General features: G+C 53.3%; 97 protein-coding genes, 1 tRNA gene and 4 riboswitches (1 of these 102 only partly in view). Of the genes, 67 read left to right on the top strand and 31 right to left on the bottom strand.

Features of this window, described 5'->3' with window-relative positions; all coding sequences use genetic code 11:
- Positions 1-226 precede the first annotated feature (226 nt).
- From MKZ24_RS02435 to MKZ24_RS02410, 6 genes are all read right to left on the bottom strand, one after another.
- Entirely contained in the window at positions 227-1,072 is an 846-nt protein-coding gene (locus tag MKZ24_RS02435) for an ABC transporter ATP-binding protein (RefSeq protein ID WP_340781195.1), read from the bottom strand.
- Between the two features lie 90 nt (positions 1,073-1,162).
- Positions 1,163-1,924 carry an ABC transporter permease gene (locus MKZ24_RS02430; protein ID WP_042232045.1) on the bottom strand — a complete coding sequence of 254 codons (762 nt, stop codon included), beginning with the start codon at positions 1,922-1,924 and terminating at the stop codon, positions 1,163-1,165.
- Complete coding sequence (locus MKZ24_RS02425) at positions 1,921-2,214, bottom strand: thiamine-binding protein (RefSeq protein WP_340781193.1); 294 nt, start codon at positions 2,212-2,214, stop codon at positions 1,921-1,923. The genes MKZ24_RS02430 and MKZ24_RS02425 overlap by 4 nt, the downstream gene beginning before the upstream one ends.
- Positions 2,215-2,267: 53 nt before the next feature.
- Complete coding sequence (locus MKZ24_RS02420; RefSeq protein ID WP_340781192.1) at positions 2,268-3,350, bottom strand: ABC transporter substrate-binding protein; 1,083 nt, start codon at positions 3,348-3,350, stop codon at positions 2,268-2,270.
- Between the two features lie 131 nt (positions 3,351-3,481).
- Positions 3,482-3,592, bottom strand: a riboswitch (TPP riboswitch).
- Between the two features lie 70 nt (positions 3,593-3,662).
- Complete coding sequence (locus MKZ24_RS02415; protein WP_042232051.1) at positions 3,663-5,123, bottom strand: hypothetical protein; 1,461 nt, start codon at positions 5,121-5,123, stop codon at positions 3,663-3,665.
- 45 nt (positions 5,124-5,168) lie between these two features.
- A complete protein-coding gene (locus MKZ24_RS02410) occupies positions 5,169-6,377 on the bottom strand; it encodes an MFS transporter (RefSeq protein ID WP_340781191.1) in 1,209 nt (402 codons plus the stop codon).
- A gap of 160 nt (positions 6,378-6,537) precedes the next feature.
- Between MKZ24_RS02410 and MKZ24_RS02405 the strand changes: the two genes are divergently transcribed.
- From MKZ24_RS02405 to MKZ24_RS02370, 8 genes are all read left to right on the top strand, one after another.
- Positions 6,538-6,975, top strand: coding sequence for a pyridoxamine 5'-phosphate oxidase family protein (locus tag MKZ24_RS02405; protein WP_042232054.1), 438 nt, complete (start codon positions 6,538-6,540; stop codon positions 6,973-6,975).
- Between the two features lie 294 nt (positions 6,976-7,269).
- Positions 7,270-8,307 carry an EAL domain-containing protein gene (locus MKZ24_RS02400; RefSeq protein ID WP_042232056.1) on the top strand — a complete coding sequence of 346 codons (1,038 nt, stop codon included), beginning with the start codon at positions 7,270-7,272 and terminating at the stop codon, positions 8,305-8,307.
- 97 nt (positions 8,308-8,404) lie between these two features.
- A complete protein-coding gene (locus MKZ24_RS02395; RefSeq protein ID WP_042232058.1) occupies positions 8,405-9,079 on the top strand; it encodes a response regulator transcription factor in 675 nt (224 codons plus the stop codon).
- Positions 9,076-10,521: a sensor histidine kinase gene (locus tag MKZ24_RS02390; RefSeq protein WP_340781188.1), complete on the top strand. Its 1,446-nt coding sequence runs from the start codon at positions 9,076-9,078 to the stop codon at positions 10,519-10,521. The genes MKZ24_RS02395 and MKZ24_RS02390 overlap by 4 nt, the downstream gene beginning before the upstream one ends.
- 59 nt (positions 10,522-10,580) lie before the next feature.
- On the top strand, positions 10,581-11,492 hold the full coding sequence (locus MKZ24_RS02385; RefSeq protein ID WP_042232062.1) for an ABC transporter ATP-binding protein: 912 nt from the start codon (positions 10,581-10,583) through the stop codon (positions 11,490-11,492).
- Entirely contained in the window at positions 11,489-12,205 is a 717-nt protein-coding gene (locus MKZ24_RS02380) for an ABC transporter permease (protein ID WP_042232063.1), read from the top strand. Before MKZ24_RS02385 ends, MKZ24_RS02380 begins: the two co-directional genes overlap by 4 nt.
- A gap of 2 nt (positions 12,206-12,207) precedes the next feature.
- Positions 12,208-12,945: an ABC transporter permease gene (locus MKZ24_RS02375; protein WP_042232066.1), complete on the top strand. Its 738-nt coding sequence runs from the start codon at positions 12,208-12,210 to the stop codon at positions 12,943-12,945.
- A 291-nt stretch (positions 12,946-13,236) separates the two neighbouring features.
- A complete protein-coding gene (locus MKZ24_RS02370; protein WP_042232068.1) occupies positions 13,237-13,602 on the top strand; it encodes an ArsR/SmtB family transcription factor in 366 nt (121 codons plus the stop codon).
- A gap of 313 nt (positions 13,603-13,915) precedes the next feature.
- Here the strand turns inward: MKZ24_RS02370 and MKZ24_RS02365 are convergent, their stop codons facing one another.
- Positions 13,916-15,046 carry a cation diffusion facilitator family transporter gene (locus MKZ24_RS02365; RefSeq protein ID WP_340781186.1) on the bottom strand — a complete coding sequence of 377 codons (1,131 nt, stop codon included), beginning with the start codon at positions 15,044-15,046 and terminating at the stop codon, positions 13,916-13,918.
- A 332-nt stretch (positions 15,047-15,378) separates the two neighbouring features.
- Between MKZ24_RS02365 and MKZ24_RS02360 the strand changes: the two genes are divergently transcribed.
- Both MKZ24_RS02360 and MKZ24_RS02355 read left to right on the top strand, forming a co-directional pair.
- Positions 15,379-17,727 carry a heavy metal translocating P-type ATPase gene (locus MKZ24_RS02360; protein ID WP_042232071.1) on the top strand — a complete coding sequence of 783 codons (2,349 nt, stop codon included), beginning with the start codon at positions 15,379-15,381 and terminating at the stop codon, positions 17,725-17,727.
- Between the two features lie 187 nt (positions 17,728-17,914).
- Positions 17,915-19,942 (top strand): methyl-accepting chemotaxis protein, encoded by a 2,028-nt coding sequence (locus MKZ24_RS02355; RefSeq protein WP_340781185.1) that lies wholly within the window; start codon positions 17,915-17,917, stop codon positions 19,940-19,942.
- 106 nt (positions 19,943-20,048) lie between these two features.
- Here the strand turns inward: MKZ24_RS02355 and MKZ24_RS02350 are convergent, their stop codons facing one another.
- From MKZ24_RS02350 to MKZ24_RS02340, 3 genes are all read right to left on the bottom strand, one after another.
- Positions 20,049-21,011: an L-lactate dehydrogenase gene (locus MKZ24_RS02350; RefSeq protein WP_042232076.1), complete on the bottom strand. Its 963-nt coding sequence runs from the start codon at positions 21,009-21,011 to the stop codon at positions 20,049-20,051.
- A gap of 397 nt (positions 21,012-21,408) precedes the next feature.
- Positions 21,409-21,915, bottom strand: coding sequence for a CcdC family protein (locus tag MKZ24_RS02345; RefSeq protein WP_042232081.1), 507 nt, complete (start codon positions 21,913-21,915; stop codon positions 21,409-21,411).
- A gap of 198 nt (positions 21,916-22,113) precedes the next feature.
- On the bottom strand, positions 22,114-22,374 hold the full coding sequence (locus MKZ24_RS02340; protein WP_042232082.1) for a GlsB/YeaQ/YmgE family stress response membrane protein: 261 nt from the start codon (positions 22,372-22,374) through the stop codon (positions 22,114-22,116).
- A gap of 254 nt (positions 22,375-22,628) precedes the next feature.
- Between MKZ24_RS02340 and MKZ24_RS02335 the strand changes: the two genes are divergently transcribed.
- On the top strand, positions 22,629-23,678 hold the full coding sequence (locus MKZ24_RS02335) for a lactonase family protein (RefSeq protein ID WP_042232085.1): 1,050 nt from the start codon (positions 22,629-22,631) through the stop codon (positions 23,676-23,678).
- 336 nt (positions 23,679-24,014) lie between these two features.
- Here the strand turns inward: MKZ24_RS02335 and MKZ24_RS02330 are convergent, their stop codons facing one another.
- Positions 24,015-26,339 (bottom strand): alpha/beta hydrolase family protein, encoded by a 2,325-nt coding sequence (locus tag MKZ24_RS02330; protein WP_340781184.1) that lies wholly within the window; start codon positions 26,337-26,339, stop codon positions 24,015-24,017.
- Between the two features lie 459 nt (positions 26,340-26,798).
- Here MKZ24_RS02330 and MKZ24_RS02325 point away from each other — a divergent pair, with 459 nt between their 5' ends.
- From MKZ24_RS02325 to MKZ24_RS02310, 4 genes are all read left to right on the top strand, one after another.
- The gene (locus MKZ24_RS02325) at positions 26,799-27,920 is read left to right on the top strand and encodes a sulfate ABC transporter substrate-binding protein (RefSeq protein WP_340781181.1); all 1,122 of its coding nucleotides are present in this window, start codon (positions 26,799-26,801) and stop codon (positions 27,918-27,920) included.
- Between the two features lie 114 nt (positions 27,921-28,034).
- Positions 28,035-28,865, top strand: a complete 831-nt coding sequence (cysT, locus tag MKZ24_RS02320; protein WP_340781180.1) for a sulfate ABC transporter permease subunit CysT — start codon at positions 28,035-28,037, stop codon at positions 28,863-28,865.
- Positions 28,866-29,027: 162 nt separating this feature from the next.
- Positions 29,028-29,891, top strand: a complete 864-nt coding sequence (gene cysW, locus MKZ24_RS02315) for a sulfate ABC transporter permease subunit CysW (protein WP_042232100.1) — start codon at positions 29,028-29,030, stop codon at positions 29,889-29,891.
- A 110-nt stretch (positions 29,892-30,001) separates the two neighbouring features.
- Entirely contained in the window at positions 30,002-30,223 is a 222-nt protein-coding gene (locus MKZ24_RS02310; protein WP_039299580.1) for a YezD family protein, read from the top strand.
- Between the two features lie 126 nt (positions 30,224-30,349).
- Here MKZ24_RS02310 and MKZ24_RS02305 read toward each other — a convergent pair whose 3' ends face one another.
- The gene (locus tag MKZ24_RS02305) at positions 30,350-30,658 is read right to left on the bottom strand and encodes a hypothetical protein (RefSeq protein WP_042232103.1); all 309 of its coding nucleotides are present in this window, start codon (positions 30,656-30,658) and stop codon (positions 30,350-30,352) included.
- Positions 30,659-30,926: 268 nt separating this feature from the next.
- Between MKZ24_RS02305 and MKZ24_RS02300 the strand changes: the two genes are divergently transcribed.
- From MKZ24_RS02300 to MKZ24_RS02290, 3 genes are all read left to right on the top strand, one after another.
- The gene (locus tag MKZ24_RS02300) at positions 30,927-31,340 is read left to right on the top strand and encodes a GNAT family N-acetyltransferase (RefSeq protein ID WP_042232105.1); all 414 of its coding nucleotides are present in this window, start codon (positions 30,927-30,929) and stop codon (positions 31,338-31,340) included.
- A gap of 54 nt (positions 31,341-31,394) precedes the next feature.
- On the top strand, positions 31,395-32,027 hold the full coding sequence (locus MKZ24_RS02295) for an NAD(P)-dependent oxidoreductase (protein ID WP_042232106.1): 633 nt from the start codon (positions 31,395-31,397) through the stop codon (positions 32,025-32,027).
- 204 nt (positions 32,028-32,231) lie between these two features.
- Entirely contained in the window at positions 32,232-33,986 is a 1,755-nt protein-coding gene (locus MKZ24_RS02290) for an NAD(P)H-hydrate dehydratase (RefSeq protein ID WP_340781178.1), read from the top strand.
- 147 nt (positions 33,987-34,133) lie between these two features.
- Here MKZ24_RS02290 and MKZ24_RS02285 read toward each other — a convergent pair whose 3' ends face one another.
- Both MKZ24_RS02285 and MKZ24_RS02280 read right to left on the bottom strand, forming a co-directional pair.
- Complete coding sequence (locus MKZ24_RS02285) at positions 34,134-34,589, bottom strand: hypothetical protein (protein WP_042232109.1); 456 nt, start codon at positions 34,587-34,589, stop codon at positions 34,134-34,136.
- 67 nt (positions 34,590-34,656) lie between these two features.
- A complete protein-coding gene (locus MKZ24_RS02280; protein WP_340781177.1) occupies positions 34,657-35,553 on the bottom strand; it encodes an SDR family oxidoreductase in 897 nt (298 codons plus the stop codon).
- 146 nt (positions 35,554-35,699) lie between these two features.
- Between MKZ24_RS02280 and MKZ24_RS02275 the strand changes: the two genes are divergently transcribed.
- From MKZ24_RS02275 to sdaAA, 3 genes are all read left to right on the top strand, one after another.
- Positions 35,700-36,116: a GNAT family N-acetyltransferase gene (locus MKZ24_RS02275; protein WP_340781176.1), complete on the top strand. Its 417-nt coding sequence runs from the start codon at positions 35,700-35,702 to the stop codon at positions 36,114-36,116.
- Between the two features lie 123 nt (positions 36,117-36,239).
- Positions 36,240-36,950 carry an L-serine ammonia-lyase, iron-sulfur-dependent subunit beta gene (gene sdaAB / locus MKZ24_RS02270; RefSeq protein ID WP_042232115.1) on the top strand — a complete coding sequence of 237 codons (711 nt, stop codon included), beginning with the start codon at positions 36,240-36,242 and terminating at the stop codon, positions 36,948-36,950.
- Positions 36,947-37,825, top strand: coding sequence for an L-serine ammonia-lyase, iron-sulfur-dependent, subunit alpha (sdaAA, locus tag MKZ24_RS02265; protein WP_042133107.1), 879 nt, complete (start codon positions 36,947-36,949; stop codon positions 37,823-37,825). The genes sdaAB and sdaAA overlap by 4 nt, the downstream gene beginning before the upstream one ends.
- A gap of 36 nt (positions 37,826-37,861) precedes the next feature.
- Here the strand turns inward: sdaAA and MKZ24_RS02260 are convergent, their stop codons facing one another.
- Complete coding sequence (locus tag MKZ24_RS02260; RefSeq protein ID WP_039310552.1) at positions 37,862-38,164, bottom strand: hypothetical protein; 303 nt, start codon at positions 38,162-38,164, stop codon at positions 37,862-37,864.
- 79 nt (positions 38,165-38,243) lie between these two features.
- Between MKZ24_RS02260 and MKZ24_RS02255 the strand changes: the two genes are divergently transcribed.
- Complete coding sequence (locus tag MKZ24_RS02255; RefSeq protein WP_042133109.1) at positions 38,244-38,438, top strand: YwbE family protein; 195 nt, start codon at positions 38,244-38,246, stop codon at positions 38,436-38,438.
- A 111-nt stretch (positions 38,439-38,549) separates the two neighbouring features.
- Here MKZ24_RS02255 and MKZ24_RS02250 read toward each other — a convergent pair whose 3' ends face one another.
- Positions 38,550-39,386 (bottom strand): HNH endonuclease, encoded by an 837-nt coding sequence (locus MKZ24_RS02250; RefSeq protein WP_340781174.1) that lies wholly within the window; start codon positions 39,384-39,386, stop codon positions 38,550-38,552.
- A 258-nt stretch (positions 39,387-39,644) separates the two neighbouring features.
- Here MKZ24_RS02250 and MKZ24_RS02245 point away from each other — a divergent pair, with 258 nt between their 5' ends.
- The 11 genes from MKZ24_RS02245 (at position 39,645) to MKZ24_RS02195 (ending at position 55,782) form a co-directional block, all read left to right on the top strand.
- Positions 39,645-40,127, top strand: coding sequence for a hypothetical protein (locus MKZ24_RS02245; RefSeq protein ID WP_340781173.1), 483 nt, complete (start codon positions 39,645-39,647; stop codon positions 40,125-40,127).
- Between the two features lie 53 nt (positions 40,128-40,180).
- Complete coding sequence (locus MKZ24_RS02240; RefSeq protein ID WP_042241392.1) at positions 40,181-41,197, top strand: LacI family DNA-binding transcriptional regulator; 1,017 nt, start codon at positions 40,181-40,183, stop codon at positions 41,195-41,197.
- 102 nt (positions 41,198-41,299) lie between these two features.
- Positions 41,300-42,643 (top strand): glycoside hydrolase family 30 protein, encoded by a 1,344-nt coding sequence (locus MKZ24_RS02235; RefSeq protein ID WP_042232119.1) that lies wholly within the window; start codon positions 41,300-41,302, stop codon positions 42,641-42,643.
- A 103-nt stretch (positions 42,644-42,746) separates the two neighbouring features.
- Complete coding sequence (locus MKZ24_RS02230) at positions 42,747-45,974, top strand: cellobiose phosphorylase (RefSeq protein WP_340781171.1); 3,228 nt, start codon at positions 42,747-42,749, stop codon at positions 45,972-45,974.
- Positions 45,975-46,909: 935 nt separating this feature from the next.
- Positions 46,910-47,899: an ABC transporter permease gene (locus tag MKZ24_RS02225; RefSeq protein WP_340781169.1), complete on the top strand. Its 990-nt coding sequence runs from the start codon at positions 46,910-46,912 to the stop codon at positions 47,897-47,899.
- Positions 47,900-47,917: 18 nt separating this feature from the next.
- Positions 47,918-48,808, top strand: coding sequence for a carbohydrate ABC transporter permease (locus tag MKZ24_RS02220; RefSeq protein ID WP_039309712.1), 891 nt, complete (start codon positions 47,918-47,920; stop codon positions 48,806-48,808).
- A gap of 100 nt (positions 48,809-48,908) precedes the next feature.
- A complete protein-coding gene (locus MKZ24_RS02215) occupies positions 48,909-50,609 on the top strand; it encodes an extracellular solute-binding protein (RefSeq protein WP_042232126.1) in 1,701 nt (566 codons plus the stop codon).
- Positions 50,610-50,708: 99 nt separating this feature from the next.
- Positions 50,709-52,601, top strand: coding sequence for a cache domain-containing sensor histidine kinase (locus tag MKZ24_RS02210; protein ID WP_340781167.1), 1,893 nt, complete (start codon positions 50,709-50,711; stop codon positions 52,599-52,601).
- Positions 52,602-52,603: 2 nt separating this feature from the next.
- The gene (locus MKZ24_RS02205) at positions 52,604-54,187 is read left to right on the top strand and encodes a response regulator (protein WP_042232130.1); all 1,584 of its coding nucleotides are present in this window, start codon (positions 52,604-52,606) and stop codon (positions 54,185-54,187) included.
- A gap of 84 nt (positions 54,188-54,271) precedes the next feature.
- On the top strand, positions 54,272-55,075 hold the full coding sequence (locus MKZ24_RS02200; RefSeq protein ID WP_340781165.1) for an aminoglycoside N(3)-acetyltransferase: 804 nt from the start codon (positions 54,272-54,274) through the stop codon (positions 55,073-55,075).
- Positions 55,076-55,143: 68 nt separating this feature from the next.
- The gene (locus MKZ24_RS02195) at positions 55,144-55,782 is read left to right on the top strand and encodes a histidine phosphatase family protein (protein WP_042232134.1); all 639 of its coding nucleotides are present in this window, start codon (positions 55,144-55,146) and stop codon (positions 55,780-55,782) included.
- A gap of 443 nt (positions 55,783-56,225) precedes the next feature.
- Here MKZ24_RS02195 and MKZ24_RS02190 read toward each other — a convergent pair whose 3' ends face one another.
- Both MKZ24_RS02190 and MKZ24_RS02185 read right to left on the bottom strand, forming a co-directional pair.
- Positions 56,226-57,497, bottom strand: coding sequence for an MFS transporter (locus MKZ24_RS02190; protein ID WP_340781164.1), 1,272 nt, complete (start codon positions 57,495-57,497; stop codon positions 56,226-56,228).
- Positions 57,498-57,502: 5 nt separating this feature from the next.
- Positions 57,503-58,411 carry an ArsR/SmtB family transcription factor gene (locus MKZ24_RS02185; protein ID WP_042232138.1) on the bottom strand — a complete coding sequence of 303 codons (909 nt, stop codon included), beginning with the start codon at positions 58,409-58,411 and terminating at the stop codon, positions 57,503-57,505.
- A 227-nt stretch (positions 58,412-58,638) separates the two neighbouring features.
- On the opposite strand from MKZ24_RS02185, the gene MKZ24_RS02180 reads away from it, so the two are divergent.
- Positions 58,639-59,241 carry an RNA polymerase sigma factor gene (locus tag MKZ24_RS02180; RefSeq protein WP_442950498.1) on the top strand — a complete coding sequence of 201 codons (603 nt, stop codon included), beginning with the start codon at positions 58,639-58,641 and terminating at the stop codon, positions 59,239-59,241.
- On the top strand, positions 59,228-60,379 hold the full coding sequence (locus MKZ24_RS02175) for a DUF4179 domain-containing protein (RefSeq protein WP_340781162.1): 1,152 nt from the start codon (positions 59,228-59,230) through the stop codon (positions 60,377-60,379). The genes MKZ24_RS02180 and MKZ24_RS02175 overlap by 14 nt, the downstream gene beginning before the upstream one ends.
- An 84-nt stretch (positions 60,380-60,463) precedes the next feature.
- Here MKZ24_RS02175 and MKZ24_RS02170 read toward each other — a convergent pair whose 3' ends face one another.
- Together MKZ24_RS02170 and serS are read right to left on the bottom strand one after the other, a co-directional pair.
- Positions 60,464-65,557 (bottom strand): S-layer homology domain-containing protein, encoded by a 5,094-nt coding sequence (locus MKZ24_RS02170; RefSeq protein WP_340781161.1) that lies wholly within the window; start codon positions 65,555-65,557, stop codon positions 60,464-60,466.
- 309 nt (positions 65,558-65,866) lie between these two features.
- A complete protein-coding gene (gene serS, locus MKZ24_RS02165; RefSeq protein ID WP_340781160.1) occupies positions 65,867-67,144 on the bottom strand; it encodes a serine--tRNA ligase in 1,278 nt (425 codons plus the stop codon).
- A 406-nt stretch (positions 67,145-67,550) separates the two neighbouring features.
- On the opposite strand from serS, the gene ssuE reads away from it, so the two are divergent.
- Positions 67,551-68,105, top strand: a complete 555-nt coding sequence (gene ssuE, locus MKZ24_RS02160) for an NADPH-dependent FMN reductase (RefSeq protein WP_039307619.1) — start codon at positions 67,551-67,553, stop codon at positions 68,103-68,105.
- A gap of 130 nt (positions 68,106-68,235) precedes the next feature.
- On the opposite strand, the gene nrdG is transcribed toward ssuE, so the two are convergent.
- Positions 68,236-68,763, bottom strand: a complete 528-nt coding sequence (gene nrdG / locus MKZ24_RS02155; RefSeq protein ID WP_042232144.1) for an anaerobic ribonucleoside-triphosphate reductase activating protein — start codon at positions 68,761-68,763, stop codon at positions 68,236-68,238.
- On the bottom strand, positions 68,760-70,745 hold the full coding sequence (locus MKZ24_RS02150; RefSeq protein WP_340781159.1) for an anaerobic ribonucleoside triphosphate reductase: 1,986 nt from the start codon (positions 70,743-70,745) through the stop codon (positions 68,760-68,762). The genes nrdG and MKZ24_RS02150 overlap by 4 nt, the downstream gene beginning before the upstream one ends.
- A 346-nt stretch (positions 70,746-71,091) precedes the next feature.
- A riboswitch (cobalamin riboswitch) is annotated at positions 71,092-71,322 on the bottom strand.
- 340 nt (positions 71,323-71,662) lie between these two features.
- On the opposite strand from MKZ24_RS02150, the gene MKZ24_RS02145 reads away from it, so the two are divergent.
- From MKZ24_RS02145 to MKZ24_RS02130, 4 genes are all read left to right on the top strand, one after another.
- Positions 71,663-71,971 (top strand): MTH1187 family thiamine-binding protein, encoded by a 309-nt coding sequence (locus MKZ24_RS02145; RefSeq protein ID WP_042232147.1) that lies wholly within the window; start codon positions 71,663-71,665, stop codon positions 71,969-71,971.
- A 50-nt stretch (positions 71,972-72,021) separates the two neighbouring features.
- A complete protein-coding gene (locus MKZ24_RS02140) occupies positions 72,022-72,801 on the top strand; it encodes a sugar phosphate isomerase/epimerase family protein (RefSeq protein WP_042232149.1) in 780 nt (259 codons plus the stop codon).
- A gap of 82 nt (positions 72,802-72,883) precedes the next feature.
- A tRNA-Thr gene (locus tag MKZ24_RS02135) sits at positions 72,884-72,955 on the top strand.
- Between the two features lie 196 nt (positions 72,956-73,151).
- Positions 73,152-73,574 (top strand): ASCH domain-containing protein, encoded by a 423-nt coding sequence (locus MKZ24_RS02130; RefSeq protein WP_042232151.1) that lies wholly within the window; start codon positions 73,152-73,154, stop codon positions 73,572-73,574.
- A gap of 437 nt (positions 73,575-74,011) precedes the next feature.
- Here MKZ24_RS02130 and MKZ24_RS02125 read toward each other — a convergent pair whose 3' ends face one another.
- Complete coding sequence (locus MKZ24_RS02125; protein WP_156122905.1) at positions 74,012-74,389, bottom strand: hypothetical protein; 378 nt, start codon at positions 74,387-74,389, stop codon at positions 74,012-74,014.
- Between the two features lie 813 nt (positions 74,390-75,202).
- Positions 75,203-75,295: riboswitch (cyclic di-GMP riboswitch) on the top strand.
- Between the two features lie 81 nt (positions 75,296-75,376).
- Here MKZ24_RS02125 and MKZ24_RS02120 point away from each other — a divergent pair.
- Together MKZ24_RS02120 and MKZ24_RS02115 are read left to right on the top strand one after the other, a co-directional pair.
- A complete protein-coding gene (locus MKZ24_RS02120) occupies positions 75,377-77,035 on the top strand; it encodes a choice-of-anchor A family protein (protein ID WP_340781153.1) in 1,659 nt (552 codons plus the stop codon).
- 18 nt (positions 77,036-77,053) lie between these two features.
- Positions 77,054-77,728 carry a hypothetical protein gene (locus tag MKZ24_RS02115; RefSeq protein WP_340781152.1) on the top strand — a complete coding sequence of 225 codons (675 nt, stop codon included), beginning with the start codon at positions 77,054-77,056 and terminating at the stop codon, positions 77,726-77,728.
- 130 nt (positions 77,729-77,858) lie between these two features.
- On the opposite strand, the gene MKZ24_RS02110 is transcribed toward MKZ24_RS02115, so the two are convergent.
- Positions 77,859-78,065 carry a hypothetical protein gene (locus MKZ24_RS02110; RefSeq protein WP_340781151.1) on the bottom strand — a complete coding sequence of 69 codons (207 nt, stop codon included), beginning with the start codon at positions 78,063-78,065 and terminating at the stop codon, positions 77,859-77,861.
- 196 nt (positions 78,066-78,261) lie between these two features.
- Here MKZ24_RS02110 and MKZ24_RS33040 point away from each other — a divergent pair, with 196 nt between their 5' ends.
- The 12 genes from MKZ24_RS33040 to MKZ24_RS02055 all read left to right on the top strand — a co-directional run bounded on the left by MKZ24_RS33040 (position 78,262) and on the right by MKZ24_RS02055 (position 92,385).
- The gene (locus MKZ24_RS33040; protein ID WP_445324139.1) at positions 78,262-78,597 is read left to right on the top strand and encodes an LPXTG cell wall anchor domain-containing protein; all 336 of its coding nucleotides are present in this window, start codon (positions 78,262-78,264) and stop codon (positions 78,595-78,597) included.
- Positions 78,598-79,101: 504 nt separating this feature from the next.
- Positions 79,102-79,191, top strand: a riboswitch (cyclic di-GMP riboswitch).
- 81 nt (positions 79,192-79,272) lie between these two features.
- The gene (locus MKZ24_RS02105) at positions 79,273-81,147 is read left to right on the top strand and encodes a choice-of-anchor A family protein (protein ID WP_340781150.1); all 1,875 of its coding nucleotides are present in this window, start codon (positions 79,273-79,275) and stop codon (positions 81,145-81,147) included.
- Positions 81,148-81,390: 243 nt separating this feature from the next.
- A complete protein-coding gene (locus MKZ24_RS02100; protein WP_042232157.1) occupies positions 81,391-82,356 on the top strand; it encodes an alpha/beta hydrolase in 966 nt (321 codons plus the stop codon).
- 494 nt (positions 82,357-82,850) lie between these two features.
- Positions 82,851-84,386, top strand: coding sequence for an HD domain-containing phosphohydrolase (locus MKZ24_RS02095; protein WP_042241406.1), 1,536 nt, complete (start codon positions 82,851-82,853; stop codon positions 84,384-84,386).
- Positions 84,387-84,593: 207 nt separating this feature from the next.
- Entirely contained in the window at positions 84,594-84,983 is a 390-nt protein-coding gene (locus MKZ24_RS02090; RefSeq protein WP_039309813.1) for a NusG domain II-containing protein, read from the top strand.
- A complete protein-coding gene (locus MKZ24_RS02085) occupies positions 84,967-85,530 on the top strand; it encodes a Gx transporter family protein (protein ID WP_039309812.1) in 564 nt (187 codons plus the stop codon). Before MKZ24_RS02090 ends, MKZ24_RS02085 begins: the two co-directional genes overlap by 17 nt.
- Before the next feature lie 19 nt (positions 85,531-85,549).
- Entirely contained in the window at positions 85,550-86,416 is an 867-nt protein-coding gene (locus MKZ24_RS02080) for an ATP-binding cassette domain-containing protein (RefSeq protein ID WP_052415939.1), read from the top strand.
- The gene (locus tag MKZ24_RS02075; RefSeq protein WP_042232159.1) at positions 86,392-87,294 is read left to right on the top strand and encodes an energy-coupling factor transporter ATPase; all 903 of its coding nucleotides are present in this window, start codon (positions 86,392-86,394) and stop codon (positions 87,292-87,294) included. Before MKZ24_RS02080 ends, MKZ24_RS02075 begins: the two co-directional genes overlap by 25 nt.
- Positions 87,287-88,078, top strand: a complete 792-nt coding sequence (locus MKZ24_RS02070) for an energy-coupling factor transporter transmembrane component T family protein (protein WP_171720246.1) — start codon at positions 87,287-87,289, stop codon at positions 88,076-88,078. Before MKZ24_RS02075 ends, MKZ24_RS02070 begins: the two co-directional genes overlap by 8 nt.
- A gap of 21 nt (positions 88,079-88,099) precedes the next feature.
- Positions 88,100-90,025: a peptidase U32 family protein gene (locus MKZ24_RS02065; RefSeq protein ID WP_042232163.1), complete on the top strand. Its 1,926-nt coding sequence runs from the start codon at positions 88,100-88,102 to the stop codon at positions 90,023-90,025.
- A gap of 161 nt (positions 90,026-90,186) precedes the next feature.
- Entirely contained in the window at positions 90,187-91,482 is a 1,296-nt protein-coding gene (locus MKZ24_RS02060) for an aspartate aminotransferase family protein (RefSeq protein WP_042232165.1), read from the top strand.
- Positions 91,483-91,500: 18 nt separating this feature from the next.
- Positions 91,501-92,385 carry a UbiA-like polyprenyltransferase gene (locus tag MKZ24_RS02055; RefSeq protein WP_042232167.1) on the top strand — a complete coding sequence of 295 codons (885 nt, stop codon included), beginning with the start codon at positions 91,501-91,503 and terminating at the stop codon, positions 92,383-92,385.
- A 936-nt stretch (positions 92,386-93,321) separates the two neighbouring features.
- On the opposite strand, the gene MKZ24_RS02050 is transcribed toward MKZ24_RS02055, so the two are convergent.
- The 4 genes from MKZ24_RS02050 to MKZ24_RS02035 form a co-directional block, all read right to left on the bottom strand.
- Positions 93,322-94,302: a polyprenyl synthetase family protein gene (locus MKZ24_RS02050; protein ID WP_042232169.1), complete on the bottom strand. Its 981-nt coding sequence runs from the start codon at positions 94,300-94,302 to the stop codon at positions 93,322-93,324.
- 18 nt (positions 94,303-94,320) lie between these two features.
- Positions 94,321-94,770: a hypothetical protein gene (locus MKZ24_RS02045; protein ID WP_042232171.1), complete on the bottom strand. Its 450-nt coding sequence runs from the start codon at positions 94,768-94,770 to the stop codon at positions 94,321-94,323.
- A 233-nt stretch (positions 94,771-95,003) separates the two neighbouring features.
- Entirely contained in the window at positions 95,004-96,881 is a 1,878-nt protein-coding gene (locus MKZ24_RS02040) for an FAD-dependent oxidoreductase (RefSeq protein WP_042232174.1), read from the bottom strand.
- Between the two features lie 49 nt (positions 96,882-96,930).
- Entirely contained in the window at positions 96,931-97,845 is a 915-nt protein-coding gene (locus MKZ24_RS02035) for an FMN-binding protein (protein ID WP_340781148.1), read from the bottom strand.
- A gap of 480 nt (positions 97,846-98,325) precedes the next feature.
- Here MKZ24_RS02035 and MKZ24_RS02030 point away from each other — a divergent pair, with 480 nt between their 5' ends.
- The 6 genes from MKZ24_RS02030 (at position 98,326) to MKZ24_RS02005 (ending at position 102,949) form a co-directional block, all read left to right on the top strand.
- The gene (locus MKZ24_RS02030; protein WP_039309803.1) at positions 98,326-98,529 is read left to right on the top strand and encodes a CsbD family protein; all 204 of its coding nucleotides are present in this window, start codon (positions 98,326-98,328) and stop codon (positions 98,527-98,529) included.
- A 56-nt stretch (positions 98,530-98,585) separates the two neighbouring features.
- On the top strand, positions 98,586-98,852 hold the full coding sequence (locus MKZ24_RS02025) for a hypothetical protein (protein ID WP_042232178.1): 267 nt from the start codon (positions 98,586-98,588) through the stop codon (positions 98,850-98,852).
- A 126-nt stretch (positions 98,853-98,978) separates the two neighbouring features.
- Entirely contained in the window at positions 98,979-100,376 is a 1,398-nt protein-coding gene (locus MKZ24_RS02020) for an ATP-binding protein (RefSeq protein WP_042232180.1), read from the top strand.
- A gap of 117 nt (positions 100,377-100,493) precedes the next feature.
- Positions 100,494-101,768, top strand: a complete 1,275-nt coding sequence (locus MKZ24_RS02015) for an MFS transporter (protein WP_042232184.1) — start codon at positions 100,494-100,496, stop codon at positions 101,766-101,768.
- 29 nt (positions 101,769-101,797) lie between these two features.
- Positions 101,798-102,460, top strand: a complete 663-nt coding sequence (locus MKZ24_RS02010; RefSeq protein ID WP_042232186.1) for an oxidoreductase — start codon at positions 101,798-101,800, stop codon at positions 102,458-102,460.
- A gap of 108 nt (positions 102,461-102,568) precedes the next feature.
- Positions 102,569-102,949, top strand: coding sequence for a RidA family protein (locus tag MKZ24_RS02005; protein WP_340781147.1), 381 nt, complete (start codon positions 102,569-102,571; stop codon positions 102,947-102,949).
- Between the two features lie 181 nt (positions 102,950-103,130).
- Here MKZ24_RS02005 and MKZ24_RS02000 read toward each other — a convergent pair whose 3' ends face one another.
- On the bottom strand, positions 103,131-103,895 hold the full coding sequence (locus MKZ24_RS02000; protein ID WP_042232188.1) for a TspO/MBR family protein: 765 nt from the start codon (positions 103,893-103,895) through the stop codon (positions 103,131-103,133).
- 225 nt (positions 103,896-104,120) lie between these two features.
- Here MKZ24_RS02000 and MKZ24_RS01995 point away from each other — a divergent pair, with 225 nt between their 5' ends.
- The 3 genes from MKZ24_RS01995 to MKZ24_RS01985 all read left to right on the top strand — a co-directional run bounded on the left by MKZ24_RS01995 (position 104,121) and on the right by MKZ24_RS01985 (position 111,117).
- Positions 104,121-106,568: a glycoside hydrolase family 31 protein gene (locus MKZ24_RS01995; RefSeq protein WP_340781146.1), complete on the top strand. Its 2,448-nt coding sequence runs from the start codon at positions 104,121-104,123 to the stop codon at positions 106,566-106,568.
- Between the two features lie 636 nt (positions 106,569-107,204).
- The gene (locus tag MKZ24_RS01990) at positions 107,205-110,294 is read left to right on the top strand and encodes a DEAD/DEAH box helicase (protein WP_042232192.1); all 3,090 of its coding nucleotides are present in this window, start codon (positions 107,205-107,207) and stop codon (positions 110,292-110,294) included.
- A 34-nt stretch (positions 110,295-110,328) separates the two neighbouring features.
- Positions 110,329-111,117, top strand: coding sequence for a hypothetical protein (locus MKZ24_RS01985; RefSeq protein ID WP_052415940.1), 789 nt, complete (start codon positions 110,329-110,331; stop codon positions 111,115-111,117).
- Between the two features lie 75 nt (positions 111,118-111,192).
- Here the strand turns inward: MKZ24_RS01985 and MKZ24_RS01980 are convergent, their stop codons facing one another.
- Both MKZ24_RS01980 and MKZ24_RS01975 read right to left on the bottom strand, forming a co-directional pair.
- Positions 111,193-111,864, bottom strand: a complete 672-nt coding sequence (locus MKZ24_RS01980) for a GTP pyrophosphokinase (RefSeq protein ID WP_042241412.1) — start codon at positions 111,862-111,864, stop codon at positions 111,193-111,195.
- Positions 111,865-112,168: 304 nt separating this feature from the next.
- Entirely contained in the window at positions 112,169-112,543 is a 375-nt protein-coding gene (locus MKZ24_RS01975; RefSeq protein WP_042232193.1) for a hypothetical protein, read from the bottom strand.
- Positions 112,544-112,733: 190 nt separating this feature from the next.
- Here MKZ24_RS01975 and MKZ24_RS01970 point away from each other — a divergent pair, with 190 nt between their 5' ends.
- The 4 genes in view from MKZ24_RS01970 to MKZ24_RS01955 are tightly spaced (at most 42 nt apart) and all read left to right on the top strand, a layout consistent with a single transcriptional unit that may run on beyond the window.
- The gene (locus MKZ24_RS01970) at positions 112,734-113,534 is read left to right on the top strand and encodes a zinc ribbon domain-containing protein (protein ID WP_042232195.1); all 801 of its coding nucleotides are present in this window, start codon (positions 112,734-112,736) and stop codon (positions 113,532-113,534) included.
- Between the two features lie 36 nt (positions 113,535-113,570).
- Positions 113,571-114,389: a TrmB family transcriptional regulator gene (locus MKZ24_RS01965; protein ID WP_042232196.1), complete on the top strand. Its 819-nt coding sequence runs from the start codon at positions 113,571-113,573 to the stop codon at positions 114,387-114,389.
- 42 nt (positions 114,390-114,431) lie between these two features.
- Positions 114,432-114,737 (top strand): hypothetical protein, encoded by a 306-nt coding sequence (locus MKZ24_RS01960; protein ID WP_042133213.1) that lies wholly within the window; start codon positions 114,432-114,434, stop codon positions 114,735-114,737.
- Positions 114,738-114,779: 42 nt separating this feature from the next.
- Positions 114,780-115,343, top strand: the 5' portion of a protein-coding gene (locus tag MKZ24_RS01955; RefSeq protein ID WP_042232198.1) for a xanthine phosphoribosyltransferase. 12 nt of this gene lie beyond the right edge of the window; the window shows 564 of its 576 coding nt (coding positions 1-564); it begins with the start codon at positions 114,780-114,782; its stop codon lies off the right edge, out of view.

Raw genomic sequence — 115,343 nt, 5'->3', positions numbered from 1 at the left:
TGTACGGAATACAGCAATTCTCCCGCTATGCCGCTTGGAAGAAGGAGAAATGCTGCCTTTTGTACAACAATCTTGAATCAGGGGCCGGGATAAGGAGGGGAATGTTGTATTTAGTGCAGGATTTCTCCGGAATTCCGGAAAATGCGCCCCCCACCGCAAACGGCAGGTTCATTGGAAATGTGAATAGCTAGGTTCAGCATACATGGGCCGAATAGCGGCGACTCCGTCAAAGGCTCTTGGCCTGCTCCTCGCGCATCCACACCGAGAGCTGGCGCTTGAGCTGCAGGAACTCCGGTGCATCGGTGATTTCATCGCGGCGCGGACGCGGGAACGGCACATCGACGGTGTGCAGGACAGAGCCGGGACGTCCGGAGAAGACATAGATGCGGCTGGAGAGCAGCAGCGCTTCTTCGATGTTGTGGGTGATGAACAGCACGGAGCGGCGGTTCTCCTCCCACAGCTCCAGCAGCCAGCGCTGCATCTGCTCGCGCGTCAGCGCATCGAGTGCACTGAACGGCTCGTCCAGCAGCATCAGCTCCTGCGGAGCGAGCATGGCCCGCAGGAAGGCGGCCCGTTGCTGCATGCCGCCGGACAGCATATGCGGATAAGCGCGCTCGAATCCGCCCAGGCCGACCTTGGCCAGCCAGTGGCGCGCGGCTTCGCGGGCCTGCGGCTGAGGCGCGCCCTGCAGCTCGGCGCCGAGCAGGACGTTGTCCTCTATGCTCCGCCACGGGAACAGCGCGGGCTGCTGCGGCATATAGCTGATCTTGCCGCGCTGCCCGGTAACCGGGACGCCGTCCATGCTGACGGTTCCGGCATCCGGCAGCGTCAGGCCGCCGATAATATGGAACAGGGTGCTTTTGCCGCAGCCGGAAGGGCCGACAATGGAGACGAATTCCTGCGGCTCGACGGTCAGCGACACCTCATCCAGCACATGCGTCTCCCGGCGGCGGTGCGTGAACGACTTGGAGACGCTGCTGACTTCAAGCGCAGGCGGTGCGCTTTTGGCCTCGTCAAGGCTGCTGCCGGGGACGTCCTTCTTGAGCTGTACGGTATTCGTGAGTGGAGACACTTCGGTCAGCTCCTTCTGTATAGAAATCTTTGTACTTAAGCTTTGTCTCTAACGTTCTCAGTATAGCGGTGCGTTGTTACCCTATGCGCGTTAAGCTTCCTTGCGCGGCTTCCAGCGCACGAGCCACCGCTCCAGCAGGGCAATCAGCGCGAACAGCACCAGACTCAGCAGCACAATAATGACAATGGCCACGAACATCCGGTCCGTGCGGTAAGAGGCCTTTTGCAGCAGCATATAATAGCCGATCCCTTTGTCCGCGCCGATCCACTCGGCAACCACTGCGCCCATGACGGCATAGGTCGCGGAGATTTTGAGCCCTGAGAACAGGGAGGGCAGGGAGCCGGGAAGCTCCAGCTTGGTGAAGATCTGCCAGTTGCTTGCGCCGGCCATTTTCATATAGTTCAACATTACCCGGTCGCTTTGCGCCAGCCCGCCCATGGCCGCTACAGCAACCGGGAAGAAGCAGACGAGGGTGATCAGGACGATTTTGGGCAGCAGGCCGAAGCCGAACCAGATAATCAGCAGCGGTCCAAGGGCAATGGAGGGCACATTCTGGCTGAGGATCAGCAGCGGATAGAGTGCTCTTTTGAGCCAGGGCAGCAGATGGAGCAGCAGGGCGACAATGAGGCCGATGCCGGTGCCGACCGGGAAGCCGATCAGGGTCAGGCGCAGCGTTGCGGCCGTATGCGCCCAGATCCCGGAGGCGTTGCCGCGTGATTCACGCGCGATATCGGACGGGCTCGGCAGCTGCCAGGCCGGGATATGGAACACCGATACCGCAATTTGCCATGCGCCCAGAAAAAAGATGACCGCCACAAGGGGCGGCCAGATTTGTCTCCAGGTGCTTCTCACGGCCGGTATTTCTCCGTCAGCTTGTCCATGCTAATACCGCTGGGATTATGGGCGATCTTGATCTGGGAGATCACGCTCGGGCTGCCGGAGGCAATCAGTGCCTCATGCATCTGACGTACAACTTCCAGCAGCTCCTTGAGCTCGCCTTCCATGGTAGTATCAAGCGGATTCACCTGGTGCTTGACCCCCGACTTCTGAATTACCTCAATCGCAGTGTCCACGTAAGGGATCGAATCCTCATTGTTTGGAGTCTTGGGAATTACCTGAATGCTAAGCAGTGTATTAGCCATTTATTATTCATTCCTCTCATGTAAGTTAGGGTCAGTATTATTCCACCCGGTGTTTACTGGCCTTCCGGCAAAAATTCATTCGTAAATGTACTTGCGGCATCCAGCGGTTTGTCCAGCAGCTTCAGGCCGTACATCCACTCTGCGTAATTCTGCCAGATTTCAAGCTTCTGCTCCCCCCAGCGGGCGGCATCGTCCTTGTATTTCGGGCTGAGCCATTTCTGGCTGGCCAGCACCAGCTCGGGATCAAGATCAGGCACTGCATCGGACAGGACTGTGGCCGCCTCTTCCGGATGATCGATCGCGTATTGATATCCTTTCGACGTAGCTTTGAGGAAAGCCTTCACCACTTCCGGATGCTCGGCAATTTCCTTCTCACTGGTGGTCAGCACCGGTGTGTAGTAATCCAGCTGCGGCGCATAATCCTTCAGGTACAGCATATCCAGCGGCTCGCCGCGCAGTTCGGCTTCGATCCCGGTCCAGGCGTAGAAGATCCAGGCAAAGTCGATATCGCGTTTCACCGCAGTGAAGAAGTCGGCTTCACCAATGTTTACCAGCTTCACTTTTTTGACATCTCCGCCTTCCGGATCCATGATCGCTTTCATGGCCGCTTCTTCCGCAGGAGAGCCCCAGCCTCCGTAGGTTTTGCCTTCGAAGTCTTTCGGCGTCTTAATATTGCGGTCCTTCGGAGCGGCAAAGCCGGAGGTATTATGCTGAATGATAGCGGCGATGGATACGAGCGGCACATCCTGCAGGCGGGCCAGGGTGAGCGCCTCCTGTGCACTGATGCCAAACTGGGCTTCACCGGAAGTAACCATCGTGTCAGACCCGGCAGCGCCAGGCTGCACAATCTCTACATCCAGACCTTCCTCAGCGTAATACCCCAGCTCCTTGGCGGCATACAGGCCGGTGTGATTCGTGTTCGGCGTCCAGTCCAGCGCAATCTTAACCGGGGTAAGCTCTATAGGCGCGTCGGTGGTACTGGCGGCTGCGGTTGCTTCAGGTGTAGCGGTGCTGCTCCCGGCGGCAGGTGTGCTGCCTCCGGCATTTCCTGCGTTACTGTTTCCGCCCCCGCATCCGGCTATCGCAATAACCAGCATAGAGCTGAGCAGCAGCGGTAATACTTTTTTGACTCCCATTTCTCTTCTCTCTCCTTCCAGCAATCCCTGGTCTTCCAAAATTCAGAGTAACCCATACCAAAAAGCGCCCCGGAGACCGGGACGCCAGTTACTTGCGCAAGGTGAGCTCAACTTCAGGCCTATGAAGGGGCTCGGGGTTGAATGAAGATTCCTACGCTGGCATTATCCAGATCAGGTATAAGGGTCAGTATCTTGTGGGATACAATCTCAGCCGGCCAATTCCAGCACCCCTGGTTCTATGAAGTTCACGGGTATTGCTATGTTCTTACGGTGTATTATAGACGCCAGCTTCCTGGTTGTCCAGCCTCCCCCTCAATCCCTATCATAGAACCGCTTCTTACGGCGGCTGCGTATTCCGTTCCACACCTCTCTCAGCGTCAGGCCCAGACTGACTGCGATCCCGGAGAAGGTGAGGAACAGCGCCAGGTACTCAAACGCAGAGTACTCCAGCATTTTGCTCCAATCGATCGGTGCCTTCAAGTCCTCAATGACCTGATTCATCCCGTAAATCCCGCTTATTACCGTAAATACAGTCAGGACCATCAGCAGCGTATCCCGGCGTTTGGCCTGGAATTTATCCTGATACTGGAACAGGTCATTCAAGGTCATCTTCACTTCATCGAACAGGGCGTCGTTGCCGTAAACCTTGCGCAGCTGGAAGAAGATCTCCCGTCCCTGCGACTGCGAAATCAGCTCCAGAAAGTAGAACTTGGCCGAGAACTTATTAATCAGGAAGATCAGATTCTCGATCTCGTCATAATCGTGGTTGATGCGCAGCCGGGAATGCAGATTGGCCAGCTTCAGCAGCACGATTTTATGAAAAACACTCAGCAGAAGCCCATAATAATACTCCCCGTACATCTGGTTAATCAACGGGGTGGCGATGTCAGATTCGGCCCGGCTCAGGCAGCAGAAGGTCTGCTCATTGGTCATATAATAGGTGTCCGGCCCCCAGCGGCTGTAGCAATGTTCAGAGGTGTACTGCTCGATATATTCGGGATCGCTGGCACTGGTATAAGGCTTGCCCTCCATACTCAGCCCATCCAGCTGGGAGGCACGGTAGCGCAGCAGGGTACTGATCTCCTCCGATTCTTCTTCGCGGTTGAAGCCGTAGAAAGCCTGCACCAGCATCCGTTCGTCCACGAAAAAAGGCAAGGTCTCGAAATACGCGCCATCGATCTCCGCAGGGTCGAGAAACGGCTCCAGCCCGGCAATCAGATTCTTGAATACGAAATCCTCCACCTGGCCGAAAGACTTCTTATGACAATGGATAAAGGACTGCTTATCCTGGTAGGATACGTCCTCCAGTGTACGGAAGCGGTCGGCGAATTCCAGCGCAGTGCTGAAGGAGAGATGCTCTTCTTCAATAGCCGTTCTTATGGTCAGGAAGCCCAAATCAAACGGACAGAGGAACACATCCGTGGACAGCACGCGGAAATTTACGGATTGAAACGGCATTTCAAGCTGGCACTGCAGATTGTTCACCCGGGAAAAGCGGCGGAAGGAATCAGCATCCTTCTCACGCGGAAAGAGGACATGAGCGGCGAACGGCAGGTAGCTGCGCTCCATTCTCTCATGGGAGACGCAGTAGCCCTCCCCGTAATAGGCATGCTCAAGATCCTTGTTATCGAGAAAAAAACGCGTAAACCCGTCCTGCTGCAGACGCTGGGCCAGTTCTTGGTCCTGTCCGGCCTTGAGGGAGAAGGGGAAAATGAATTGCAGCAATGCAGTATGCAGCAGCGGTTCAGGTCTGTCGGAGTGCAGCTCAGCCATATAGGGATTCCGTCCTTATTCACAGGATATTGATCTCTTGCTATATTACCCGATTTTCCAGGCAGCCACGCTAAGCAGGAATAATACGGCGGCAAAAGCGGCCAGAAGCCCTGAGGTCTGGGCCACCTGCATATGGTCCATGGACCAGCCGGTCAGCAGCGGCAGCACCGCGCCGCCGATTCCGCCCGAGGCGATCATGATGCTTGGCGTGGATTCCTCCGCACCGGGCAGCAGCTTGCTTGCGAAGACTAGGGCGATGGAGAAGATGCCGGACATGAACAGCCCGAGCAGCAGAATGACGGCGAATGCGGCAATCCGGTGCTCGGCGAACGGGAAAATAACCAGCAGCAGCAAAGCGGCGAAGCAGCTGAGGAGCACGTAGATGCGGTAGGAAATCCGCTCGGCAACCACACCGGCGAACAGTCTGCCCGCCGACATAGCCAGCCAGAAGAAGGTAACCGTCAGCGCTGCCGCAGCTTCGCTCATGCCCAGCTTGGCGATGAAGATCGCCGGCATGAAATTGACCAGACTCATCTCGGTACCTACATAGAGAAAGAAGAAGACGATGAACAGTCCAAGGAGTACCCACTGTTTGCCCTTGTACGGCAGGCGTCCGGATTTACCGGCAACGGATACTGTTCCGGGTGCTGTTGCGTCTGCGAAGGCAGCGGCAGCGGCAGTGCGTAAAGGCCGCTCATCCAGCACACCCTGGAGCGGACCGAAGCTGCTCTTCGCCCAGAAGAGCAGTGAAACCAGAGAAAAGGCGGCAACGATCAGGAAAGCCAGCCTCCAGCTGCCGGCGGCAATCAGCGGACTTGCGGCCAGCGGCATGAGCAGTGCGCCTACACCGAACAGCACCTCCAGCCTGCTCATAGCAATTGCTGTTCCTTCGGTGATTGCTGCGATAATAATCGTGCCGATGACGGCTTCGATCATGCCGAAGCCGAAGCCTGCGGCTACCGCAATCACGTACATCCAGCCCCAGGGCGGGAGGAAGGCATAGGCCGTTTCGGCGCAGAGCAGCATTCCGGTGGCGATCAGGATGCCGCCGCGTTTGCCGAAGCGGCGGTTCAGCAGCGGCGAGACCAGCACACCGGCGAGGAAGCCGCCGAACTGGCTGAAGATTAGCTCGCCTCCCGCACTGTAGCTGCGGTCATAATGCTGAAGCAGCACAGGCAGAATAGAGCCCAGTACCACATGGGCAAGCCCGATGACGAAATAGGAGAGACAGCCGATCCAGATTAATTTTTTCAAGGGGAGAGACTCCTTCTGGGTGAATTTATGAACATAATCCGGATTCATTATGAACCGAACGGGTACACTATAATAAGCACAGTTTTTATAATAAATCCAAACTGCGGATGTGAATATATAAACTTATGTTCACATGAATTCGAAAGGAGCTTTCTCGTCAATGGATAACAAAGAGCTGGAGAAAACGATCATACAGGCGCTGGATGACAACAAGTTCGGGTCCTTCGGCACGATAGAAGCCGGCAACAAACCTAAGGTGCGTTATATGGCGGTATTTCATGACGGATTGAACATTTATCTGGCTACGAACCGCAAGACCCATAAGGTAGAGGAGCTTAAGGATAATCCGAATGCTTGCCTGCTGCTGGGTTACGAGCAGGGTGGCGGCAAGGATGTGCTGGAGATTGAAGCCACAGTAGCTGTCACCAAAGATGAGGGTTTGCGTTCGAAAGTATGGAACACATCCTTGGAGCAATGGTTCAAGGGACCGGATGATCCCGACTATGTAATCCTGGAGCTATCTCCGACACGGATTGAATATATGGGTAAAAATAAGGAACACGGTGTATGGCAGGGAGCAACTGCGGTATCCAAGTAAGTAAGCAACGGTACTGAAAGGACCCGGTCCATTATAATAATAGAGGCAATGTTTATGATCAGGCCTTTCCTGAGCCGTAGGGTTCGGGAAAGGCCTCGCCGTGTTGTGCAAATATAAGAAGTTACAGGTTTCACACGATAACTTATCCTTCTATTTCTCGCTGAAACGGATACCGTCCTTTAAAAAGGACGGTATCCGTTTCCACTTGTGCATCTCGCAAATAATAGATGGGACATGGGAAACCATGCTATACTTGCCTCAGTATTTTGACATCCTGAGGCGGAGGCGATTGCTATGAATTGTGTTGACTGCGCTGACATAGACCCGATTGAAGATGAAGGGGAGCTGAAGCTGCGCCCCTATTCTGTTCCGCTTGCCGCTGCGGTAAGGAATGCAGGATATGAAGTATTCGGGACAAGCAGGACCTGTATCATCCCCTACCGCTCCAAAGAAGATTTGCTGGATCTGTTAGGACGGCTGGAGGTATTCGAGGAGCAGCAGCAGATCTCCTTGTCTTTGTGTATTAAGGGCAGAGGAGCCCGCATTTCTCTGGAGCGCTGGCTGACTCTCGATCAGCTGAAGGTCCGCTTTTCCAGCGAGAATCTGGTTTCGATTATTATGAGCCATGATTTCTGCAGCCACATGCAGCCGATTGTGAATTTCTCCGAAGAGATTATTGGCTTTGAACTGCTGCTGCGGCCGCTGCCGCAAGGGAATCATTTTCAGCCGTATGAGCTGTTTGAGATTGCCCGGCGCACAGGATTCCATTCCTTTCTTGACCGCGCCGCCAGGATCTCAGCCATTGAGACGAGTGCAAGAATGCTGCCGAAGGGCATCAAGCGGTTCATTAACTTCCTGCCCTCCTCTATTTATAATCCTAAGTACTGTCTCACGCATACCTTTGAGACGATTCAGCGGCTGGATCAGAATCCCGAGGATTATGTATTTGAAGTGGTGGAAACGGAAAAAATAAACGATATGTCGCATCTCCGCGCCATTTTTGCCGAATACCGCCAGCAGGGGATGCTGGTTGCGCTGGATGATGTCGGTGCGGGGTATTCGACGGTAGAATTGATGTCCAGCCTGCAGCCGGATTATGTCAAAATCGACCGTGATTTGATCAGCTTCTGCGATCAGAATAAGGGCAAGCAGACCATTCTGCGGGATATTATCTCCCGGGCCAGGGATTTCGGTGCAAAGGTGCTCGCCGAGGGAATCGAGCGCCGTGAGGAGTTTCTCTTCTGCCGTGACCTCGGCATGGATCTGGGGCAGGGGTATCTCTTCGGGAAGCCGGAAGAGAAGCCGCCGGCACATTTCGGATTCAGTGCCTGAATCAGCAAGATCCATTCTCCCCGGAGCGCAGCCCTGAACACTGCCTGTTTCCGGGGATTTGTTATGTTACTTGAAGGAGAGAGGGGAGAAATTCTGCGTGGGTGTTACAGTACTATATGTAGAAGATGACCGTGAGATAGGCAACGCAGTATCAGCGGATCTGCGGGAACGGGAGTATGCTGTCCGCTGGCTGGAGAGCGGAGAAGGCGCGCTGGAAGCGGCTGAGGGCTGCCAACTGGTGATACTGGATGTGATGCTTCCGGGACTTGACGGGTTCACCGTTGGTCAACGGCTGAAGCGGGCCTATCCGGAGCTGCCGATCCTGATGCTCTCGGCTCGCACCTCTATTGACGATAAGCTACAGGGACTGGATTTCGCCGATGATTATCTGACCAAGCCGTTTCATCCCGATGAGCTGGCGGCCAGAATGGAGGTCCTCTTAAGAAGAAGCGGCACTGCTGCACCTGCTCCCATAATGCTTAAGCATCTGGTGGTCAGGCCGGGCAGCAGTGTAGTTATGGAAGCTGCGAGCGGGCGGGAGATTATGCTTACCGGCAAGCAGTTCCAGATCTTCTCTTACCTGCTGCGGCATCTTGGGCAGGTTCTGACTAAGGAGCAGATTTATGAAGCCGTCTGGGGCGAAAGCTATATTGAAGGCGACAAGACACTTATGGTACATATCCGTTATCTGCGCGAGAAGCTGGAGCTTGATCCGGCTGCGCCGGAGATTATTGAGACGGTCAGGGGTATCGGTTACCGGGTGAGAGGATGAAGGGGTTAAGGCGGTTCCAATCTCTGCGCCGTTCCCTGCTCTTCCGTTATCTGCTTATTATTCTGGCTGCGCTGTTGTTCATTCCTGTTATTGTTCCAATCACTATCACACTGTATAGCATCTTCGGTGGATTCACCCGTGAAGACACTCCTAAGGAGTATGCCCTGTATTCCAGTGTTGGCGAGCTGGAACTCATGTGGCATGACGAAGCGCGTAAGCTGCTCGGCCAGCCGCCGGAGGGTATCACTCAGCGGCTCCGGTCATTGAGCGAAACCTATCATCTGGCCAGAATATTCTGGGTAGATAACGAGGGTAGAACACAACTGATCACGGAGCCCTCAGGTCCCCCGCTGCTGCAGGGCGGATACTCCGTCAAGAAAGTACCCTCCTATTGGACAGCCGTAGAGGCGGTGTCCTTCATGAAGGACAGCACGGCGCTTAAACCGCTGGCGATTGTTGCTTTTGTAGGGGATCAGGCTGAAGCCGGAGAAGGCTTCATGGTCATGCAGATTCCCGAAGAAATCAAGAATGCAAAATATGCCGCAGGCCTGGACAAATGGTATTCGATTGCAATACTGGGGTTCTTAATAGCCTTCGTGGTTAGCTCTTGGCTCTTCTTCATTATGATCCGCAGAAGGCTGCTGCGGCTACAGACCGCCATGGTTTTTACCGGGCGTGAAGGCCTGCCCCAGTTGGTTCCTCCGGGCAAGCCTGATGAAATCGGGCGGCTTGAGGAGGCATTCAATACGATGGTGACAGAGCTTGCCGCCAGCCGCTCCAGAGAGACAGAAGAAGAGGGCCTGCGCAAGCGCCTGGTTGCCAACCTGTCACATGATCTGCGGACTCCGCTGACCGTGATCCGCAGCCATCTGCATGTGCTGGGCAAGGAGGATTTATCGGCGCGCGGCCAGGAATCCCTTGAGCTGATGGATCAGCGGATTGAGAGTCTCGGAGGGCTGATTGACAATCTGCTGGCCTATAATCTGCTGAACAGCGGGCGGATGACGCTCAAGCTGGAGCGGAAGGATGTGCTGAGACTGCTGCGGGAGACCGCTGCGGCCTGGTATCCGCTATGGGAGAAAGAGGGGTATCAGATTGAGATTGATCTGGAAGCAGCGCCGCTCTACTGGAATGTTGATGTCAGCTGGTTCCGCAGGGTGCTTGACAATTTGTTTCAGAATATTCTGCGTCATGCGCGCAGCGGTCTGTATGTAGGGATATTTACAGAGATCCGCGGCGGTAACCGTGTCCTTGTAATCTCGGACCATGGCGGCGGCCTGGACGGGAGTACCGATTCCAAAGGGGCGGGCCTTGGCCTGTCCATTGTTGATCTGCTGCTGAAGCGGATGGAGCTGGAATGGAGTATGGAGAGTACGGGGCAGGGCACCGAGATTACAATCTGGAAGCGGCTGCCGGACCGGATAATTTTAAACAAAATTTAAACTTGCTGCTTCCGCGCTTTTAACCTTGGGACGTTATGCTGAATACCGAGGTGAAGAGAATGAAGGATACAGTAATAGAAACAAGAGATCTGCTTAAGGAATACCGTGGCCGTGCGGCCGTGAAGGAGCTGAATCTGAATATCAGACAAGGGGAAATCTATGGATTCCTCGGTCCGAACGGCGCCGGCAAAACAACAACGATCCGTATGCTGCTGGGTCTGATTAAGCCGACCTCCGGCAGTATCGAAATTTTTGGCCGGGAGCTGCGCCGTAACAAACTGCAAATCCTGCGCAAAGTAGGCTCTCTGGTGGAGTCCCCTTCCTATTACGGGCATCTGAGTGCCCTGGATAACCTGGAGGCAATCCGCCGGATTCTGGATGTGCCGAAGGCGCGCATTGCCGAGGTGCTGGATATTGTCTCGCTTACCGGGGAAGAGAAACGGCCGGTCAAAGGTTACTCGCTGGGTATGAAGCAGCGTCTCGGGATTGCCGCTGCCCTGCTTGGCAGCCCGGAGCTGCTGATTCTGGATGAGCCGACTAACGGATTGGACCCGTCAGGGATTCAGGAAATCCGCTCCCTGATTAAGCGGATGCCGGAGGAACAGGGGATCACGGTCCTGGTATCCAGCCATCTGCTTAGCGAAATCGAGCAGATGGCCGGAACCGTTGGTATTATCCGTGAGGGGCAGATGGTCTATCAGGATACGATTGCCCATCTGCAGGAGCAGGCGGCAGGCAATCTAAGCCTGGCGGTATCGGAGCCGGAAGCTGCGCTGGTGACTGCACTGCGGCGCGGGTGCGGCGGTGAGCTGCAGGAAGGAAGGCTGATCCTGCCCCGGATGAGTGATGCCAGAGTATCGCTACTGGTCAAAGAGCTGGTCGAGGATGGCCATGCGGTCTACAGAGTGGAAGAGCACAGACAATCGCTGGAGGAATTCTTCCTGCAGGTGGTTGGGGGAGGGCAATCATGATGTGGCGTGCGTTGTCAGCGGACTGGCTCAAAATCCGCGGCAAAGGCTTATGGTTCCTGGTGTTCCTCGGACCGGTCGGCCTGATTGCCATGCAGGGATTGAATTTCGGGCTCCGCTATGATTATCTGCGGGAACAATACCAGGCGGATTTGTGGGGAGGCCTGCTTCGCAATGTGTCCGATTTCGTGCCCGTAGCCCTGTATCTCGGCGGGACACTGGTCTGCTCGCTGATTGCAAATATCGAGCATCAGACGAGTTCGTGGAAGCAACTGCTGGCGTTGCCTGTCTCGCGCACGGCTGTGTTCATGTCCAAGCTGCTGATCTGCCTGATGCTACTTGTGGTGTCATGTCTCCTGCTGTCGGCAGGAACTGTCTTCCTGGGTCTGCTGCTCGGATTCGGTACACAGCCCATTCCTTATGCCGATGTCCTGCGGATAGGATTTGCTTCTTACGCAGCGGCTCTGCCTGTCATTGTGCTGCAGCTGTGGCTGTCCTTGTCCAGCCGTAACCAGACGCTTCCCGTATCTCTGGGTATGACATTGTCACTGCTCAGCCTGTTCTCGTTATTCCTCTCCGAGTGGATTCCTCTCTCCTGGCCTACCCTGGCCTGGAGTGCCCAGCGCCCCTGGTTGTTCAGCGGAGCGGGTCTGCTCCTTGGAGTCATAGTGCTGCTGCCGGGAGCCCTGCATTTCGCCCGAAAGGATGTGGCCTGAAGATGAGACCATTCTTGCGAATTATGTCTGCGGAGCGGCTGAAGATGTCGGGGTCCTGGGTCTGGCTGCTGGTGCTGATCAGCCCGCTGATCGCCTTGGCCGTAGGGGCTGTCGCAGACCGGCAACCGGACGGGGTATTCACCTGGCAGGTGTTGCTCAGTGCCATGTCGGTTATTCACGCCATGTTATTCCTTCCGGTGCTCTCGGGCATCTTCGCGGCTCTGATCTGCCGGGGTGAGCATAGTGACGGCGGCTGGAAGCTGCTGCTTGCCTTGCCGGTTAGACGGACCTCGGTATACCTGGCCAAATATACAATGGTTATGGCGCTCCTGGCTGCTGTGCAGCTGTTGTTTCTTGCAGCTCTGCTAGGGATGGGATTGTACCGCGGTGCAGAAGGAGCGATTCCCTGGGAGCTGCTGCTGACCAGCCTGTTAGGCGGCTGGTTCGCCTGCCTGCCGTTGGCTGCGCTGCAGCTGGCCGTATCCCAGGGCTGGAGCAGCTTTGGCGCTCCTCTTGCGCTAAATGTATGCTTCACCATCCCCAATATCCTGATCGCGAACTCAGCAACATACGGGCCGTATTATCCATGGGTGCAGCCAATGCTTGCCATGTCGCCATTCGGGGAGGACCGGTTCGGCGCGTTCAACCTGCCAGTGGAGAGTCTTATGATTGTAGTGTCCGGCAGCCTGGCGTTATTCCTGGGAGCGGGGTTGTTCTTCTTTTGGCGTAAAGCGGTATAAAGGCTGGGTTATTGCGGAGTAGGATATAAAATTTGTGTGTGTGTGTATGTGTATGTGTATGTGTGAGTGTGAGTATACGTGTGTATAAGGCAGTCTGATGCACTTGGCTATGCTCCTGATTATGCTGATATTCCTAATTATAGTTTGCTTCGCTAATACCAGTTATGTGCTGTCTCTCCAGTTCTACATTTCTCTCCATGGACATTGACCGTAGTTTTTTCTATAATTAATCGTAGAAGTAACTATTAACGGCCGGTGAAGCCGGATAAGTATATGGAGGAGGGCGAGAGCATGGAGCCAGCGGCACTTGATGAATGCGACAACACATGCAATGGTTCCGAGCTGGAACCGGAATCTATGGCATTGATCCTGCCTGACCGCGGGACTACAGACAAGATGGCGGAGATGTTCAAGGCACTCGGCGATCCGACAAGAGTACGGCTCATTTACGCCTTATCCCAACAAGAGTTATGTGTGCATGACTTGTCGTCGATCCTGGATATGGGACAGTCCGCTGTTTCCCACCAGCTCCGTTACTTGCGCAATCTGCGGATTGTGAAACGCCGCAAGGAAGGCAAGACTGTATTTTACTCGCTGAATGATGCACATGTGGAGCAGATCTTCCTGCAGACCCATGAGCATATCCGGCATGAATAGATAGCCCTGAACACGAACAAGGGAATGTCCCGGCAGCTGCGAATAGGCTGCTCAAGGACATTCCCTTTTTGTATTACGGGGTGAATGAATTAACTGGTTCGAGCTAAAATCCTGTACGAAATACAACATTCCGCTCAGTAAAACAGCGTTAATTGAAAATTGTTGTACAAACTGCAGGATTCTTCCTCTTCCAGGCGCCTTAGCGGGAATATTCTTGTATTTCATACAACAATCATTCCCCACCCCCTGGTATCTATGAATCCAAGTTGCAATACGTACAACAATTATGCCCTGTCGGGCAGAAGCCTCACAATTACACAGGAAGCTCCCTATGCTTCAAGGAAGAATTCTCAATCTGAAGGGTAGTGTGGTGAATGCCGAATTTGTCTTCCACAATCTTAAGCGCCTGCTGCAGCACCTGCTGGTGGTCAGTATAATCCCCGATCAGCAGATGGCCGCTGAGTGCATCCAGTCCTGAGGTAATCGTCCAGATATGCAGATCATGCACATCAATGACCCCTTCGATTCCCAGCAATGCTTCCTGCACATCACGAATATTCACCGTGAGCGGAGTACCTTCCATAAGAATATGAAAGGCCTGTCGGATAACTCCCCAGGCGCTGCGCAGGATGAGAAGGGCAACCAGCACACTGATAATAGGGTCTGCGACGTACCAGGAGAACAGATTCATGATAAGGCCCGCAATCAGGGCGCCGACGGAGCCGAGGGCATCGCCCATAATATGCAGATAAGCGCTCCGGATATTGATATTGTCTTTAGCTTCGCTCTTGCGCATCAGCGACCAGGCGCTGATGAGATTGGCCAGCAGTCCGACAGCGGCAATCAGCATCATGGTTCCGCTGGCAACAGCCGGAGGCGAGAAGAAGCGCTGGTAAGCCTCCCACATAATAAATCCGGCGATAACAAACAGCGTCACCCCGTTGAACAAGGCTGCCATAATCTCAAACCGGAAGAACCCGTAGGAGTTCTTCGATGACGGCGGCTTCGCGGCAATAATCATCGCAACCAGGCTCAGTGCCAGCGAGGCGGTATCGCTGAGCATATGCCCGGAGTCAGATAACAGGGCCAGACTGCCGGTGACAAGGCCGCCGAAGAATTCGAGAAACATAATGCCGCCGGTGATAATTAAGGCGATCAGCAGGCCTTTTTTATTATCCGGTGCATGGGAATGAGAATGCGAGTGCGAGTGTGAGTGTGAGTGCGAATGGGAATGATCCGCAGCCTGGTGCCCATTGAGTTGGTGTCCGCCGCTCCCATGCTCACTATGCTGATGCCCGCTGTGCTGGTCTCCGCCGTTCCCGTGCTCGCCGTGCTGATGTTGCTCTGATTGATCTAAGTGGGTTGAATGCCCCGAATGCCCCGCATCCTTACCATCAGGTGCCCCATTCTGCGTTGTCGTGCCGGGATTTTTAGAATGTTTCATGGGTAAAACCTCTTTTCAATTAACATATGAATGATTGCTCATATGTTAATATTATGACGGCTGAAGGAAATTTACAAGGGTTGTAGCAAGTTTTTTTTCATTTCAAAACTTAGTTGTCCCAAAATTCCCATTCGCTTCAATTACCTGTAAACGAAAGCAGTTCAAGCTATATAAGTTTTATTTAATAGCTATTTAACTGTTATTTTTCATGAAAAAGCCAAAAACTATGCGCGGAGTGCATTGACACTGCAAGATTCAGGGGAATATAATATGTGTAAGTTAACATATGAACAAATACTCATATATAGGTTTTACTAAGGGAGATGAGTCATTTGAATACGGTACAAGGTAATGTGAAGCGAAAATGGGTACTCGAGGGTTTGGACTGCGCGAATTGCGCCATGAAGATTGAGAATAAGGTCAAGAAGATCGAAGGGGTATCTTCCTGTTCCGTGAACTTTGCAATGAAGACCATGACGCTGGAGACCGCAGCTTCTGCTGCAGAAGAAGTAGCTGAACAGGCGCAGCATACTGTGACTGTACTTGAACCGCATGTGAAGCTGCGTGAAGTAACCGCTACGCGGGCGGTCAAGAAGCCGCTTCCTGCTGGCAGTCCAGGCGAGGTAAGCCGCATAGCTACTCAGGGTCATGACCATGCGGGTGGAGAGCCGCATAGTCATGACCATGCCCAAGGTGACGCACATAGTCATGCCCATGGTGACGCACACGGTCATGCCCATGCGGCTGCGGAGCATACCCATAGTCATACCGCTGCCGCTGAGCATGGTCATGACCACAGTCACGGCCACAGCCATGAGCACGGGGAAGGCGGTACGCGCAGAATCCTGCTGCGTTTGGCCGGCGGAGCTGTTCTGGCCGCTGCCGGGATGTTCCTCCCGGTCAATGGAATCGCAGAACTGTTACTCTTCCTGGCAGCGTATCTTATCGTCGGCGGTGAGGTAGTCTGGGCCGCCGCGCGGAATATTATCCGCGGTCAGGTGTTTGATGAGAATTTCCTGATGGCGCTGGCGACCATCGGGGCCTTTGCCATCGGAGAGTACCCGGAAGGCGTTGCGGTTATGCTCTTCTATCAGGTTGGTGAGCTGTTCCAGGGGATGGCGGTGAACCGATCACGCCGTTCGATTACAGCGCTGATGGATATCCGGCCGGAATTCGCTTACTTGAAGGAAGGCAGTAATCTGCGCAAGGTCTCGCCGGAAGAGGTAGCGGTCGGGGACAGCATCGTAGTTAAGCCGGGCGAGAAGGTGCCGCTGGATGGCATCATTCTGGAAGGCAGCGCGATGATGGATACCTCGGCACTGACCGGTGAATCCGTGCCCCGGTCTACCCAGCCGGGCAACCAGGTGCTGAGTGGCTTCATTAACCGCAACGGTGTGGTTACCATTGAGGTGACCAAGGATTTCGGCGAATCGGCGGTCTCGCAGATTCTGGAGCTGGTGCAGAATGCGACCAATAATAAAGCGAAGACAGAGAACTTCATCACGAAATTCGCCCGTGCCTATACACCGGTAGTAGTGATAACAGCCCTGCTGTTGGCGGTGGTTCCGCCGCTGGTACTCAGCGGAGCCACTTTCTCGGACTGGATCTACCGCGCACTTGTCTTTCTTGTTATTTCTTGTCCTTGTGCACTCGTCGTTTCGATTCCGCTCGGATTCTTCGGTGGCATCGGAGCCGCTTCGCGGAACGGGATTCTGATCAAGGGCAGCAATTTCCTGGAAGCCTTAAATGATGTGAAGGTTGTCGTATTTGATAAGACGGGAACCTTGACCAAAGGGCAATTCAGCGTGACTGGGAATTATCCGGCGGAAGGATTCACCCCGCATGAATTGCTGCGGATTGCCGCTTATGCCGAGAGCCATTCCAGTCATCCGATTGCCGAATCGATCCGCTCTGCTTACGGAGATGCCATCCCTGGAGAAGCCATCACGGACTATAATGAAATTTCCGGCCACGGCATTGCTGTCACAGTCGAAGGCAAGGCGGTGCTGGCCGGGAATGCAAGGTTGATGGAACGGGAGGGAATTGCAAGCCAGATCCCGCAGCAGAGCGGTACAGTGGTTCATCTGGCTGTCGATAAGCAGTATGCCGGTTATATCGTTATTGCTGATGAGGTGAAAGAGGATGCACAGCGGGCCATCCAGGAGCTGAACGCGCTGGGAATCCGCAAGACCGTCATGCTGACCGGTGATACTTCATCTGTAGCCGAATCCGTCGGCAGACAGCTGGGCATTCAGGAGATTCATGCGGAGCTGCTGCCCGGAGATAAGGTCGAAGCGATTGAACGATTGGAGCGGGAGAAGGGACCGAAGGAGAAGATTATTTTTGTCGGAGACGGGATTAATGATACTCCGGTGCTGGCTAGAGCGGATGTCGGGATCGCCATGGGCGGACTTGGTTCCGATGCAGCTATTGAAGCAGCAGACATTGTAATTATGACGGATGAACCCTCGAAGATTGCCGCCGCTATCGGTATCGCGGGGCGCACGCGGACCATTGTGTGGCAGAATATTATTTTTGCGCTGGGGGTCAAGGCCGTCTTCCTGCTGCTGGGAGCGTTCGGAATTGCTACCATGTGGGAGGCCGTATTCTCGGATGTCGGGGTAACCGTGCTTGCCGTGCTCAACAGTATGCGCGCATTGCAGCCTCCGAAATCAAGATAATACTCAGCTGCCATATTTATATATTATGAAATAATTATGAAAAAATAAGTCGTCATGATCCTAGATATTGGGTCTTGAGGCTTATTTTTTATTCAATGTATAATGTTTTTTGTCTATTTATGCCGATATATCATAATATATTTACAGCATATGGAAGATTACAACAGGTTTTCTGGGGGGACTTTCGGTGAAGAAGGCGAGCTTGTGGTCAAAAATGAAAGTGAATGAAAAGAATGTAAAATCTGTATCTCTGCAGAAAAAGTGGTCGCTTGTCATTTTGGCGGTTGCCATTATCCCTCTGCTGGGAGCGACCCTCTTTTTCATGCAATACTTTGGAGGCGTAACCCGGGCGGACAGCGAGGAGCTGGCAGAGAGTATCCTGGAGATGAATACTACACGGATCGATGAATGGATAAACTCCAAAACGTCTGCGGTGCAGGAACTGATGGCCATGCATCCTGAATTCGACACCGCACAGCCGGGCACTATATTCCCGGTAGTCAAGGTGCTGGAAGACAGCGACAGGCAGTCCGAAGGCTACAGTGTCATTAATAAGGAAGGGATATTGTCAAATTCCCTTAATCTTACCGCCGATGTCAGCGGAGAAGCGTATTTCCAGGAAGCCAAGACGAGCCATGCACCGGCTGTAGCCGATATGTCTTTTTTGGAGCAGTTGAATAAAAATATCATTCCCGTCTTCGTTCCGGCAGTGGACAAAGACAATCAATTCGCCGGAGGCATCGCCTTCTCGGTAACACCTGATATTCTGACGGAGATGAGCAAGAACATCCATGTAGCCGAAACCGGTTATGGATATGTGATTTCAGGACAAGGTAATTATTATACCTCTTCGGATCCGGAGCGGATCGGGAAGAACATTGCGGACTATGCCGGAACGCCGGAAATGAAGGAAGCCTACAAGAATATACTGGCAAACGACAAGGGTTCGGAGATCTATAAGGGCGAAGACGGGAAGCAGGTCATCACCTATTTCCGTACGATCCCCAGCACAGACTGGAAGCTGCTGATCAGCGTTCCAAAGAGTGAGATTACAGCCAAAGTAACTTCTGCCCAGACTATCTCCTTGATATTCGTTGTGATAGTTATGCTGGTTGTTATCGGAATCTCCCTGTACCTTACCCGCTTGATTGTTAAGCCAATTGTAGCGATCTCCGATGTAATGAGACGGGTGGCAGAGGGTCATCTGAGTGAACGGGTGGCAGTGCGTTCCGGAGATGAGATTGGCCAGATGAGCCAGAGCATCAATGATATGATCGCAGGCCTGGCCGGAATTGTCGGCAAAATCGATGCTACAGTCGCTCAGGTAGCTGTCTCTGCAGAGAGTGTGCTGAACTACGCCAGTCAGACTTCCAATACTTCGGCGGAGATCGAGACCGTTGTCCAAGAAGTGGCGCGGGGGATGGAAGAGCAGTTCAGAGGTTCGGAGCAGTCGGCCAGAGCCACAGAGGAGATGGCCATCGGACTGCAAAGAATCGCCGAATCCTCCGTCAGTGTGTCGGATCAGGCGGAAACGGTCAGTACAGAGGTAGAGAGCGGATATCTGGAGATTCAGGCTACGCTTGAGCAGATGACAGTAATCAGTACTACCGCAGGTAAGACTTCAGAGCTGATCAACAACCTGACCGGTCAATCAGAGCAGATTGGACAGATCGTGGATGTGATCTCGGAAATCTCCAATCAGACGGGGCTGCTATCACTCAATGCTTCTATTGAGGCTGCCAGAGCAGGCGAGCACGGGCGCGGCTTCGGAGTTGTAGCGAACGAAGTGAAGAAGCTGGCTGAGCGCACCAACGGCGCCATCGTGAACATTGTTGAACTGATCCGCCAGATTCAAGAATCGACGAAGAATGCTGCGGTCTCTATGGAGAAGAGCGTAGTTGAAATCGGTGACGGTATGGGGAAAATGAAAAATGTGGGCGAATCGTTCAACCATATCCGTTCTTCCATCCGCGAGGTTTCCTTGCAGATTCAGGATGTATCTGCCATCAACGAGCAAATGTCGGCCGGGACGGAAGAGATTACGGCTTCCATCTCTGATATGCTGACCATTGCCAGGGATTCTGCAGAAAGTGCCGAGATGGTTGCAGAGGCTTCAACCGAGCAGCGGAATCTGATGGGTAAGGTTGTAACCTCAGCCGAATCCCTGAATGGGCTGATGTCCGAATTGCGGAGCGAGATTGAGAAGTTCCATTAAAGGCAGGCAGAAATAAAATAACACCCCTCTGCCGCACGGATTACCGTGTGTGAAGCAGAGGGGTGTTTGCTGTGTAATGAAACAATCCGCAGACGCAAGGTCAGGCTTACAGCTTTTCTTCCAGCTGCAGACTCTCAATTCCGCCGCGGATGACACTGCATGAGGCTTCGAATTTCGCCATCTCCGCATCGCTGAGGTTCAGCTCCAGAAGTTCCTGGATTCCGCCGCTGCCAATAATGGCCGGTGCACCTGCGCAGACGCCGCTTTGCCCGTACTCGCCGTCCAGAATCGCCGAAACGGCGATGATTTTGTGCTCATCATTCAGAATGGAACGGGTGATGTAAGCCAGTGCACTGCCGATTCCGAAATGCGTGGAGCCTTTGCGGGTGAAGATCTCCCAGCCGGCATCCTTCGTCTTGCGGGCGATATCCTCAAGGTCCAGACTGCTGAAACGCTCGCGGTGCTGTTCCATAATCTGCAGGATCGGCTTGCCGCCGATCGTTACATGGGACCAGGCCACGAACTGGGATTCCCCGTGCTCGCCGAGTGCGTAACCGTTGACGCTGCGCGGGTCGATGGTGAATACCTCGGACAGCAGCGTCTTCAGGCGGGAAGAATCAATCGAGGTGCCGGTGCCGATGATCCGGTGCCGCGGCAGGCCTGATATTTTCCATACCATATAGGTAACAATATCAACGGGGTTCGCGGCTACGACAAAGATACCGTCGAAACCTCCGGCCATAATTTCGGTAACAATCTCCCTGGTAATGACAGCGGCGGCATCCAGCACATCCAGCCGGGTCTGCCCCGGTTTGGGATTGGCGCCTGCCGTCAGAATGACGACATCCATCCCGGCGCAATCGCTGGAGGTGCCTGCATACACCTTAGTGCGTGTTCCGGTGAAATCCATACAGTGCGAGAGGTCAAGCGCTTGTGCCATGGCACGGTCGTAGGTGCGGTCGATCATCATGATCTCATCGCAGATGGCCTGATTAACCATGGAGTAGGCGCAGCTGGAACCTACCATGCCAGAGCCGACGATTGCCACTTTTCTCGATTTACTTTTCAATTGCCTTGTCCCCACTCTCTAAAAGTATGCTTTTATTCTAACTGATCTTATCGGAAGTTACCTGACATCGAGTTGAAAAAGACATGCGTAGCCTGCCCGTTTTTCGCCACAATTGACATCGTAGGTTAGAAATATGCCGGCCTAGCCTTATACTGCTTCACTGCTATAATTATTATGTGATCCGGGCTGTTAAGAACCATGCAGAAAGCCCGGCGCCTATTAAATATGAAAGGGGATGTCCCAAGCAGTCATGACCATGGCTGTTTGGGACATCCCCTGTTTGTGAATATAAGGAAGTATAAGTGTCATTCCACGAATTATCCTTATACTTCCCGCTGAAACGTGACCGCTCTTTGAACAAGATTCCACCCTGCTGTCCAGGATGTATGTATCCTGCTTATCCTCTGGGCTGTGGTATTCGGGCCTCTGCAGGCAGCATCCGGGTGTAATGCTTATACATGAATACTCTCCAGTGGAGAATCATGCCAAAGGCCAGAATAAAGAATAATCCGCCGGATTGCGGGACAGATACATATTGGTTGATAAACTCATGGAGAAGGGTTCGGATCAACAGCAGTCCAAGCAGAATGAAGGCGAAGCTCTTGGAGCGCTGGGCATAAATCTGTCCTTCCCGTTCCTCGAACCGTGTGCTGCGTATTAGCGGATAGGCGAAGATAAACCAGCCGACCAGGAAAGCTGCAACAGCCCACCACCAGGGAAATCTGACCTCCGGGACTACAAACATGGCGAATCCGGTGGACATGCCAAGCGGCGGAATCCATATTTTGCGGACGGTTACCGGACGGGCACTAGCCTTCAGGCGGATAAAAATAACCATCAGCGCCATGAACACGGCTCCCAGCGTGGAGCCCACATGCAGAAGTGAGGGGTTGATATTGCCCATAATTCACTTTCCTCTCTGTGATTTAGGTCACTTATTTCTTCATTATAGCAGAAAAAAGATCCAATTCAGAATGGATCACAGGCCGTGGTGAAGGCGGCCCTTGGAGGGTCCACACAGCAAACCCGCCAGGGTTAACCCTGGCGGGTTTGCTTGATAAGTGTATTTCAGCAGCTTCAGCTATGAATGCTGCCATAGGGTTTAAGAACGGCTACGTCCGCCAACCGAACGCAGGATCAGGCTGACGATGAAGATCAGAACTACGGCACCAATCAATGACGGGAAGACATAGTAGTCACTGATCTTAGGTCCCCAGCTTCCCAGCAGCATGCCGCCGAGCCATGAACCTAGAATACCGGCGATAATGTTGCCGATAATACCACCCGGAATATCTCTGCCCATAATCAGGCCAGCCAACCAACCAATCACGCCACCAACAATCAACATCCATAATAAAGTCATTATTCTTCAGCTCCTTTGTGTTTGTTATCTTCGATGGTTACTATTAACCTTCTGCAAGACGTTTAAACCAAGTGTCAAATATTGCTTGCACACTTAGAATTAGTATTCTATTGTATCCATATTTATGCTGTTTAAGCCTGGTAATGTCTTGGGTACATAAACATGTTATAGTAAATTTTGCGGAGATCAGCTGAGTGAAAACACCGCTGTGCAGGTTATATATTTGTACACTATACAATAAAGGAGCCGTTGCCATGCACCAGCCTAATGAAGTGTTGTTCTATATCGGAACCTATAGTAATGAGAAGGAAGAAGCCATCCTGGTGGGGGCGCTGGATAAGGAAACGGGCGAAATGAGAGTTATGGGCGGCACCCGGGGAATTGAGAATCCCTCCTATCTGGCTGTAAATGCAGCAGGAACTGTATTATATGCGGTAAGTGAACAGGATGAAGGCCAGGTGTATGCCTACGCCATTGAACCCGGCAGCAAAGCGCTGCGCCCGCTGGGCAGCAGAGCTACCGGAGGCGGTGCGCCTTGTTATGTTTCCGTGGCTCCGCAAGGAGATTACATATTTGTATCTAATTATACGGGAGGGAATGTGAATGTATTCCCGCTGAACAGTGACGGTTCGCTGCAGGACATGTCCTCCCAGGTTAAGCATGAAGGTTCAGGAATCCGTGCAGACCGTCAGGATGCGCCCCATCCGCATTCCGTTATTCCCGATAAAACCGGGGATCATGTGCTGGTCTGCGATCTCGGACTGGATCAGATTGTGTTCTACCGCGTGGAGGAGGGCAAGCTGGTCACACACCGCGAAGTGGATTTGCCGCCGGGCTCCGGACCGCGCCATCTGGCTGTACATCCTTCACGACAATGGATCTATCTGGTGAATGAATTGAATAACACGGTTACAGTATTTGCGGATGACGAGCAGCAGGGCAACCTCAAGATCCTGCAGAATGTCAGCTCGCTTCCTGAGCATTACACGGCCGGAAGTGATGATACAGCGGCGGATATTCACGTCTCCCCATGCGGAAGATACCTGTACGTATCGAACCGGGGACATGACAGCATCGCCCTGTTCCACATTGATAATGCGACAGGTCTGCTGGAAGCAGAGGATTGGGTCATCTCCGGCGGCCGGACACCGCGTAATTTCGCCATTATCAGCGGCATGCTGCTTGCCGCTAACCAGAACAGCGGCAACATCGTATCCTTCCGGATCGACAGCGAGAGCGGCCGGCTGATTCCTACGGGTAATGAACTGGAGGTTCCGTCTCCGGTCTGTGTAGTGGCTGTTTGATAGAGCGGATTATCCTATTATGATTTGAAATCCTGTACGAAATACAACATTTCCCTTTCCATAAGCAGATTAACATAACAATTCTGGTATTTCCTGCAACAATCGCCCGATAACGCCGCCATCTGTGGATCCAAGTTGTAATTCATGCAACATTTAAGCCTGTAGAGATGCCTATAGAGTGCGGGCTTAAGAATAAGGATTTCCCTTTTCCGGGTTCACGCCAAAAGAACGTCCCTCTGCCCGCTGGCAGTCTGGGACGTTCTTTGTTTGGGCTCATTATATACCCTTGTGGCACAAGGGACACGGAACAGTAATTTTATCGTCTGAGCATGCTGTTTACTGCATCCCCCGCAGCTGGTCATCCCGCTCATAGAATCCGATGTCATCCAGCATAATCTTGTCATCTTCGCCTTGCAGGTAGAAGGTGATTTCGGTCAGCTTGTCCGGATCAAGCGCTGGCTCTTCTTCAAGAAACAGCTCAAAGGGCAGCTCGTAGGTCTGGAAGACGGCTTCCGAGCGGTCGCCGAACTTGCCGTCGCTGATCCGCTCCTCCAGCCAGGGGCTGATCGTGAATTCGGTCTGCGGCAAGGGCAGAATCTCCATTACCTCATCCAGGGGCAGCCGTGCCGTGACTTCATTACTGTCGGTCAGCTCCACCTCCACATCGGGAGAGACGGCAGCCCGAGACGGTTCAGCTGCATCGTCATCAGCATCTGAATTACGGTTAGCCAAGGAGAAGGCTAAGCCCTCTGCAGCGGAATCGGCAAGATTACGGGTGAGTGCTTCACTAAGCTTGATACTGTAGGATGCCTCAACCGAATCCGCATCACCAGCTCCAGTCTGGTTCTCAGCGGTGCTGCCGCGCTCCAACAGAATACCGTAAGAGGGTTTGTTCTTGGACTCGCGGTCCTTGGCCGCTTCTTCGCTCCAGGTGAGGCCTTCAGCTGTGGCAGTGCCGCCCTTCACCGTATTTCTTTTGCGGTCTTCCTCATAGTTCGCTACCGTAATGTAAGTCCCGCTCTGGAACCGGTTATAATAGGCGGTATCCGGCAGCCACTGCGCGCCGCTGCGGTAATCACGGAACAATTGCTGATATTCCGCCTTCCCGTGCAGCGTAGTCTCCAGGAATGCAGAGACATAGACCTTGGCAATCTGCCGCTGCTCATCTCCATCCATAATATCTGTACGTTTCAGGAACAGCCCCGTCGGCAGCGTCTGGTCAAACAGCCCCCAGTCTGTATTGAACTGGCTGTGATTGGCATCCGCAATATAGAGCGAGCTTTTGAAAGCCGGAGTGCTGCCGGTGTAGGAAGCGCGCATATACTGCCGGTCCCCGTAGAAGTCATGCACATCACCGTCACGGGCGCCCTGCAGCGTCAGATAATTCACATCCACCAGACTGGCCTGTTTGCTGTCAATGGCTTTATCCGTAGGAGCCAGCGCAATAACAGAAGTGATATTGAACCGCTTCGTTGCCGCCAGTGCCGGATCACCAGTGAACCAGCGCGAAGCATCCGCAGCCATGGCTACAGCCTGACCGCCGCGGCTATGGCCCAGCAATGCAGTATGGTCATAATCGACCTTCTGATAGAAAGGTGTCCCGGATTGCTCCGCGAAGCTTGCAATCTGCTGCAGATGCTTCAGAATCATCCAGGTCCGCACCTCGAAGTCCTTATCCGGGATGCCGGACCAAGCAGAATAATTCAGGAAGTTCTCATCCAGCGAGATGGCGATAAATCCCCGGCTGGCCAGCAGTTCCCCGAGATAGGCGTATCCACCCTCGGAATAATCCTCCATCATATGGTTGCCATGCACCATAAGCACGAGCGGATAAGGCCCGTCTCCGTCAGGCATCCAGACCCGGGCATTCAGAGGAAGCGCACCGGGATCGAATCCCCAGAATAGGGTGCGCAGCGCAGGCCATGATTTGATGTACTCCGTAGCATCCACAGAAGCCGAGAGGAGCGCGGCATCTCCGCCATACTCTGTACGGTGCAGGTCCTGGCCGCTCCCATAGGTGAAGCTGTGGAACGTATAGTCCCCCGGCTGTCCGGGATCGGCAGCAGCCGCAGGAAGAACCTTACCGTCTGCAGCCAATGTCTTAACCGATGGGGAAGGAGCAGGGCTGCTTCCCGTCCCATAGGCCAGAGCCAAGGGGGTCAGGACAAGAACCGCTGCCAGAAGCCCGCCGGTGAGGGTTCTCCGGGTCCGCAGCAGACCGGCTGCAAGACCTCCCAGTCCCCCGGCCAAAGCTGTGATACCAGCGATGGCTGCTGCAGCCTCAAGCTCCAGATCAGCGTAATACAGAATAAGCAGCACGGCGCTCAGTGCACTGAGCCAAGAGCCCGTGAACAGCCGCGGAATACGCAGTCCGGTTAAGGAGAGCAGCACAGCCAGCAGGTTGCCGGCCAGCGCCATTACAAGGGTTCCCGCGCCGGCAGCCAGTATAATATCTGCTGCACTCCCAAGCCCTGTAGGGATGCCCATAACGGCTATAGTAAAAGCCAGAATACATAGAATCCAAGGACCGCAGAGCGCAATCCTCCATAAGGCTGTATCATACCGGTACGTTTCTAAGATGCGTCTTCCCATTTCATTGAGTATGCGCCTGTGCAGGCGTGGTCCCTGCGGTGCGGGTACATACTCCAAATCCATTCCCATGATAGTTTCCCCCGACAATTTGTGGCAATAGAGGCTGCAGAAATCCGGCAGAACTCATCTCTAGTAATTCAACTTATATCTAGTAATTCGACCTATAAGATGTAGCAATAATATTACTTTAAGGCATCAATAACAAGTGGGTCTTACAGGAACGGCCGCCACTTGCTGCCGCCGGGCGGAATAGAGCCGTCTTTCATCCAAATTGAAAAAATGGTTTGACAGCGCGCAGAGCATTCAGTAATATATCTGTATAACCTACTAAATGGGTAGGAATAATCAAATAAGTTCTTACCGTACAGACGGAGGAACGCCTGCTTCAGGCTCGCAGATACGCGTCCATAGGACCGGTTTGACCAGCCGCAAGTGGGCTTTCCTGCGTCTTTTTTTGACGGAAATCAACCAACAGGAAATTCACAATGATAATGCAATTACATGAACATTATGGGGGAGTGGTTTGTAATGAAAAAAGGGATCAAGAAGGGGCTTATCGCCGGGTTCACACTATTATTGACGGCAGGGCTTACTGCTTGCGGCAGCAACAATGGAGGGAACAGTGCGGGCGCGGCAACAGAGGCTCCGGCAGCAACAGAGGCGGCTGGGAATACGGCGGCTGCACCGGAGGCAACGAAAGCTCCAGCCAAAGATCCGGTCGAACTGCTGAATGTGTCCTACGACCCTACACGTGAACTATATGAGAATTATAACAAGGCATTCGCCGCTTACTGGGAGCAGGAGACAGGCCAGAAGGTTACGATCAAACAATCGCATGGCGGATCAGGCAAGCAGAGCCGCGCTGTACTCGACGGTCTGGAAGCAGATGTAGTTACGCTGGCGCTCGGATATGACATTGATGCTCTTCAGGAAACGGGTCTTATCAGCGCGGACTGGCAGAGTAAATATGAGCATAACAGCTCCCCGTATACTTCCACCATCGTATTCCTTGTGCGTAAAGGCAACCCGAAAGGCATCAAGGACTGGCCGGATCTGCTGAAGGATGATGTGGAGGTAATCACTCCGAACCCTAAGACTTCCGGTGGTGCGCGCTGGAACTACCTGGCAGCCTGGGGGTATGCGCTTGACCGGAATAATAATGATGAAGCCAAAGCCCAGGAGTTCGTACAGAAGCTGTTCAAAAATGTACCTGTACTGGACACCGGGGCGCGCGGCTCTACAACTACCTTCGTTGAACGCGGAATCGGTGACGTGCTGATCGCCTGGGAGAATGAAGCCTACCTGTCCATCAAGGAGCTGGGTCCGGATAAATTCGAGATTGTAAATCCGTCGGAGAGCATTCTGGCCGAGCCGCCGGTAGCCGTGGTGGATAAGATTGTTGACAAGAGAGGCACCCGTGAGGTCGCAGCAGCTTATCTGAAATACCTTTACACCGAAGAAGGCCAGAAAATCGCCGCCGAGAACTATTACCGTCCGACCCTGGACAGCGTGAAGGAACAGTACAAGGATCAATTCCCTGAGATCAAACTGTTCACACTGGCAGACAAATTCGGAACCTGGAAGGAAACCCAGGAGAAGCACTTTAATGATGGCGGAATCTTCGACAAAATCTACGTGCCGGGCAGCTGATAGCAAGCTACGGGATGGAGCTAAGCAGAACAAATAAGGCGAATTTTGCAGGCGGGGTCCCGCCCGGTTGCTGATCGGCCAACGAGCCGAAGGCAGGAAAGGATGAATGGGCAAATGAATGTCACCACAAAAGCTGCTGCGGGGGCTGTGTCACGGCGCAGACTTCTGCCGGGTTTCGGAATTACGATGGGGTTCAGCGTATTGTATCTGAGTCTTGTCGTTCTGCTGCCGCTGTCAGCGCTGCTCTTCAATTCGACGGGACTCAGCTGGGCGAAGTTCTGGGATGTGGCTACGGATACCCGTGTCCTGGCCTCTTTTCGGGTCAGTCTGAGTACAGCGGCAGCTGCGGCCCTGATCGATGCTGTTCTGGGGCTGCTGCTGGCCTGGGTGCTGGTACGCTATGAATTTCCGGGCAAAAGGCTATTCGACGCCCTGATCGATCTGCCATTCGCGCTCCCTACAGCTGTGGCCGGTGTGTCATTGACCGCACTTTATTCCCAGAACGGCTGGATCGGCTCCCTGCTGGAGCCGCTGGGCTTCCGGGTAGCCTTCACGCCGCTAGGCATTACGCTGGCGCTGATGTTTATCGGCATTCCCTTTGTAGTCCGCACGGTTCAGCCCGTGCTGGAGGATCTGGACAGGGATATGGAAGAGGCATCGGCCACACTGGGAGCAGGACGCTGGCGGACCTTCGTGCGGATTGTGATGCCGGAGCTGCTCCCGCCGCTGCTTACGGGCTTTGCACTGGCTTTTGCCCGGGGCATCGGCGAATACGGCTCCGTTGTATTTATCTCCGGCAATATGCCGATGCGTACAGAGATTGCTCCGCTGCTCATCATGTCCAAGCTGGAGCAGTTCGATTACGCCGGAGCGACAGCCGTGGCGCTGCTGCTTCTGCTGATCTCCTTCCTGATGCTGCTGGTCATCAACAGCCTTCAGCACTGAGCGCGGAAGAGCTAACGTTAAGGATTCAGGAAATCTGGGACAACGGCGGCCATTCAAGATGGCCTAGGCTCCATAAAACTTAAGTGAATGCTTCCGAAGCGAGTTTTATTGCGATGTTTATCGAGGAGCGGAGGCTCCATAAAACTTTTAGGAGGAATAAAAATGGCCGGTATGGTTCCCTTACAAGTCCCCGCGCCGCGTAAAAGCTTGTCGTCACCCCGGACGACTGAATCCAAAGCGGTGAAATGGGTGCTCATTTCCCTTGCCGGACTTGTATTGCTATGGCTGATTGCCCTGCCGCTGATTATCGTGCTGGTGGAGTCGCTGAAGCGGGGACTGGATGTCTACTGGGCCGCGCTGACCGACCCGGATGCCGCCTCGGCGCTGAAGCTGACCCTGCTGGTCGCGGCCATTACGGTTCCGCTGAATACGATCTTTGGTGTAGCGGCGGCGTGGGCAGTGACTAAGTTCCGTTTTCGCGGCAAGGGCTTTCTGATTACGCTGATCGATCTGCCGTTTGCTGTATCGCCGGTGATTGGCGGATTGATCTTTATTCTGGTGTTCGGCTCGCATGGCTGGTTCGGTCCTTGGCTGAGCAATCACGAGATCAAGATAGTTTTCGCTTTGCCGGGTATTGTGCTGGCTACGCTGTTTATCACCTTCCCTTTTGTGGCGCGTGAGCTGATTCCGCTGATGGAGCAGCAGGGCACACAGGAGGAGGAAGCGGCGATTACGCTCGGTGCGCACGGCTGGCTGATCTTCTGGCGCGTGACGCTGCCCAATATCAAGTGGGGTCTGCTGTACGGTATTATTCTCTGTAATGCACGGGCGATGGGGGAGTTCGGGGCGGTATCCGTGGTATCCGGGCATATCCGGGGAGAGACGAATACCCTGCCGCTTCATGTCGAGATTCTGTATAACGAATATCAATTCTCGGCATCCTTCGCCGTTGCCTCCCTGTTGCTCCTGCTGGCCCTGGTGACGATGATCGTCAAGAGCCTGATTTTACGTAAAAGTGCTCATTGACAGTCCTTGGGGTCCGTGCTAAGTTAATTCATAGTATACAAGGTGGTAATAACGGAATAACGGGATTTAGGCGGAGATACTCCCCTGTCCGGGGAAAGGGAGGCTGGAGAATGGCTAAACCACTGAAAGTGGATGAGGTATGGCTTGCGCGGATAACGGAACTTCTCGACGATATGGAGTTCGGCTCATTGCATATTGTGGTGCATGAAGGTCAAATCGTACAGATGGAGCGCACAGAGCGCAAACGTTTCGAGAACAGCACAGCAAATGCACGTTATAGTGGAGAGACCGGAAGCCGGCGGACCGATTCCCGTTCTGCGGGACGAGGATAGCAATCTGTAGTGCACTGATAAATGATCATACATTTCCGTGAACGGAAAAAAGGGGTATCTCACAAGCCTGGAAATGGCTGAATGAGGTACCCCTTTATTGTGCCAGAGCCTTATTCTAGCGTCGCCTTAGTAGCGTGTGTTGCGCCGTGATCCGCTGATTCCCTCCACCAGCAGGATGAGGGCAGTGATGGCATGCATAATCCAGCCGACAAAAGGAATCAAACCGACCACCGAGGTGACGATACCCACCGCGTTACCGATGATAGATCCGCGTTCTCTCAGCAGAATAATTACAGCTACGGCATGGAGCAGAAAAGCAACCCCCAGCGGTACCCAGGCATTGGCTACGACAAATGCCCCGCCGATGAACGGCAGTGCCAGAAAAGCCTCATAAGCGAAAGTTCCCCATTTGAATAATTTCCCTATCGGAGACATAATAACTCCACCAGCCTTCCAAGTAGTCTTATAAAGATCCTATTCCACAGTTTACCCAAGGATACGGGCGAAGAATAACCCTGTGCCGGCAACAGATGCAGAACCGTTTGTATTTCTGAGTAATTGTACGCTGGGGGAGGCGGGACGTTTCATTTTTCCGGATACGATAGGCGCTGCCTTGCCTCGAAACCTTAGAGTCATATATATTGGTAACAGTATGGCAGGCACATCTAAGTGCAGGCGGTTAATCGGGATAGGGGGATAACGTATGGAAAAGGCATTACAGCCGGATATCCGGCATGAACTGCCCTCAGTGGAGCAATATCTGGCCCTGCGGCTGGAGGCCGGGCTTAGTCCCATGAGTGTGGAGGGCGCCGGAATCGGGCTGCCCCGTTCTGCTTTTGCAGTAACCTTGTATGAAGAAGATATATTGGTTGGAATGGGACGGGTAATCGGGGACGGCGGATGCTTTTTTCAGGTGACCGATATTGCCGTGAAGCCTTCCTTCCAGGGGCAGGGTCTGGGGAAAATAATTATGGGGGAAATCCGCCAGTTTCTGGATACCGTGCCGGACAAGGCGTATATTAGTCTCATTGCTGACGGGGAAGCCTCCAAGCTGTATGCCCAATATGGATTCGCACCGGTCCTGCCGGATTCTCAGGGGATGTTCCTGCGGCGTTAATGATGAATGGATGAACAGTGCTGCAAACAAATACGAAAGTGAGGCAACAAGAGAATGGATATCGTAGTATTTGGTGCATCGGGTAAGATCGGAAGTGCGATTGTAGAAGAAGCGTTAAAAAGAAAACATGAGGTTACCGCTGCCGTCCGCAAACCGGAGGTCTTCAGTATTCAGCATGATCGGCTTAAGGTTGTTGCAGCCGACCTGCTGGACCCGGCCACGGTAACGGCAGCACTGCACGGACATGAAGAGGTAATCAGTGCATTCGGCCCGGCGCCAGGGCATGAGAATGATCTGCTGCAGGCTGCGGATTCCCTGTTGACAGGGATGCGTGCCGCCGGGCTCCAGCGCCTTATCGTTATTGGCGGGGCAGGCAGCCTGAAGACAGAAACCGGGGAGTGGCTGATGGACACGGCTGATTTCCCGGAGAACTTCCGTCCGCTTGCGTCGGCTCACGCCAATGCCTATGAAATCTACAGTGGATCAGAGCTGGATTATACGTACCTGAGTCCGCCTGCTGCCATTATCGCCGGACGCCGTACCGGCCAGTTCCGGATTGGTCTGGACCGGCTGATTGTGGACGAGAACGGACGGAGCAGCATCAGCATCCAGGATTTCGCGGTAGCGGTTATCGATGAGCTGGAGGAAGGCAATTTCAGCAAGGCCCGGTTTACTGTGGGATATTAATAGATACAGATTAAGCTTGTCAGGAAATAAAGCGGCCTAGAATGCGCAGGCTTCGTAAGCTTAAAGCCCGTCCTCTTGAACGCTCAGGAGGGCTTTTTGCTGTCATTCCGGGCGCCTTAGCCGGATGGCGATGTGTCAAAGTCTGCAATTTGCTTGATTCTATAGTACTGGGTACAATCGAAGCAACTTAAGGAGGGCTTGGCTATGGATGTAGTAACTGCGGAGGAGATGCGTGCATTCGACCGCGAGACGATTGAGCGGCTGGGAATTCCGGCAATTGCGCTGATGGAGAACGCCGGACGGGCGATTGCCGAGGAGGTCATCGCATTGTGCCGGCGGCGCGGGGCAGGCGCGGGCGGTGGCACAGGGAGCACGGCCGCAGAGGAGCGAAGCTTCGGGGCAGGAGCCGTGGGCGGCGCGGGCGGAGGAAGCGGAGGAACGCTGAGCTATGGAGCGGGCGCGGTGGGCGGCGGAAGCGGAGGCGAAGGAACGCAGAGCTATGCGCCCGGCGGGCCGGCGATCCAGCCGCCGGGCTTCTCGGTCAGCGCCGACCCGGCGCTGACGCTTACCGCTGCCGGCGGCGAGCACTGGCTCGTCCTCGCCGGCAAAGGCAACAACGGCGGCGACGGGCTCGCCGCCGCCAGGCACCTGCGTGAGGCCGGCATCGCCGTCACGCTGGTGTACGCGGCCGCGCCGGAGTCGCTGGCCGGCGAAGCCGCGCTGCAGCGGGATGCCGCTGCAGCCATGGGCATCCCTGCCGTAGTCTACGGCAGGGATGCGGTGGACCTTGCCGCATGCAGCGGCATCGTAGATGCGCTGCTCGGCACAGGCAGCGCGGGAGCCCCGCGCGGTGCCTATGCGGAGCTGATTGCCGCTGCGAACGCCAGCGGCAGGCTTATTGTGTCCGCGGACATCCCCAGCGGGCTGGACGCGGACACGGGCGAGACGCATGAGCCCTGCATTCATGCGGCGGTGACCGTCTGCCTCGCGTTCCTCAAACGCGGGCTGCTGCAGTATCCCGGCGCCGGAGCAGCCGGGCAGGTGGTGGTCCGCTCCATCGGCATCCCCGCTGCCCTGGCGCGCGAGAGCGGCGTCCGGGTCAGCCTGCTGACGCCGGAAGTGCTGCGGACACGTCTGCAGGTCGACGTGTCGCGCCGCCGTTCGCCCGAAGGCCACAAGGGCACTTACGGGCATGTCCTGCTGGCAGCAGGAAGCCTGCGCATGAGCGGCGCCGGCCTGCTGTGCGCCCGCGCTGCGCTGCGCGCCGGCTGCGGGCTGGTAACGTGGGCGCTGCCGGATAAGCTGCTGCCCTATGTGATCGGCTGCACACCTGAGCTGATGCTGGCCCCGGTATCCGGCGGCGACGGGGAATGGAATGCCGGTACGGCGGCTGAAGTGCTGCAGCTAAGCGAGAGCCGCGATTGTATAGCTGTCGGCCCCGGTCTTGGCCGGTTCGCTGAAGATACGGATTGGCTCCGCAGACTTTGGGAGGAGACGGATTCCCCCCTGATTCTCGATGCGGATGCGCTGAATATACTGGCGGATGCCGATTACGGGTCCTGGACCCGCCGCCATCCGGTAATTCTGACCCCGCATCCCGGGGAGATGGCCCGGCTGGCAGGGACTTCTACAGTCCAGGTGCAGCGTGACCGGATCGGATTGGCGCTGTCTTATGCCGCAGCGCACGGTGTCATCCTGGTGCTTAAGGGAGCCCATACAGTAATAGCAACCCCCGGAGGACAGGCTTATGTTAACATCACGGGTCATCCGGGTATGGGAACCGGCGGTGCGGGGGATGTGCTGACCGGAATCATCTCCGGTCTGCTGGCCCAGGGCCTGGATGCTGCACAAGCGGCAGCCTTTGGGGTCTATCTCCACGGGCTGGCCGGAGAACGGGCCGCCCGGAAGCGGGCCAACCCGGCGGCCTTGATCGCCGGGGATATTATTGAGGCGCTGTGAACCGTAACTCCGGAGCTGCTGCGGCTCATTATCTATAGACCTTACCCGTGTGATCCTGACGCTTCTGCTGGGCCCGTAAGAGCTACCGGTAGAACTGCTCTGCCCTGAATGGTTTAATATTACGGCTCTGCCAGCGGCGGCACTGTATCAGAACAAGACCAGGCAGAGCAGTGGAATAAACAAGGCGAAGAAGGGAAGCAGGAGCGGGTAGCGTTCACCGGCAATCTGGGCGAACCGGAACAACAGCAGCACTACAAGTCCGGCAAGACCGCTGGTCATTGCGTCGCCGCCCTGCTCAGAGGCCAGCCACAGGCCGGCTCCAAAGCCGGCTACGGCGTATAACACCAGGGCCGGACTGAGCGAAGTGGACCGGAACATGCGCAGCAGGGCGTCGGCAAGTATCGCTGCCGGTAATCCGTAAGCGTAAATGGCATAAGGCACCGATACCGGCCAGCCTTCCGGCACTCCGCCTTCGTATCCATGGATGAGCATAAACAGGGAAACGAGAATAAAGGTCAGTCCGGCGGCCGACAGCTTGGTCAGTGCGTACATGCCCGCAGTCAGGCGGACAGAAGGCAGATCATAATCCTTATGTGTGGTCATCGCTTAACATCCTTTCGGGGTGGGTGAAGAGCACGGCCGGGATGACCGGACGAATCCGGCGCATGAATCAGCTTGTAACCATGTCCCCTCCGTTAACATGAATACAGGTGCCTGTTACATAGGAAGCATCAGGGCTGGCCAGATAGACATAGGCTCCTGCCAGCTCATAAGGCTGTGCCGCCCGCTTGAATGGGGTGTCTGTGCCGAATACACTGACCTCTTCAGCGGAATAGCTGGAAGGAATCAGCGGTGTCCATACCGGACCGGGAGCCACACTGTTGACACGGATGCCGCTGTCCGCCAGTGATAGAGCCAGAGAGCGGGTGAAGGAGACAACGGCGCCTTTGGTGGATGAATAGTCAATGAGCTCCTTGTTGCCCTGATAAGCGGTAATGGAGGCGGTGTTAATAATGCAGCTTCCTTTGTGGAGATGCGGGAGTGCGGCCTGGGTCAGGAAGAAGAAAGGAAAGATATTGGTACGGTAGGTCTGGTACAGCTGCTCCTCCGTGATATCCAGAATGCTCTTCTGCGGATATTGGACGGCGTGGTTATTCACCAGAATGTCGAGCTTGCCGAAGGTCCGCACGGTGTGCTCCACCGCTTCGAAGCAGCACTCTTTATAGCGCAGATCCGTCTCAATCCGCAGGCAGCGGCGTCCAAGCTCTTCTATCCGGTGCTGCGTAGCTGCGGCATCAGAAGCTTCGTCCAAGTAAGCGATGGCAATATCTGCCCCTTCTTTGGCAAAAGCGATGGCGGTTGCTCTTCCAATGCCGCTGTCTCCGCCGGTAATCAGGGCAACCTTTCCTTGGAGCCTGCCGCTGCTGCTCTCGGGGTTCTCGCTGATCGGACGCGGATTCATCAGACTCTCCAGACCCGGCTGGCGGTCCTGATGCTGTGGGGGGAAGGCGATAGGCTGCACGCGGCATACCGTTTTTTCTCCGTAATAGGGGTAAACGGGATTCATCGGGTGATACTCCTCCTTGCCTGTTGGCTCTCCGTATATTGGTATGCATCCGCCCAGAAAAGCGTGCGCCGCAGTCCTTTTCTGGGAGATTCATCAGACGGCCTTATCTTTACATACTAAAAACTCAGAAATGGAGAGAATAACTAATGCTATACAGACCAATGACAGCCGATGATTACGAGGCAGCTTATCAATTATGGGAGAATACAGACGGGATGGGGCTCAGTGAAGCGGACTCGCGCGGGGAAATTATCCGTTATCTGGAGCGTAATCCGGGAATCAGCCAGGTGTGTGTGGATGAGGACGGTACACTTGCGGGTACAGCGGTGTGCGGACATGACGGGCGCAGAGGATATATGTATCATGTGGCTGTCAGCAGCAGCAGCCGGGGTAAGGGTGCCGGGCGTGAGATGGTCACACGCTGCCTGGAGAGACTGCGGGAGGAAGGCATCAGTAAATGCCATCTGATGGTCATCGGGCATAACGCTCTGGGCCGCAGCTTCTGGTCAGGCACCGGCTGGCAGGAGCGGGATGGCCTTGTACTGTTCTCGCGGAACAGCTGATAGGTCACAAACAATGTAATAGTGTAGCTTTTGTCCGGACGCAGTATAATATATACGAGCTTTATAAATGACTTGCACTATTTTATGTGCAATGTCGAATTTTGATAGCGGGAGACCTGAGCGATGCGGTTTAAAGATGTATTCTCAATTATCGGTCCGGCGATGGTCGGACCTTCCAGTTCGCATACAGCGGGGGCGGCGCGGATCGGCAGAGCGGCACGCCAGGTGCTCGGTGAATTGCCGCGTACGGCAGAAGTCACGTTCTTCGGTTCTTTTGCGGCCACGTATCAGGGACATGGAACAGACCGGGCTATTGCCGGAGGTCTGCTGGACTTTACGACCGATGACCACCGGCTGCCGGATTCCATAGAGCTTGCGGCCGAAGCCGGAATGGAGATTTCCTTCGGCCAGGGAACGGGCCTATTCCCCCATCCCAATACGGTCCGCTTGCGGCTTACCGGCAGCGAGAGCGGCACAGAGCTGATGCTTACCGGGATTTCGATCGGCGGCGGAAATATCGAAATTGTTGATATTGACGGGTTCGGCGTGAAGCTTACCGGCATGTATCCAACCGTGCTGATTAATCATATGGACTATCTGGGCGTACTGGCCAGCGTTACGGATGTAATGCGGCAGGGCCAGTGCAATATTGGACATATGTCGCTGGACCGCAAGAACCGCAGCGGAGCAGCCTTGACGGTGCTGGAGCTGGATGAAGCCGCTACACCGGAGCTGCTGCGGAATCTTCGGGCGCTGCCGGCTGTGAAGTCCGTGAAAGTCGTCGATTTGAATGAACAGGCACATGAGCAGAAAGGAAAGGACATTACATCATGAATTTTCAAACACTCAGCCAGCTGGCTGTATTATGTGAAGAGCGGGGTCTGGGAATCGGCGCTCTGATGCTTGAGGAGCAGAGCGCGGAGTCTGGACGTTCCAAGGAGCAGGAGTTCGCTACCATGAGCCAGTATTACGGCGTAATGAAGGAAGCGGTGCACCGCGGCATGCATGAAGACACCACCTCACGCAGCGGTCTGACAGGACTTGACGCCCAGCGTGTGGCTGCTTACAATGCAGCGGATGAACCTTGCCTTGGCGGTCCTGCCGGCCAGGCCATGGCGTATGCTCTTGCGGTTTCGGAAGTGAATGCTTCCATGGGACGGATTATCGCTACGCCGACCGCAGGCTCCTGCGGAATCATCCCCGGGGTGTTCCTGAGCTGTCAGGAGCGCTTCGGCTGGGATGATGACTATATGGTAACCGGCCTGTTCGCGGCTGGAGCCATCGGGTATGTTATCGCCAACAATTCATTTGTATCGGGAGCAGAAGGCGGCTGCCAGGCTGAGGTCGGTTCGGCCATCGGGATGGCAGCGGGGGCTTTGACTGAAATGCGCGGCGGCACACCGGCGCAAGCCGTGCATGCCGTAGGGCTGGCACTGAAGAATACACTGGGGCTGATCTGTGATCCGGTGGGCGGACTTGTGGAGATTCCATGTATTGTCCGTAACGGCTTCGGTGCCGTCACGGCACTTGCTGCGGCCGATATGGCACTGGCCGGTGTCCGCAGTGTGATACCGTCCGATGAAGTGATCAAGGTCATGCTGGAGGTGGGCTCCGCCATGCCCGAGAAGCACCGCGAGACGGCGGGGGGCGGACTGGCACAGACGCCAACCGGCCGCCGGATTATGAAGGATTTACGGAACAAGAAATAAGCTGCGGCAGTTCTCGGACGGCGGCCATTTGCGGGGCTATAGCATACGAAACCGTTCAAGCTGATCCCACAGCCCCTCACGCCGGAGGATTTCCTCCTGCTTCGGTCCCATCAGGTCGAAGTGGGGAAAAGGCTGGCGGTTATGAATATATTGCGGCGGAAGACCGTTCTTCCTGCACCACTCCCTCAGGCGGGGGAGATCACTGCACCCGACCTTGGTCACAGTGGTGATGTCAGGAAAACGCTTGTCCAGCCAGTAATGCGTAAGGAACGCGATTTCACCAGCGGAGACTGCTTGCTTCCAGCGGGCTAGTTCTGCTCTGTTAATGCCAAAGGCCATAGCTGTCATCATCCTTATTGATCATAGTGAATTGATTATATACAAGAATATAAGATATTTCCGGAAAGGGGAGAAGAACATGAACGGGCAAGTTAGAGCAGATATCCGCCCCGGACTTCAGGTTGATATTGTACTGAAGCAGGATCAGGCGACCGGCAAACTCACACATGGTGCGGTTAAAGACATTCTGACCAATTCGCCCCGCCATCCGCACGGAATCAAAGTGCGGCTGACTGACGGACAGGTAGGACGGGTCAAGAACATTACAGGCTAAGCAGTATACAGAAGAATGAAGAAGCGCCGCGAGCCGGGGCGGCTGTGTCCCTTGGGCAGCCGCCAGGGTAAGAGGCGCTTTTTGATTTGCGTACAGGATCATGAGCCCTGCTTAGCGGCCCATGAATTCCTCTACATACTGGTCTGCCTTGGTCTGATTACATAAATTGCAGGCGCAGACACAGTTGTCCGGCGTAGTGTGCCCGCCCTTGGCACGGGGCAGCAGATGGTCAATGGTATCCCCGTATAAGCCGCAGAAATAGCAGATATACTGGTCCCGGGTCAGAATATAGGCGCGGAAATCCTTATTGCTGTATAAGCGGCGGATCGTACGGCGGTTCACGACAACTGCGGCATGCTCCCGGACAAGCGTTACCGCAAGCGCAAGATCGATCTCCTGATGCCAGCGCCGGCCTTTGTCGCTGTGCCCGCGCATCAGAATCATACCCTTGCCTGAAGGGATGAGCGCAGAGGCATCCTGGGGATCGGGCTTCGGTCCGCGCTGCTGGGGGATCGTGCGTCCCGTTTCTGCACTGCGCGGACGGGCCTTGCCCTTGAGGCCGGAGGTACCCGGGCTGCCGCGGCCTTCCTTGGCACGTTCGGGCAAGGAAGGCTGCCGGACCGGGGCAGCAGGCGGTTTGACAGCTCCGGAGCCCGCTGCAGAGATCGAGACCAGTGTCTTATCCCGCTTGGCAGTCCCCGTACCGGGCGGACGCTCCGGCAGTGCGGGTGCCGCACTTGCACGCAGCGGCGCAGCCGCAGGCCCCGCTTCGCGTAGCTTGCGGCATTCCCGGCAGGCTCCGCGACGGGAGATTCCCTTGGAGCGCTTGCCTGTGCGTCTGCGGAATTCGGAGAGCGGCTTAAGCTGATGGCAATAGGCACATTGTTTGGATGGAGGAAGAATAGTTTCAGTCATAAGTATACTTGGCAGGACGGCACTCAGCCGCAACTGTCCAATCCCTTCTGTATTTTGAAATAGCAACTTATTTACGGTAGACCGCCATGTGATTTCATTGATTTGATAATAGTATAGCTTAAAGCACAGGTATTCACACAGCAGGCGCCAAAAGGCGTTAATCTCCCGGGCTGTGACATCCTTCTTCGCAGTCTTGAGGAAAAACCCGTAAACTCGCAAAGTAAGGCCGTAAAGCGATGATGAGGCTTGTACAGGAATACAATAATTATGAACCAGAGAGGAGGAAGCTGAATGACCGTTAGTGAAAAAAAGCCCGGGGCCGTAAGACTGCTGTTTGTGCTTCAGGCATTCTTAGGCCTTGGAGCTGTCGCCGGAGGGCTGCTCCTGCTCGCCGATCCCAGTGGTGAGATGATTGGAATGCCGGCTTCCATACTGGAAAGATCGCCGTTTGACAGTTATGCAATTCCCGGCATTCTGCTGCTGGTCATTTTTGGGCTGCTGCCGCTAATGGTGCTCTATGGTCTTTTTAAGCAGCCTGAGTGGTCTTGGGGCTATGCGCTGACCCCGTTTAAGGCGCTGCATGTAGCATGGAGCTTCTCGCTTTATGTCGGCTTTGGGCAGATTATCTGGATTATGGTGCAGACGTATATGATGGATACAGTCAGTATTGTTCATGTTTTCTACATGTCTCTGGGCATGCTGGTTCAGATCGTTACGCTGCTGCCTGCGGTACAGAGATATTTTATGCTGGACGGCCGTTCTGAAAGAAGTTAGAATGACAGTGAACATAAAAGGGCTTTCATTTGGGCCGCGGGAGTGAACCGGAAGTGACTACCATATATGATATTGCCAAAAGAACCGGCTATTCACCAACCACGGTGTCCAAGGCGTTCAATAACTACTCTGACGTGCGGGAGAAGACGCGGCAGGAAATACTGCGTACCGCCCAGGAAATGGGATATCTTCCCAATGCGCATGCGCGTACACTGACGACCAAGAAATCCTGGACGATCGGTGTGCTGTTTGTGGAGAACACGGGAGCGGGAATCCGCCATCCTTTCTTCAGTGCAGTTATTGAGAGCTTCAAGCAGGTTGCCGTAGCCAAGGGTTACGCCCTCATGTTTATCTCGAAGGATGTCGGCGGCAAGCAGAGCGGATATCTGGAGAACTGCCGGATTCGCGGAGTCGATGGGGTTGTGGTGTTCCTTTCCGATTATGAGGACCCTTATTTCCGGGAGCTTCTGGAGAGTGATATTCCTACAGTGGTTCTCGATTTCGAAACGGCGTTGTCGCATACGGTCTGCTCGGATAATATGACTGGTGCACTGCAGGCAGTGGAATATCTGGTTTCGCTCGGACACCGCAGAATTGCCCATATTTCGGGAGGCGGGAATACGTATCCGGGACAACAGCGGGAGCTGGGGTATAGAACGGCGATGGAGCAGCAGGGTCTTGAGGTGCCGGACGAATATGTTGCCGAGGGAGCATTCTACTCTCTGGAGAACGGCTACGGCGCAATGAAGTCTTTGCTTGAGCTGCCGGAACGGCCGACGGCTGTTTTTGCTTCAGGTGACTTGCTTGCACTGGGTGCCGTGATGGCTGCCAAGGATCAGGGCCTGTCTGTACCGGAGGATATTTCAGTCATGGGTTATGATGATATTGAGCTTGCCGGATATGTTACACCTGCGCTGACCACTGTCCGCCAGAACACGGAGCTGCTGGGTACCCGGGCGGCGGAGCTTTTACTGGCTTCGGTGAACGGCCCGCGTACAAATCAGGAGGCGCTAGTTCTGCCTGTAGAGATCATCGTCAGAGATTCCTGTGCACCGCCGGGCAAGAGATAAAAATGCGTTCAACCGGGAATGCATTTTTTTTAGGCAGAATCGAAACCGGTTTCGATTTCTTTCGTTTTTATTCCGTTTTTAAATTATGAAGGAGTGAACCACATGCTAACCGTCCAAACCGTAGTAACCGCCAAAGATACAGCAGATCGTCTGAGCTCCAGGCAAGGTATTCAGTTCAAGGCAGGAATCCCCGGTACAACAGCAGATATACTGCTGCAGCCGGAGCAGGAGTTTCAAACAATTATTGGTTTTGGCGGCGCTTTCACTGAAGCGGCTGCGTATACCTTGTCCCGGATGAGTCCGGAGAAACGGGCGGAGGTCATCCGGCGTTATTTTCACCCTGTGGACGGGCTGAATTACAGTATGGGCCGCGTGCATATTCACAGCTGTGACTTCGCGCTCGGCAACTATACCTATGTGCAGGATGAGGATACGGAGCTTGCGACCTTCGATATTTCGCATGATCACCAGTGGGTCCTGCCGCTCATTAAGGATGCTATGGAGGTCAAAGGCGGGCCCTTCACGATGCTGGCTTCGCCTTGGAGCCCGCCGGCCTGGATGAAAACGAACGGGGAGATGAATAACGGCGGTTCGCTGAAGCCGGAATATGCTGCAGTCTGGGCGCGCTATTATACCAAATTCATCGAGGCTTACCGCAAAGAGGGCGTTCCGGTCTGGGCGGTATCGGTGCAGAATGAGCCGGCGGCAGTGCAGACCTGGGACTCCTGTGTATACACTGCTGAAGAAGAACGCGATTTCGTCAAAAACCACCTCGGCCCTGTAATGCGTGAGGCCGGAATGGAGGATGTGAACATCATCATCTGGGATCACAACCGCGATATTATGATTGAGCGTGTGACTCCGATTCTGTCCGATCCGGAAGCAGCGCAGTATGTATGGGGGACCGGAATCCACTGGTACGGCGGCGAGGAGTTCGACAAAGTGGAGAAGGTGCATGAGCTTTTCCCGGATAAGCATGTGCTCTTCACCGAAGGCTGCCAGGAAGGCGGAGTGCGTCTGGGGGAATGGTTCACGGGTGAGCGCTACGGCCGGAATATGATCGGCGATCTGAATGCCTGGACAGAGGGGTATCTGGACTGGAATCTGGTGCTGGATGAGACGGGCGGACCGAACCACGTGGGGAATCTTTGTGATGCTCCGGTGATTGCGGATACGACTACGGACGAGGTTCACTATAACAGCTCGTATTATTACATCGGGCATTTCAGCAAATTTATTGCTCCGGGTGCTGTGCGGATCGGACTGCAGTCGGCTGCCGAAGGCGTGCTGTCAGCGGCGTTCCGCAATCCGGATGGCAGTATCGCTGTTGTACTGATGAATGAAGGCGAAGCAGAACGCTCCCTGACGCTTGGCTTCGGCGGTGAAATCGCTGAGTGCACATTGCCGGCACATTCCATTGCCACACATCTGATTTCGCAAGGTTAAGCCAGCTGGAAGCAGACCTTGAGAAGATGAACAGAAACGAAGCGGATGGATTCAAAACAGAGTACGAAAGCGTTTATCAACATACTTTTAGGAGGACTTAAGCATGAGCCATTATTATTTCGATTCAGGTAAATTTGTCATAGAGCAGTTCCACGAAGGCAAACCGTTCGCCAGCTTCCTGCCCGGACTTGCCGGATTGAAGGGGATCCCGATATGGACGTTCTACGTGAACCGGGGTCAAGCAATCAGCAGCTTCGGAGTACGGGACAAAAATTCGCCGATTATGGAGTTCTCTCCAGCCAATATTTCGTATAAGAATGTAGCCTCCACCGGATTCCGCACCTTCATCAAGTTGAAGGGTACAGCAGAAATCTATGAGCCGTTCCAGTCGGCACGCCCTGACCCGGCGGCCAAGCGGATCATGACGATCCTGCCGAATGGACTGACCATTGAGGAGTCACATGCAGGACATGGGCTGAAGACGACGGTGCACTACTTCAACCTGCCGGGTGATGATTATGCCGCGCTGATCCGGCAGGTGGAGATCGAGAATATCAGCGGGATAGCGCTGGAGCTGGAGCTGCTGGACGGTCTTCCGGAGGTTCTTCCCTTCGGCGTAGCGAACGGGGGCTACAAAGAGATGGGCAACCTGCTGCGCAGCTGGATGGATGTGTATAACCTGGAGAACGGAATTCCGTTCTACAAGCTGCGCTCCAGCACGAATGACGATGCGGAAATGAGCCTGATTGAGAGCGGGCACTTCTATCTCTCCTCCACAACGGAAGGAGAACAGCTGTATCCGGTCGTAGATTATGAAGTAATCTTCGGCGGGAATACTTCGCTGACGTATCCGGACCGCTTCGCGGAGCTTCCGCTCGCGGAGCTGCTTGCACAGGCCCAATATCCGGCCAACAAGGTGCCGTGCGGCTTCAGCGGCGCATCCAGAACACTTGCACCGGGAGCTTCGCTGAAGCTGAATACGATCATTGGACATGTAAATGATATTGCCAGAATTAATCATCGGGCGGCTGAACTCTGCCGGGAAGATTATTTTACCGCCAAGGCACAGGAAGCGGCCAGTTTGACCGAGGATTTAACGGCGGATATTGCTACACATACCTCCTCGCCGCTGTTCGATGCTTATTGCCGCCAGTCTTATCTCGACAACTTCCTGCGCGGGGGCTATCCGTTTATTTTTGATAACGGCGGTGAAGGCTTCGTTGTACATCTATACTCGCGCAAGCATGGCGATATGGAACGGGATTATAACTTCTTCTCGCTGGCGCCTGAATACTATTCGCAGGGCAACGGCAATTTCCGTGATATGAACCAGAACCGGCGCAGCGATGTGTTCTTCCACCCGAAGGTGGGCAGCTTCAACATCAAGATGTTCTATAGTCTGATTCAGGCTGACGGCTATAATCCGCTAAGCGTGCAGGGTACCAGCTTTGAAATTCTGCCGGGTGAGGGAGAGAAGCTTACAGCATGGGTTGCCGGGGCGCTTGCGGAGCATCATGCCGGATTTGAGCGGCTGCTGGCCGGACGCTTCACACCAGGGAGCCTGATTAACTACATTGCGGATCACAATATTGCTTTGAACATTAGTGAGCAGGAATTCCTCAGCGGTGTGCTTGCCCTGTCACAGCAGAACATTGAAGCCGCCTTCGGAGAAGGCTTCTGGTCCGATCACTGGACCTACAATCTTGATCTGGTGGAAGGTTACCTGGATATTTATCCGGAACGGCAGGAGGCGCTGCTGTTCGGGGACGAGACTTATACGTTCTATGACAGCCCGGCTTATGTGCTGCCGCGCAGCGAGAAATATGTAATCAGCGGCGGGCGGGTGCGGCAATTCGGGGCACTGCTGGAGGATGAAGAGAAGCTGCACAAGCTGAAGCGCAAGGCCAGCGATACCCAGTGGCTGCGCACACAAGGCGGCCACGGGGAGATCTACCGGACCAGCCTGTTTGTGAAGATGCTGTCGCTTGCCATGAACAAATTTGCCACGCTTGATCCTTACGGCATGGGTGTAGAGATGGAGGGCAACAAGCCGGGCTGGAATGATGCCATGAACGGGCTGCCGGGACTGGTCGGGTCCGGAATGAGCGAGACCTTTGAACTCAAGCGGATGCTTGTGTTCATGCTGGAAGCGCTGGAGAACGGCGCGGATCTTCCTTCAGCAGTAGCGCTTCCGTTAGAGATGGCTTCGCTGCTTGAGCAGGTGAACCGTGCTGTAACTGAAGTGCTTGACGGCTCACTGGCCCAATTCCCGTATTGGGACCGCGTAGCTTCGGCGCGCGAGGCTTACCGGGCAGAGATCCGCTTCGGAATTACAGGCGAGACTGCGGAAATCTCCCTTGGGGTCATCCGTGAGGCAATGGGCAAATGGCTGCGTAAGGTGGATGAGGGGATTGAGCGTGCGGTAGGGATTGGCGGCGGACTGGTTCCGACCTATTTCCGCTTTGAGGCAACACGGTTCCAGCCTGTAACGGATGAAGCCGGAGAGCCGGTCATCAGCGGCTACGGGCTGCCGAAGGCTCTGGTCGAAGAGTTCGAAGCTGCTGCTCTGCCGTATTTCCTGGAAGGCCCTGCCCGCTGGCTCAAAACGCTGGATAGCAAGGAAACCGCCAAGGGAATCTACAGCAAAGTGAAACAGAGCGGGCTCTTTGATCCGGTTACATCGATGTACCGGACTTCAGTGTCGCTGGAAGAGGAATCGCATGAGATCGGGCGCATCCGGGCCTTCACACCGGGCTGGCAGGAGCGGGAGTCCAACTTCCTGCACATGTCGTACAAATATTTGCTTGAGCTGCTGAAAGCGGGGCTGTACGACGAATTCTACAGCGAGCTGAAGACCTCGCTGATTCCGTTCCTTGACCCTGAGGTCTACGGTCGCAGTACACTGGAGAATTCCTCGTTCATCTCAACAGGCGGCAATCCGGATCCTGCAACGCATGGCAGGGGTTTTGTTGCCCGTCTGAGCGGCTCTACGGCGGAGTTTCTGAGCATGTGGAGAACGATGATGGCCGGCAGCCGTCTGTTCTCTGTGGAAGACGGCGAGTTAACACTGCAGTTGAATCCGGCCCTTCCCGGCTGGCTGTTTGATGAGCAGGGCAACCTGTCCTTCACCCTGCTGGGCGGTACGGAAGTGACGTATTATAATCCGCGTCATGCTGATACCTTCGGCGGCAGCAAGGCGATCATTCAGAATCTGGCGCTGCAATTCCGTAGCGGTGAGGAACGCCTGATTGCCGGCGGTCTGCTGCGCGGAGGGGATGCCGAGGCATTGCGGCGCGGAGAGATTGCCGCAATCCGTGCGGTAATGGAATAATTAGAGTCTATATAGATTGAACTTAAAAATTATACGGATAGGGAAAGGTGGCGGAGGAGAATTTTGGAACTGAAGGAGCGACAGCGTCCGCCTTTGTCTGCGGATTTCCACCGCGAAACAGCGGGTTAAATTCAAGAAATTTGTAGACAACAGCGGCCGGAGGGACAAATATTCTTTGGAGTCACGGCAATCCCATAATAGCAAAAATACAAGTTCAATCTATATATTCATTCAAGTTAATAAAGGTACAGCAAGGAGGCCCGGCTGGGCCTCCTTTTGATTGCCCGGGGTTAGGTGGATTAGAGTTAGTGCCCCTGAATCCGCCAGAAGTGGGCGATATGGGGGAATGAGGGGCAGAAGTGCCCCTGAATCCGCCGGAAGTGGGCGATAGGGAGGAATGAGGGGCAGAAGTGCCCCTGAATCCGCCGGAAGTGGGCGATAGAGTGAAATGAGGGGCAGAAGTGCCCCTGAATCCGCCGGAAGTGGGCGATATGGAGGAATGAGGGGCAGAAGTGCCCCTGAATCCGCCAGAAGTGGGCGATATGCTGGAATGAGGGGCAGAAGTGCCCCTGAATCCGCCGGAAGTGGGCGATATGGAGGAATGAGGGGCAGAAGTGCCCCTGAATCCGCCGGACGTGGGCGGAATGAGCACCCCCGAGGGATAAGTAGCTTTGGATTTGTTCCAAACGGGCAGAGTAGCACTCACCCATGCATGCGCGGAAGGGGTTTGGAAAGGGAAGAGAGAATAGCTGCCGGAAGTTCAGGGCTTCCGGCAGCCATCACCGATGGCGGTTGAGTTATCGAGCCAAGCCGAAAAATGAGACCCCAAATACGAAATCTGGGACCTTACGCCCAAATACTAAAACGCATACAATAAGTACATAGAGATGAAAACGCTTCACACATTAAAGTTGGGGATTTTGGAGGTCCATACGATGGAGAACAAACAAAGCACCAAACCAAATCCGGTAATGGGGCCGCTCATTCCGGCGTCAATCGAAACCGGTTCAGTTCGCAAAAATACGCTCTGGAGGAAATTTGTAGCCCAGCGTCATCTGCAGACCATGGCGCTGCTTGGTGTAGTATGGATGATCATATTCAACTACATCCCGATCTACGGCTTGATTATTTCTTTCAAGGAATATAATATCGTCAAGTCGATTGCCGAAGCCCCTTGGGTGGGTCTGGAGCATTTCAGGGAATTGTTCGCAGATGAGGAGCTGCCGAATGTTATCCGCAACACGCTCGGGATCAGCTTGATCAAGCTGCTTATCGGGTTCCCGCTGCCGATCATATTCGCCCTGTTCCTCAATGAGGTCCGTTCCATCAGATTCAAGAAGACAATTCAGACGATCTCCTATCTGCCGCATTTTCTCTCCTGGGTTGTGCTTGGCGGCATTCTGGCCACCTGGCTCGCGGATATAGGGATTATCAATAATATTCTGCTTGCCCTCAATCTGATTGACAAGCCGATCACTTACCTGGCTGAACCGAGTTACTTCTGGACGATAATCATCACCTCCGACATTTGGAAGGAGCTAGGCTGGTCAGCGATTATCTACCTCGCGGCGATTGCCGGTGTGTCTCCGGAAATGTATGAAGCAGCAACGATTGACGGCGCAGGACGTTTCCAGAAAATGTGGTTTGTTACTCTGCCGGCCATCCGGGCCACGATCAGCATCCTGTTCGTTCTGGCAGTCAGCGGCGTACTGAACTCGAACTTCGACCAGATTCTGGTGCTGCGGAATTCGCTTAACGACAGTACTTCCAATGTAATTGATTACTATATCTATCAGACAGGTATTGTCTCCAACCGCTTCTCCTATTCTGCGGCGGTCACCCTGGTCAAAGCAGTCATTGCACTGATTCTGCTGCTGATTGCCAATCAGGTATCCAAAAAAATCAACGACACGTCGCTGTTCTAGGACAAGGAGGACCTATATATGTTTGCTCTTAAACGTAAAACCAAAGGCGAAGCGATTTTTGATATCGTAAACAATCTGGTTATGCTCTGCGTCTGCTTCCTGACGCTGTATCCGATCTGGTATGTGCTCGTCAACGCTTTCAATGACGGCAATGACGCCATGCTGGGCGGGATTTACTGGTGGCCGCGGATGTTCACGCTGAAGAACTTCGATGCAGTATTTGCAAGTCCGGGGATTATGCTGGCGATGGGGGTTACCGTACTCAAGACAGTCCTTGGTGTGGCTCTGCATGTATTCTTTACAGCGATGGTAGCTTATGCCTTGTCCCGTAAGGATCTGGTTGGCGGCAAGCTCTACATTCTGATCGGCACCATTACATTGTTCTTTAACGGCGGCCTGATCCCAACCTTCCTGCTGATGCGTGATCTGCATTTACTCGATAACTTCATGGTCTTCATCATTCCTGTCATGTTCAGCTTCTTCGATCTTATTATCTTCATGACCTTCTTCCGGGAGATCCCTGACGGTCTGGAAGAAGCGGCGCGGATTGACGGAGCCAATGACTGGTCCATCTTACTGCGGATCGTGCTTCCGGTCTCCATGCCGGTTATTGCCACCATCGCGCTGTTCCACGGCGTGTATCAATGGAATGATTATTTTGCCGGCATCATCTATGTGAACAATGTGGACCTTCAGCCGATTCAGACCTATCTGTTCCGGGTCGTGGCCCAGTCCAGCTCCAATACGATGATGGTTGCTGTCCAGGGCAGCGCGGCCACAAGGTCGGTAACCTCCCAGTCCATCAAGCTGGCAACCATGGTTGTCACAACGCTGCCAATCGTGTTCGTCTATCCGTTCCTGCAGCGATATTTCGTGAAAGGCATGATGATCGGCTCCATCAAAGGCTGAGCATCTGCGAACCACAGGGTAACTCCTCCGGAGCCCATTGTCTTGCGGGCAGCGGGGTTGAGCTTATAATTACTATTTTCTAGAAAAGGGGTAAACAAGCATGGGCATGAAACATAAGCCAAAGAAAATGGTCCTGCTGCTCTTGGGACTAATGCTGACATTCTCTGCAGCGGGTTGTTCAAGCAATAATAATGCCGCAAACGGAAATACAGCAACGGAGAAGCCGGCTACGGAAGCTACAGAGGCACCGGCAACCAATGCAACAGAAACGACAGCTCCTGCAGCAACAGGCGATGAGCCAGGCTGGATGAGCGACACTTCACCAATCACCTTCGACTGGTATCTGAACTTTGCCTGGTTTGCCAACAAATGGGGCGTAGATCCAACTTCGCAATATGTTACGAAAAAGACCGGCGTTAACGTTAACTTTATCGTGCCTGCAGGGAATGAGAATGAGAAGCTGAACACGCTGATTGCTTCCGGCAAGCTGCCTGACTTCATCACCCTCGGTTACTGGGAAGATGCCATCAAAAAAATGGTAGAAGGCGAATTGGTGCTTCCGCTGAACAAGCTGGCTGATGAATACGACCCTTACTTCTACAAAGTTTCCGATAAAGATAAGCTTGGCTGGTACACTCAGCCGGACGGCAATGTATACGGCTATCCTAACTCTTCCTCTTCTCCAGCCGACTATGAAAAATATGGCGATACCTATGTATCGAACCAGACGTTCGCAGTCCGCAAGGATATTTATGAAGCCATCGGCAGTCCGGATATGCGTACCCCTGAAGGCTTCCTCGCTGCGCTGAAGACAGCACAGGAGAAATTCCCTGAAGTCAACGGCCAGCCGCTGATTCCACTGGGTCTGCATGAGTTCACTGAGAACGGCAATGACTCGCTGGAAGGCTACATTCAGAACTTCCTGGCGATTCCTTGGGAAAAAGACGGCAAGGTATATGACCGTGAAACCGATCCTGAATATGTACGCTGGATGAAGACACTCCGCCAGGCTAACCAGGACGGACTCTTGGCAAAAGATATCTTCATTGACAAACGGGCACAAATGGAAGAAAAGATCGTACAGGGACGCTACTTCGCAATGCTGTATCAACGTACAGACTTTGCTTCCCAGCAAGGAACTATTTTCCAGAAGAATCCTGAGATGGTCTACATTGCTGTAGATGGACCAGCCAATACCAAAATGGATCAGCCAACACTGAATGGACCTGGGATCTCCGGCTGGACGGTTACCCTGATCTCCAAGGATGTTAAGGATAAAGCACGCGCAATTAAATTCCTCAGCTACCTGAACAGTGAAGAAGGCCAAAAGGATCTTTTCCTGGGCGAAAAAGGGGTCAGCTATGATACAATTGAGGGCAAGGACCAATTCCTCCCTGAAGCCCTTAAGCTGATGAACTCGGACCGTGCAGCATTTGATAAGCAATACGGCTCTTCGTTCACCTTCTGGATGATGCAGAATACGAATATTACCGACCAGTGGGCACCAAAATCCGTTGAGCCGTTCAAACAACTGGAAGACTGGACCCGCGGAAAATCTATTAATACTTCGGAATTCCAGCTGATTGATCCTAGCGGTAACTCGCCGGAAGGCATCATCGCCACCAAGCTGAAACAGCTGCGCGGCAAAACCATGCCGAAGCTGCTGATGGCTGAATCCGATGCGGAATTCGATAAGATCTGGTCTGAATATCTCACTAAAAAAGAGAAGGAAGGTCAAGCGACCTTCGATGCATACCGCCAGACTAAATATGAAGAGAACAAGAAAAAACTTGGAATGTAGTCTTCAATATAAGACCCAATTGCCCGCTAACCGCGGGCTTTTGGGTTATTTTCTAGTAACGGGATCTAAAAGGCTCCAGCCATTAACGGAGAGGTGAATATGCGCAAACGAACAGGAGCATTATGGAATTCCTTCCGTTATTGGCTCGGACGGAGATCACTGCAAAGCCGGCTGGTTGTGGCTTATATCTTCATTATTCTGGGACCCAGTCTGCTGGTGTCCTTCTATTCGTACAAGGCCATTAACAATACGTATATGCAGGATGCGATCGAGAAGAACGACTATCTGCTGCAGATGGAGAAGCTGCATGTACTCAATCAGATTGAGGCGATGGAGCGGGCGCTCCAGATGGCGTATAGTGATAAAATTACCCGGGAGTATCTGATCAGCGAAAGTGATCCTACACTCGGCGAGCTGATTGATTACAACACAACCAGCTTTATGAACCTCAGCCAGATCCAGTTCAATAATCCGAATATTGAGCATTTGTACCTGTATTCCAGCAGTAAAAATGTATATGAGATGTGGCCGGTTATTTTCCGTGAGTCCCGGGTCTCCATGGAGCCCTGGTTTCAGAAGGCATTGGAGCTGGAGGGATTGCGGAATCTGTGGTCCTTTCAGAACTCAGATATTGACCTGATGAAGCGCTTCTCGGGCGAAGCAGAGCAGGGACAACCGAAGGTATCGGTGCTGCGGGAGATCAGCATTCCGGCCGGTAATCACATCGGGATGGTTCAGGTAGATATGCTGCTGAGTAAATTCACACCCAAGACGTATACCTCCGTGCAGGATAATGAATCCCAGATGATTCTTGCAGATGATGAGCTGAACCTGTTCACCAGGACAGACCACTCTTTTCTGGAGAATAATAAGGGGCTAACTGCGGCAATCAAAGACCGGCTGGCAGAGTTCGGGAAGACCGGTAAATGGGTGATGGATTATAAGGAGAACGGGAACTCCTTCATGCTAATTCAGGCGCCGCTGGAGCAGATCAATGCTTCTCTGGTCACTGTGGTCTCGATGAAAGGTGTGATGATGGATATTTCGCGTACCCGTAATCTGATTATCGGGGTTAATATCGGCTTTATCTTCCTGGTTACTGCCATTGCTTACGTGCTGAATGCATTCATCCTGAAGAATCTCCGCCGGCTGACTGAAACGATGAAGAGAGTCCGACGGGGGGAGCCATATGGAAGTATCCGCGTCAGCGGAGGCGGCGAGGTCGGCGAGCTTGCCCATCACTTCTCCAAGCTGATGAACACAATTAATACGCTGGTGGCTCAGGCTGTCCATAAACAGGCGCTGTCGAAGGAAGCTGAGCTGCGGACGCTGCATAATCAGATTGATGCCCACTTCCTCTACAATACACTGGAGAATATCAAAATGCTGGCGGAGATTGAGAATCAGCGGACGATCTCGGATGCGCTTACCCGGCTTGGCGGCATGATGCGCTATAATTTCAAATGGACAGGTGAATATGTGAAGCTGAAGGATGAGATCCGCCATATCCAGAACTATATAGAGGTTATGAATATAAGATTCGAGCATACCATTGGGCTGGAGCTTAATATTGACAGCGCTTATCTGGAAGTGGAGGTGCTCAAAATGTCGCTGCAGCCGATTGTTGAGAACAGTGTTAAGCATGCCTGGAATGCGGACGGGATAGAGCTCACGGACCGTGTTGTGCGGATCGATATTACGGAGGCCGAAGGGGATATCTTCATCTCGCTGCGCGATAATGGCCTCGGGCTGACGCAGCAGCAGTTGACCCAACTGCATGAGGCGATTTATGCCAAGGAGGAACCGGGGGCTGACCCTTCGGGAACCAGCAACGGAGGGTATAAGTCGGGAGGCGTCGGACTGCGCAATGTGCATCAGCGTTTGCAGCTGTTCTACGGTGAAGCTTACGGGCTGGAAGTGCAGAGTGAAGCAGGGAAATGGACAACTGTGTTCATGTCACTGCCCAAAGTTCTATTGACGGGGGATAACTAGCTATGACCAATCTGCTGATCGTGGATGATGAAAAAATGATCCGTCAAGGTCTGAAGGCGATGATCGAACGGGAATATCCGTCTGTCTACAGCATCACGATGGCGGGCAACGGTGCGGAAGCGCTGGAGCTGTACAAGCAGGAGCGGAAGGATATCATTATTACGGATATCCGGATGCCGATTATGGACGGGATCACGCTGCTGGAACGGTTGTCGGTGGAAGCAGGCAAGGAGGAGCCGCCTGCTGTCATTATCTTAAGCGGCCATGATGATTTCGAATATGCCAAAAGCGCGATCCGCTACCGCGTGAAGGATTATCTGCTGAAGCCGATCCGCCGCGAAGAGCTGTTCGAGATTCTCGAACGGATCGGCAAGGAGGGAATGGACCGCCAGTCGAGCAGCCTGCGGCAGAAGCAGGAGGCGGAAGGCTACCGCCGTGAGCTGCGGGTTGCCCGCCTGCGGGGGTTTTTGATGCAGCGGGAGATTGAAGCATCGGCGGCGCAGCTGGAGGAGCTGTTGACGCTGCAGATTCCTTTTACAGTAGGCGTAGTCAATTATTATCACCGGGACGGCGCGCGGATGAATCACGGAGAGGTCCAGGGCGTGCTGGAGCGGCTGATCGGACCGCTGGAGCATAAATTTACGGAAATTCTGACCGATTGGGACGGGAAGCTTGTACTTGTGGGGAATGTGGAGAGCTTCCTGGAGCTGTCTGGTAAGGCTGATGCCAAAGAGCTTAAGCGGCTGCTCATCGGTATAAGCAGTGAGAGCCGGAGTCCGGAGCAGTTCCGTGCTTGTTACATGGAGGCGTACCGGGCGCTGCAGTATACTTTTTTGTCCCCGCAGGCCAGCTTTGTCGACTATAAGGATATCCGCGCCGGGCGCCTGAGTTTCCCTTCCCCGGAGGAGGAGCTGCGCAAGCTGCTTAATATGCTGGGAACCGAGCGGGAGAAGGAGATCAAGACGCTGCTTGGTGTTATTTTTCAGACGGATCATTTGCTGCATCTGGATTTGGATTACCTGGAGAATGTAGGGCGGAGTATAAATGAACGGGTGCTGGATGAGGTGTTCCGTGTGCATGGAGAGGCTTCGGTGGAAGTGCTGAAGCTGTACCGCGCGGTCGGCAACTTGTATAATTTCAGCAATTTCCACGACTATTACCGGGCACTGGAGCATTTGCTCCTTAGTGTGAACGATTATATTATAGGAATAAGATCTGCGCATACCGAGCATGCGGACATGGAAGAAGCGCTGGCGTATATCGAAGCGAATTATGCCCGTCCGCTGAATATGGCTATGGTCAGCAATTATGTCTCGCTCAATTATTCATATTTCAGTGAAGCCTTCAAGGCGTACACCGGGGAGAACTTTGTGCTGTATCTCAAAAAAGTCCGCATCCGCCACGCCAAGGAGCTGCTGGCCGATAATTCCGTCAAGCTGGCCGGGGTCTCTGAGGCTGTGGGTTTTGAGAACAGCAAGCAATTCGCGCGTGTCTTTAAGGAACTGGAGGGTATCTCTCCCGGTGAGTATCGGACGAAGCAGCTGATGGAGCGTTATTCAGGCCAGACGGAGGATAAGGATTCTTAGCGTGCTTACGAGTCTATGGGCTAGGACAGCGGATTAACGGTATGAATATGAACATGGGATGATCAGAATACTGGAGGCAACGGAATGGAAGAAGTACAAGGAGCATTGATTACTGTAGATACACTTGCCGCCGACTTCCGTAAGCTGGGCGTGCGTGAAGGGATGACATTGCTGCTGCATTCGTCCTTTAAATCTCTGGGACAATGGGTTGCCGGCGGTCCGGTTGCCGTTATTCTGGCGCTGGAGACGGTGCTGGGTGAAGAAGGAACGCTCGTTATGCCGACGCATTCCTCGGATCTGACCGATCCGTCAGGCTGGAGCAAACCTCCGGTGCCGGAGGCCTGGTGGCCGGGCATCCGGGAGCATATGCCTGCTTATGATCCGGACTTGACCCCTCTTAGAGGGATGGGGGTTATTCCCGACTGCTTCCGCAAGCAGCAGGGGGTGCGGCGCAGCAGCCACCCGATTGATTCTTTTGCGGCATGGGGGAAGCACCGGGATGTCATAATTGACGGGCATAGTTTGGAGTATGCCTTCGGCGAGTACTCTCCGCTGGCCCGGATGTATGAGCTGGGAGGAAGCGTACTGCTGCTTGGTGTGGACAGTCTCAATAACACCTCACTGCATCTGGCGGAATACCGGGCAGACTATGCCGGGAAACAGGAAGTCATGGCTGCAGCGCCGGTGATGGTGGACGGAGTCAGACAATGGGTGGAATTTAGTGATTACAACTGGAATTCGGATGATTTTGCGGAGCTGGGCGTGGACTTTGGCCGGGAGACTGGACGTATTGCCAGCGGACGGGTTGCCGCATCTGCAGCACAGCTGATTCCGCAACGGGAGATTGTAGATTACGCGGTGCAGTGGCTGGAACGCAAGCGCACGTAAGAGGTGCGGAGGCGTAATTGATTATGGATAGAGCAAGAGAGCTATCGTCTTGAGGGGAGCAGGGCTTCATGACTACTACAACGGTGTACATTACCCGGCACGGGCAGACGGAATGGAACGTACAGAAGCGGATGCAGGGTCATCAGGATTCAGAGCTTACGCCGCTGGGCGTCCAGCAGGCAGAATGGCTAAGCCGGAGCATGCAGCAGGTGGAGCTGGACGCGGTGTACGCGAGCTCTAGTCCCCGGGCGCTGCGGACGGCGGAGATTATCATGGGAGAGCGGGACTTGCCGCTTACGGCCTGCGATGAATTCAAGGAGATCGGCATGGGAGTCTGGGAAGGCCGTGATTCCGCAGAGCTGCAGCTTCAGTATCCGGAGCAGCATCAGTTCTTCTGGGGCGACCCGGAGCAGTTCAGTGTAGCGGGCAGCGAGACCTTCACAGCGGTACAGGAGCGTGCGCTGGGCAAGCTGCGTGAGATCGTAGATCTTCAAGCAGGCGGTACAGTGCTCATTGTGACGCATACGGTAGTAATTAAGGTGCTTATGGCATATTACGAAGGCCGGGCGATGAACAAGCTCTGGGATCTGCCTTACATCTATCCTACCTGTCTGTGCAGAATTGATATCACGGACGGTGTGGCCGAGATTGTGCTTCACGGCGATACCAGCCATTATGAGACCAGTGAGGGCGGGATGGAATCCTGATCACTGGCAAGCCAAGCCGTAATATTCATAAGAGAGACAGGGCGATGTGCATGACGGCATCGCCTGTTTGACGTGTTGCGCCGCCCGCTTCCTGCGGCTTCGCAGGGGAAGCCGCAGCTGCTTGCGCTGCGCTGCCCGTAGCTCCGTCCAGACTGATGAATTGCTGTACAAATTACAACAATTTGCTTCTGGTCAGCAGCTATTCTGCAAAATCTTGCAGAAAGTGCAACAACCTAGCTCTGACGGGCACCAAACCGGCAGAAATCCTGCAAAAAGTGCAACAATGCGCTTCGGAAGGCCCCTTCTGCGCTAAAATTCTGCAGAAAGTGCAACATTTTACTTCCAGCCCACACGAAATTAAAGTGCCCGCCCGCCGGGAGTCCAAGCATTTCACACAGTTTCGATTGCGGCCCAGCCCGTGATTATAAAAAACAGAGTTCAATCTACACAGGCACATTGCCCGTTAGGGTAACTTCACTCTTCGGACGCGTGCTCTGTTCAATCACGGATAGGTCGCCGTCCAGTGCCTTCAGTCCGGGTAAGCGCAGCGCCACACCTGCATACAACGCCGGAAGAATTCCAGCAGCGAACAAAAGAACTTGCATCCCATAGAGCTCAGCGACCGCTCCGCCTGCCAGGGCACCGAGCGGTGACAGGCTCCCGCCAATCAGGAACCGGACCGAGTTCACCCGCCCCTGCAGATAGCCGGGAACCAGCCGTCCATGCAGGGAGGAGCTTAAGGAACCGAAGAAAGGTCCCAGCAGTCCAGCGGCGAATACCGCAAATAGGGCAAAGGGATAGCTGGGGATGAACCCCCACACTATAGTGACGATACCCGATAAGCCCAGGCTGCCGAGCATCACGATGCGCCGTTTCGTGATCTCGCCCATCAGGGAGATCACGCCCAGCCCGGTTAAGTATCCGAGCGCAGAGGCCGTGGACAGTGAACCTACTGCCGCCGCATCCCGGTGCAGCACCTCGCGGACATAAGGGACCATCATGGTCCACACGGCAATGGAGCTCAGATTGCTGACGGCGGCCATCATCATAATCGTCAGCATGGCGGGGAACTGCCGGTAGAACGAGAAGCCTTCCGCTACCTCCCGCAGATAGAGGGCTATCGAGAAGCTGCCGGCAGGGGCTGCTGCCGGCTTACCCATGCGGGGCAAGAGCAGTAGAGTGGCTATCGCTGCCGTATAACAAACGGCATTGATGCCGAGCGCCGGCAAGGCCCCGCTGGCTGCGGTCAACACGCCGGCGAGAGCCGGGCCCAGGAGTGCGGCGGCACCCTTGCAGCCGTCGATGATTGCAAAGGCGCGCATCAGCTTGCTAGTGCTTGTGATGCCGGGAATCACGGCCATTGCGGTTGGCATGAACAAGGCGGAGCAGGCTCCGCTGAGACTGGCGGCAGCGAACAAATGCCACAGCTGCAGATGGCCGGCCAGCCCCATGCCCAGCGGCAGCAGGAGGGCCAGCAAGCGCAGAGAGGCGAGGCAGGCCATGAACCGGACGCGGGGCAGCCGGTCAGACAAGGGTGAGCCGAGCAGGCGGAGTGCCTGTTCCGGAATCATGGAGCTGAGGGCAAGTGCACCCATAGCCAGCTTGGAGCCAGTCAGCTCATAGACAAGCCATTCCATTGCCAGCAGTCCAAAGGCATCGCCGAAGGCACTCAAGGAAATCGTGGATAATAACCCGTAATAGCTGCGTTTCTGCATAGAACTCACCCCTCCAGATATTCCCCGATTCGTCCGGGCAGGCCGTTCAAAGCCTCAAGGCGCAGGCTGTAGGACGTGCTTTTGCTGGTAGTATGAACAATGACCAGACCCGCCGCCCGCAGTGCGATCAGATGGTAGTGGATCGTGCTTTTGGACAGGCCAACCTCCTTCACAATCTCAGTGAAATTCAGCTGTCTGCCTGTCAGCAGGCGGAGAATATAGAGCCGCGTCTCATCCGACAGCGCCCGGGTAAGCCGCAGCAGTGCCGGCGCAGGCCGGCCTTTTTCCGGAGGAAGAATATCACAGGAATAGCTGGTGAACATAAATTCATCAAAAAGTGTGGAGGTTACGAGAGGCCGGGCATGATATTGCGGGGTAATAATGACCTGCTTCAGGGTTTCTGAAGGGTATAGCCGCATGCCTGCTGTGGCCGTCTCGTACACCTCCATATCATTCGTGCCGTTCAGCAGCGCCGCCCTTGCCGCAGCCTCCTGCTGCAGCCCTTCCATAATGGCCGGATCAATGCTGCTGAAATACCCTGTATCCCAAGCTCTGATGACCTCAGCGGCAGAGCCTCGCAGCTCGGCCAGGTTAGAGGGGACGGTCTGCCCGAAGCGGCCGGCAATCTCATACAGCTCACCCGGGGAGAGAGCTTCGAACCAGTCCAGGAACCTCTTGACTGTGCGTTCTTCCTCCGGACAGCTCCATATGTAAGGAGACAGACTGAAGTTATCGGTGAGCTTCAGTACTGCTTTCATTTTCTGGAGCATTACAGGGGCGAACCGGGTCTGCACCTCGCGAATCCAGGAGATTCCAGCGTCCATAGCATTGTGATTCTGCTTCCCGATAAAAGCATTCAAGCTGGAGATGCACTCATAGACTGGCGCGAAATCGACCGTTACTTTGTAATCCATAGGGGGTACCTGCTTTCTGGAGAAGTGATATTACGGCAGCGGTATAATGAACAGGTAATAACTATTTTCGATTTAGTTCTATGAATATAGAACAAACTTATTGTTTTATAATAAACGAACATATTTGTGTTTGCAAGGGCTGACTTCACGAGCCTCCAGGATTTTTTAGAGCGCGTGTCACAAAATCAGGATTTTGACAGTTATACAGGCAGAGAGGAGGGGGAGCTGTGGATGAAACGGAAATCTGCCGGACGAATAGAGATGCAGAGCAGGAGCAGGCGGCAGAACTGACCGTGGAGCAAAGGGTTGAGAAGGTTCAGCTGGGAGATATACAGGCCTTCACTTGGATCATCAGACATTTTCAGCGGCCGATCTACCTGTACTGCTATTACCTGCTGGGTAACCGGGAAGAGGCGGAGGATGCGGCTCAGGAGATTTTTATAAGAGCCTTGGAGCGGGTGGGGCAGTACTCGGCAAAGGTCTCTTTCTCCGCCTGGCTGTACACCATTGCACGCAACCATTGCCTGGACCGGATTAAACAGAGGAACAAGGGCTTCAGGCTGCTCTCCATCTACAGGAGCCACCAACAGCAGGTGGAGTGTGCCGAAGGTTCACGATATACGGAGGTTGTTCATGAACTGCTGGAGAAGCTGAGTATGGAAGAACGGCAAATTCTGCTGCTGAGGGCACTGGAGGAGCATAGCTTTGAGGAAATCGGAACGATTATGGACTTGAACCCCGGGGCGGTCCGCAAAAAATATGAACGGCTGCGCAAAAAACTCGGACGCCGTCAAAACAGTGGAGGGATGATCGCTCATGAACCACGCTAACAGGGAGGAAGAAGAACTGGAGCAGATCAGACGGATGGTCCGTGATACACCGGTCCAGGTAGATCTGGAGGAACGCATAATGAACCGGTACAAGAACGGGCAGCAGCGGGGAACGGGGACAGAATCAGTCGGAGTAAGCAGAAGACGAGGCAGTGTACTTCGAAGAGGTACAGCCATAGTAGCTGCGGTACTGCTGCTGTTTCTGCTGCCCACAGGGACAGAATTTATCTCCCCGACGCTGGCCGCGTCCATTAAGCAGATTCCGGGGATGGAGTCGATCTTCAGGCTGGCCGGGGATCTGGGGCTGCGGAATGCGGACCAGCAGGGGTTGGCGGCAGTACCGGAGCTGAGCGATACCCACGATGGACTAACGCTTACTGTACCTGAAGTGCTGTACGATGGAATTCGCGTATCGCTTGGGATCGAGCGCCAAACAGATGTGTTGGAGTTCCGGCAGGGGGATGTTAGTGATCTCATGACAGATATTAAGCTGTCGGTCAACGGTGAGGATATCAATACCTATGGTCCGCTTGGCAGCAGCGGCGGGGGTTCGTTTGGCCCGTATATCCTTCTTGGGAAGGATGCGGATTCAAGGATCATCCAATTCACGGATTTGCAGAATCAGGGGGGGCGGGCTTTCCCGGATGATTTTGAGCTTACGCTTACCGTAGATGTACAGGGGATACAGGAGCCTTTTGTAATTAAGCTGCCGGTGCAAAAGAAGACCTACCACAGCATCATTGCGGAGCCGTTAAACCGCCAGAGCTCCGGTATGATTTTCACGCTGGACACCGTTGAGCTTACTCCGATTACAACGAGGATCACCACCCGTCTTGAACGGCCTGCAGGTCAGCCTGTCAATCATAAGGATTTCTTGGGCTATGATCTTGTGGATGATCAGGGCCATGTATTGCGGGAGATCAACGGGTCTACTGGCTGGAATGCCACAGGAGGCAATGTGCTGATCGCTGCTGCACTATTCGAACCGCTCCAGAATAAGACGGACCATATCACGGTAAAGCCCTTCCGGATATTGTCCATAGACCCGGAGGGTAACCAGAAGAAGGAGTATATCCCTGAATTTGAGGTGGAGGTACAGGTGCCGGTATCAGCGCCGGTGCCATCGCTGGCGAAGTAATCATACCTGTATAGAAAAAGGCGGTACCCGCAGCGCATCATGCACCGCGGGTACCGCCTTTTCACTGTATAACTTTGAGTCTGGTCAGTTAATGAATTGAAGTGATTTCAAAGTCTTCTCCAGCATCGTAGCGGCTTCCGCACGGGTAGCCAGCTTCGCCGGAGCGAACGCGCCGTCAGGTGTCCCCTGAATGATGCCTGCGGCAGCTATTTCTGCTACTGCTGCTCTGGACCAGTCCGGGATGCCTGCGGCATCACTGAATTTAGCCAGCACTGCCGGATCGGAAGTCAGGGATTTGCCGGTGTACTTGATGGCTTTGGACAGGACCGCAGCCATTTCCTGGCGGCTGATTGGATTGCCCGGCTTGAAGCTGCCGTCCGTATATCCGGTAATCAGACCTGCTGCGGCTGCTGTCTGTACGGCATCAGCATACCATGCGCCTGTGCTGACATCACTGAAGGTGGCTCCTCCGCTTGCGGATGCGAGTCCGAGAGAGCGGGTAATCAGTGCCGCGAATTCTGCCCGCGTGATAGACAGCGATGGCGAGAAAGCGGTACTGCTGGTGCCGGTAATAATCAGCTTGGACGCCAGCAGCTCAATGGATGATTGCGCCCAGTGCCCTGTAGTATCACCGAAGGTCTTGGTGGACTTCACAACCGTATAGTAGCTGTTGCTGTTGCGTTTGATCGTCACTTCAGTATTTCCGCCTGAGATGCCGGCGAAGATCGAAGGTACGAAGGACAGCTTGCCGGTAGCCGGGTCATAGGATACGGCTGTTGCCCCTTGAGAACTCAACGCTCCCGTTGCAGTAATAGTCCGCTTCACGTAGGTGCTGCCGAAGCTGTTCAGCGGCACACTTGTATTGCCGGCTTCAGCGGTAACCGTGAATTCAATGACCGGTGCGGCTAGGGTAACGGAGCCAGCCAGTGCCGCGATAGCCTTATTCAGACTGCCGAGTGTGGCGGTATCCGCCTGGAGCAGAGAGACTGTAACCGTAAAGTCACTGGTACCAAGCTGGGCAGCCAGTGCCGTTCCGTTAATAAGGCTCAGCGGCAGCGAATAGGATGCTCCGCCAGTAGAGGTGAAAGTCAGCACTGTATTTGGTTTAGCAGCAGCCTGCTGAACCAGCACACTGCCCGGCAGCACAACTTGAGCACCGCCTGCTGAAGCCGTTAGCGGGATGATCAGCTCACTGGTGCCGGCAGGCAGGGCTGCGAGCTGTGCAGTCAGGTCAGCTGCGGTAATCGTTGTTACCTGCGGCGGCACTGCTGCTGTGGCAGTAGCTGTTGGACTAGGTGATGGTGTTGCAGTTGGGACCGTTGTTCCCGGACCTCCACCTGAACCTGCAGTCGGTGCCGGTGTTGGTGTAGGAGTCGGTGCCGCACCTTTCAGGTCTGTGATGCGTCCTTCAATGCTGGAAGTCACCGGATTATGACTCTTCAGATAGGCTAACAGAACTTCAAAGTCTGGTAGACCCAGCTCATAATACCGTCCGTCTGCCTTAGCTGAAGCCAGCGCACGGTAGAAGTCGCCGCCTCCTGCCATGAATGAATTCGTGGACAGGATGTAGTAGGCTGCCGGATCAACAGGCAAGTAGGAACCGTCCGCCTGCTTGATATCAACGGAAACAATTCTTTCGCCAGCCTGAGTTACTTTGTTGGTTAATGAATCTACAATCTCCGGCTTTTTGGTCGAATCATAGGTGTATCTCATACCGGAGACGTGTGCGAACCGGCCCTGGTCGGAGCTGATACCGCTGACTGCATTCTCCAGTGAGGAGATGATTTCGGCACCTGTCACTTTAAGTGCGGCAAGACCGTTACCGAAAGGCAGTGTAGTCAGCACTTCGCCCATTGTAATGTCACCAACATTGATAGCCTCACGTATGCCGCCGCCGTTCTGGATAGCAACAACACCCTTGATGGAGGCGCGATCGCTGGGAGATACGAAGCTCGGCAGGAGTTCTGTGACTTTCTCCGCGATGCTGTCGGCAATCATATTCCCGATGGGTGTTTCTTCACTGCGTACAACACGTGTCGATTTGCCATTGATCATGCGGTACGTATAGAGATCGACATTGGTGTAGCCTACAACCGTACTCCGGACAGTCGCCAATTCGGCATCGTATGGAGCAAGGAGGTTTTTGGCTGCAGGATCCTCGCCGAACAGGTTAACGTCCAGCAATTTGCCTTTGTAAGTCTTGATTTCACCGTCTTTGTCGAAGGTGACGTCAAGCTCACCGAGGAACTGACTGTACTCACCGGTCTGCACAATCAGTACATTCTTGCCGGTGCCTACATTGACGATTGGTGTTGGAGGATTATCCACCTTCGTATGCGAGTGTCCGCCGACGATGATATCAATACCCGGAACGGCCTTGGCCAGTTCCTGATCAACGGTGTAACCCAGATGGGTAACCGCGATAATCTTGTTGATTCCTTGCGCCTCCAGGGCCTCAACTGTCTTCTTTGCACTTTCTATATGATTCTTGAAAATGATTTTATCACCTGGCGAAGATAATCCGACCGTGTCCTCGGTAGTCAGGCCGAAGATACCAATCTTTTCGCCGTAAACATCCTTGATGACCGAAGGATAGATGTTTCCGTCCTTGGCCGTACTCTGGGCCTCATCAGTTTCAAGTATTCCGGTCATCTCATGATAGAGATCCGCAAGCTCACTGTTATTCGTGGTGAAGTCGATATTGGAGCTGGCAAACGGGAACTGGGCGGCCGTTACGAAATTCTTCAGCACTTCCGGTTGTTCCTTGTTCATATCGAATTCATGGTTACCGAAGGTCATCACATCATAGCCGATGTTATTCATGAACTTGATATCTGCCTGGCCCTTGAACTGATTGAAATATAAGGTTCCGGAGAAGACGTCTCCTGCATCCAGCAGTACGGTGTTGCCTGTCCGTTCGCTGCTGGTAGCTGAAGTGCGCTTCGCCACATTCTCTAAATGACCGTGAGTATCATTGGTATGCAGTACCCGCAGATTGAAATCTGTAGTACCGAAGTCAATTTGTGCGAGCAGCGGATCATGATCGCTGACCCGGATATCGGCCGGGAATTCAGTGCCTGGAGGATAATCTCCTGGATCGGCAAAGTCCGAGTTGATATGCACGATGTCGAGTGTAGTGTCCGATGACAGTCTATTGTTGACGAGGATATGATCCAGCGTCTGTGAATTGCCTTGGAATACGTAGGAATACCGTTCGTTCAGCGGCAGGGTATTTACGAGATTCGTAAGGGCGCTGCCTTTGAGAATATTCAGCGTATTGGAGAACTGGAAGTCATTCAAATCGCCGAGTACGACGATATTGGCATCCGCATTCTCTTGGAGCACATCCTCAACGAAACCGTTGACGACCTTGGCGATCTTGGCCCGCTGGACTTCCGTTGTGAAGACTGGCGGCTGAACAGAGCCGAAGAGGTAATTGTCGCTGCTCTTGGAATTGAAATGGTTGGCGATCACGATCACATCGTTGCCTTCGAATGTAAACTCGGCAGCCACCGGCTTGCGCGAGTCAATGAAGGCATCGTTCGTCGGATCGATGCGTCCGGGATTTACACTAAGACCGGAGGCTGAACTGTAGGTGACGGATTCAGTGGCAGAACCGGGTGTGCCTGATTTCAGTGCAACGCGGTTCGTATTGTACAGGAAGCCTGAACGGATATTGCCTTCCGGAACGCCGCCGTCCTGATTGTTAACCGGAGCGATGTCGGTGTAGGCATAAGCGGATGCACCGCCGTCGATGGCTTTAATGGCAGCAATCAGTGCTTCGAAGCTCTCATTAGCCTCGGTAATACCCTTACCCGTACCGTTATTATCCTGCACTTCGGTCAGGCCGATAATGTCCGGCGTTTTGAGATTGTTTACGATATCCTTGGCTACATTTTCGATCTTCTTGGGATCGTTAAGTTTAGAGAAGTTCTCAATATTAAAGGAAGCGATGTTCAGCTTGTGCTCTTCCCCGGATGAGAGAGAAGTCACTTCCCTTTGCAGTTTGCTAGGTGAGACATCCGGCAGTGTACCCGTTTCCGTGGAAATCAGGAATTTGCCGTAATCATAGTTCATAATACCGGTAATATTGCTTGTGAACTGCTGGCCTGTGGTGAGCACCGGTGCAGATTTCACGGAGAGGATTAGGCGCTGCGGATTGAAGTCAGCACCAGTCAGCACCAAGCCGCCCGCGGCAGAGGTGACTTCAGTCGTGTTGGCTGTTCCGTTAACTGTAACCACAGGGATTTCGAACGTGCTGCTGGAAGCATAATAGACAGCAGGTCCCACAGTGGTTGGTTTAGTAAGCTCCAGACGCATGCCTTCCAGACTTTCGTAGAAGTCGATGGCATCCGTGTCCGGATCAAATTTGACGAACTTATCATCATCGATAACCTTAGTTGGTACCACACGTCCGCCAGTGCCTAGAAGGGTTGCTGCCGGAAGCGGATTGCCGCTGCTGAGAACCGTAGTTTTGCTGGCAGCGATTTCCGTAGTCGTCAATTGTCCGGAGAAGCCATACTCCTTGACAGTTCCGTCTACGGTAATAGCATCTCCCACTTTAACGGCACTGCTACCGCCTTTTTGGTAGATAAGAATGGCTTCAGAAGTTTTGATATCGTTATCCATATCAGCGGTTGCGGATTGGATATAGAAATTGTTCGCATCCTTGATGTAAGTGACAATACCTTTGACGTTGGTAACCAGGCTGTCAAGGTATGGAGATGTATGCGAAGCACCTTGAATCTGGCTGATCTTCAGATTGTCCAGTACAGCAGATACAGTGTATTTAAAAGTTGCTGTTGGACCTTTCTCCAAATCGGGTAATAAAGAATAAGCTTTTATGGTAAGGGTGGTATAGTTTGAACCGACAACAATAGGGGATTCATACCATACGTTTTCTGCTTCTGCAGTAGGGCTGTCATTAGTGTAAACGCTGTAATACACGCTTGCTGTTACTGAAGTGCTTAAGGTAATGGTGGAACCTATGCCTACTTTGGAACTTGAGGCGGGGGATGCTGTGACTGAGGGGGCTTGGGTGATGCCGACATCAAACGGTACTGCTTCTGCTGAAGCCGTGCTGACCCCGGATGAGAATCCCGGGAATATCCCGGTTAAGAGCAAGGCAACCGCCAGGAATAGACTAAGCGGCCTCCTGCATTGTGAAGAAAGTTTCATGTAAGTATACCTCCCCATAAAAATATCATTTCCACTTAAATATAATAGAGATAATAGGTTTCCAAAGCAATTTTTCGTCAAAATTTGTTAATAGTGCATAAATTAATAGGAGAAATCCCTAAAATGTTTTAATATTTAAGGAAAAATATGAGGAATACAGCTGAATTTCCTGAAAACTATGTAAACTTAATGTTAATACAATGTAAAGTATGAAAGATAATAGAAACGGCCTCTCTGCCCATTGAAGGACGGCGAGGCCGTAAACGATACCGTCCTTAATAAGGACGGTAAAGCCGTTTCCGCTTGTTTCTATAACAGTAGAGTATCCTTGCCGCCCATATAAGGCCGCAGTGCCTGCGGAATATAGACCGATCCATCTTCCTGCTGGTGATTCTCCAGCAATGGAATCAGAATGCGCGGCGTGGCTACTGCCGTGTTGTTCAGGGTATGGCAGTACTGCAGCCGCCCTTCTTCATCGCGGTAGCGGATACCTGAGCGGCGGGCCTGGAAGTCGAGCAGATTCGAGGCCGAGTGGGTCTCGCCGAAGGCTTCCCTGCTGGGCATCCAGGTCTCAATGTCATATTGCTTATGTGTCTTCATCGCCATGTCGCCGCTGCACACGGCCACTACCCGATAAGGCAGCTCCAGCAGCTGGAGAATATGCTCGGCATTGCCGAGAATCTCCTGCAGCATCTGCTCCGACTCTCCGGGATCGTTCCGGCACATCACCACCTGTTCGATCTTCGAGAACTGGTGCACACGGTACAGCCCGCGAACATCGCGGCCTGCCGAGCCTACCTCGCGGCGGAAGCAGGCCGACATTCCGGCCAGCCGCAGCGGCTGTTCAAGCTCAAGGGTCTCATCGCTGTACAGCGAGACCAGCGACACCTCTGAGGTGCCGGCGAGCCAGCGCTTTTCTCCCGTCAGCTCATAGGTCTGATCCATGCCGCCCGGGAAGAACCCGGTCCGCTCCAATGCTTCCGGCCGGACGATTACCGGCACATCCATCACGGTGAAGCCGCGCTGCATCAGCACATCCAGCGCCAGCCGCTGTACGGCCAGATGCAGGAGCAGTCCGGCCCCCTTCAGCACATAGCTGCGGGGTCCGCCGGCTTTGACACCACGCGGAATGTCGAGGATGCCGTGCAGCTCTCCGAGCTCGACATGGTCCCGCGCGCTGAAGCCGAACACCGGCGGCGCGCCATGCCGCCGCAGCTCCACATTCGCGCTGTCATCCGGCCCGATCGGCGTATCCGCCGATATGGGGTTCGGCGCGAGCAGCAGCAGCTCGCCGCAGCGGCGCTCTGCAAGGGCCAGCTCCGCCTCCAGCTCCGTCAGCTGGGCGTTGATTGCCCGCACCTGCTCCTTGGCTTGTTCTCCGCCTGCAGCGTCGCCCTGGCGCAGCAGGCGCTCAACCTCTTTGGTCAGCGCGTTCCGGTCCGCCCGGCGCTGCTCGGTTTCCCGGCGGGCAACCCGCCGCCGGTCATCCCATTCCAGCAGCTCCGTAAGCGGGAACGCTAGTCTTTTCCAATCTGCCGTCTTCCGTACAATGTCCTCATTCTCCCTGATCCAGTTCATGTCCAGCATGCCGCTATCGCTCCTTTTGTGTTAAAAAAATGCAAAAAACGCCCTCATCCATGGGACGAGGAGCGTCAGCTCGCGGTGCCACCCAGGTTGACCCCATTCCGGTAAAACAGCTGTAAAGCGCGGAATAAGGCCCTCTTTGGTCTTCGCGGTAACGGGCGAAACCCGGTAAACTTAGGGAACAGGAAGCTGCTCCGGTCGCAGACGCCTCGCGGTTGGATGCCGGTCATTGGCCTGGTCGGGATATAGGTTTGCCGTTTATTATAACCAGAGAAGGGCCGGGTTGCAAGTGCAAAGGAGGTTTGACAATATTCCTCGTACTCTGCTAGGATTATTAATAATTTAAAGTATTTGTGTCCGGCACAACAGCCCGGCATATCTTATAAAAGCGGACGGAAGAGGTGCGGAAGTGGCCAAAATTGTGGTAATTAACGGAACGCCATCCCTGGTCTCCCGAATCAATGCGGTGATCGAATACGCGGAGGGGGATCTGCGGGAACGCGGGTTTGAAGTGGAACGGATTAATGTAGCGGAGCTTCCGGCGGAGGATCTGATTCACACCAGGTTTGAGAGCGAAGCCATCGTCAAAGCGAATGGACTGGTGGCCGAAGCGGATGCGGTAATCGTCGTCAGTCCAGTGTACAAAGCTTCTTATACGGGAGTGCTGAAGACCTTCCTGGACCTGGTTCCGCAAAAAGGGCTGGCCGGCAAAATCGTGCTGCCGCTCTTCATGGGCGGCAGCCTCGCCCATCTGCTCGCGATCGACTATGCACTGAAGCCGGTGCTGTCTGTGCTGGGCGCCCGGCATATTCTTGGCGGAGTCTATGCGGTAGACTCGCAGGCTGTGCGCAACGACCAGGGTGTCGTTGAACTGGCCGAGGAGCTGAAGCTGCGGCTGAACAGCGTACTGGAAGAGCTGGCGGATGAGACAGCGCATAAGGCAGCGCGTAAAGCGGAGCTCTAGGCGGCTATGTCATTGTCAGGGCAGCGTCAAGTATATAATCTGCTTAGAAATATAAAAGGGTACTAAACCACCGGAATGCGGTAGTTTAGTACCCTTTTTAAATATACTAAGGTATTTGTCCTGGGGGAGCTTATCCCCTTTGAAAGCTTAGCGCAGGCTCCCAAAGTATAACCGTATCTCCGGCAAGACTTGCCGGGATATCTATAATCCGCTGGTTGCTGCTTCCCCGGTAAGGGAGAGTAGTGTCTTTGAGTTCCTCTACAAACCGTCCGTCAATAACCACCTGGCACAGGGCCAGCAGATTCCATTCCGGCGAGCCGGGGGAAGCTGTCAGCTCCTCGTACGTATAACCGGTATAGATCCAGACCGGGAAACCCGGCAGCTCGGCGCGGAGCTCATGGATGAAGTCCGCCGCACCCTCTGCCGAGAAAAAAGGGTCCCCGCCTGCCAGAGTCAAGCCGTCCAACAGCGGATTATCTGCTATCTCGGTGATAATCTCGCGCCTGCGCTCCGGAGTAAAGACCTCTCCGTAATTGAAGTTCCAGGTCTTCGGGTTGAAGCATCCGGGGCAGCGGTGGCGGCATCCGCTGAAGAAGAGAACCGCCCGCAATCCCTCGCCTTCATTGATCGACTCCGGATAATATCCGCAGATGTTCATAGATGCTTAACGCGGTCCCGTACTTCGGCTTGCTTGGCGGCATTGAAGCGGGTCTGATAGTCGCCGGTCAGATATCCGGTTACCCGGCGCAGCCGGCGGATATGTGTTGTATCTTCATGAGCGCCGCAGGACGGGCAGTTCGTGCCGATCACACCTTCGTGGCCGCAGCCGGAGCAGCGGTCAATCGGGTGGTTGATGCTGAAATAGCTGATGTCCTGCTCCAGCGCGTATTTGATGATTTTGACGAATGCTGCAGGGTTGCTGCGGGCATTGCCGTTCAGCTCTACATAAGAGATCGCTCCGGCGTTGCAATATTCATGGAAAGGAGCTTCCAGGCTAATCTTCTTGGCTGCGCTCAGGTCGTAATAGACCGGAATGTGGAATGAATTCGTATAGTATTCCCGGTCCGTTACACCCGGGATGGAACCGAGAACCTTGCGGTCTATCTTGGTGAATTTGCCGGAGAGACCTTCGGCAGGCGTGGCGAATAGAGTAATGTTCAGATTCAGCTGCTCGCTCTTGCGGTCGCAGTATTCGCGCATGTGGCGGACAATAGCCACTGCCTTGGCGTGGACTTCCATATCTTCGCCATGGTGTTTGCCGTACATAGCCTTCATGCACTCGGCCATACCGATGAACCCAAGGGACAGGCTACCGTGCTTCAGCAGTTCACCTACGCTGTCTTCCGGTGCAAGCTGTTCGCCGCCTTCCCAGACGCCTTCACGCATCATGAAATCGGAGGCTTTGGCTTTCTGGGAAGCCTGAATGCGGAACCGGTGCAGCAGGCCGTCCAGCGCAACGTCCATATAATGATTAAGATCTTCGAAGAAGCCTTCCTCGTCAGCGGCAAGGCGACGGCCGGTTACTGTGCCGTAGGCTAGTCCCAAACGTACGAGGTTAAGCGTGTTGAATGAAAGATTGCCCTTGCCGGAGCAGTGGTTGCGTCCGAAGCGGTCACCCAGAACACGTGTCCGGCAGCCCATGGTGGCAAATTCAGTATCCGGATCGGCTGGATCGTAGTACTGCATATTCAGCGGAGCATCCAGATTGGCGAAGTTCGGATACAGTCGGCGTGCAGAGCACTCTGCTGCTTTCACGAACAGCTCATAGTTAGGATCACCAGGCTGCTGGTTGACACCCTGTTTGCATTTGAAGATCTGAATCGGGAACACCGGTGTTTCTCCGCTGCCAAGCCCGTTCATCGTAGCAGTTAACAGGGAGCTGATCACCAGCTGGCCTTCCGGAGAGGTGCAGGTTCCGTAGTTGATGCTGGTAAAAGGAATCTGGCCGCCGGAGCGGCTGGACATGGTATTCAGGTTATGTACCATACTCTCCGCGGCTTGAAGCGTTTCAATTTCTGTCTCTTTCAGGGCGAAACGGAAGGCACGCGGATACTTCTCTTCCAGATCGCTGCGGGTCATAGTAACCTCGCCGAGCGCTTCTCCGGCGGTACCTTCCTCGAAATATTCCATTCCTTTGCGGAACAGCTTGGCGAAGGATTTAGTGACATAAGGCGCGAGATCGTAATCCAGCTTGTTGGCGGATACGCCGCCGTACTGGGCATTTTGCTGGGACTGGAAAATAATCGCCACCAGCGACATAGCCGTCATAATCGAATTCGGAGGGCGGACGCTTCCGTTGCCGGTATTGAAGCCTTCGCGGAGCAGACGTTCAAACGGGATGAAGATGCAGTTGGTTGTTCCGATGGCATATTGATCCAGGTCGTGTACATATACAACATTATCTTCAATAGCCTGCACGAGCTGTGGCGGCATCGTGAAATTGCGTGCGTACCACTTGGAATATTCACTACCGAATTTGCTCATCTTGCCGGAGAAGCTCTCCCCGTTCAAGTTGGCATTCTCGCGCAGCAGATCCAAATCCCGGCTGTCGATAATATCCCGTCCCAAATGAATAACTTCTTCCAAAAGAACCTCCTGTACAGCTTGTCCTTCGTTATATCGTTTCTCCAGCAGCGTCATTGTATAGCTCTCTCCTCTCGGTATCATAAGCGTGAAGCATGTGCTCCAAGACATCAGTAAAAAGACATCTCCAGCCGGGAAGGCGGGAAATGCCCGAATGCGTAATGCAAATATCCGGAAGCGGAAATTTGCCGGTGGTCTTTGTGAAATATACGTAAAGGGGTATAGGGCTTGTTGTCTATGCTTATGTATAACCCGTTCTTGTACATTCCGCAGAAGCCGATACCTGAGAACGATACTCTATCGTCCTCAGGTATCGGCAGCCTCTGGCCCGATTAACGGAAAGGCTAACTCTGCTCGTGCAGGCCGCATGCGGGCACCTCGCCTGTTCCTCGCAGGAGTCTGAATGGTGCCACAGAAACAGGCAGGTCTCCTGGCTTCCGGTATGCCCTCCGGCGCCTTCCCGAGGGGCCTCGCAGCCCCTTAGTGGCTTGTTGCCGGTGGATGCTGCTCCAGCGGCATCTGGCGGCTGGAACATCCGGTTACAGTGGCGGGACCGCAGCGGTTTTGCACCGCGTTTCCCTATTAAGTCTCCTCTCGATTGAGAGAGTGAAACACCTGTTTCTACTATATTTTGTTGTTGTTTAATAAACGTAACTCAATATATTGTGTTTGTAAATGTTTTTTTACAATCCCGCGCGGGGAGCGGGTTCCGCAGGTTTACTCACAGATGATCCACAGTTAGTCCACAGGTAATCCACAACTTTCCTGTGGATATGGCCTTAAATGAGTCATAAATTGTCCCAAAAGATGCCACAAAGACTCCATAAATAGAGTGCGTCTAATCCTGGTAATTTTACGGGGGAGATAGTAATAGAGAGGGGGGTCTGTGGTTATTTGTGGGAGGGGCGCTGAAGGGTTACAATTAAGGAGTAAGGAAAGAGGAGACTCATCAAACTTGCAGGAGGGATTTCATAATGGCGATTGGTGAAGTGACCGTTATTCCGATTGGCACTGGCAGTACCAGTCTCAGCAGCTATGTGGCCGATATGCAGCGTGTGCTGCAGACCGTGGAGGGGATTACCTATGAGCTTACTTCGATGGGGACTATTATTGAAGGACCGGTTGCACGGATTCTGTCTGCAGTAGAAGCGCTGCATGAGTCGCCTTTTACTTCAGGAGCACAGAGAGTATCTACCTCGCTTAAAATTGATGACCGTCGTGACAAGTCTTCTACGAGCCGCAGCAAGCTGGAATCCGTGGAACGTAAGCTGCAAGGAGAGTAAGGAGTACCTGTAGTTGTAATCAGATTCAACCTATAAGGAGCGGATCTTTCATGGCAAAGGCCTCACAGCAAATCGGAATTCAAATGTACACACTGCGTGACCAGACAGAGCGCGATTTCCTGGGTACACTGGGCAAAGTGGCGGAGATGGGATACCAGGCGGTAGAATTCGCCGGTTATTTCGGCGTGTCTGCAGGAGAACTGCGCCGTACATTGGACCGGTTGGGTCTTGCTGCGCCTTCGGCGCATGTGGGCCTGGATTTCAGCAGTCTGGATAACATGGAACGGGCGTTAGCCAAAGAAATTGAATATGCGAAGGAACTTGGACTACAATATATGATCACCCCTTCGGCACCGCTTCCGCAGAACCCCTCGATGGAAGATGTGACGGCGGTGATTCCCTTCTTGGAGAAGGCCTCCGCGATGGTCCGTGCAGCAGGCCTGCAGTACGGGTATCACAACCATGATTATGAATTTGCGGAGGTAGACGGCAAAGCAGTCATCGATATATGGCTGGGGCAGATTCCTGCTGAGCATATGTTTGCCGAGTTTGATCTGGGGTGGGTATACAGGGGCGGGGCCCGGCCGATTGACTATGTCTCGCGTTATGCCGGGCGTGTTCCGCTGGTCCACATTAAGGATTTCGGGGCAAATAATGAAGAGACTGACCTCGGGAAAGGGCAGGTTGATTTCGCTAGCGTCTTCGACAAGGCAGAGGAAAGCGGAATTCTGTATTATATAGTAGAGCAAGAGGCTTATGCCGTGTCGTCGCTGGAGAGTGCTAAGCAGGCGCTGGAATATTTCCGCGGGTTGGGGCTTATGCAGGGATAGGAAGAGGTAATAGTCAAAAAGGGTTGCGTTTTCTGCTGAAAGAGTTATAATATTTTTTGTTTGGCAGGGGCAATCCTTTTAAGCTGGTGTAGCTCAGGGGTAGAGCAACGCACTCGTAATGCGTAGGCCGGGGGTTCAATTCCCTTCACCAGCATCCGTAAGAACTCAATAGTGGCGCGGCTTTCCGGGGTTTTGGGGGTCGCGTTTTTTTATTTATTCATCCGATCGTCTACCGGCCCGATGCTTGCTTATGCTTAATACAGAATGCAGGACTAAAATGAAATCAATCTTATTAAACGATTTATATGTTATTCCTAGAGCCTATTTTGTTTATGAGAGGAGGCACTTGTATGAAGTGTCTGACGATTCGCCAGCCTTGGGCAACCTTAATTGAGCTGGGTGAAAAACAGATCGAGACCCGTTCCTGGCCGACGGCTTACCGGGGAGAATTAGCCATCCATGCCGGTATGCAGGTAGATAAGGCCATATGCAGGACAGAGCCGTATCAATCGGTGCTTGCCCGGCACGGCTACACGGCGGATAATCTGCCCTCCGGGGTAATCCTTGCGACCAGCCGGCTGGCTGGTTGCTGCGGGGTTACGCCTCAGCAAGCACAGCAGAACTGGCCGGGCGGGAATGAATATGTGTTCGGCGATTATGCAGAAGGCCGGTATGCCTGGAAGCTGGAGGAAGTCGTTGCGCTGGCTCATCCTATACCTGCCAAAGGGCGCTTAGGTTTCTGGGAATATCCCGTTCTTGAGCAGGAGTGGTGAATCCATTTGTGGCCAAATAAATAAAAATTTCATGCTTATCAGCTGTCAGCGGGTATCATAGGGATATTCAGCGGGTAATCTTCTTATATATATGGAAAGCGGACTCTGCGGTGGTATGCTGCAGGAGCCAGGGCAGAAATGCCGGGAAGGAGCGTATGCATAAGAGATGGGCAGCCTTCTTATCGCATGGCTTTGTATGCTTTGTTTGTTTATTGTGTTTAAGGATCAGGTAAGCCGGAAGATCCTGTATCCCGTAGCGGCTGTGGTTATCTGCGGTACGCTTGGGTATTGGACGATTTTAATGTAATCTTTATCTGGGTATCAGCTTATTTTCAGGTAAGGGATGTAATAGGGTACCCTGAGGTCTTGCCAATCATGGCGGGCCTCTTTTTTATGGGGGAAGTAACGCCGAGAATTAACATAGCCAGAGTTGCTGTTCATCTCAAGGCGGTTGAGTCCGGAGTGCCAAGACCCAAATATCTGCGCATGCGGATAGTAGACTGGGCGGTAATGACATCATCCAGCAGCAGCATCCGTTCATGATAACCCCTGCAGACAAATTTGGCTTCAATGCCAACTTCCAGCTGCTGCTGTGCATAGACCTTCAGACCACGGGCTCTCATCTCGGTGCGGACATCCCGCAGGTCGGCTATGGCTGCACCCGCCGCTGTCCGGAGAACCTCAAGGTAAGGATCGGGTGTGCGCAGCTCTGCGGATAGGATGGAAGCATCGCGTTCAAAGGCGGATAAAATGAGCGGCAGCAAGATATACGATTTCACCAGCATATTGTCCTGGCTCTCTGCTCTGTGCATCAATCTCATCTCCTCCAACGAGAACGTATATTCGTAATTTAACCCGAAGTTCAAAAAAAATCAATGGTATTTAAAAAAAGAGGGCTGTTAATGTGACATAATTCACAATAAAATCGGGAAAATTATTTTATATTAAAATTGAAATAATAAAGTTGTAAATAAATCTGATTAAAAGGAGAATGGCAATGAGTCATGAAGGAAATCTCCGCCGCGGTTTATTGTTTGGGTTATTCCTTAGCGTTCCGCTTTGGGTATCAATGATTGGCTGGATTCAGCTGCTCTAAAAATGGATTTCTGCGTGTGCAGATTTCCAGCCCTCTACACAAACTCCCTAGATATGTCGATTAAAGACTGCTGTGAAAACAGATGAATCTCATAAGGCTTTTACTATATAAGAGCTCTCTTGTATGTCCGGAAACGGGTGGTGTCCTTAAGGAGGATGGCACCCGTTTCTTCAGGTTCACCATGTGAGGTTTGTTTAAGCGAAGATGGGGGGGGCGGGGAGAAAAAGTAGGACTAAAATACTAAATTTTGATATTTGAAATTTAAGGATAATAACTCTGTGAAAAGGAAAAAGTACTGCGGCGAATTAGTGGGATTATCGACCTTTTTCGTCAGGAAGGTATGTTTATAAATTGTATAAAGCCTTATGAATAAAGCGTTTTTTATTTTTTTCATCACAAAAATAGCTGTGAAATTAATTGGAAATATATTGACAATATGCCAAGTGGCATCTAAACTAAAGTTAGTTCTAAAGTAACAAATGTCACAGATTTCTGTTGGGTATTACATAAGCTTTTCCAATTTCATATCAATCATGTACAAACGCAAACCGTTTCGAAAGAGCGGGACGCAAAGTCAGGAATCTGATGCCCCTTAAGTCCGGGCTATGGTCGTCCGGCCGCCGTGAAGCTAACCCTTCGTGGCGGTCTTTTTTTGTTATAGTTTTGCGACGATTTCATAGAATAGTTGAATAGGAGGTGTAGATTATTGAGAAAAAAATTGCGAAAAGCGGCCGCCTGTATTCTGGCGGGCGTACTGACCGTAAGTAGCGCCTTCACTTGGGGGACGGAGGTAAGGGCAACAGCTGGTGTACCTTACAATCCAACGCCGGTCTTGGGGATTGCCGGGAATTTTAATGCTTTTATCTTTGACGATTTCACGCAAGACAATGATCAAATTGAAGGCCGTCTTGCAGCGGGAGGGAATATTACTCTCTCTGGAGGTTACGGGGTAGCCAGGGCCTACAGGAATTCTTCAGCCACAGACGTACTCGTTGCCGGTAAGAAGTTTAAACATTCGGGTAGCGGAGAAATCTACGGAAACGTTGTGTATGGGGACACCATTGAAGCCAATGAGCCTATTGTGAATATTATAGGCGCGAAGAAGCAGGGAAGCCCGATTGATTTCCCGGCTGAGAAGCAGTATCTGATCTCGCGTTCTGCAGCATACGGGGCATTGTCCGCTACGAAAGAAATTGGCAATAATAATTATGGAACACTTACAATAAGTGCGCCGGATCTTTTCAACGTAGTTCACCTGGATGCGGCAACGCTGGCGAATACAAACAATATTCAATTCAACATTGCCCAGAATGCCACGTTAATTATTAACATAAGTGGAGCTACGGTCAATGTACCAAGTTTCGCAATGAATAACGGCAAAGCAGGTCAAGTGTTGTTCAACTTCTACGAAGCGACCAAGGTGAATATTGCGTATACCACCTTTTTGGGGACGATACTGGCGCCTAAGGCGGATGTCAATTATTCCGGTGCAGAGCTATACGGAACGCTAATTGCCAAGTCTTTTGCCGGCGGAGTAGAAATGCACCTAGGAACATACCAGGGAGATGGACCGCCGCCAAGTCCGACGCCGACCGCAACACCAACCCCCAGCCCATCGCCAACACCAACCGTAACACCAAGCCCTACACCAACAGTGAAACCGACTGCAACGCCGACGGTGAAGCCAACTCCCACACCAACAGTGAAACCGACACCGACGGTAAAACCGACACCAACAGTGACGCCAACGCCGACAGTGAAACCGACACCAACAGTGATGCCAACGCCGACAGTGAAACCAACACCGACAGTGAAACCGACGCCGACACCTAAGTGTACTCCGTCGCCAACACCGACAGTGAAACCAACGCCGACAGTGAAGCCGACACCGACAGTGAAGCCGACACCGACAGTGAAGCCGACACCAACAGTGACGCCAACGCCGACAGTGAAACCAACACCGACAGTGAAACCGACACCAACAGTGAAACCAACACCGACAGTGAAGCCGACGCCGACACCTAAGTGTACTCCGTCGCCAACACCGACAGTGAAACCAACGCCGACAGTGAAGCCGACACCGACAGTGAAGCCGACACCGACAGTGAAACCGACACCAACGGTGACGCCAACGCCGACAGTGAAACCGACACCAACGGTGACGCCAACGCCGACAGTGAAACCGACACCAACGGTGAAACCAACGCCGACAGTGAAGCCAACACCGACAGTGAACGCCGACACCGACAGTGAAGCCGACACCGACACCGTGAAACCAACAGAAACCGACACCACCAACAGTGACGCCAACGCCGACACCAACCAGACAACGCCAACGGTGCACCGCCAACACCCGACACCGTGACGCCAACCGACACCAACGGTGCACCGACACCAACGCCAACGCCGACAGCAGCACCAACACCAACGCCAACGGCAACCAACGCCAACGCCAACAGGCACCAACATCAACCAACGCCGGCACCAACGTACACCAACAGCAGCACCGACACCAACGCCAAGCCAACACAACGCCAACACCGACACCAACGCCAACAACGGCACCGACACCAACGCCAACAGCGTGCACCAACGCCAACGGCGCACCACCAACGCCAACAGCAGCACCGACACCAACGCCAACAGCAGCACCGACACCGACGCCAACGGCAGAGCCAACACCGACACCAACGGCAGCACCAACACCAACGCCAACGGCGGCACCAACACCGACAGTAGAACCAACGCCAACATCAACAGCAGCACCGACACCAACGCCAACGGCAGCACCGACACCAACGCCAACAGCAGCACCGACACCACGCCAACAGCAGCACCAACACCGACCAACGCCAACACCAACGCCAACGGCGGCACCGACACCAACGCCAACGGCGGCACCGACACCAACGCCAACAGCGCACCGACACCAACGCCAACCGACACCAACGCCCAACACAGCAGCACCAACACCAACGCCAACGGCAGCACCAACGACGCCAACGCCAACAGCAAGCACCAACACCAACGCCAACGGCGGCACCAACACCGACAGTAGAACCAACGCCAACACCAACAGCAGCACCGACACCAACGCCAACAGCACCGCACCAACACCAACCAACGCCAAGCACCGACACGCCAACGCCAACGGCAGCACCAACACCAACGCCAACAGCGGCACCAACCTACACCAACGCCAACAGCAGCACCGACACCAACGCCAACAGCAGCACCGACACCGACGCCAACGGCAGAGCCAACACCGACACCAACGGCAGCACCAACACCAACGCCAACGGCGGCACCAACACCGACAGTAGAACCACGCCAACATAGCAAGCCAACACCGACACCAACACCAACACCAACACCAACACCAACACCAACACCAACGCCCAACCGACACCAACGCCAACGGGCCAACGCCGACACCACCGAACCAACACCAACACCAAGCCAACACCGACACCAACGGCAGCACCAACACCAACGCCAACGACGCCGACACCAACACCAACACCAACACCAACACCGACATTACCACCTGCACCAGTACCATCGTCTGCACCGCCCGTCTTTATTAATGTAGTGCCAACGCCGACTCCAATAATCGGCTATATTGTAAATCCAGATACAATAATCATTGATGATCCGCTGCCTTTGGGCCCTGTGACAACAGTAACACCTCGGCCGTTAGTGGTGACACCAAGTCCAACCCTAACGCCAAGCCCAAGCGCAACACCAAGTCCAACGCCAATTGTGACAATCATTGATGAAGAGATTCCGTTAGGCAATGTACCTGCGGATGCATCGCTCCCGAAGACTGGTGAGTCCAGTCCGGCTCCCTATTACTTGGTCGGTCTAGCCCTTGCAGGATTGGGAATATTCCTCGGCAGAAGATCCAGAACAGATAAACGTAAATAAATGCAATTCGTAAGATCCTTTCCGACAGGCTGGCGATATCACCGCTAAATCGGGAAAAGGCTGCTTTGGGAGAAGACGTTCTCCACAAAGCAGCCTTTTTTATATGGGATATACATTTGATATTATATTTCCTCGTAAAATCAAATGTGCTAAGGAGAAAGAGTTGCGTCTTTACGATCATGGGACCTTGAGTATATATTAAAATTTCAAAATTAAAATTAGTTCTTTATACATAGTTTGAAAATATCCTTATCGGTGCCATCGAGAGCGATGAGAGGATCAGGATTCAGCTGGGAAAGCTATGTTTTCAATTAAAAAAACCTTTTGTAACAGTGCTTTGGAGTGAATCGGTAGATATAATCTATTACCAGATGTTTCAAAGGATTTCATTGACAATCAGCCTTGATAGCGGATAAACTAAAATTAGTTCCAAAGTAATGAATATCATAGACATTAGTATAAAAGTTTGATTTAGTACATAATTTCACAACCTAATCTTTCACTGACGTATAAACGCAAACCGTTCGAAAGGACGGGACGCAAAGTCCAGGAGTCTAAAGCGCGATGGAGCGCAACGATCGTCCGACTGCCGTAAAGAGAGCAACCTCTTTCCGGCGGTCTTTTTTTGTTATATAAATGTGGCCTATATCTATATTAACTGTGAGGTGAGCTTGTATGTTCCAATTAAAAAAATTCAAACGTCTTACGGTGTTCGGACTTATAGCAGTTCTGATTGTGGGAAGCGGCCGAATTATTTCACTGGGGAGCACCTCAGTTAAAGCCGAGGGCAACTCTTTGCCGGGCAATGCATCCAAGTATAATGTGTTCATCTTGGGAGATGTTGATGTTAAGCATAGTGATATTGAAGGCAGATTAGCTGCTGGCGGAAACGTGGATTTAAATGTTAATTACTCTGTGGGACATAGTCTTACTAGTGAAGAAACGAAGGAAGGATACTCTCTCATCGCTGGTGGTAATCTGTATTATTCCCAGGGAGAAACCGTGGGTGATGTAGTCTACGGGGGGAGTTATAGCGGCAGCGGCGGCCCGCGCGGGGGGACAGGAAGCTTACAACAAAAAATAAATGTTGTAGATTTTTCAGCCGAGTTTAGTTTACTTCGTGAGAAATCTCAGCAGCTTGCTTCTCAGCCTGTTAATGGGGTTACCACTGCCAACTCCGGTAATTTCTTTTTGGAAGGTACAAATTCGGATGTTAACATATTTACTGTAGAGGGCAGCAAGCTGTCTAGTGCAAATGAGTTGAGAATTAAGATTCCAGATGGCTCAACAGCTATAGTAAATATCTCCGGCACTTCAGTAACTATGAAGAATATGGGGACGGGAATTAATGGTAACGGAAATAAGGATAACGCTATGAACAGTAAAGTGTTATATAACTTCAGTCAAGCGACCAGTCTTCAAATCGAAGGTATCGGAGTTTTGGGATCTGTGCTGGCTCCATATGCCTCTATTCAATTTAATAATGGTCAAATCAACGGGAACCTGATCGGAGCTTCGCTCTCAGGATCGGGAGAATCCCACCATATTCCGTATAAAGGCCAAGATCCGCCGACACCGACTTCGACGCCTTCAGTGACGCCGACGCCAACAGCAACACCGGCAGTGACGCCGACGCCAACAGCAACACCTGCAGTGACGCCGACGCCAACGGCAACACCGGCAGTGACGCCGACGCCAACAGCAACACCGGCAGTGACGCCGACGCCAACAGCAACACCGGCAGTGACGCCGACGCCAACGGCAACACCGGCAGTGACGCCGACGCCAACGGCAACACCGGCAGCGACGCCTACGCCAACGGCAACGCCGACAACAGCGCCAACGGCAACACCGACGGCAACGCCGACAACAGCGCCAACGGCAACACCGACTGCAACACCGACAACAGCGCCAACGGCAACGCCGACTGCAACACCGACAACAGCGCCAACGGCAACGCCGACTGCAACACCGACAACAGCGCCAACGGCAACACCGACAGCAACGCCGACAACAGCGCCAACGGCAACACCGACAGCAACGCCGACAACAGCGCCAACGGCAACACCGACAGCAGCGCCAACGGCAACACCGACAGCAACGCCGACAATAGCGCCAACAGCAACACCGACAGCAACGCCGACCGCGGTACCAACAGCAACCAGCACGAGTGTTTTTGTCCCAAGCTTCGTATTTCCGACATCAACCGCTCCGACAGTGATTGGGACTATTGTGACTGATACCGACACTACTATTAATGATGACCCGGTTCCTCTCGGGCCGGCAGCATCACCGGTTGTGACGATGCTGACAACAACAGCGCCACAGCCAGTTGTGGAGGTTCCTGCACCTGCACCTTCACCGGTAGCAGGACCGGCACCTGAAGAAATCATTACGGATGACGAGATTCCTCTGGGCAGTGTGACTGCAGAGCAAACCCTGCCGCAGACGGGTGAATCAAGTCCTGCGCCGTACTATATTGCGGGTGTTGCTCTTGCCGGTCTGGGCCTGCTTCTTAGAAGAACCGCCAGAGTGAACAAGCGCAAATAATTATTGTTAAGCCACTGTGTTTGGATGAGGGCTGCTGCCGGAGAGAGATTCTCCGGGAAGCAGCCTTTTTGTATACGGGGGCGCATTCTAATCGCAGCTTACCACTTGGGCGAAGCAGGCAGCGCCGGACTGACGGCGGTGTTTTTAGTTGGACGGATACCATGCTATACTAGGCTCAAATTATTCATAAGCAAGAATACACATTTCCTCAAAGAAATGGTTATTACTGAAAGGGTGAACGTTATGTGGAGTATATACCTGCTAGTGGTGCTGGTTGTTGTCGCGGGGATTTTGGCTTATGCCGGATTGTACTTTTATGGAGTGGCTATTAAGCGGGCACCCAAAGAATTCCTGGGCAAGACGCCGGATCTGAAGGTGGACCCGCCGGTAGCCGGGGCTTCGTGGGGGGAAGGGGCGGAATGGGTAGCACGGCAGAACTTTCGGGAAGTGGAGCTGGTCTCGGATGATGGACTGAAGCTGCGAGGCTACTATCTGGCTTCAGAGCGTGCTGCGGGCCGTACCGTAATTATTGCCCACGGTTATTCCGGCAAGGCTAAGGATATGGGGGCAACCGCCAAAAACTATTATGACAACCTGGGATATAATGTACTGCTGCCCGACGCCAGAGGTCACGGGAAAAGCGAAGGGGACTACATTGGCTTCGGTTGGCCGGAGCGCCGTGATTATCAGCAGTGGATCGGATTTATTCTGCAGGAGACCGGGCCAGAGGCGCAAATTGTGCTGCATGGCGTATCTATGGGCGGATCGACAGTGCTAATGACCGCCGGTGAACAGCTTCCTCCGCAGGTCAAAGCCGTTGTCGCTGATTGCGGCTACACCTCAGTCAAAGCGCAACTGACTTACCAGCTGTGGCGGATGTATCATCTGCCGGGCTTCCCCTTTGTGCAGATTGCCAGCCTGGTAACGCGGATGAAGGCAGGCTATTATTTCGGTGAAGCGTCAGCGCTGGAACAGGTGCGTAAAGCCCGGGTGCCGATTCTGTTTATCCATGGAGATGCGGATAAGTTTGTGCCTTTTGCGATGATGGATGAGCTGTATGGTGCCTGCAAGAGTCCTAAGGAGAAGTTGGTGGTGCATGGAGCGGGGCATGGTCTTGCCTATGATACGGATAAAAGGGAGTATATCCGCACGGTAGGCGATTTCGTGGAACGTTATGTACACAGCCCGGCAGCGGCTGATTGGGTCTAAAAAAGTCCCCGGAACGTAGACGCGCCCGATATCCGCAAATAGCGGGTATCGGGCGCTTATTATGTTCCACACATGGGGCCTTTCCCTGCGTCAGGGAAGCAGCACAGCCATGTCTTATCGGTATATGAATCCCCCGCCGTTTGTGAGCGAAACGGGTGTCGTTGTTCCTTGTTATTTCCAGCAGCCGTGTGGCGAGAGAAATCCTTCCAATACGACAAAAGCCCTACCTCTCTTTTGTCCTTGCGGCTCCGTGGCCGCGCCAGTGCGAATCGGAATGCTATGTTCGAATTTAATCTCATAAAAAGGAAAAGTACTGCAAGAAAACGTAAGATTTTGTGTCCAAACTGCCGATAATAAAGACAAGTAATTTATCGGCCTGACATCTTCTTGATGGGGATAATCATACACGAAAACAAATATTATATTACTATAACATGTGATATATAGAAATGCAAGCCGATATTGGGCTGAGGCCGGGACGGATGATGGGACAGATGGGATTATACAGAAGATTTTTGGGGAATCAGATCCGGAATTACATATTCGGCTCAGCAGTAGCGGTGCTGGCGGTAGGGAGTTTGATTCTGCTCTCCTCGCTGAAGATTAGCAGCATTGAATACTTCAGGCTCTTGCTTGTGCTGGCCCTGTCATTCGTGATTATGGTAGTCCTGGAGATCGGTGTTTTTATCAATCAGATCAGACCGATACGCACTGCGCTGTATGAAGAGAACCTTAATTTGTCTATGCTGGAAGAGGCGTATCTGCATACACATCAATTGCCGAAGCGCGCGGTTCAGCGGATTATGGGGCCTCACCTTCTGGGCTTGTCCCTCCCGGCTGTCCTGATGACCTTCTGGATGATCTACAACGGCTGGATCACTATCCCGTATTTTTATCTGATTCTGGCTATGTGCGGCGCTGTTCTTGTGTCGTGTATGCATGCGCTGATTGAATTTTTTCTGACCTGTACGGCCATTATTCCGCTGATCAAAGAATTCAGGAACCGGGCGCTGGAGCAGTACGGTGTCGACTTTTCTCTGGAAGGTCATGTATTCGTACCTATCCGTCCCAAATTTCTGGTGAGCTGCATGCTGATCGGCACCTTTCCGCTGTTCCTGTTCATCATGGCTACCCATATTCGCCTGAATGGTCAGGAGGGTCCTGTAGTTGTGGTGGGGCTTCAAAGTTACTGGGCTTGGGCAAGTATGGTGCTGCTGATCGGCACCCTCTTCTCCTCCATTGCAGCATGGCTGCTGACCAACAGTGTGCAGCATCCTATTAATGAGTTGTATCAGGCGATGAATCAGGTGAAGGACGGCTACCTGGTGCAGATGCAGGATGAGTACTCTGATGAATTCTCCAAGCTTGTAGCAGGATTTAACATGATGGTCCGGGGACTGCAGGCCCGGGAGCAACAGAACCGGCAGTTGCTCGACAGCTACTTCACTACACTCGCAGTGGCGCTGGATGCCCGTGATCCTTACACAGCAGGGCATTCCCTGCGTGTCGCGGAATATTCTGTGATTATCGGCCAGCTGGCTGGACTAACCGGGCAGCAGTTGGACGATCTGCGTAAGACGGCCTTGCTGCATGATATTGGTAAGATTGGGGTGAGAGACAGCATCCTGTTTAAGGAAGAAGCCCTGACCGATGAGGAGTTCGACCAGATTAAGAGCCATCCTGTGCTTGGAGAGAATATTCTGCGGCAGATTGAACCGGTCGAAAAGATGGTACCCTATCTGGGCGGCGTCCGTTCCCATCATGAACGTTATGACGGTAAAGGATATCCGGATGGACTTGCCGGTACGAATATTCCTTTACATGGCCGGATTATCGCTGTGGCGGATGCCTATGATGCTATGACTTCTAACCGCCCTTACCGTAAAGGGATGGATCACGACCGGGCGCTGGCTATTCTAGAGCAGGGAAGGGGTACTCAATGGGACCCGGAATTCGCCGGCTTGTTTCTGTCTTACTTTGGGCGGAAGCCGGAACCTCTTCAAACAGGCTATACCGTCAAAACAGGATAAGGATGCAGCGTTCTTCCGGTTATCCTTATATTTCTTGCAGAAGCGGATGCCATCCAGTTTATGGAGGGTTCCGCTTCTGCTTTGCGTGCCTATTTTGTGAACTGCCATTGAAATGCGACAATTAACGACTACATTCATTGAAGGATTGCGGGCGGACCGTTATAATTATTAAGTCTGGATTTTAATTAAAAAATAAGGGAGATTTCTATGAAACGCGCAGATGTGCTGCTGATTTCTATCGTTTTGATTGCTGCGCTCGCTTTTCTTGTGCCGAGATGGCTTTCAAATGATGCTGATAAAGGTGGGCCGGGCAAGGAACTTACGGCCAATATAACGGTAGACGGCAAGCTGTTCAAAACAGTAACGCTTACCAAAGAAGAGCAAACCATTGATATTCGCACAGATCGGGGCTATAACATTTTGAAGGTGCATGATTACGGGATTGAGATGTACGATGCGGATTGTCCCGATCAGGTATGTCTCGGCTTTGGATTTATCACGCTGCCCAAGCAGACCATAGTATGCCTTCCGCACCGGGTATTAGTTGAAATTGCAAGCGGGTCGGGGGAGGATGAAGTAGATGCCTATGTCCAGTAGTGAATCGGCTACAGCGCTGAAACGGACGGTCATTATTGCGATTTTCGCGGCCGTTGCCGTAGTGCTGAGTATTGTCGAGGCTCAGATTCCGCTTGCGGGAATGGGGCTGATGCCCGGAGCCAAGCTGGGGTTCGCCAATATTATGATTTTGACCTGTATTTACTTTTTGCGTGGACGAGATGTGTTCGTGCTCGTCATTCTGAAGACGCTGCTGACTGCATTTCTGCTTGGCACACTGTCCAGTCTGCTCTTCAGCCTGTTCGGCTCGTTGTTCAGTTTTGTGGTCATGTTCGCGCTGGTCAAGCTGGGGGGCAAGAGGTTCAGTGTCATCGGAATCAGTATTGCAGGGGGCCTGGCTCATAATACAGGCCAGTTGCTTGCGGCCTCGTTTGTATTCAATTCAACGAGTATTTTCTACTACTTGCCGATTCTGCTGATTACCGGGATTGTGACGGGGATTGCTGTCGGCTTCGCCGTGCGGTATGTCGTAGACTCGCTATCCAAAATATCCTTGTTTGAAGAGTTCCTGAACGGACCGGGCCACTAGCTGCGGAAGGATGACTAACATGAATCAATCGTACAAAGATACAGAGGCCGGTGAGGAACCGGCCGTTATTACGCTTGCGGGAGTCTCGTTCGGATATGATCCGGAGCATCCGATTCTCCATGACATAAACGTGTCTATCCCGCAGGGCCAATGGGTAAGCATTGTAGGACCCAACGGCTGCGGGAAATCTACGCTCGTCAAGCTTCTGAATGCACTGCTGCCCAAGAGTGCCGGGGAGATTACTGTCTGCGGACATACGCTGCAGGAAGAGACGATTGGAGACATCCGGCGATGCATCGGGATGGTGTTCCAGAATCCGGATAACCAGTTCATCGGACAGACGGTAGAGGAAGATATCCTCTTCGGCCTGGAAGGCCTGTGTCTGCCCTACGAAGAGATGAAGCAGCGGCTTGATCTCTATACCGAGAAGCTGAGCATTGATCATCTGCTGTCCAAGCATCCCGGAGAGCTGTCGGGCGGACAGAAGCAGCGTGTCGCGCTTGCTTCGATTCTCGCCATGAAGCCAGGCATCGTCATCCTCGACGAGGCCTCTTCTATGTTGGATGAAGGCAGCCGTGATGAGCTTATGGGCATTCTGCGGGACATGCAGGCAGAAGGGGCGTACACGATACTGCTGATTACACATGATCCGGATGAGATCCTGGCTTCGGACCGAGTGCTTGCGCTGCATGGCGGAAGCATAGCGGCGGATGTGCCGCCTGCGGAGCTGTTCCGCAATGAAGACCTGCTGGAGAAATGCCATTTGCGGGAACCCTACCCTTGGCGTCTTGCCCGTGAGCTGCAGAGCCGGGGGATTAAGGTGGATGTACCCGCCAGCGAAAAGGAGCTTATAGACACACTATGGTCATACAACTTCAGCAAGTAAGCTACACGTATGCTGACCGCAGTATGTGGAAGCAGACGGCGCTGCATGGGATTAATCTGAATATTGCCCAGGGGTCACTGACCGGGATTGCCGGGGCAACGGGCTCCGGTAAGTCTACACTGCTCCAGCTGTTCAACGGGATTCTGAAACCGACAAATGGTACGGTGCAGGTGCTTGATGTGACCATCACTGCAGGAGAGAAGTCGCCGAAGCTGCTTCCGCTGCGCCGGCGGGTCGGACTGGTCTTTCAATTCCCGGAGCAGCAGATGTTCGAAGATACGGTGGAGAAGGACCTCTGCTTCGGGCCGCTCAACTTCGGCGTGAGTCTGGAGGAGGCCAAGGAGCGGGCACGCAAAGCGATGACGGACATGGGCCTGGACCTTGCCCTGCTGGAGCGCAATCCGTTCCGCCTGAGCGGCGGACAGATGCGCAAAGCCGCCATCGCCTCGGTGCTGGCGATGGACCCGGACATTGTCGTGCTGGATGAGCCGACAGCGACGCTGGACCCGGTAAGCCGCGCTGAGCTGATCGCGCTGCTGGAGCGGCTGTGCCGCGAGCAGGGCCGGACGATCATCATCGTGACGCACCGGATGGATGAGCTGCTGCCTTATGCCGACAGCTGGGCCCTGCTCAAGGACGGCGGGCTCGCCTTCCAGGGCAGCGGCCAGGAGCTGGCCGCTGATCCGGCGATCCTGGAGCGCTGCGGACTGACGGTTCCGCAGTCGCTCCGGTACTGGCAAGCCGTCGCCGAACGCTTCGGCCTGGCCGGTGAGAAGCCGCTCCTTACGGCAGAGGCCCTCGCGGAACGGATCGCCGCCCTGCTCGAAGAGCACAAGAACACCGGCGGTATGGTGGAAAAGGGGAATGGCCATGAATGAACGCCTTCTGCTGGGACGCAGCATTGATACGGGCTCATGGGTGCATAAGCTGGATGCCCGGTCCAAAATTACGGGCATGCTGCTCTACGTAGTGATTATCCTGCTGTCCAATTCGTGGATGGAGATCGGGCTCATAGCTGTGTTCTCCATCATTGTTATGGCAACCACCCGCATCCCGCTTAAATATTTCATTAAGGCTGCGAAGCCTTTGCGTTATCTGATGTTATTCATCTTCATTGTGCAGTCCCTGTCCGTGAAGGAAGGGGATGTCCTGTGGTCGCTCGGCTCCTTCTCGCTGCATGAGGGAGGCCTGCGGCTGGGGGCATTCTCGGTCATCCGCATGCTCTTCCTGCTGACCTTCACGGCACTGCTGACCTTTACGACAACGCCCGGCAAGCTGAACCAGGGCCTTGAAGGTGTGCTTGCTCCGTTTAAGAAGCTCGGTCTGTCACCGGACCGGATTACGCTGATGATCAGCATCGCGCTGCGTTTTATCCCGACGATCCTGGATGAAGCGCAGATTATTCTGAAGGCGCAGGCCTCGCGCGGTGCGGATCTGAAGGAGCTCCCTTTGAAAGAGAAGGCGCGGATGCTCGTCTCCCTTCTGGTTCCGGTCATCGCCAGTGCTTTCCGGCGTGCCCAGGACCTGGTGTATTCCATGGAAGCCCGGGGCTTCCGTATGGATGCGCCGCGCAGCCGGTATCACCGCCTCAGGTGGGGCGCTGCTGATACGCTGTTTGTTGCTATGTTCGTTGTCTTGGGAATTGCAGTAGCATTATTGTAGGAAGTTTAGGAGGAAACAAGAATGGCACGTTATTTTAATGGTAAAGAGATTGAATTATTGGCACCTGCCGGAACGTTTGAGATCTTCAAGGCTGTGATTGTATCGAAGTGTGATGCCGTGTACTTCGGCGGTCCGGTGCTGAATATGAGAATGATGCGCAAGGGCTACAACTTAAGTCACGAGGAAATAATTGAAGCGGTGTCGATCGCCCACAAGCTGGATAAAAAAGTATACGTCACTGTAAACAATCTGTTCAGCGAAGAAGATGTGGAAGAAGCCCGAGAGTACCTGCGGTTTCTTGACGGAGCCCGTCCGGATGCGCTGATCGTTCAGGATATGGCTGTGCTGGAGCTGATCCGTGAGATGGAGCTTACCGTTCCGGTTCACGCTTCGGTCATGATGAATGTGCATAATCTGGAGATGATTCACGCACTGAAAGAGCTAGGCGTCAGCCGGGTCGTTACCTCCCGTGAGATGGATCTGCAGACAGCGAAGCTGCTGGGAAGCAGAAGCGGTGTAGAGCTGGAATATTTCATCCATGGCGATATGTGTTCCGTGCATGGAGCGAACTGCTATTTCAGTTCCCAGGTGTTCGGGATGAGCAGCAACCGGGGCAAATGCATGAAGCCTTGCCGCTGGGATTACCGGATCAAACGTGACGGCTATGTCTTCCCTGCGGAATACCCGCTGGCCGTGAAGGATATGTTCATGTATGAGCATCTTCCGGAGCTGATTGAGTCCGGCATTACTTCCTTCAAAATTGAAGGCCGCATGCGCGACCAGGAATTTATGGTGAACCTGGCGAACAGCTACGGTGATGCAATTGACCGCTATATCGATGATCCGCTGGGCTTTGACCGTACGGTGGATTCCAAAGAGCTGTATAAGAACCGCAAACGTGACTTCTCGACCGCCTATGCTTTTGGCAAACCGGGACTTGCGAATATCAACCGCCGTTATGAAGGTACAGGCAAGTTCTACAGCACTGGCAAAGTGTTCAGTACACCGACTGCAGAACGTGAGCTGTCCGAAGCGCGGGTAATGCAGCTGCGCGAACGGCTGGCCGAAGACAAACGCAGTAGGCAGACGAAGCCGGAGCTGGCTGTGCGGGTGAACAATATGGAACAGGCACGTCTCGTGCTGGAGATGGGTGTAGAGAGCTTATATATACCGGGTGATGTGTTTGAGCCGGACCGTCCGTTCACGAAGCAGGATATTAAGGAGCTTGGAGCCATCAAAGGCCGGACCAAGCTGTACCTCGGAATGCCGCGGATGATGACGGAGCTGCATTTTGATCAATATGACCACTTGCTGAACGGGGAGAAGCTGCCGATTGACGGCTTGATGATTACGAACCTCGGAGCGATCCGCCGCTATCGCGGGACCGGATACCCGATGATTGGCGATGCCAACCTGAATGTTTACAACCACCTGTCTGCCGGACTGTATACCGGACTCGGCCTTACGAAGCTTACAGTTTCACCGGAAATGACATTGGAGCACTTTGCCTCCTTCGTCTCCCGCAGCGATTTGCCGCTGGAGGTTGTGGTTCACGGAACGCCGGCGCTGATGTATATGGAGCATGATCTGTTCGAGAATACAGAAGTGATGGAGCCGATTGGTGAGGAAGACAACCAGTTTGTCAGCAATGCTGTGCTGGTGCTCAAAACCGATAAGGGTGAGAACCCGGTCTACCGCGACCAATATGGCCGCTGCCACCTGCTGTTCGCCAAAGAGCTGTGTTATCTGCCGATGCTGGATGAGATGAACGGACTTGGAATTGCGAGCTTCCGGATCGAAGGGGCTACTTACAGCACGGATGAACTCCGCACGATTATTGCTGCTTACCAGGCTGCGATGAATGGAGCAAAGCTGGGCGATGATCTGCTGGGCGGACTGAAGCCAGTATATGCGGGCTACACACTAGGCTCACTGCAATTTAATTAATAATAATTCAATTTTAAAATAACACAATGGCGAGTATAATAACGGTAGCGGCGCATTCATAAGTAATTTTTTTCACAATATAGTAAGCCTGAATCATATTTTCTTATCCACATCATGGACATCATCTTGGATCATCAGCAGCTGAAAGTGAGGGAACCTTCATGGAACAGAGCAACATCATTGGAAGAAATGCGGTAGCCGCCAAAAGAAAGCAATACTTCTACCCGTGCACCGCACATTTTTACCGGGATGCACCGCAACTGGTACGCGGAAGCATGCAGTACGTGTATGATGAGAACGGCAAAGAATATACGGATTTCTTCGCCGGGGTGTCAGTTGTCGCCTGCGGCCACTGCAATCCGGCGATTACCTCCCGCACAATAGCACAGCTGCAGCAGCTGCAGCATACCTCGACCGTCTATCTGACTCAGCCGAATGTAGACTTGGCCGAGCGTCTGGAGGGTCTGCTGCCGGGCGCTCTGCGCCGGACCTTCTTCGTTAACAGCGGCTCGGAAGCGAATGAAGGGGCGCTGCTTCTGGCCCGGATGCATACCGGACGCAAAGGCTTCATTGCCCTGGAAGCCGGCCTGCATGGCCGGACCAATCTTACAATGAGCGTGACCGGCCTGCAAATGTGGCGGACAGACGCTTACCTGGATGAAGATGTGACGTTCATTGAGCGGCCGTATCATCCGGAGATGACGCTGAAAGAGGCCGCTGCGCGGTCGATTCAGAGCCTGAAGCGTGTTCTCACGGAGAAAGGCGATACCATCGCCGCCATGATCGTCGAACCGATTCAGGGAAATGGCGGCATGATTATGCCTGCCCTGTCTTATTTCCGTGAGGTGAAGGCGCTGCTGGAGCAGTATGGTATCTTGCTGATCGACGATGAGATTCAGACCGGCTATGGCCGTACAGGAGCTATGTTTGCCATGGAGCACTTCGGCGTAGTTCCGGACATTATCAGCATGGCTAAGGCACTGGGCAACGGAGTGCCTGTCGCCGCATTTTCGACTACAGATGAGATTGCGGCTTCACTGAACAAGCCTTCGGCCTCGACGTTCGGGGGCAACCCTGTATCTGCGGCCACGGCGCTTGCTGTGCTGGATTATATCCAGGGTGAGCGGCTGCCGGAGCGTGCGGCTGAGCTGGGTGGACGTTTGAAGAAGGGCTTGCTCCGGCTTCAGGAGCGCTATCCTGCGCTGATTACCGATGTGCGGGGAACCGGATTCATGCTGGGTGCCGAGCTTGCCGGCTCTGAAGCTGAAGACGCTGCTGAGCGGACGGACAATGTGCTCGAAGAAATGAAGGACCGCGGCTATCTGATCGGCAAAAACGGCATAGGCCGCAATGTTCTCGCCTTCCAGCCGCCCCTGGTTGTCACTGCAGAGAATATTGATGCTATGCTTGCTGCCTTGGATGAAGTGCTGTCCCTGGTCAAGCAAGCGATTCATTGAAGAAAGAGGCACAACATTATGGTTATCATTAATGCTTTTAAGCATACGGCACTTAAATTGAAAATGTTCAGCGAGCTGGTTATGTTCTCCCATACGCTATTCTCCCTGCCTTTTGCCATCATCTCGATGGTATGGGCGGCGGGAGGCTGGCCTTCCGGCCATATGATGCTGTGGGGGCTGATCGCTCTAATCGGCGCGCGTAACGGGGCCAATGCGTTCAACCGCCTGGTGGACCGTACCTTTGATGGCAATAATCCGCGTACCGCACACCGGCATCTGCCGCAGCGTCTGCTCGCTGAGAAAGAAGTTATCCTGTTCATCATCATCAACTATGCACTGTTTATTGTCGCTTCCGGGATGCTCAATCTGCTCTGCCTGCTGCTGTCCCCGGTGGCCATTGTGCTGATCTCGACCTATTCGTATACGAAACGCTTTACCTTCCTGAGCCATCTGTATCTGGGCTTCGTTATTGCTTCAGCGCCTATCGGCGCCTGGTTTGCAGTAACGGGCAATATTGCGTTCACTCCATTTGTTATCGGAACAGTGGTCATGCTCTGGATTGCCGGCTTTGACATCATCTACGGGACCCAGGACATCGATTTCGACCGGAAAAATGGCTTATGGTCCATTCCGAGCTTCTTCGGACTGGAGAACGCGCTGCGGATCTCCAAGGGGCTGCATTTCATTATGATTATGCTGCTGCTGTTCCTGTACCTCTGGCGTGATCTTGGCTGGATGTATCTGGTCGGCATCGGGATTGCTACATTGCTGCTGATGACAGAGCACAAGATCATTAAGCCTTCAAACCGTAAGATGATGAAGGTGGCTTCTTATAATTTGAACCAGGTGATCAGTATGGTGATATTGCTATGTACGTTGATTGATTATTTTTACGTTAACTAGTATGCGTGGGGCGCGGCTGGCGGCTGGTGGCTGGCTGCCGGCAGCGCGGTAGAGGTTGGGAGGCTGCACTGCGATGAATATTTGGACCTCCGATCGCTATTAACTTCGGATTCCCTGATTTGAACCGCTGTTTGCGGTAGGAATCCGAAGTTAAAGGCGAACGCTGACGCTTCTCCAGTTCCAAAATTCCTCTCCGTTCCGTCCTAACCTCTCCCCAGGCAAGATTAACTTCAAAAAGACAACAAGCTACCCAGCAAGGGTGGGCAGCAAAGAGCGCGACAAGCTTGGCTTCGCGCTTTTCTTTTTGCCTCCGTAAGACACCCCCCCAAGGGACAACCTCAAGAGACACCCCCAAGAGAAACCGCCAAGAGAAACCCCCAAGAATAACCCCCAAGGGACAACCCACAAAAGCAAACCAAAAAAGCCACTAAGCTAAACACGCTCACGTTCGCTTTGCTGCGTTCGCTTGATTAGCAACATCAAACCGGTAAAATTAACGCCCCACTTAACTAGTTCTGTTGCACGGCGTACAGTAGAATCCATCAAAAAACACGAATGAATCGTACCTATGGGGTTCTTGTATAGTTTAGGTCTCTATAAAGTACCTGAGTAACTCTGTGCGAGTATAATGTTGTACGTATTACAACTCTGATTCATCAATAGTAGGGTGTTTGGACGGATTGTTGTATGAAATACAACAATTGTTCCGTTAAGAGGCTTGGAGAAGAAGGAATGCTGCAGTTTGTACAACAATTTTGGTTTAGGACCGAGTTTATGAGGGGAATGTTGTATTCTGTGCAGGATTATCAAAAAAATCGCTGGGATAAAGGCGGGGGGGGGCATAAAGCAAAAAAAACGAGCCCTAAAGGGCCCGTTTTACTTAGTAATTCATGCGGTGTTCAGAGGTTATCCTGCTGCACGGACAACAGTTCCGGTTCACCGGTCGCGTCCAGCAAAATACTGCAGCAGGATTTCCAGATCGGCATGCGCCGGGAAGCTGGAGAGCTGCTGCACGATCGCTGCAGCCTGGGACAGGTAGTCCTGGCTGACAGCTTCTGTGCGGGCCAGAGCGTCGCTGGCTGTGATCAGCTCCAAGACATGCGCAATCTCTTCGGAAGAAGAAGAGGGGCCAATCCGGCGGATCACAGGAGCAAGCTCAGGGTCCTGCAGGGCGAAGAGTACAGGCAAGGTAACCTGGCCATGGCGCAGGTCGCTGCCAGCGGGCTTGCCAAGCACATCCGCAGATTGCGTGAAGTCTAGGATATCATCCTGAATCTGGAATGACATGCCCAGCGCTTCGCCGAAATTATAGAGAAGATCGGAGACTTCTTCGGTGCTTTCTGTGGATAGTGCACCTACCCGCAGGCAGGTAGCCATCAGCAGCGCTGTTTTGTTACGGGACTTCTCCAGGTATTGCTCCAGTGTCAGATTGTAATCAAAGGCATGCTCCATTTGCTGGTATTCCCCCAGACATAACTGGGCAGTGGCCACAGAAGACAGATCGTGAACGTAACGGTTCTTATCACCCGAGTACTTGCTTAGCAGCTCAATGACGCGGGCGGACATATAATTGCCGATATGCACAGCAGATAAGATGCCGGTCTTGGTATGCAGCGCAGGCTCGCCCCGCCGCAGTTCGGCGTCGTCAATAATATCATCATGAATCAATGAGGCGGCGTGGATGAATTCAGCGGCTGCGGATAATTGCAGGGTTCTGCGTCCGGCCGGAGTGCGTCCGAACCGGCTGCCGACTATGACCATCAGCGGACGTAGCCGTTTGCCGCCAGAGCCGGTCAGTTCAAGAATACTCTGCGCCAGCAGCGACTTTTTGGGAACATCCTTATCGCGGGTCACCAAATTCTTAATTTCGCGGTTAATTTCATTCAGATCAATATGCAAAGCTTCGTGCAGCTTCATCTTTTGTGTTCCCACCTGTCAAATGGCTTTGCTTGTGCGGCTTCGCTGTCTGCGCTCCTGAATGAGGAATTCATCAAACCCCTGGGCCGGATCCTGTTCCGTGAAATCTCCATTTGACCGTCCAATTTGCATTTTTTTGATTGAGGGAGCCAAATATGCAACCAGATCCAGCTCTCGGCATTTCACTGCAAACTGCAGGTAAAAGCTGTATAGGTAATCTCCATCCAAAATGCTACGGGTCAGGTCAGGATGATGTGGGACACATTCCATATGGCGCTGTGCAGCCACGGTAAGAATGGTATAAATACCTAGCAAATGGACTTTGCGGTCATATTCCAGATCATGGCGTTCCAGTACCGAGAGCAACTGCTCGCATTCTGCCGGAGAGAGATACAACTGAATTCCGGCGACCTTTGACATTTCAGCCTGAAGCATCCGGAATGTATCTTCAATGAGTTTTTTGTTCACAGGATTCTCTCCTTCTTGTCGGTTTTGCCGGAAGAAACCACAGCCCTGATTATCCCTACAAAACCATTCTGTACATTTTTATGCAGATATGGGCTTTCACCTTGATAAACAAGGAGAGTAATGTGTCCAAGGGACACATTACTCTTAAGAACATCATATTCATGCAGCAACATAGAATGCACATAAGTCGGTGCTATAATTAAGCGGTGCTCAGAAAAAACTTACCCAAAGCGTCAGTCGGTAAACAGATACCAGCGCCGGACGAGCGGGATTCTCTTCCACTGCTTCTTGAGCCAAGGAAGAACATAGTAATCCAGGCCGAACACGCTGCCGGATCCGCCGATGCAGGCAATAGCTGCCGCAACGTACCAGAGCATTTCTGTAGCTGCCATCTTGGTGGTCCAGATCATAACCGCCATACCTATAGTAGCCAGGGCAGAAATAGCTGTGAACAAACCAACGATAAGCATAACACCGAAGACGATTTCGGCACAAACCATGCCGATTTGGAACCATTTAGCCAGGAAGGTGTAAGAACCGTCCGGGTTGTAGAACATAAGATCCATGAACCAGTTAGAAATATCGTAGATGAAACCTGGAACCGGCAAAGCCGATACTGCTTCTTTGGCAGTGGATACTGCGGAAGCTGCAGATTGGGCATCTACGGTGTCTTTAACGGCATCCACAGCCACGCTGGCTGCAGAAGTAGCGTCTGCATAAGGAGCTGCAGGAATCAGGAAAATCTTATTGGGATCAACCCAGATTTTTCTGATCTTCTCTATACCTTCATATAGCCACATACCACCCAAAAGCATACGGAGCGGAACGAGCCAGAAGTTCGGCGAGCGCTTGGAGAAGTATCCGCCGACAAAGCTCTTGCGGTTCTCAACGTGGAAGAACTCGTGCATCATGTAAGTCCATACTTTGTTGAAACCTACAACCTGGGACAGGTAGAACATATTGATGAAATGTTTGGACAGCATAGCCATGAAGCCGGTCAGCATGAAGAATTTGCCCGGAAGACCAACGTTCGCTACACCGTAGCGGCTGCCGATCGAAACCATGGTGCCATGGAATCCTGGTTTGTAAGCCTTTTTAGGCGTGCCCTTGATATCGGCAGTAATATTGCCTGCGATAATAGGTGCAGCTTGTTCAGCATTCTCAACCATTTGTGGAACTGGACGTTCTTCGCCTTCAGGGATGAAGAAGATGTTATCCCCTACAACGTATACGTTCTTATGGTCAACACTTTCAAGGTGTTCATTCGTAACGATACGTTTGCGGCCTTGCTGCTGAACATCAAGACTGCCAACGATTTCGGAGCCTTCAACACCGGCAGTCCAGACGATGGTCTGAGCATCCACGATGTTTTTCTCACCGAGGGCTACAGAACCTGTGCCTACTTCGGTGATTTTGGCGCCGGTAACAATTTCTACGTTCATCTTACGCAGGCGGGCTTCGGCTTTCTGAATCAGCTTCTCTGGAAGGATAGGCAGAATCTTCGGAGCCATATCAGCTACAATCAATCTTACTTCGGAAGGATCAATGAAGAATTCCTTACACAGTTCTTCACGTTGCTCAGCCATTTCACCAACCAGCTCGACGCCAGTGAAGCCGGCACCGATGATTACGAAGGTCAGCATGGAACGGCGTACTGCCGCATTCTTTTCCTTCGCAGCTTTGGTGTACATGTCGCGGATTTGACGCTTCAGGGCAACTGCATCGTCATAAGACCAGAAGGAGAAGGTATTCTCTTCAGCTCCGGGAATTCCGAAGAAGGTTGGTTTGCTTCCTGTGCCGATTACCAGGTAATCATAAGCATAGGTAGCTTTGTCGGACTTCAGCTTCTTGTTCTTGAAATCAATGTTGCTGATTTCGTCGAGAACAACATCCACTTTCAGGCCGGCAAAGATTTTCTTCAAGTCGATTTTGATCGAATCCTCAGGTGCGCGATTCGCAGAAACCTCATGCAGCTCAGTCAAGAGAGTGTGGTATGGATTTCGGTCGATCAGTTTGATTTCTACATCTTTGTCGTTCTTAAACTTCTTTGCCAGTTTCTTAGCCGTGAGTACGCCGCCGTAGCCGCCGCCCAAAATGACTATTTTCTTCAAGAGAAACTCACCTCATTCATCTGATTAGCTGCAAAAGGATAGCGAATAATTATTTCGCGCCTTCAAGTGCTTTTTGTGCCAGTGTGAAATATTCGCCAACGTGGATAGATACGCCGGAAATTGCATCGGTTTTGCCTTCAGCATCCAGGGTAGGAGCTGCGCCTTTATTTTCAAGGAAGTATTTCTCAGCAAGTGCGATCTCTTCATGCCATTCAGCTGAAGCGCCGCCGGCTTTCATGCCGTATTTGCCGTCTACCGAATATTGTTTCTTATCATCGCCTGCAGCATTCACGCCGCTGAAATTAACAGCTACAACGTTACCGCCAGCAACGGATAGAGCTACAGTGGATTTCCAGCCGGATTCAGCATCCATTTCGCCTTCAGCCTTGTAACCGCCGTCTTTGTAAGGACCCACTTGTACTGGACCAGCAGTAAGAGCAGCTTGAGCAGCGCCTACGAAGTCACTAACATGTACAGATACGCCGGATACAGCGTCAGTATGTCCTTCAGCATCAAAAGCGAGTGCTGCCGGATCTTGTTTTTCAATCAGGTAAGCTTCAGTAAGGGCAGCTTGCTCGTGCCATTCGGATTGAGCGCCTCCAATTTTTACCAAACCATAGTTACCGTCTTCGGATACTTTTTTCTTCAGATCACCCGCTGTTTTGGTATTGAAAGCATTCCAGTCAGCCTTGGTGATTTTGCCGCCTTCTACAGTGAGCAGAACAAAAGTCTGCCAACCAGTCTCTGCATCGACATCAACTGTTCCGTAGTAGGTTCCGTCCTGGTATTTGCCTGTTTCGGTTCCGGCATCAGCAGCAGGAGCAGTAGTTGCTTCAGTTGCAGGAGCAGTAGTCGCAGCAGGTACATTTGTTGCAGCAGCATTGCCCGCATTGTTGTTGCCACAACCGGCTAGCAATGTGCCAAGTACCAGAGCGCTCGACAAGATTACAGAAGCTTTTTTCATTTTGATATGACCTCCAAAGAAAATAGTTTAAAATATATATATTAAAATGTAAAACATTTTAATAGTAAATGGAAGTGATAAAAATCACTTTATAAATGACATTTGTCACTTTGGAATCGGTCTAAGGTCCCTTTTTGTAGCAGGCATACGACATATATCGGCAGGTAATAAGAAAAAATTTAATTATCTCGTTTCTTGTTCGATGGCATTCTAGCACAAGCTGGGAAATACTCATGTGAAAATAATCACTTAAACGATAATAATTTTACTTCTGAAGTATATCAAATTTTAAAATATATGAACAGCTTATTAAAAGACTATTATGTGACAAACTATGACTTTCTTTGCGGTTTGCGCTGCAGTTCTATTATGGGGCTTTTCCCGTAGTTTTGGATTCACACAAAGGGCCGACGGGTAATAATTCACTGAGAATCATAGCTTATGCCAACAATAACCGACAGCTAAGGAGATGAGTTTGTAATGGACAATAATGTGCTGAAAGGTAAATGGTTGCAGATCAAAGGTGAAGCCAAGAAGCAGTGGGGCCAACTGACGGATGATGACCTCGATGTAATAGACGGCGAAAAAGATAAACTGGTAGGTAAGCTGCAGGAGCGTTACGGCCATTCCAAGGATGATGCAGAGGCGGAATACCGCAACTGGGAGCAGTCGATCCGCAGATAAACGAAGAATATGGCCTCAGATCAGATCACCACAAATGCAGGGAGAGGCGGATGTGTATGAATGATTCCCTGGTCGTTACAGGCCGGATTATTGAGATTCATGCTAACCGGGTGCTGACTCAGCAAGGAGATACTATCAGCACCTATCACCCCCGGTACTATATACTGCCGGAAGCAGAGATGTGGACACCGGCCGAAGCTGATCTGAATGAGGCATCTTTTATAGAACTTGGCGGCAAAGGCGGAGCCTCCGTACCCAAAAGGCGCTGGAAGGCAAGGATGCCCTGGTTCACACCGCAGAAGAAGAGCGCAAATCGTATCTGATTTGCGCTCTTCTTCTGCGGACAGGCTATACATATGCAATAGCAATGTGGCTTCATGATTTCACTCCTCTATGATAGTATAAATAATAATCGTTGTTATATCATTTTTTGCTGCAGGAGTGAGGCTATGGAATATGTAAAAATATTTTTTGTAAATACCGCTTTGCTGATTACATTGTCTTATCTGGCAAACTTAATATACAAACATACTGTGACCTATGCTTCAGAACCTGTGAAGAAAGTAAGCTGGGTCCTGCTTGCGATCTTCGCCGGTTGGGTAAGTACAATTTTCGGATATAGACTGGACGAGCATGTGATCTTTGACCTGCGGTTTGTGCCGCTTATTATTTCTACGCTGGCATATCCCCAGCCTCTGGTCCTGATCATAATTGGAGTCGGCACCGGGCTTACGCGGTTGACCTTTGGGGTTACCGAAGCAGCTGTGGTAGGCGTGCTGAATTTATCTATCCTGGGCTTCGTCTGCGCCGGCCTGAGCCTCTGGATGCAGCGTTCTTCTGCCTCTGTGATCCAAAAGGGACTAATTGCTGTCCTGGTGGTAAATGTTGTGAATGCGCTGAATATTACGGTATTTGGGGTCATCCCTGCGCAGGAATACATAACGGATATCCTGCCGGTCACGTTCCCGGCGGGCTTTGCTCTCAGTGTGCTGTTTGCGCTGATTATCCGCGACTTCCAGCTGGATCTGATGCGCACCGGACAGATCGTTAGAGCCAATGAGCTTTTGTCAGAGCAGACGGAGGAGCTTCATAAGAATAAAATCGTGCTGGAGGAGAGGGCCAAGCAGCTGATGCTTGCCTCGCAGTTCAAGTCGGAGTTCCTGGCCAATATGTCCCATGAGCTGAGAACACCGCTTAACAGTATCATTAACCTGTCCCAGCTAATTGAAGAAAGCGAAGATGAACTGAGTGTAGAAGAGCTGTCAGAATATGGAGGGATTATTCACCGCTCGGGTGAAGATCTTCTCTCACTTATTAATGATGTTCTGGACTTGTCCAAGGTAGAAGCCGGAAAACTGGATATTATTAATGAAGACTTCAATGTCAGTGAGATCCCTGATCTGCTTCTTCAGCAATTCAGTGTGGTAGCCAAACAGAAACAGCTGGCCTTCGATATTTCACTGGATGCAGACATGCCGGGGGTTATCTATACGGATCCCCAGCGGGTGCAGCAAATTCTCCGCAATCTGCTCTCAAATGCCTTCAAGTTCACTATGACGGGCGGTGTATCGGTGAATGTCCGCGTAGTGGAACGGCAAGAGGGGCTCTCCTCGCGGAAATGGGTCGCCTTTGAGGTGCAGGATACCGGGATTGGCATTCCCCCGGAGAAGCATGATCTGATCTTTGAAGCGTTCGAGCAGGCGGATTCAAATATCAGCCGTAAGTATGGCGGCACGGGGCTTGGCTTGTCGATCAGCAATGATCTGGCCAGACTGCTTGGCGGGTTCATTACCCTGCACAGCCGCGAGGGACAGGGAAGCTTGTTCTCCCTGTATTTGCCGCTATAACCCTAGAGTATGGGTAGATTCCGGGCTCCAACTTTATTTGTGATTTCGGTGTATTGACAGGAGATTGATGCGGAGTAGAATGAAGCAAAAGCCGCATCAAAGGAGTGTTATCACCCCATGAACATCATGAGAAACCGGCCGCTGCGGAACCGCTCCAAGGAAGTACGCAAGGCCTCGATACACCGCAAGAATCTGCAGATCGCTACTTTTGAGGGGATACCATCCACAATATTCCAGGTGCTGCTGCAGGGGCAGTTCCTGACAGGCTTTCTGTTATATTTGGGGGCGAGCTCCAGTCAGATCGGATTCGTCCTGGCACTTACCACACTGGTGAACGTAGCGCAGATTGGCGTAGCCTTCCTGATCCAGAAGCTGCCAAGCCGCAAATGGGCTATGGTTACTTTTATCGGCCTGCACAGACTGCTCTGGGGATCCACCGGTCTTGTGCCGTTTATTTTTCCGCAAGAGTATTGGGTTACTGCTTTCATAGTAATGTATACCATAGCATTCATTGCTAATACGGCAGGCGGTGTGCTGTGGAGTTCTGTCATCAGCGACCTGGTTCCGGCACGGGTCAGAGGCCGGTATTTCGGCATCCGGAATACGTTTCTGAATGCACTGGGAAGCCTGGTAATGTACGGGGGCGGCATTATTCTGGACCGTTATCCGGGTGGACACGGGTTTCTAATTCTGTATATTGTCGTATGGATTTTCTCAATCTCGAATATTGTTGTTTTCTTCTTCTATCCGGATGTGCCGTTTGAGAAGTCAGAAGAAAAAGATTTTCTGCCGATGCTCAAAAAACCGCTTCACGATAAGCTGTTTATGAAGTCCACCCTGTTCCTGTCCGCATGGCTGCTGCTGCAGAATCTGACCGTGCCGCTGTATTCCTATGTGATGCTTCAGCTGCTTCATATCAATTATGAGAAGCTGTCACTGCTCAATGTATCGCAGACGATCTTCATGATGGGGAGCTTCTATGTATGGGGCAACCTGAACGCCAAATACAGCAACAAAAGGCTGCTGCTCTGGACCCTGCCGATCATCGCGCTCTCCTCCCTGATGTGGGGACTGCTATCCGTACTGCCGATGCTACCGGTTCTGTTTGCCGCGCATATTGTATTTGGCATGGGCGTAGGCGGCTTCAACCAGCTGGCCTTCAATTTCATTATCGGGGATACGCCGAAGAAGGAACGGCCGATGTATATGGCTATGTATGCGGCGCTCACCGGCCTCGCGGCATTTTTTGGTCCGCTGCTGGGCGGCCGGATCTACGAATGGATTAAGAACTGGCCCGAATGGACGCAGGTGTATGGAATGCAGCTTGTGGTAGGGACGCTGATGATCACGTTGGCGCTGCTGCTGGGCCGGCGTATTTTGCGGGATGAATAGAAGAATATTCTGAATAAGGAGGCAGCCGGGTGACAAGAATTGCGGTAGTATTGGGAGCCACGGGTCTGGTAGGCAGGGCACTGACGGAGGATTTGCTGAACGGGGATTGGGACGAGGTCCGCGTACTGGTGCGCCGGCCGCTGCAATTGGAGCATAAGAGGCTCAAGCAGATTGAGACCGATTGGGAACAGCTGGAGCAATATAAGGAGCAGTTCGCCGGAGTATACGCGGTGTTCTGCTGCCTGGGAACTACGATTAAGCAGGCAGGTTCACAGGAGCAATTCGAGAAGGTGGATCTGGACTATCCGCTTGCTGCTGCGGCTCTGGCCAAGGCCTATGGTGTGAAGCAGTTCCTGGCAGTGTCCTCTATAGGAGCGAACGCGAAATCGCGCAACTTCTACAGCCGGACCAAGGGGCGGGCAGAGGACGGGCTGATTGCTGCCGGATTCCACGGCTTACATCTGTTCCGGCCTTCGCTGCTGCTGGGAGAACGTGAGGAATTCAGGCTGGGAGAACGTGTCGCTTCCGTAATCATGAGGGGGTTGGATTTCGCTATGGTCGGCCAAGCTGCGAAGTACCGGGCAATCCCCGCTGCCAAGGTGGCGCGGGCGATGAGGAATATTGCCCTTGCCGATACAGGCGGCGTGCATATTTATACCAATGATGTGATTCATGTGATCGGCAAGCATTAGATCTTCAGCAGGTTTGCAATAAACAGACCTCAGGACTTACAATGAAACATAAAATGATATGTACATAACGGCCCGCAGGCTGCGTACAACAAGCAGGAGGAGCGAGACATGAGTAAAAAGCAGGTAGCAACGAGCAAAGCCCCGGGGGCCATCGGACCGTACAGCCAGGCAATCACCGCCGGCAACTGGGTGTACACCTCCGGCCAGCTTGGTATGGACCCGGAAACGGCAGCACTGGCGGACAATGTGCAAGAGCAAGCGCGCCAGTCGCTTAGCAATGTGAAGGCCATTCTTGAAGAGGCCGGGGCATCCATGGAGCATGTAATCAAAACAACGGTATATCTGAAGGATATGAATGATTTCGCAGCTGTTAATGAAGTATACGCCACTTTCTTTACTGAGCCTTATCCGGCCCGCAGCGCAGTCGAAGTGGCGCGTCTGCCGAAGGATGCACTTGTTGAGATCGAAGCGGTAGCACGCAAAAAATAAGCCTTACTGAAGATAGAACCCGAAATACCGGGCTGAATCCCATGTACCTCTTTGCAGGTGCGTGGGATTTTTGCTGCGGATTAGTGTGGAATAATGAAATCGGTCGGTAAGCCGGCAATGATAAAGGCTGTCCCGACCCTATACAGGAGCGGGGCAGCCTTATGTCTTTTCACCGATATCGTCAATATCTGCTGCGGGTACGCGGCGGGGTGAGCAGAAGCCAGATGCTGTAGAGCAGCAGAAGTCCTGCAGCAATCAGCCCGGTGAAGAAAATATTATCTGTATCCTTCTGTTCAATAGCAATGGCAATGAAGGCCCAGACGAAGACGAGCGGATAAATGCTGTCCCGGTGAGGGAAGCTTACAATAACAGCCAGCACTGCACCTACACAGAGCATAATTACAGCCCAGAGTGAATCGCTTAGCCCGAAGCCGTCCCAGTTGTTCTTCTCCAGCACGATGCTGACATTAACGATGGTAGCTACAGAGATCCAGCCGAGATAAATGCTGAAGGGCAGTCTAACCAGCCATTTCTCGCCGGAGGTAGGGTCCGGGATGCTGCGGGTACGGCGGTAGATTACAATCAGTGAAACCAGCATAAGCACCATGGCAACCAGCGACAGCTCAATGTACAAATAATGCCAGAGAAATAGCCAGCCCATATTAAATATACAGCTGAGCACGAACCAGATGCCTATATGCTGCACGGAATCTCTGCCTCCGGTATCACTGCGGAACTGATAAATAATGAACCCGGCGAGCAGGAGGTAGATCAGAGACCAGATGGAGAATGCGTAGCCGGCCGGTGTAATGTAAGTATGATATCTGTCTGAAATTTCTCCAGTACTGTTCCCGCCAAGCGGCAGCGCCACCGACAGCGTATTGACGGCAATCATGCCGAGGTACAGCAGCAGATTCCACCACTTATAAGGATTGCTTCTTCTCATTCTTGTCACTCCCTAAATTAGGTTATTTAGCATGTGCCTATCCTTGGCCTACATAGAATATACCCGCTTTAACAGCAATTAAGACTATCTCCCGCAAAAAAATGACCAACAGGTCATGAATTTAACGGATAGCATTCCGTAAGCTCGGGGTAATATGTAGAGAAGAAGAGCTAATACGGGAACGATGAAGATCAAGCAGGCAATAGCCGAAGGGGGACAAAAGGCATGGAGAGCAGCGAGGCGATACGCCCTGAGAAGATGGGACCACTCGTAATGAAGGAGACTTGGAACACTCCGGGAAGCGTGGTTTCCTGGGAACGGTCGGAGAATGTTTATATCTGCCGGGGGGAATGCGCGGGGGTTGTCTTTATCTTTTTGAGCGATGATATGTTCCGGATGAAAGTCTTTCATGGTGAGGTTCCGGACCTGACCACATCGGAGGCGGTGATGAATGAGAGCTGTATCCCGCATCTGTTTCCTGTGGATGAGACAGAGGATCAGCTAATCTTCACCACAAGTGCCATCCGGCTGATTATCGAGAAAACATCGTTTCTTCTCCGTGTGGAGAATACCTCGGGCACGGTGATTATGCAGCAGAATCTGACCAGCTGGAACCCGCGCGGTGCGAGTCATGCGGAGTATGATATGCAGCCGGATTCGCATTTTTACGGACTGGGTGAGAAGTCAAGCTTCCTCGATAAACGCGGGGAGCGTTATACGAACTGGAATACCGATGTTTTTGCCCCGCATCTGCCGGAGATTGAAGCGCTCTATGAGTCTATTCCGCTGCTCATTCACATGCACGGCGATCTCACCTACGGATTATTTCTGGACAATATGGGGCGGAGTGATTTCGACATGCGTTCGCATGGCGTTGCTTTTACTATTGGCTGCTCTACGGGGGAATATGACATTTATTTCATTAACGGGCCCGAGATGAAGGATGTTGTCAAAAGATACACCTCGCTCACCGGCCGGATTGCGCTTCCGCCTAAATGGGCGATCGGCTACCATCAGTCACGCTACAGCTATATGAACCAGCAGGAGGTGCTACAGCTTGCCCGGACCTTCCGTGAGAAGCATATTCCGTGTGATGTCATTTATCTCGATATCCATTATATGGACGAGTACCGCGTATTCACCTTTGACCCCGTCAACTTCCCGGACCCGCAGAGAATGATCTCAGAACTCGGGGAACTGGGTGTGCGGATCGTGCCCATTGTGGATCCCGGTGTCAAAAAAGACCCCAAATACGAGGTGTATAAGCAAGGTGTGCTGGAGAAGCATTTCTGCCGCCGTCTGGAGGGCGATATCTTCTTCGGCGAGGTCTGGCCGGGGATCAGCGCATTCCCCGATTTCAGCGACAGCCGGACCGCCGAGTGGTGGGGCGACCTGCACAAGTATTACACGGACCTGGGCATCCAGGGGATCTGGAATGATATGAACGAGCCGGCGGTCTTCAATGAGACCAAGACGATGGATCTCGATGTGATGCATTTCAACAACGGCAGGCCCGTTACCCATGAGGAATACCACAATCTGTACGGGATGATGATGTCAAAAGCAACGTATGAGGGACTGGCCGAGCATATGGGGGGCGAGCGTCCTTTTGTGCTGACCCGTGCCGGGTATGCGGGCATTCAGCGGTATGCCGCCGTCTGGACCGGGGATAACCGCAGCTTCTGGGAGCATATGGCGATGGCGATGCCGATGGTGCTGAATATGGGGCTGTCGGGGCTGGCGTTCTCGGGGCCGGATATCGGCGGATTCGCCCATCATACGTCTGCACAGCTGCTGGTGCGCTGGACGCAAATGGGCGTCTTTTTCCCATACTGCCGCAATCATTCCTCCATCGGAACGCTGCGTCAGGAGCCCTGGTCCTTCGGGGAAGAAGTGGAGGGGATTCTGCGCGAATTCATCGGACTGAGGTACCGCTGGATGCCGCATTTATACAATCTGTTTCATGAGGCGGAGATGTGCGGGCTGCCTGTGATCCGTCCGCTTATCCTTGAATATCCGCGTGACCCGCATGTGACCAATCTGTGCGATCAGTTCCTGCTTGGCGAGAATGTGCTGATTGCCCCTGTCTACCGCCCGGATACAGATCACCGCTCGGTCTACCTGCCCGAAGGCTGCTGGATTGACTATTGGGACGGGAAGATTCACGAAGGCGGCCGTCATATTCTTGCTGCTGCGCCGCTGCATATTATGCCGATGTATGTGAAGGCAGGCAGCTTCACGGCCGAAGGTCCGCTGAAGCAGTATGCGCTGGAGGACACGGAAGAGACGGTCACCTTCCATCTGTACGGAGCGGAAGCTGCCCAAGGATTCTCGGCGGCATTCAAGCTGTATGAGGATGACGGGCACAGCTTCGGTTACCGTAAAGGGGAATATACAGAGCTTGCCGTGCAGGCTACAGGTACCGAAGGTGCCCTGGTGCTGCAATGGGGATATGGCGTGCATGATTATAAGCCGCGCCGGGAGATGCTGCGGTTTGCGCTCTGTTATCCGTTCTTCACCGTGGCGGCGGTGGACGGACTTGAGGAGATCACCCTGGAACAGCTGGAGGAAGGCAAAGCGGGCTGGGTTTATAACGGCAGGAAAGGTGCGATTATTGTACAGGTAACGGATGCTGCCGACGGCGGGGAGCTGCGGATTCAAGCGAACAAGTAACCCCTTTAGTTTATAAAGAGCCGGCTTCGCCTTGCAAAGAGGGGGCGGACGGTTCTTTGTGTTGCCTGGAAAAAATCAGTTCTGTCGGACACGGACGATGCAAAGGACCGGAATAAGTGGATTATCTCCACCTGCTGGCTGATGACGGGCCCGCTGATAAACAACAGTTGGAAAAAGAGCACTTAAATTTCTGCATAAAATACAACATTCCTTTCGGAAACCTTCTTATTATGGGATCAAAGAGTTGTAATACATACAACATTTTGAATTATTTGATCTGACCACCGTTGATTGAACGGGTGCTTGTTTAAAATTAGTCATAAATACGGACTTCAAGCAGCTGCGACTGGGTCTGAGAGGCCTCTCCGGAATGCTGCCGGAACTGCGGATGAGGGAGATTTGCAAAAGAATCTGCAGATTTTCTGCAGAAAACGTGCAGAAAAGTTTTTAAATGTAGACTTTTTCGTATAAGATGAAGGGATGAAGAAAAAAGTTGCAGTGATAACCACAATGGGATGGCTGTACAGTTACTGCTGCTAGTACAGCTTCATAATATATTTCTCGCAGAGAAGGAAACAGTCTTCCCGCTGGGACGGACTGGCTCTTTCTGTTTGCTTAAAAGAATGGAGATCATCAATGATTAAGCATCTGTATGCAATATGGTTAGGGGACGTATTATTTTGCTTCTCGGGTGAAACTTCTGAGCCGAAGGTGGACGCGTGGACACGCGTGATTAAACGGCTGGAATTTCGGAGCGGCTGGCGTCCTTTTGCGGGTGCTGCGCTGCGGCTGGCGGAAGTGAAGTATCCTGCTGCCGCCGCCGTGGAAGGGAAGACGGCGCGGCGCGGAATGCCGGGGCGCACCCTTGAAGGGCTGGCCCTGTCGCCCAAGGACGCTTTTGAGCTGCTCCTTGCCTGGGATGAGCAGGCAAGCCGCGCCCAGGGCATAGAGCCGGGCGGAGAACTGCGCTACTGGTCGGCTGCGGCCCGGTTTGCGCTGGAGCTGATGGGCAAGGGCGGGATTGTCCCCGGCGCTCAGCCGCCGCGCAAGGTGGGCTCACGCCGCCGCGGCGGCGAGCAGGCGGCAGCGGTATGCTGGTCGCCGGCTTTCCGGGAAGAGGCGGATAAGGAATTCTTCCTGCAGATGGCGGCTTCCATGCCGGTGCTTGCGCTCGGCACTCACGTAGCCGAGGAGGGGGATCTGTCCTCGCGGGAGGAAGCAGGCGGGTATGTGCTCTATTCGTTCCTGCAGGCTGTGATGACAGCGGAGATCAAGAATGTGGTCGCGGCCAACGAGAGCGCACTGGGTCCATTCAAAGCGAACTACCGCCGCGGTTACTCGCCGCTTACTGAGCTGTGGTGGAACAGTCTGCTGACCGGCAGCCGGGATATCCCTGTTCAGGGGACTCCGGCTGAAGTGACCGAGCTTCTGGCTGCCGTGAGTGAGACGGCAGGCAACGAGGTGCCGCATTTCGAGACGGAGGAAGCACGCAGCGGACAGCTCAGCCTGGGCCTGCGGCTGGAGCCGCCTGCAACCGACAGTGAGCTGTGGCGGCTGACGTTCTGGGCGGAGAGCCGGGAGGAAGGTGAATTCTGGATTCCGGCCGAAGCGGTCTGGAGCAGCCGGGAACGGGAATTCACGCTGTGGGGCAAGCGCTACCGCAACATTCAGCAGCAGCTGCTTGCTGCGCTGGGGCGGGCAGCCAAGATCTCCCCGGACATTCAGCGAGCGCTGGCCGAACCGGCGCCGCGCGGGGTGGAGCTGCTTCCGGAGCGGCTGTATTTCTTCCTGAAGGAGAGTGTACAGCAGCTGCGTGAACGGGGAATTACGGTGCAGATGCCTTCACGCTGGAGCCGCGAAGGACGGCGGCGGATCGGGATGAGAATGAAGATGCAGCCGCCGCCGGGCGGAGTGGATGGGCCTGTACAAGCAGCGCTGGGCATGGAGGAGCTGATCTCCTTCCGCATCGAAGCTTCCCTGGGCGATTCGGAGATCAGCGAGGACGAACTGAATGCGCTGGTGGAAGCCGGAGTGCCTTTTGTACGTTTCCGGGGTGAATGGATCGAAGTGGACCCGAAGGAGGTCCGTCAGGTCCTGAGATATATGAAGCGCAACGAGAGCGGAGAGATGACGGCAGCAGACTGGATGCGCCTGGAAGCCGAGGATGGCGAAGAACGGCTATGGAAGGGCATGTCGGTCACGGGCATGGAGACCTCCGGTTTACTGGCCTCTCTTATGCATGGCGATGTGCTGCGCGGGCTGCCCATGCGTCCGGTGCCGGATGATCTGAACGGTACCCTGCGGCCTTATCAGGAACGGGGATATCAATGGCTTACGGCGCTTAGCGGCCTTGGCTTCGGGGTCTGTCTGGCCGATGATATGGGGCTTGGCAAAACCGTGCAGGTGATCACCTGCCTGCTGGACCGTGCGCTGAATGCGCCGCCGGGAGAGAAGCGGGAGCCTGTGCTTATCCTCTGCCCGACCTCACTGCTGGGGAACTGGCAGCGGGAATTGCAGCGGTTTGCACCTTCGCTTAGTGTGCATATCCATCATGGCGGCCGTCGGGTACGCGGAGAAGGATTCACCGAGCTTGCCGCCAGCCATGAGATTGTACTGACTACGTATCATCTGGCAGGCCGGGACAGTGAGGATCTGGCCGGGGTGCGCTGGTCAACCGTTGTGCTGGATGAAGCGCAGTATATTAAGAACCACCGCACCAAACAGGCGCAGAGTGTCATGAAGCTGACCGCGCCGCACCGGATTGCGATGACCGGTACCCCGGTAGAGAACCGGCTAGGCGAGCTGTGGTCGATCTTTCATTTCTTGAATCCGGGGTATCTCGGAACCTATCATTCCTTCCGCCAGCGGTATGTATCTGGCGAAGGCGGGGAACGGCTGCGTGAGCTTCACCGTCTCGTATCTCCATTCCTGCTGCGGCGCCTGAAGAGTGATCCCGATATTTCGAAGGATCTTCCCGAGAAGATCGAGCTGAAGTCGTATTGTCCGCTAACAGAAACGCAGGCAGCCCTGTATCAGGGCGTTGTGGATGAGATGCTTGGCGTAATCGGTGAGCGGTCGGGCATGGCCCGGCGGGGGCTGGTGCTGTCCTCCCTGACCAAGCTGAAGCAGATCTGTGATCATCCGCAGCTGTTCCGCAAGGATGACGGCCGGAGCCTGCGCAGTGAGCCCTCCGGCAAAATGGATGTGATGTTCGAGGTGCTGGACAGCATCTCCGAGCTTGGGGAGTCTGCGCTGATCTTCACGCAGTATGTGGCGATGGGCGAGCTGCTCGTCAGCCGGCTGGCCAGAAGGTACGGGGAGACACCGCTCTTCCTGCATGGCGGCATTCCGAAGCGTGAACGCGACGAGATGGTGCATGCTTTTCAGGAGGGGGAGGGTCCTGCATTCTTCGTCCTGTCCCTCAAAGCCGGGGGCGTAGGCCTCAATCTGACCAGGGCCAATCATGTGCTGCATTACGACCGCTGGTGGAACCCGGCAGTTGAGAACCAGGCTACGGACCGGGCATTCCGGATCGGACAGCACAAGAATGTTCAGGTGCATAAGCTGATCTGCCAGGGAACGCTGGAGGAACGGATCGATGAACTGATTGAACGTAAAAAAAGTCTGTCCGAGCAGGTTGTCGGCTCCGGCGAGAATTGGTTGACCGAAATGTCCAACCATGAGCTGAAGGAGCTTATCGAACTGCAAGGACAGGACTGGATGTAAATGATAGTTGTATGGCAGAAAGAGGGGAACATCCATGATTGAACTGCTGGAGTTGAAGCTGGAGGTGCTGCCGGGAAAGATCAAAGCCACCGGGAGCCTGGGAACCGCCGCTGCGGAAGGTGTAGGCAGACGGAACGGCAAACCCGGTGCAGTTGCAGAGGAACAAGCGCAGCGCGCGGTGTTCACTTTGCATATTCCGGAATGGACGGCCGCCCGGAAGAATGAGGTGCTGCTACAGCTCTCTGCGCATCCGGGTGAATTGTATGAGCTGCTCCAGGGCAGCCTGGAAGGCGGGCTTGCTGCCCTTGAGGTGCTGCCTGCTGATGCTGAACTCGAAGAGGCGGCCAATGAACAAGGCACAGGCTTGCTGCCCGCCGGGGAGCTGCTGCTTCGGGTGAAGCAGCAGCTAACGAAGGAGCCGCTGCTGGCTTTTGCCCTGCGCGGCCTGTCCAAGGAGGAACTGCTCTCCGGGGTGTTTGCTCTCTGGGCGGAGCAGGAGAATGAGCGGGTTATTGAAGAGGGGGCTCCTCCCCCTGTAACGCTTGCTTCCGAGTTGGCCCGGCTGGAACGTAAAGGTCCGGCGGTGTCCTCGGGAGAATGGCTGGCCGAGGCGGCTGCGGAGGGCTCGCTCCATCAGCCGGGGCCGCTGTTTCATGAGATCTCTGCCCGGCCATTTCCGGCAATGCCTGATGTCATTGAACCGGAAGAGGACTGGAGCTCGCTGCTGCCGCAGACGCCTAAGGCCCGGGAAGGACTTGCCCTGCTGATGCGCCGGGTATCGGAAGCCGCCGCCAAACGTGCGGCTGGCTTGAATAAATTGTAAGCGCACAACGCCAATAAAGGCAGTACTTTAACATCCTAGCTGTTAAAGTACTGCCTTTATTGTATACAAATATATTTATACTAAGGGGTCATTACTTTTGCCATCCGCTTCTGACAGTTCGAGGATCTCCCGGCGCAGGCGGAGCATCTTCTGATCCAGTTCATCAGCGGCACGTGCAGCCTCTTTTAATTCCTCAGCCACATGCGGCGGTAGCTGTTTGTCAAATTTATAGTAGAGAATATGCTCCATGCTGGCCCAGAAATCCATAGCGAGTGTACGGAGCTGAATTTCGGCTTTGACCCAGCGGGTTCCTTCCAGCAGCACAAGGGGGATGGCGACGATAAGATGCAGACTCTGGTAGCCATTTGGCTTCGGATGGGCGATGTAATCCTTGATTTCCAGCACGCGGATATCCTCGCGCGCGCACAGGTGATCCACCAGCCGGTAAATATCCTTCACAAAAGCACAGACGATCCGCATACCTGCAATATCGTGAATGTGCTGCTCCATATTCTCCAGCGTGAAATCATGGCCTTTGCGTTCCATCTTCTGTACAATGCTCTTCGGTTCCTTAATGCGTGACTTCACATGCTCAATGGGACTGAAGCCGTCGCGTACCTGCCACTCTGTACGGATGACATCAATTTTATTCTCAAGCTCATTCAGAGCATGTCGGTAAAGCGCCGGCAAAGCTTTGAAATTCTCAACCTGCTTGGCAAAATCTTCGTGTACCTGCCACTTCTGCATATCCTTCACATGGACCTGCAACTTGTGTAGTGTAACCTGTGTACTATCGTATTCTTCCACTGAAACTCTCCCGGTATTCGTTATTTGTGACTGTAGACCATGAACGGATGACTACGGCGTTCGCATAAAATGCGCTGCAGTTTATGTGATTCTATTTTAACCGAAGTACAGCCCCGGAAGCAAAACAAAGCCGGATGAAGCCGAAGAGAAACATTCTTCCCGCAGCAGCGTATTAGCTCACTATAGGCCTATCTATCTGGCGGGACGGGGCTTTACGTTCCAGATTAGGGCGGCAGAGGCGTTTCTACTTGTTAGTCGGAGAACCGCCGCCGTACCCTTCATCCTGATAGCCGGTATTTCCGAGCCTCTGCAGAACATTCATTTCATCAATGAGCCGGCGCGTTTCGTCTGTGCCGTGGTCATGCAAATACTGGAACAGATGAATGGTGGCATCGTCAAACTGCTCCGCAGCATCATCATGATCGGCTGATTTATAGGGGACAAAAGCACGCCGGAAGGCATAGTCGTCCTCACCGGCAAGACCTTTCAGAAGATCCTGGAGCACGGTAAGCTCTTCATCCGAGAGCAGAACCTCAAATTCGTTCGAGTCGTTACGCACATCCTGAATCAGGCCATGATTCACGGATACGAAATATCGTTTATGGTTATCGTTAGGCAATGTTATCCCTCCATTATTCGATAATGTTCGTCATGTAGTATTTAACACCTGACGACAAATAATGAATCTGTCAGGGACTTTTGGTATGATAGAGTCACGTTTCCACTGCTGTACGGAGCGATAACGATGTATGGGGTTATTTTGCGGCTGCGAATCAGCCTATTCTCACTCTGGAGAAGGAGGAACTACAATGAATTTTCTGCAACGCATTAAAGACGGTGCCAGCCGGGTGAGTGAAAAAGCGCAAAGCTCGGTGGAAGTAGGCAAGCTGAACGGGCAAATTTCTGATATCGAACATGAGATGCAACTTGAATTTTTGAAAATGGGAAAGCTTTTCTACGAAGGATATCGTTCCAGAGATATGTCGGTGGCAGAGGGGCAGATGATCGAGCTGGCGCGCGGCTGTAACAAGCTTCAGGAGCAGATTGAGGGCGTGCGCTCAAGAATTGCCGAACTAAAGAATGAACGGCTCTGTGCCTGCGGCCAAATCGTAGCACTGGATGCCAACTTCTGCCCGCACTGCGGACGCAAGCTTGAGGAGCTGCCACTGCGCAAGGAACCGGTGCTGCGCAAGGAACCGGCGCAGGCCGTTACGGTACATACCGTACATGAGCACGAAGATGAGGAAGATCAGTACTACGGTGAGGAAGAATTGACAGAAGCGGAGCGGGAACTCGCTAAGAGACCTGAACAGCCTGTCCAGTACGCCGAAGCCTTGACGGAAATTGAAGTGGAACCGGAGCCTGAAGAGTATGAACGGGTTCTTCCGGATACAGAACGGGGCCGCCGTGAGGCCGATGAACTGGAGCGTGAACGTGAGCGCCAGCTGGAGCTGGACCGCCGGATCCGCGACTGGAAAGCCAGTGAGCCTGCAGAAGAGACTGCCGTCAGCGAATCGGGTACACGGGATATTGTGAAATGCCAGATTTGCCGCGCCGATCTGCCGAAAGGCTCAATGTGGTGCCCGCGCTGCGGTTCGGAGCAAATTTAGACAGGGTTAGACAGACAGCTTAGGGGGACAACATAGATGGAACAGTTGCTGCTGCATCTGCGCAATTTGGGTTTCACAGAGATGGAATCCAAAATTATGGTTGAGCTGGCCACCAAGGGCCAGGCTTCGGGCTACGAAGTGGCAAAGCAGCTAGGAGTATCAAGATCGAATGTATATGCGGCGCTTCAGCGCCTGACTCAGCAAGGCTACGTACGCTGCGGGGAAGGGGAGCCGGCCCGCTACAGCGTGCTGGACCCGGAAGAGCTGGCGACGATGATATCCGGCCGGGTACAGGCGTCGCTGGCCTACATGGAAAGTGAAATGCCGCGCGGAGGCCCGGTCAGCCCTTCATTTTATAACGTGGAAGGTGACCGCAACGTAACGGGAGCGCTGATCCGCCAGCTCAATCTCGCGGCTCAGGAGATCGTGGTTGATGTATGGCGGGAGGAAGCCTCGCTGCTGCGCAGTGAGCTGGAGCAGGCAGAGCTGCGCGGAGTGAAGCTGCTGTGGGCTTTTGACGGCGGCAACGCGGCCTCTGCGCCATACCCGATATGGCCGCCGCTGGACGGTAAGCCACAGCGCAGCGGGGGGCGGAAGTTTTCTTTTGTCATCGACCGTTCCTGGTGTATGCTGGGCATGCGTTATGAGGACGGAACTGCGCAGGCGGTGGTTACCGAGCACCCGGTGCTCGTGGAGCTGCTGCTGAATCATTTTACACAGGAAATGGTATTGTTCGAGCTTGAAGAAGATATGGGACCTCAGCTGCAGAAGCGGTACGGGGAACGCTATGGCCGGATTTACAGCAAATATGTATTGCATGACCAGGATGAAGCCGGGGAAGAACAGGCGGAGTAGCTCCTGAGATGCAGAGGGTACTAAGCTAGGGAGGTGACAAGCGTGGAGTGTATTGTTCATTTTGATGTGCAGCATTCGGAAGGCGTGAAGCCGTTACGCGGATTGCTGTTTTTGGACGAAGGGAAGACCCCGGGAGAGCAGGATTTAATCGGCATGTTCAAGGACATGAATTTTAATGTCCGGCTTGAGGACCGGGAGAAGTTAGTGTTCAAACCTGTAGCACCTGGAGAGAAGTATTCAGAGATTCGGATTACGAGCTTTGACAACGGCAAAAAGAACAGCAAGCAGGATAACGAGCTGAAGTCGATTGTCGGTAACCTGCTGCCCCAGAAACCTACGGGGCTGTAGCAGACGAAGCAGGGTCCATTTGAGGATAGAGGAGGAGCACGGATGGAGTTATTGAGACAAAAGGTCATTAACGAAGGTATTGTTCTCGGCCCTGGTGTGCTCAAGGTTGATTCTTTTCTGAATCACCAGATGGACCCTTTCCTGATGCGTGAAGTAGGACGCGAGTTTACCCGCCGTTTCGCCGGGGAAGGAATCACTAAGGTGCTGACTATCGAATCCTCGGGGATTGCTCCCGGCATTATGACGGCGCTGGAGCTTGAGGTCCCGATGATTTTTGCCCGCAAGCAGAAGTCGCTGACGCTGACGGAAGATATTTATGTGGAGAAGGTCTACTCCTTCACGAAGAAGGAAACTAATGAAATTACCGTCTCCCGAAAGTTCATCGCACCCGGTGAGCGCGTGCTGATCGTCGATGATTTCCTGGCGAATGGTGAAGCGGCCTTCGGGCTGGCACGGATCGTTGAACAGGCGGGCGGCAGCGTTGCCGGGATTGGGATTGTGATCGAAAAAGCTTTCCAGCCCGGCAGCCGCCTGCTGAAGGAAGCCGGGTACCGCGTGGAGTCGCTGGTGCGGATCGCTTCGCTGGATGACGGCGTTGTTGGCTTC

This window comes from Paenibacillus sp. FSL R7-0297 (genome assembly GCF_038009025.1).
In the GTDB taxonomy this organism is placed as follows: domain Bacteria; phylum Bacillota; class Bacilli; order Paenibacillales; family Paenibacillaceae; genus Paenibacillus_AQ.
The sequence above is the reverse complement of the archived record's forward strand: the minus strand, read 5'-3'. Positions and strand labels throughout refer to the sequence as shown.

Bases quoted from the DNA above. Each gene is read 5' to 3' on its own strand.
- MKZ24_RS02425 (WP_340781193.1), bottom strand. From the start codon at position 2,214: ATGGCTAATACACTGCTTAGCATTCAGGTAATTCCCAAGACTCCAAAC.
- MKZ24_RS02420 (WP_340781192.1), bottom strand. From the start codon at position 3,350: ATGGGAGTCAAAAAAGTATTACCGCTGCTGCTCAGCTCTATGCTGGTT.
- MKZ24_RS02415 (WP_042232051.1), bottom strand. From the start codon at position 5,123: ATGGCTGAGCTGCACTCCGACAGACCTGAACCGCTGCTGCATACTGCA.
- MKZ24_RS02405 (WP_042232054.1), top strand. From the start codon at position 6,538: ATGGATAACAAAGAGCTGGAGAAAACGATCATACAGGCGCTGGATGAC.
- MKZ24_RS02400 (WP_042232056.1), top strand. From the start codon at position 7,270: ATGAATTGTGTTGACTGCGCTGACATAGACCCGATTGAAGATGAAGGG.
- MKZ24_RS02390 (WP_340781188.1), top strand. From the start codon at position 9,076: ATGAAGGGGTTAAGGCGGTTCCAATCTCTGCGCCGTTCCCTGCTCTTC.
- MKZ24_RS02385 (WP_042232062.1), top strand. From the start codon at position 10,581: ATGAAGGATACAGTAATAGAAACAAGAGATCTGCTTAAGGAATACCGT.
- MKZ24_RS02380 (WP_042232063.1), top strand. From the start codon at position 11,489: ATGATGTGGCGTGCGTTGTCAGCGGACTGGCTCAAAATCCGCGGCAAA.
- MKZ24_RS02375 (WP_042232066.1), top strand. From the start codon at position 12,208: ATGAGACCATTCTTGCGAATTATGTCTGCGGAGCGGCTGAAGATGTCG.
- MKZ24_RS02370 (WP_042232068.1), top strand. From the start codon at position 13,237: ATGGAGCCAGCGGCACTTGATGAATGCGACAACACATGCAATGGTTCC.
- MKZ24_RS02365 (WP_340781186.1), bottom strand. From the start codon at position 15,046: ATGAAACATTCTAAAAATCCCGGCACGACAACGCAGAATGGGGCACCT.
- MKZ24_RS02345 (WP_042232081.1), bottom strand. From the start codon at position 21,915: ATGGGCAATATCAACCCCTCACTTCTGCATGTGGGCTCCACGCTGGGA.
- MKZ24_RS02340 (WP_042232082.1), bottom strand. From the start codon at position 22,374: ATGACTTTATTATGGATGTTGATTGTTGGTGGCGTGATTGGTTGGTTG.
- MKZ24_RS02335 (WP_042232085.1), top strand. From the start codon at position 22,629: ATGCACCAGCCTAATGAAGTGTTGTTCTATATCGGAACCTATAGTAAT.
- MKZ24_RS02330 (WP_340781184.1), bottom strand. From the start codon at position 26,339: ATGGGAATGGATTTGGAGTATGTACCCGCACCGCAGGGACCACGCCTG.
- MKZ24_RS02325 (WP_340781181.1), top strand. From the start codon at position 26,799: ATGAAAAAAGGGATCAAGAAGGGGCTTATCGCCGGGTTCACACTATTA.
- cysT (WP_340781180.1), top strand. From the start codon at position 28,035: ATGAATGTCACCACAAAAGCTGCTGCGGGGGCTGTGTCACGGCGCAGA.
- cysW (WP_042232100.1), top strand. From the start codon at position 29,028: ATGGCCGGTATGGTTCCCTTACAAGTCCCCGCGCCGCGTAAAAGCTTG.
- MKZ24_RS02310 (WP_039299580.1), top strand. From the start codon at position 30,002: ATGGCTAAACCACTGAAAGTGGATGAGGTATGGCTTGCGCGGATAACG.
- MKZ24_RS02305 (WP_042232103.1), bottom strand. From the start codon at position 30,658: ATGTCTCCGATAGGGAAATTATTCAAATGGGGAACTTTCGCTTATGAG.
- MKZ24_RS02300 (WP_042232105.1), top strand. From the start codon at position 30,927: ATGGAAAAGGCATTACAGCCGGATATCCGGCATGAACTGCCCTCAGTG.
- MKZ24_RS02295 (WP_042232106.1), top strand. From the start codon at position 31,395: ATGGATATCGTAGTATTTGGTGCATCGGGTAAGATCGGAAGTGCGATT.
- MKZ24_RS02290 (WP_340781178.1), top strand. From the start codon at position 32,232: ATGGATGTAGTAACTGCGGAGGAGATGCGTGCATTCGACCGCGAGACG.
- MKZ24_RS02285 (WP_042232109.1), bottom strand. From the start codon at position 34,589: ATGACCACACATAAGGATTATGATCTGCCTTCTGTCCGCCTGACTGCG.
- MKZ24_RS02280 (WP_340781177.1), bottom strand. From the start codon at position 35,553: ATGAATCCCGTTTACCCCTATTACGGAGAAAAAACGGTATGCCGCGTG.
- MKZ24_RS02275 (WP_340781176.1), top strand. From the start codon at position 35,700: ATGCTATACAGACCAATGACAGCCGATGATTACGAGGCAGCTTATCAA.
- sdaAB (WP_042232115.1), top strand. From the start codon at position 36,240: ATGCGGTTTAAAGATGTATTCTCAATTATCGGTCCGGCGATGGTCGGA.
- sdaAA (WP_042133107.1), top strand. From the start codon at position 36,947: ATGAATTTTCAAACACTCAGCCAGCTGGCTGTATTATGTGAAGAGCGG.
- MKZ24_RS02260 (WP_039310552.1), bottom strand. From the start codon at position 38,164: ATGGCCTTTGGCATTAACAGAGCAGAACTAGCCCGCTGGAAGCAAGCA.
- MKZ24_RS02255 (WP_042133109.1), top strand. From the start codon at position 38,244: ATGAACGGGCAAGTTAGAGCAGATATCCGCCCCGGACTTCAGGTTGAT.
- MKZ24_RS02245 (WP_340781173.1), top strand. From the start codon at position 39,645: ATGACCGTTAGTGAAAAAAAGCCCGGGGCCGTAAGACTGCTGTTTGTG.
- MKZ24_RS02235 (WP_042232119.1), top strand. From the start codon at position 41,300: ATGCTAACCGTCCAAACCGTAGTAACCGCCAAAGATACAGCAGATCGT.
- MKZ24_RS02230 (WP_340781171.1), top strand. From the start codon at position 42,747: ATGAGCCATTATTATTTCGATTCAGGTAAATTTGTCATAGAGCAGTTC.
- MKZ24_RS02225 (WP_340781169.1), top strand. From the start codon at position 46,910: ATGGAGAACAAACAAAGCACCAAACCAAATCCGGTAATGGGGCCGCTC.
- MKZ24_RS02220 (WP_039309712.1), top strand. From the start codon at position 47,918: ATGTTTGCTCTTAAACGTAAAACCAAAGGCGAAGCGATTTTTGATATC.
- MKZ24_RS02215 (WP_042232126.1), top strand. From the start codon at position 48,909: ATGGGCATGAAACATAAGCCAAAGAAAATGGTCCTGCTGCTCTTGGGA.
- MKZ24_RS02210 (WP_340781167.1), top strand. From the start codon at position 50,709: ATGCGCAAACGAACAGGAGCATTATGGAATTCCTTCCGTTATTGGCTC.
- MKZ24_RS02205 (WP_042232130.1), top strand. From the start codon at position 52,604: ATGACCAATCTGCTGATCGTGGATGATGAAAAAATGATCCGTCAAGGT.
- MKZ24_RS02200 (WP_340781165.1), top strand. From the start codon at position 54,272: ATGGAAGAAGTACAAGGAGCATTGATTACTGTAGATACACTTGCCGCC.
- MKZ24_RS02195 (WP_042232134.1), top strand. From the start codon at position 55,144: ATGACTACTACAACGGTGTACATTACCCGGCACGGGCAGACGGAATGG.
- MKZ24_RS02190 (WP_340781164.1), bottom strand. From the start codon at position 57,497: ATGCAGAAACGCAGCTATTACGGGTTATTATCCACGATTTCCTTGAGT.
- MKZ24_RS02185 (WP_042232138.1), bottom strand. From the start codon at position 58,411: ATGGATTACAAAGTAACGGTCGATTTCGCGCCAGTCTATGAGTGCATC.
- MKZ24_RS02175 (WP_340781162.1), top strand. From the start codon at position 59,228: ATGAACCACGCTAACAGGGAGGAAGAAGAACTGGAGCAGATCAGACGG.
- MKZ24_RS02170 (WP_340781161.1), bottom strand. From the start codon at position 65,557: ATGAAACTTTCTTCACAATGCAGGAGGCCGCTTAGTCTATTCCTGGCG.
- serS (WP_340781160.1), bottom strand. From the start codon at position 67,144: ATGCTGGACATGAACTGGATCAGGGAGAATGAGGACATTGTACGGAAG.
- nrdG (WP_042232144.1), bottom strand. From the start codon at position 68,763: ATGAACATCTGCGGATATTATCCGGAGTCGATCAATGAAGGCGAGGGA.
- MKZ24_RS02150 (WP_340781159.1), bottom strand. From the start codon at position 70,745: ATGACGCTGCTGGAGAAACGATATAACGAAGGACAAGCTGTACAGGAG.
- MKZ24_RS02145 (WP_042232147.1), top strand. From the start codon at position 71,663: ATGGCGATTGGTGAAGTGACCGTTATTCCGATTGGCACTGGCAGTACC.
- MKZ24_RS02140 (WP_042232149.1), top strand. From the start codon at position 72,022: ATGGCAAAGGCCTCACAGCAAATCGGAATTCAAATGTACACACTGCGT.
- MKZ24_RS02130 (WP_042232151.1), top strand. From the start codon at position 73,152: ATGAAGTGTCTGACGATTCGCCAGCCTTGGGCAACCTTAATTGAGCTG.
- MKZ24_RS02105 (WP_340781150.1), top strand. From the start codon at position 79,273: ATGTTCCAATTAAAAAAATTCAAACGTCTTACGGTGTTCGGACTTATA.
- MKZ24_RS02100 (WP_042232157.1), top strand. From the start codon at position 81,391: ATGTGGAGTATATACCTGCTAGTGGTGCTGGTTGTTGTCGCGGGGATT.
- MKZ24_RS02095 (WP_042241406.1), top strand. From the start codon at position 82,851: ATGGGATTATACAGAAGATTTTTGGGGAATCAGATCCGGAATTACATA.
- MKZ24_RS02090 (WP_039309813.1), top strand. From the start codon at position 84,594: ATGAAACGCGCAGATGTGCTGCTGATTTCTATCGTTTTGATTGCTGCG.
- MKZ24_RS02085 (WP_039309812.1), top strand. From the start codon at position 84,967: ATGCCTATGTCCAGTAGTGAATCGGCTACAGCGCTGAAACGGACGGTC.
- MKZ24_RS02080 (WP_052415939.1), top strand. From the start codon at position 85,550: ATGAATCAATCGTACAAAGATACAGAGGCCGGTGAGGAACCGGCCGTT.
- MKZ24_RS02075 (WP_042232159.1), top strand. From the start codon at position 86,392: ATGGTCATACAACTTCAGCAAGTAAGCTACACGTATGCTGACCGCAGT.
- MKZ24_RS02070 (WP_171720246.1), top strand. From the start codon at position 87,287: ATGAATGAACGCCTTCTGCTGGGACGCAGCATTGATACGGGCTCATGG.
- MKZ24_RS02065 (WP_042232163.1), top strand. From the start codon at position 88,100: ATGGCACGTTATTTTAATGGTAAAGAGATTGAATTATTGGCACCTGCC.
- MKZ24_RS02060 (WP_042232165.1), top strand. From the start codon at position 90,187: ATGGAACAGAGCAACATCATTGGAAGAAATGCGGTAGCCGCCAAAAGA.
- MKZ24_RS02055 (WP_042232167.1), top strand. From the start codon at position 91,501: ATGGTTATCATTAATGCTTTTAAGCATACGGCACTTAAATTGAAAATG.
- MKZ24_RS02050 (WP_042232169.1), bottom strand. From the start codon at position 94,302: ATGAAGCTGCACGAAGCTTTGCATATTGATCTGAATGAAATTAACCGC.
- MKZ24_RS02035 (WP_340781148.1), bottom strand. From the start codon at position 97,845: ATGAAAAAAGCTTCTGTAATCTTGTCGAGCGCTCTGGTACTTGGCACA.
- MKZ24_RS02030 (WP_039309803.1), top strand. From the start codon at position 98,326: ATGGACAATAATGTGCTGAAAGGTAAATGGTTGCAGATCAAAGGTGAA.
- MKZ24_RS02025 (WP_042232178.1), top strand. From the start codon at position 98,586: ATGAATGATTCCCTGGTCGTTACAGGCCGGATTATTGAGATTCATGCT.
- MKZ24_RS02020 (WP_042232180.1), top strand. From the start codon at position 98,979: ATGGAATATGTAAAAATATTTTTTGTAAATACCGCTTTGCTGATTACA.
- MKZ24_RS02015 (WP_042232184.1), top strand. From the start codon at position 100,494: ATGAACATCATGAGAAACCGGCCGCTGCGGAACCGCTCCAAGGAAGTA.
- MKZ24_RS02005 (WP_340781147.1), top strand. From the start codon at position 102,569: ATGAGTAAAAAGCAGGTAGCAACGAGCAAAGCCCCGGGGGCCATCGGA.
- MKZ24_RS02000 (WP_042232188.1), bottom strand. From the start codon at position 103,895: ATGAGAAGAAGCAATCCTTATAAGTGGTGGAATCTGCTGCTGTACCTC.
- MKZ24_RS01995 (WP_340781146.1), top strand. From the start codon at position 104,121: ATGGAGAGCAGCGAGGCGATACGCCCTGAGAAGATGGGACCACTCGTA.
- MKZ24_RS01990 (WP_042232192.1), top strand. From the start codon at position 107,205: ATGATTAAGCATCTGTATGCAATATGGTTAGGGGACGTATTATTTTGC.
- MKZ24_RS01985 (WP_052415940.1), top strand. From the start codon at position 110,329: ATGATTGAACTGCTGGAGTTGAAGCTGGAGGTGCTGCCGGGAAAGATC.
- MKZ24_RS01980 (WP_042241412.1), bottom strand. From the start codon at position 111,864: ATGCAGAAGTGGCAGGTACACGAAGATTTTGCCAAGCAGGTTGAGAAT.
- MKZ24_RS01970 (WP_042232195.1), top strand. From the start codon at position 112,734: ATGAATTTTCTGCAACGCATTAAAGACGGTGCCAGCCGGGTGAGTGAA.
- MKZ24_RS01965 (WP_042232196.1), top strand. From the start codon at position 113,571: ATGGAACAGTTGCTGCTGCATCTGCGCAATTTGGGTTTCACAGAGATG.